Genomic DNA, 111,676 nt, shown 5'->3' with positions numbered 1-111,676 from the left:
TCCGGCAGCAATGAGCGGCCCAATGTCGGCGAGGTTGTGCGGGTGGTGCCGAACCATGTCTGCGTCGTCGTCAACATGGTCGACCGGCTGGTGACCGTGCGCGGCGACAAGCTGGTGGGCGAATTGCCGGTGGCGGCGAGGGGTAAGCTGACCTGAATCGTTAGGCGGAACGGTTCTGAAGGGCGGGGGGAACCCTTCTCCCGTGTGGGAGAAGGGCAGGGATGAGGGCCTGCCCTCACCGACTAGGGCCACAGCGGCGCCGTTGCGCCCGACAATCAGCGGCGGTCCCTCACCCCTGCCCCTCTCCCATTCGGGAGAGGGGTTTCCCGCGGATGTCGCGCCGGCTCACCCCTTCCCACGATCCTCCAGGAATTCGACCAGATCCTGCCGGACCAGCTCGATATGGTCGACGAGCAGGCGGCAGGCTTCCTTCATCGCTCCGGTTCGGCAGAGCCGGATCAATTCGTTGTGCTCGACCTGCGCCCGCTCGATCGACGAGCTCCGCTGCAATTGCAGGCGGGTATAGCGGTCGCTGGTCTGCAGCAGCCCCGAGACGATCGAAAGCGTGCGCGGCTGCGTCGCGCGGGCATAGAGCGCCAGGTGGAAATCGGCGTTGAGCACGCCCCAGCGGCTGATGTCGCCGGCTGTCATTGCCTCCTCGAAGGCGGCCTCCATCCCAGCGACGGCTGCGAAATCCTGCGCCGTCAGCGCCGGCACGGAACTTGCGAGCAGCCTTGGTTCCAAGAGCTTGCGCAGCTCGAACACGTCGTTGATTTCGTCGAGCGAGAGCCCTGAGACGATCGCGCCCTTGTGCGGCACGATCCTGACGAAGCCTTCCGCCTCGAGCTGGAACAGCGCCTCGCGCACCGGGATGCGGCTGACCTCAAAGGTTTGCGCCAGCGCGTCCTGCCGCAATTGCGAGCCGGCCGGATAGCTGCCGGCGAGGATCTCCTGCCGCAGGCGATCGACGATCGCTGAGGACAGGGTGCGGTGCTTCAAGGGAAGAGACATCGGCCGCACCCTAGCTGATCGCGTTGAGGAAAACCATTGACACGTAGATTTTATACAATCTACAACACGCCAAGGGGAAGGCAAGAATGAGCAATGAAGCTGTCGCGGCCCGTAGCCGCTCCATGGCTGTGCCGGAGGCGATCGTCGCCCTCTCCGGACGCCTGCTCCGGGTCGAGCACCGCGCGATCCAGGGGCTGATGTTCCTGCTCTCGGCGCTGATCCTGCTCAATGTGGTCACGCGCTATAGCGGCTACCCGATCTACTGGATCGACGAATCCGCGGTTTACAGCGTGGTCTGGCTGACCTTCATCGGCGCTTCCGCGATGACGCGCATGCGGCTCGACTTTGCGGTGACCATGCTGACCGAACGCTTCTCGGAGCGCGGCGCCGCGATCTTTCGCGTGATCGCCACCCTCGGCGTCATCCTGTTCGGCATCGCCCTTGGAGTGATGTGCTGGCTCTGGCTCGACCCGGTCGGCATCGCGCAGGCGGGCTTCGACGCCAGGGAATATGCCGGCCAGTCCTTCAACTTCATCTACACCGAGCGCACCCAGACGCTGAACTGGCCGACCTGGGTGATCTACCTGATCATGCCGATTTTCGCGGTGTCGATGACATTGCATGCGCTCGCCAACCTGTTCGAGGATCTCGGTCTCGTCGCCAGGCAGGAACTGCCGGGCTTCGCTGCCAATGCCGACGGGGTGGTGAACTGATGGCGCTCACGATTGGAGCCTTCTTCGGCATCATGCTGGCCGGCGTGCCGATCGCGCTGTGCCTGTGCCTGGGCGCGCTGGTCTACATGGCGGCGACCGGCAACATGCAGCTCCTGCCGAACTATCCGCTGCAGATGTTCGGCGGTGTCGACAGCTACGGACTGATCGCCATCCCGCTCTTCATCCTGATCGGCGAGATCATGAACGGCGGCGGCATCACCCGCCGCATCGTCGATCTCGCCATGGCCTTCGTCGGCTCGCTCAAGGGCGGGCTGGCTTATGTCAACATCCTCGCCAACATGTTCGTCGCCTCGATCCTCGGCTCGGCCACGGCCCAGGTCGCGATCATGGCGCAGGTCATGGTCCCGGAGATGGAGCGCAAGGGCTACGACAAGGACTTCGCCGCCGGCCTCACCGCCTATGGCGGCATGCTCGGCCCGATCATCCCGCCCTCGGTGATGTTCGTCGTCTACGCCGTGCTGGCCCAGGTCTCTGTCAGCGACATGCTGCTCTCCGGCATCGTGCCGGGCGTGCTCCTGACGATCCTGTTCTTCCTGATCATCGCCGCCATGGGCTTCGTCTACAACTACCCGGCCGGCGACAAGCTCACCCTGCGCGAGCGGGCAAGGATCGTGCTCAAGTCGGCTCCGACGCTGCTGATCCCGATCGTCATCGTCGGCTCGATCCTCGGCGGCTTCGCCAATGCGACGGAGGCCGCAGCCGTCGGCTCGGTCGCGGCGGCGCTGATCGGCCGCTACTGGACCAAGGAGCTCAAATTCGGGCAGATGCCGCAGATGATGCTGCGCGCCGGCGTCTATTCGGCGATCGTGCTCTTTCTCGTCGCCGCCGCCGCCGTGTTCTCCTGGGTCTTGGTCTACGGCAAGGTCCCGCAGAGCGTTGCCGCCTCGATCCAGGCGATCGCCAAGGATCCGGTGACCTTCATGCTGCTGGTCAACGTCATCCTGCTGATCATCGGCACGGTGATCGACGGCATCCCGGGCTTGATCATGACGGTGCCGATCCTGCTGCCGATCGCGACCGAGGTCTATGCCATCGACCCCCGCCATTTCGGCGTCGTCGTGGTGATCAACCTCGTGCTCGGTTTGCTCTCGCCGCCGGTAGGGCTCTGCTTCTTCGTCGCCGCCGCGGTGACGGGAGCCAAGCCGGGCAAGATGTTCCTGGTGACGCTGCCCTTCTTCATCGTCTCCTGCATCCTCCTGGTCCTGCTGTCGATCTATCCATGGCTCTCGCTGGCCCTGGTGAAGTGAACCCGTCTGCCAACCAATAAGGGGAGTTCCGTCATGACCATCACACGCCGCCGTCTCATCGCCGCCGCTGCCGTCCTGCCGATCGCCAAGCCGGCGCTGCTGCTCGCCCAGAGCAAGGAGTTGCGCTTGGGCATCCTGACCCCGAACGGCCATCCCTGGAACGTCGCGGCCGTCAAGGTCGGCGAGCGCCTGAAGGCCGAGACCAATGGCCGGCTGAACCTCACGGTCTTCCACTCCGGCCAGCTCGGCAACGAGGCGGCGATGCTGCAGCAGATGCAGTCCGGTGCGCTCGACATGGGCTGGATCATGGCCGCCGAGCTTGGCTCGCGCGTTCCGGCGATCGGCGCCATCACCGCGCCCTATATCGTCGACTCCACCGCCAAGATCGCCAAGCTGGTGCGCGACCCCGTCGCGATGAAGCTGTTCGACGTGCTGCCGCGCGAGACCGGCTGCGTCGGCCTCGCCTGGGGGATCACTGGCATGCGTGCCGTGTTCTCCGCCAAGGAGATCGACGGCGTCGCCGGCATCAAGGGCATGAAGCTGCGCATCAACCCGACGCCGGTCTATCGCGACTTCTACCAGCTGCTCGGCGCAGCTCCGACCCCGATCCCGACGCCGCAGGTCTTCGACGCTATGACCAACGGCCAGGTCGACGGGCTCGAGGCGGACCTCGAATTCTCCTGGAACCAGCGCTTCGACAAGGTCTCGAAGACGATCCTGCAGATGAACGCGATCTTCATGCCGGTGATCGCGCTCGCCTCGGGCCGGGTCTGGCAGGGCATGCCGGCAGCCGACCGCGAGCTGATCCAGAAGACGGTGCGCGCCGCGCTCGACGAGCAGATCGACGCGCTCGCGGTCAACGAGCCCAAGCTCGTCGAGCAGTTCAAGGCGGCCGGCGCCAACTTCAAGCTCGCCAATCCGAAGGACGCCGAAGCCGTCGTCGCCGAGTTCGACAAAATCTGGCTGCCGAAGGCGCCGGTGCTCGCCGATCTGCGCAAGGCCGGCAAGTCGATCTCGGCCTGATCTTTAGGCTACCATCCCGGCTGCGGGCGATCGGCCCGCAGCCGCATTCCTCCCGCGAGCGGACCCCTGCCATGACCAAGAACATCTTCAGCGGTACCATTCCCGCGCTGATGAGCCCCTGCACCGCCTCGGGCGATGTCGATTACGCCGAGCTGGTGCGCACCGGCCGCCATCTGATCGACGCCGGCATGTCGGCGGTCGTCTATTGCGGCTCGATGGGCGACTGGCCGCTGCTCACCGACGAGCAGCGCATGGAAGGCGTCGAGGCCCTGGTGAAGGGCGGTATCCCGCTGATCGTCGGCACCGGCGCACAGAATCCGAAGCGTGCGGCCGCGCTCGCCGCCCATGCCAAGAAGGCCGGGGCCCAGGGCCTGATGGTGATCCCGCGCGTGCTTTCGCGCGGCTCCTCGCTGCAGGCCCAGCGCGCCCATTTCGAGGGCATCCTGGCAGCTGCTGTCGATCTGCCCTCGGTGATCTACAACAGTCCCTATTACGGCTACGAGACCAAGGCCGACCTGTTCTTCGCGCTCAATGAGCGCTACCCGCATCTCGTCGGCTTCAAGGAGTTTGGTGGCGGCGCGGCGCTGACCTATGCGGCCGAGCACATCACCAATCGCGATCCCAAGCTGACCCTGATGGTCGGCGTCGATACGCAGGTCACGCACGGCTTCATCCGCTGCGGTGCCAAGGGGGCGATCACCGGCATCGGCAACGCCTTGCCGAAGGAGGTGCTGCACCTCGTCGCACTCTCGCAGAAGGCCGCCGCCGGCGATCCGCAGGCCGAGCGCGATGCGCTCGAGCTGGAGCGGGCGCTCTACGTGCTTTCCTCCTTCGACGAGGGCGTCGACCTCGTGCTGTACTACAAGCACCTGATGGTGCTGGAGGGCCACAAGGCCTATGGGCGCCATTTCAACGACGCCGACAGGCTCTCCGACGCCCAGCGCAACTACGTCGAGAGCGAATGGCGCCGCTTCAAGAACTGGTACGCCAAGTGGAGCGCCGAAGGCCGGGCCACTAAGGCGGCGTGAGGCTCGCGCTTCCCTTCTCCCCTTGCGGGAGAAGGTGGCCCGAAGGGCCGGATGAGGGGTCGCGCAGGTCTGGAAGGTTCAGGAGAAGGTCACGCCGCGCCAACGATCAGCGTCGCGCGACCCCTCACCCTAGCCCTCTCCCGCAAGGGGAGAGGGGATAGATCGCGGCCGCCCCGACTACTCCGGATGCCGCGCATTCCAGGCCGCGGCATACTCGCTGCACAACCGGTCGAGCTCGGCCCGGTCGGTGACGCCAGCAGGCCGCGCCCGTGAGGGCGAGGCCTGCTGGAACGGCACGGAGCGCTGATGCGCCACGCGCCAGATCCGGCGCAGCTCCACGAGCGGCTCGGCGTGGTCGTCGATCCTGATGTCGAAGCTCGGCACCGGATCGCCCGCCCAGATCCGGATCGCGCAGGATTGCCGGCCGCGCTTGTCGCCGCCAGCCTTCTCGCCGGCTTCGAGTGCCACCAGCAGGCGCTCGTCGAAGTCGAGCCCTGAATTCTCGACATAGGCCTTCAGCGTCTCCTGGATCACCTCAGGCCCGGCCAGCATGTTGCCGGCGACCGAGACCTGCGGCCCGTCGACGGCCCCGCACCAGTCGATGCAGGCATTGCCGGTATAGGAGGCGGTGCGGCCGTCGCGGTCGATCAGGTGCAATTGCCGGTGCGCCCGGCCTTCATCGGCCGCGGTCAGGTTGGCGATGATCTCGACCGAGGAGCGCCCTTCCGTCAGCAGCTTCAGGCCATCGACGCCGTAGAGCGGATTGACGAAGGCCTGGGTCGCGATCGCACCGACCCGGCCGCTGCCATAGGGCACGCGCGCGCCGACGGCGAAGGCACAGGTCGAGACGGCGACGCCATAGGCGCCGGTCGCGGCATCGCGCGCGACAATGGACCAGGTCATGAGCGATTCCTCAGAGCCGGATGATTTCGGATGGAATCGCAAGGCGATTCCATCCGAAATCTGAATCCGTCTCTTATCCAAGAGTTAGAGCAGGATCGATGCGAAAAACCGGTTCCCACTTTTTCGCATCCTGCTCTAGCGGCCGGCGGCGTACGCCTGCATCAGACGTGGCGTCGCCGCGGCGCGCAAGAGGCCGTTGGCGCTCTTCTCCGCGGCGGTCAGCCGTCCGACCGTCCAGGCCGGCGCCGTCTCCAGCTTATGGCCGCGCCGCACGAGATCGGCCAGAACCGCCTCGCCGACGCTTTCCTCGACCGCGAGATGGCCGGGCCGCGCCTCGCGCGGATAGAAGGTCGAGGGGAAATGCTGGGTGTGGAACAGCGGCAGGTCGATCGCCTCCTGCAGATTGAGCCCGTGATGCACCCGGCGCAGGAACATGCCGAGCTGCCATTGCTCCTGCTGGTCGCCGCCCGGCGTGCCGAAGGCGAGGCGCGGCTGCCCGTTCTCGAAGGCGATGGTCGGGGTCAGCGTCGTGCGCGGGCGCTTGCCGGGCGCGAGCGAGGAGGGCAGGCCCTCTTCGAGGAAGAAGGCCTGGGCGCGAGAATTCAGCGGGAAGCCGAGCTCAGGGATCACTGGCGAGGATTGCAGCCAGCCGCCCGACGGGGTCGCCGCAACCATGTTGCCCCAGCGGTCGATCACGTCGATATGGACGGTGTCGCCACGCTGCGAGGAGGCGACCATCGAAGCCAGTGTCGGCTCGCCGACGGTCGCGCTGGTCGCGGCGCCGTGTTGGCCGGCGATCCTGATATTGGCGAGCGCCTGTGCGACCTGGGCTTCGAAGCCGGGCACTGCACCCGGCCTGATTTCCTGTGAGGCTTCGGCGCCGATCAGCGCGCGCCGGCCGCGGGCGTAGTCTTCCGACAGCAGCGTCGCCAGCGGCACCTTCACGAAATCCGGGTCGCCGTAATAGGCTTCGCGGTCGGCGAAGGCGAGCTTCATCGCTTCAGCGACGTGATGGATGAATTCCGGGCTCGCCGGGCCCATGCTGGCAAGGTCGATGCCTTCGAGGATCTTCAGCGTCTGCAGGAAGACCGGGCCCTGGCCCCAGGGGCCGATCTTGAACACCTCCCAGTCGTGATGGGTCACGCTGGCCGGCGCCTCATAATGCGGCGTCCAGCCGGCCATGTCGGCGGCGGTGAGCAGGCCCTTATGGCGCCGCCCGGTCGAATCCATCGGTTCTTCCGTGCGGCAGAAGGCGTCCATCGCCTCGGCGACGAAGCCCTTGTACCAGCAGTCATAGGCAGCCTGGATCTGCTTTTGCCGGTCGCCGCCGGCGGCTTCGGCTTCGGCGAGGATGCGCTTGTAGGTCGCTGCCGCGGCCGGGTTGCGGAAGAGCTCGCGGCCCTTGGGAACATTGCCGCCGGGGAGGTAGACCGCGCCCGAGGTCGGCCATTCGTTGGTGAAGAGATCGGTCAGTCCCGCGATCGTGTCGGAGACGCGCGGCAGCATCGGGTGGCCGTTCTCGAAATAGCCGATCGCCGGCTCCAGCACCTCGCGCAAGGGCAGGCGGCCATGATCGCGCAGCAGCGTCATCCAGCCGCCGAAGGCGCCGGGGATCACGGTCGAGAGCAGGCCGTCGCCGGGGATGATGTCGATGCCGAGGTCCTTGTAGGCTTTGATCGTCGCCGCGGCCGGCGCCGGCCCCTGGGCGCAAAGCACTTCGACCTTCTTCGTCTCGGCCGAATAGAACACCGCCGGCATGTCACCGGCCGGGCCGACCAGATGGGGCTCGACCACCTGCAGCACGAAGGCGGCGGCGGCACAGGCGTCGAAGGCGTTGCCGCCCTTTTCCAGCATCGCCATGCCGGACGCGGTCGCGAGCCAATGCGTCGAGGTGACGACGCCGAAAGTGCCGAGGATCTCGGGGCGGGTGGTGAACATGAGGCGGTTCCCTAGATAGGCAGGTCAGGATTCTTTGGGATCGAGCGCGTCGCGCAGGCCGTCGCCGAGCAGGTTGAAGCCGAGAACCGCCAGGAAAATGGCGACGCCGGGAGCGACCGACATCCACGGCGCCTGCTCCATGAAGTTCTTGGCGACGTTGAGCATCTGGCCCCAGGACGGCGAGGGCGGCTGCTGGCCGAGACCGAGGAAGGAGAGGGCGGCTTCGAGGATGATCGCCTGCGCCATGAACAGGGTCGCCTGCACGATGATCGGCGACAGCGTATTGGGCAGGACGTGGACCAGCATCAGGCGCAGGTCGCGAGCGCCGATCGAGCGCGCGCCTTCGACGAAGTCCTCGGATTTGACGGTCATCACCTGGCCGCGCACCAGCCGGATGAAGATCGGCACCGCCGACAGCCCGATGGCGATCATTGCATTGGTCAGCGACGGGCCAAGGATCGCGGCGAAGGCGATGGCGAGGATCAGGAAGGGGCAGGCCAGCAGGGCTTCGGTGACGCGTGAGATCACAATGTCGATCCAGCCGCCATACCAGCCGGCGAGCAGGCCGAACGGAATCCCGATCACCAGCGCGATTGCGACCGAGACAATCCCGGCGAGGAGCGAGGTCTGCGCTCCGAAGAACAGGCGCGAGACCTGATCGCGGCCGAGCTCGTCGGTTCCGAACCAGTAGAGGTCCGAGGGTGGCTTGCGGATGGCGAGGAAGTTCGACTTCAGCGGATCGGCCAGCGGCAGGATCGGCGCGAGCAGCGCCAGCAGCACGAAGGTCAGCACGAGCGCGCTGCCGATCAGCGCGGAGCGATTGCGGGTGAGCCGGCGCAGGACGCCCGGTCGCGCTCGTAACTGCCCGGAGACGCCGGTTTCGGTCAGGGCGCTCATCAGGCGTTCCTCAGGCGCGGATTGGCGAGGATGTAGAGGATGTCGGCGACGAGGTTCATCAGGATGAACCCTAGGGCTGTGCACAGCACCACGCCCTGGACCACGCCGTAGTCGCGGTTGAAGACGGCATCGACGATCAGCTTGCCGAAGCCAGGAATGGTGAAGACCTGCTCGGTCAGCACCGCGCCGGCCAGCAATTCGCCGAAGAGCAGCGTCGACAGGGTGATGATCGGGGTGAGCGCGTTGCGCAGCGCGTGGCGGTGAACGACGGTGTCCTCGTCGAGCCCTTTGGCGCGGGCGGTGCGGACATAGTCGGAGCGCAGCACTTCGAGCATGGCCGAACGGGTGTGCCGCATGATGAAGGCCGCCAACCCGCCGCCAAGCACGAAGGCCGGCATGATCAACCGCTCGATCGCCGCCTTGGGATCGACGAAGATCGATTCGAAACCCGAGGCCGGCAGCCATTTCAGGTGCACCGCGACCACGAGGATCAGCATGATGCCGAGCCAGAAGTTCGGGATCGATAGCCCGGACAGCGCCAGCGCGCTCGCGGAATAGTCGACGATCGTGCCCTTGCGGCGCGCCGCGATGATCCCGGCCGGGAGCCCGATCGCGAGCGCGACGATGATCGAAGCAGTGGCGAGCTGGATCGTCACCGGCAGCTTCTGCAGGATGAGGGTCAGCACCGGCTCGCCGGTGCGCAGCGAACGGCCGAAATCGCCCTGGATCACCTGGCCGAGCCAGGCGAAGAACTGCACCACGACCGGATCGTCCATCCGGTAGATCTCGCGCAGGCGCGCGATTACTTCGGGATCGCGCTCCTCGCCGGCGATCACCAGGAACGGATCGCCCGGCAGCGCCCGCTGCAGGGCGAAGACGAACAGCGACACCAGGAACAGCGTCGGGATCGCGATCAGGACGCGGCGGCCGATCAGGGCGAGCATGGCTGCCGATCGCCACCGTGAGCCGGAGAGGGCGCTTCTCTCCCCCCTTGTGGGGGAGAGATAGAGAGGGGGGTAGACAGCCGCATGGCTGATCGCCCTGCTTTTCTGGCGTGGCAAGGCGGCGAAAGGTAGAGCGCTGCATGCCCCCCTCCCCAACCCTCCCCCACAAGGGGGGAGGGGGCGGGGTTGCGGCGCCCGCGCCGATCGGGTTGCAGGATCACGACCGCTTCAGCCCCGAGAGCCGGATCATCCCGTCTGGATTGACCACGAAGCCCTGGATGTTGGAGCGCAGCGCGAAGAAGACGGTCTGGTTGTAGAGATAGACGATCGGCAAGTCGTCCTGGAGGATCTTCTGCGCCGCGTCATAGCGCTTCTTGCGCTCGGCGACGTCGTAGATCGTGCGGGCTTCGTCGAGCAGCTTGTCGACCTCGGTGTTGGAGTAGCGCCCGTCGTTCTGGTTGCCCTTGCTGGTGACGAACTGATGGATGTTGCCGTCGGGGTCGATGCGGCCGGACCAGCCGATCCGGCTCATCTGGAACTTGCCCTGCTGCTGGTCGCGCAACTGGCTGGCGAACTCGGTCGAGCGGATCTGGACGTCGATGCCGACCTCCTGCGCCATCGCCTGGATGACCTGGCCGAGCTGGGCGTCGACAGGATTGTTGGTGACGAAGAGCTCGACGCTGACCTTGGAGACCCCGGCTTCCTTCAGCAGCGCTTTGGCCTTGGCGACGTCGCGCTCCGGCACGGGGAAGGCGGCCGAGAGATACTGGTTGCCGGGGTTGAAGGGCTGGATCATCGGCTCATAGAGCCCCTCGAATACCACCTGGCTCAGCACCTTGCGGTCGATGGCGAGCGATAGTGCCTGGCGCACCCGCTTGTCCTTGCCCATCGGCTGGTTGGCGGCCTCGCCATGGGCGGTGTTGATGGTGATGCCCTGATAGCCGAGATTGGCGGCGCTCTCGACCTTGAGGCTCTTGTCCCCCTTGGCTGACTTCACATCGGTTGGCGCCAGCCGCTCCAGCATGTCGAGCTCGCCGGCGCGCAGGTTTGCGAGGCGCACGGTGGTATCTGGGATCGAGCGATAGATAATCCGGTCGAACTGGTAGTTCGCCGCTTCCCAGTGACCCTTGAATTTCTCCAGCACGATCCGGTCGTTCTGGACGCGCTCGACGAACTGGTAGGGGCCGGAGCAGATCGGCTTGGCGGTGATGTCGGGCCCGAGGCTCTTCGGCGACAGCATCATCCCGGCGCGATCGGTGAGCTGGGCGAGCAGTGTCGCATCGGGCCGCTTCAGCTTGAAGACGAGCGTCGAGGCATCGGGCGCGCTGACGCTCTCGACCGAGGCGAGTTCGGATTTGCGCAGTGAATCCGGCAGCGTCATCGCCCGTTCGAGATTGGCCTTGGCCGCCTCGGCGTTGAAGGTTTCGCCATCATGGAACTTGGCGTCGGTCCGCAGCTTCATCGTCAGCGTCAGACCGTCTGCCGAAAACGACCATTCGGTTGCCAGCCGCGGGATGATCTTCAGCTCTTGGTCGATGTCGACGAGCCGGTCGCACAGCCCCATGAAGACGATGCGGCCGACGAAGGTGCGCGCCTTGTGCGGATCGAGCACGTCAGGGTCATCCTGCAGACCGATGCGCAGTGTCGAAGGCGATTGGGCTTGAGCCGGAAGTGCGGCGAGGCCGAGCAAGGCCGCCGACGCCAGCAGAACGATACGTTTCATGGCTGTTCCCCTGTTTATTTGCTTTGATAGTGGCCCGCTGACCGGCGCGCCCTCGCTCTTCGGCGATTCTGGCAGCTCCGCGGGTCATTGCTGACTTGGTCCCATTCGGTACCAAGTTGGCGCATTTCAAGGTGATCGTCGATAGGCTCGCCTTGCCACTGCCGAGCGTTGTCTGAAACATTCCACGCCAGCGCGATTGGTGCAATGGATACAGTATGACGAGCGCGCTGCCGGCACCCGCATGGCAGCGGCGCGATCGAGCCCTGTAGCCGTTCGCATCGCTTCTGGTATGCAAGATTTGCCGACGCTGCCCGCATGCTTGCGAGGCACGTCCAACGGAAAGGTCTGATGATGCTGCTGGGTGTGATTGCCGACGACATGACGGGTGCGACCGATGTCGCCCTGATGCTGAACCGCGCCGGGATGCGGACGGTCCAGGTCATCGGCGCGCCTGCTGCCGGCGCAAAACTTCCCGAGGCCGATGCTGTCGTCGTCGCGCTGAAGTCGCGCACCAACCCCGTCGCCGAGGCTGTGGCGGATTCGCTCGCGGCCTGCGAGGCGCTGCTGGCGGCCGGCGCCAGGCAGATCCTGTTCAAATATTGCTCGACTTTCGACTCGACGGCGCAGGGCAATATCGGCCCGGTCGCGGATGCGCTGATGCAGCGCCTCGGTGCCCATCAAGCCATTGTCTGCCCGGCCTTCCCAGCCAATGGCCGCTCGATCTTCCAGGGCTATCTCTTCGTCGGCGAGGTGCCGCTGCACGAGAGCTCGATGAAGGACCACCCGCTGACGCCGATGCGGGATTCCAACCTGATGCGCCTGATGGGTTCGCAGACCGCCCACAAGGTCGGGCTCGCTTCCTATGCCGCCGTCAACCAGGGTGCCGCCGCGGTGCGCAAGCGTCTGGCCGAGCTGGCGGCGGCCAGCGTGCGCTATGTCGTCACCGACGCGCTCGACAACGGCCATCTGATGGTGCTGGGCGAGGCCATCTCCGACCATGTCCTGCTCACCGGCGGTTCCGGCATCGCGATGGGCCTGCCGGAGAGTTTCCGGAAGGCGGGACTGCTGCCCTGGCGCGAGACCGCGACACATCTCTCGGCACCGGCCGGCCGCGCCGGCATCATCTCGGGCAGCTGCTCGACCGCGACGCGCGGCCAGATCAAGGCGGCCCTGGCTGCCGGCATCCCGGCGCTGAAGGTCGATCCGCTGGCGCTGGCCGGCGGCAGCCAGACCGCGAAGGAGCTGGCAGATTGGGCCCTGGCGCAGCAGGCCGACACGCCCTTCCTCGTCTACTCCAGCGATGATCCGGCCGAGGTCGCGGCGGTGCAAGACAAGCTCGGCCGCGAGAAGGCCGGCGAGACCGTCGAGCGCGCCTTTGCCGAAGTTGCGCGCCTGCTGAATGCGGGTGGCGTCACCCGTCTGCTCGTCGCCGGTGGCGAGACGTCCGGCGCGGTCGTGCAGGGGCTCGCCATCCGCACGCTCGAGATCGGCCCGGAGATCGATCCCGGCGTGCCCTGGACCCGCGTCGTCGACGGGCCGGACATGGTGGTGGCGCTGAAGTCGGGGAATTTCGGGGCGCCCGATTTCTTCCTCAAGGCCTGGGATCTGTTGAAGTAGCGCGATCGTGTCGCGGCGCTGCGCGTTTGCACTGCGGCAAACTCGTATAGGATGGCGCTGACTGCAGGGCTTTGGGGGTTCAGATGGCGTTTCTTGGCGATCTCCTGACCAGCGTCGCCGATCGCGGCCGGGCGCTGATCAATTTCGAGCGTTTCGCCTCGAATCGCCGGCGGCCGCTCGACAAGCTCTGCGAGGACCTGCTCTCCGGGCGCGGCGAGGCCTCCGGCATGGCGCTGGCGCAGGCCGTGCTGGAAGACTGGGAGCGGCTCGACGAGGCAGGCCGGCTCGCCTTCTTCCGCCTGCTGCAGGAGCGCTTTGGGCCTGATCGCGAGCGGCTCGATGCCGCGCTGGAGCGCTATCGCGATAATCCTGACGCCGAGGCGATTGGCCAGCTCCACCTCGCCTCCGAGCCGCGCCGGCAGGAGCTTTTCCGCCGGCTCAACCTCGCGCCCGGCGGCACCCATGTGCTGGTGCGCATGCGCGAGAGCATGTTCGAGGCGATGAAGCAGGAGCCGGAGCTTTCGGTGGTCGATGCCGATTTCCGGCACCTTTTCGGTTCCTGGTTCAATCGCGGCTTCCTGGTGCTGCGCCGCATCGACTGGACCACGCCGGCCAACGTGCTGGAGAAGATCATCCGCTATGAGGCGGTCCACGCCATCAAGGATTGGGACGATCTGCGCCGCCGGCTCGAGCCGGCCGATCGACGCTGCTTCGCCTTCTTCCATCCGCAGCTCGTCGACGAGCCGCTGATCTTCGTCGAGGTGGCGCTGACCCGCGAGAGTCCGAGCCGCATCGTCGACGTGCTGAGCGAGGAGCGCGAGGTGCTGCCGGCATCCTCGGCCAGCACGGCGGTGTTCTATTCGATCTCCAACTGCCAGGAGGGCTTGCGCGGCATCTCCTTCGGCAACTTCCTGATCAAGCAGGTCGCCGAGGATCTGAAGCGGGAGCTGCCGGGGCTGGACGTCTTCGTCACGCTCTCGCCGGTGCCGGGCTTCGCGCGCTGGCTTGGACCCGCGCTGGCGGAGCCGGCTGAGCTCGGCCTGACCAATGAGGAGGCAGCGCTGCTGATGCAGGCGCCGGCCGAGGTCGTGGCGCTCGACGAGGTGACCGAAGCCCGTCGCGACAAGCTGCTTGGCCAGATGATGGCGCAGTACATGCTGCGGGCCAGGACCTCGTCGGGCCGGGTGATCGACCCGGTCGCCCGCTTCCATCTCGGCAACGGCGCGCGGCTGGAACGGATCAATGTCGGCGGCAACCTCTCCGACCGCGGGCAGCGCGAGTCCCATGGTGTGATGGTCAATTACCGCTATGAGCTCGACGATATCGAGGTCAATCACGAGGCCTTCGCCAGCCGCAATACGGTGGTCGCTTCCTCCTCGGTCAAGAAGCTGCTGCGGCCGGCCAAGCACTGAACGACACACAACGGAAACGCCTGAAAGGACCCGAAATCATGGGCAATCATCTGTTCGACCTGATCAAGGCCCGCATGCCGGCGCCGGACGCGCCCTTCGCGTTCCTCGATGACGGCCGGACCTACTCCTATGCCGACATGGTCGCGGTCTCCGCCCGCTTCGCCAATGCATTGGCGGCGCTCGGCGTGAAGCCGGGCGATCGCGTCGCCGTCCAGGTCGAGAAGAGCATCGAAGCGTTGATGCTCTATCTCGGCACGGTCCGCGCCGGGGCGATCTTCCTGCCGCTCAACACTGCCTATACCCCTGCCGAGATCGAATATTTCCTCGGCGATGCCGAACCGGCCATCTTCGTCTGCGACCCGGCTAGGGCCCAGGCGCTGAAGCCCTTCGCCGACAAGGCGGGCGCGAAGCTGGAGACGCTCGGCGTCGGCGCCGGCAGCCTGCTCGACAAGGCCAATGCGGCTTCGGCCGAGTTCGCCGATATCGCGCGCGGCGCGGATGATCTCGCTGCCATCCTCTACACCTCCGGCACGACCGGGCGCTCCAAGGGTGCCATGCTCAGCCATGACAACCTCGCTTCCAACGCGCTGGCGCTGGTCGACTACTGGCGTTTCGGCAAGGCCGACGTGCTGCTGCACGCTTTGCCGATCTTCCACACCCACGGCCTTTTCGTCGCGACCAATGTGATCCTGTTCGCCGGCGCTGCGATGATCCTGCTGCCGAAATTCGATCCGGAGCAGGTCTTCAAACACCTGCCCAGGGCGACCAGCATGATGGGCGTGCCGACCTTCTATGTCCGGCTTTTGCAGGATCAGAGGCTGTCGAAGGAGGCGGTGAAGCATATGCGCCTCTTCGTCTCCGGCTCGGCGCCGCTGCTGGCCGAGACGCATCGCGAATGGCGCGAGCGCACCGGCCACGCCATCCTCGAGCGCTACGGCATGACCGAGACCAACATGAACACCTCGAATCCCTATGATGGGGACCGGGTGGCGGGCACGGTCGGCTTCCCGCTGCCGGGGGTGTCGGCGCGCGTCACCGATCCGGAGAGCGGTAAGGAACTCGCCCGCGACGAGATCGGCATGATCGAGGTCAAGGGTCCGAACGTCTTCAAGGGCTATTGGCGCAACCCGGAGAAGACCAGGTCAGAGTTCAGGGCGGACGGTTTCTTCATCACCGGCGATCTCGGCAAGATCGATCCGGCCGGCTACGTCCACATCGTCGGGCGCGGCAAGGACCTGATCATCACCGGCGGCTACAACGTCTATCCCAAGGAGGTCGAGGCCGAGATCGATGAGATGCCGGGCGTGGTCGAGAGCGCCGTCATCGGTTGCCCGCATCCCGATTTCGGCGAGGGTGTCACCGCCGTCGTGGTGGTGAAGCCCGGCGCGACGATCACCGCCGCCTCGATCGCCGCGACGCTCGAACAGCGCCTCGCCAAGTTCAAGCTGCCCAAGCAGGTCTTCATCGTCGACGACCTGCCGCGCAACACCATGGGCAAGGTCCAGAAGAACCTACTGCGCGACGCCTACAAGGACATCTATGCCCGGCAGATGAAGGCGGGGGAGTAGCGGCGACTCCTGTCATTGCGAGGAGCGCAGCGACGAAGCAATCCAGAGGACGTAGAACTCTACGTCTCCCTGGATTGCTTCGCTTCGCTCGCAATGACGAATTCCGCCGAATTCTCAGGCGTGCACCGGCGCCTTCAGCGCGATCGTCTCGCCATCGGCGGGGATCAGCAGCCGGTCACGGCCGATGCCGCGAGCTTCGGCCGCCTCGCGCAGTGCCTGCCGGCTGACGCTGGCATGGTCGAGCGCTTCCATATGGGTCGCGACGATCACCGCCTGCGGCGCCTGCTCGGCGAGGTCGAGCGTCTGCTGCGCGTCCATCACGATCAGCGTGCCGTCCCAGAGTGCACCGCAGGAATGGGTGACGATCACGTCGGGCTCGGCCTTGGCCACGGCCTCCTGCAGGGGCGGGTAGAGCACGCTGTCGCCGCACCAGTAGACGCATGGCTCGCCCGGCGCTTCCAGCGTCAGGCCCATCACCTTACCCATCACCTCGACGACCGGCCCGGTGCCGTGCTGGGCCGGCTGCGGCTTCACCACGATCGGGCCGATACGGACGAAATGGTCGAGCGGTTCGACATTGGTGAAGCCGGCCGCCCGGATCGCTTCTTCATTGCCGGGCTGGCAGATCAGCGGAATATCCTTCGGGGTCCGTGCCTTGGCGACCTCGTCGAAATGGTCGGCGTGCAGATGCGAGACGATGACATGGTCGACCCCGGCGAGGATCTCCTCGATCGGCTCGGGCAGGTCGACCATCGGGTTCTGCGACTTGCCCGCGATAGAGCGGCGGCTGAGCTTCTCGCCGAAATCGGGATCGATCAGCAGGGTTTTGCCGGCATAGCTCAGCTTGAGCAGGGCGTTGCGCAGGAGTTTGAGCTGCATGGCGGCTCCGCATGACGAGGGATCGGTCGCCTGATCCTTCCCGGATGCCGCCGCCGCGACCAGTTCGAATTTGTGAAGCAAACTGCATCGCGGCGTTAGGCTCTGTCCGGTTCCACCCTCAGCCCTCATCCTGAGGAGCGGGCGAACGCCCGCGTCTCGAAGGATGCTTCAGGAGGTTCCGGAGACGGCGGGACCATCCTTCGAGACGCCGCTGCGCGGCTCCTCAGGATGAGGGCTGAGGGATGGCAATGGCTTCTCCTCTCGACGCGCTCACGCCGCGAACTGGCCGTAGGGAACGGTGTTGCGGGCGGCCCTGAGTGCGCTCGCCCACCAGTGCAATTGCCCGAGCACGGTCGCCATCGCTCGTTCGGCGCGGTCGGCATCGACCAGGCGGCCAGCGCCGTCGAACTGGTTCCAGGCATTGGCGAAGCAGACCCCGTCGCGGATCGTCGCCGCGTGCAGTTCGGCGAAGACGAGCCGCAATTGCTCGACGGCACGCAATCCCCCCGAGACCCCGCCATAGGAGACGAAGGCAACCGGCTTGCCGCGCCACTCGACGCCGGTGGAATCGATCAGAGCTTTCAGCGGAGCGGGGAAGCTGCGGTTGTATTCGGGCGTGACCACGATGAAGGCGTCGGCGCGGCCGAGCCGCTCCTTCTGTTCGGCGAGGTCATGGGCGCCGGGGTCGACGCTCTCGACGCAGAACGGGCCGTCGCCCTCTATCTGCGCGATCGTCCAGCCGGCGACCTTGTCGCAGAGGCGACCCTGGCGCGTGCTGCCGTAGATCACGGCGACCTTGATCTGGGGGATGAGCGGGCGATGCATGAGAGGGCTCCGGAGGGCTGGCGATGCAGCGGAGCGACCTCTATAAGACCTCAAGTAAGGTTAAGGTCAAGCGCATGAAACATCCGCTCCGCAACCCCTTCGCCGATGATCTCAGCGTCGGCCAGGTCGCGAGCCGCAGCGGGATCGCGGTCTCGGCATTGCACTTCTACGAGGCCGAGGGGTTGATCCGCAGTCGCCGCAACGCCGGCAACCAGCGCCGCTATCCGCGCGAGGTGCTGCGCCGCGTCGCGATCATCAAGGTGGCGCAGCGCACCGGCATTCCGCTGAAGACCATCCGCGAGGCCTTCAAGGCGCTGCCGCAGGAGCGCACGCCGACGGCGGAAGACTGGACCCGGCTCTCAGCCGCCTGGAAGGAGGAACTGGAGCACCGCATCGACCGGCTGACGCGCCTGCGCGACCATCTCAACGACTGCATCGGCTGCGGCTGCCTCTCAGTGAAGAGCTGCCCGCTGCACAATCCCTGGGACGAGCTCGGCAAGCAGGGGGCGGGGCCAAGATTGCTCGATCCGGATTGACGCCGAAGGCGTCATTCTCGGGCGGAGCGCAGCGCAGACCCGAGAATCTCGTGACGAGATGAGGTGGCGCTGGCCCGAGCCTCCTGCTACCTGAGATGCTCGGGTCAAGCCCGAGCATGACGCGTGTCAATTGGCCTTGTGCAGTTTCGCTAGCGGAAACCGGGCCACATCCGCCAGTAGTTCTACGAACCCCCCAGCCTGGAGCTCGGCCGTCGCCTTGCCCTTCTCTGCCGTGGCGAGGCTGGCATCGCCGGCAGCGCCGGACGAGTGAACATCCTGCGCCATCCAGGCGAAGGGATGCGCGCCGGTCGGCCTCAGCCACTTGTAGCCCTCATCCGCCATCTCGACCGTGCGCGGCACGAAGCGGCCTGCCTTGCTCATGTCGACGAGGTCGGGCCGGAAATGCAGCATCAGCGAGGTCTCGATGTCGCCGGCGTGGATGCCGTGCTTGGCGTCCATCTCGGCATAGAGGCCGGGCGGCAGGCCGAAATTGCTCCAGGAGGTCGAGACCGCGAGCATGCCCTGGCTGACGCGCAGTTCGCGCGCCACCACCTTCATCGGGTCGACATTGCCGCCATGCGAGGTGACGAGCACAAGCTTGCGCAGCCCGGCGCGCTTCACGCTCTCGCCGATCTCGATCCAGCTGCGGATCGCGCTTTCCCAGGAGATGGTCAGCGTGCCCGGCGAATGCAGGTGTTCGTTCGACTTGCAGATCGCCTGCGTCGGCAAGACCAGCACGTCGAGCCCGGCCGGAACCTGCGGCATCGCCAGCGCCAGCATCGCGTTCATCACGGTGGTGTCGACCGAGACCGGAAGATGCGGCCCGTGCTGTTCGATCGCGGCGAGCGGCAGCACGGCGATGGTCGCCTCGGGCGAGAGCTTGGTGAAGTCGGTGGTCTTCAGGTCGCCCCAGAAGCGTGCGGTCATGGTCTTCAGGTCTCGTCGGTCAAGCTGCGGGCCGCCCGCGCCATTCGCGCCTGCTGCCTCGTGGCGACAGGATTGCGCAGCATAGTGGCCGGGGATGGCGAGGGAAGGGCGCGCGGCACGCGCACGCCATGCGGACTGAAGCCTCGTCGGCGCGGTTCGTCTGTGCGAAAGCCGACGGCGATGCATTTCCAGCGGCCTATCGGCCGTGGCATACAAGCTGCTTGCCGGCCGCGGGTATCGTACAGCCTGCCGACAAGCCTGCGACATGATGGAGGGGGTCTGCCATGACGATGAAATATCGCCTCGACCGGCGCGCTGCGCTCGGCCTGCTCGGTGGCTCGGCCGCCTCCGTGCTGATCCCGGTGCCGGGTGCGCGCGTCAATGCGCAGACGCTCGACAAGGTCAGCTACCAGACCAACTGGCGCGCCCAGACCGAGCATGGCGGCTTCTACCTCGCCGCCGCCAACGGCATCTACAAGAAGTACGGCCTCGACGTCGAGATTCGCCCTGGCGGCCCGCAGCAGAACCCGACCCAGCTCCTGCTCGGCGGCCGCGTCGACATGATCATGGGCAACTCGCTGGAGGCGCTCAGCTTCGCGCAGGAGAACCTGCCCTTCCTCTGCATCGCCTCGATCTTCCAGAAGGACCCGCAGGTCCTGATCTCGCATCCCGGTCAGGGCAATGACACGCTCGCCGCCCTCAAGGACAAGCCGATCCTGATCGCGGCGCAGGCCCGTGTCGGCTTCTGGCCGTTCCTGAAGCTGAAGTTCGGCTATCGCGACGAGCAGATCAGGCCCTACACCTTCAACATGGCGCCGTTCCTGGCCGACAAGAAGCTGACCCAGCAGGGCTTTTTGTCCTCCGAGCCCTTCGTGATCCGCAAGGCCGGCGTCGAGCCGGTGGTCCATCTGCTCGCCGATGCCGGCTTCGAGAACTACAACACCACGATCACGATCTCCCGCAAGATGGTGCAGGAGAAGAAGGAGGTCGTGCAGCGCTTCGTCGACGCGACCGCCGAAGGCTGGGCCGTATATATGAAAGGTGGCCCGAACATCGCCGCCGCTAATGCCCTGATCCTGAAGGACAATCCCGACATGGATCAGGAGAAGATCGACTACGCCCTCAAGGTGATGAACGAGAACGGCATCGTCGCCTCTGGTGATGCGAAGACACTCGGCATCGGCGCCATGACCGATGCACGCTGGGCGAGCTTCGCCAAGACCATGACCGAGGCCGGCGTCATTCCCGCCGGGGTCGACGTGAAGAAGGCCTACAGCCTGGAGTTCATCAACAAGGGCGTCGGCAAGCCGTAAGGCAGCGAGCGCAAGGGAGCGCGTCATCCCGAACAAGCCGCGTCAGCGGCGCCGATCCGGGATCCATGCCGGAACGGTTTAGGCATGGATCCCGGGTCTCCCTCCGGTCGCCCGGGATGACGCCCACTTGAAGATCGAAGAACGGATCATCAGGCTTTGGACACAGCCTATCTGAGCACACCCCATGCCGTACGTCAGACTGGCGCCGAGCCGCTCGTCTGCGTGCGCAATGTCTCCAAACAGTTCGCCAATGGCACGCTGGCTGTTCGCGACGTCAATCTCAGCCTCGGCACCGGCGAGTTCGTCAGCCTGCTCGGCCCTTCGGGCTGCGGCAAGTCGACCCTGCTGCGTATGATCGCCGGGCTGGGCAGCCCGTCCACCGGCACGATCGACTGGCCCGGCGCGGGCGATGATGCGCAGGGCAGGGGGGAGCGCGATCTCGGCTTCGTCTTCCAGGACCCGACTCTGATGCCCTGGGCGAATGCGCTGTCCAACGTCATGCTGCCGCTCGTCCTGAAGCATGTGCCGAATCGCGAGGCGCAGGAGCGTGCTGCCGAGATGCTGGCGCTGGTCGGGCTCGAGGGCTTCGAGAAATCCTATCCACGCGAGCTTTCGGGCGGCATGAAGATGCGGGTCTCGATCGCCCGCGCTCTGGTGATGCGGCCAAAAATCCTGCTGATGGACGAGCCCTTTGCCGCGCTCGACGAGATCACCCGCCACCGCCTCAATGACGACCTGCTTAACCTGTGGTGGCGCGAGCGCTTCACCGCTGTCTTCGTCACCCATTCGGTCTTCGAGTCGGTCTATCTCTCCCAGCGCATCGTGGTGATGGCGGCGAGGCCCGGCCGCGTCATGGCCGATCTCGATGTCTCGGCGCCCTATCCGCGCGACGAGCTGTTCCGGACCTCGCCCGAATACGCCCATCTCTGCCGGCTCGCCTCCGGCAAGCTCAAGGAGGCGATCGGCGCATGAGTTCCTCGTCCCCCGCAACTGCCGTGCCGCATGACGGTACCGATGCCGAAGCCCGCCCGCTCACCGTTGCCGAACCGTCCATCCTTGGCCTCCCGGTCAGCTTCTGGCCCCGCATCCTCGCGCCGATCGCCGTCGGCCTCCTGGTGCTTGGGCTCTGGGAGTTCGCCGTGCGCTGGAACGAGGTGCCGTCCTATGTGCTGCCGGGTCCGATCCTGGTCGGCCAGACGCTGATCGCGGATTGGGGCACGCTGTCGACCTCGCTCTGGGTCACCTTGCGCATCACCTTCATGGCGCTGGCGGCGGCGGTGATCGTCGGCGTCGCGCTCGCCGTGCTGTTCACCCAGTCGAAATGGCTGGAGATGGCGCTTCTGCCCTATGCGGTGATCCTGCAGGTGACGCCAATCGTCGCGATCGCGCCGCTGATCATCATCTGGGCTGGTGACATCAACCTGTCGCTGCTGATCTGCGCCTGGATCGTCGCCTTCTTCCCGATCCTGTCCAACACGATCCTCGGGCTGAACTCGGCCGACCATAACCTGATCAACTTCTTCCAGCTCCATGGCGCGACGCGCTGGCAGACGCTGCGCCATCTCAAGCTTCCGGCGGCGCTGCCTTATTTCCTGGCAGGCCTCAAGATCTCGGGCGGACTCGCGTTGATCGGCGCCGTCGTCGCCGAGTTCGTGGCAGGGACGGGCGGTTCGGAATCGGGGCTCGCCTACCGCATCCTCGAGGCGGGCTACCAGCTCAAGATCCCGCGCGTCTTCGCAGCGCTGCTGATGATCTCGCTTTCGGGTATCGCGATCTTTCTCGCGACCAGCTGGATCTCGCATCTGCTGCTGCGGCGCTGGCATGAGAGCGCGTTGAAGCGCGAGAACTGAAACGCCGAAACGCTCTACGCGAAGAAGCGCAGCCGGTCCTCGACAGGCAGTGAGCCAATCGCTCGCAGATCGGCCTCTGAGTAGCTGAGCTCGACCTGAGCCGAACTCGTCATTTGCAAGTCGGCGACGGTCTGGGCAGCTGCGCCGACATCGGCGAAAGCGATATCGTCTTCGGCGGCCTGGATGCTGCCGCGTCGGCGGTAGGGCTGCGCCGGCGGGCGCAGTCCGGTTTCGTTGAGTGGCGCGCGCTCCTGCGTGCTGGCCTCGACCACGTCGATGTCGCCGGGGTCCGTCGTCCGCTTCGGGGCGGGCGGCCTGGGTATCTCGGCCGCTGCGATCGGAGGCCGCGGGGTATCGAGCAAGGTGAAATCGGTGTCGCCTGCGGTTGCGCGCAGATTCGCATCCAGCATGGCGATGGTGTCGGCGACCTTCTCGATCTGGTTCGCCCCGGCCTCGATCACCGTGGTCGCGCCGTAAATCTGGGTCGCGCGTCGATCGAGCCGATCGCAAAGCTCGGTTTCCGATCCTGACTCGCGCAGCGTCCAGGCGATCTCCTGGATCGCTTCCGCCGCTTCGAGGATGCCCGACGCCGTCTCCTGAATGCGGATCGACAGACGCGCGGAGGCGCCGCTGACGCCGGCCCGGTCGAGGTCGCCGCGAAGCTCTGCGATCGTGCGCGCCGTTTCCGAAAGGTTCGGGCCAAGCTCCACCGCGGGAACGGAGCAGAGCCGCTCGAGGCGCGCGATGGCCGAAAGTACCATCTCGGTATCGGCCTGCCGATTGCGGCGAGCGTACTCGTTCAGGAACCAGCGGCCGCGCGACGTTTCCATGACGGCAGCGGCGATCGTGTCGTAGTCGGCTGCGCTCAGCGGAGATGGCGAACGCGCGTCGCTCATGGCCAGACTGCTCTCCATGGGCTGGCCGAATCGCTTTTCGCCGACCGAAGATGCCCATCGGCAAACTTGCTGATGATTCTTTAAGAAATCGCTGCCACTGGCATGTCACGGCCTCTCCGGTCCGAACCTTCGCGCCTGCTGGCCGCGCGCCTGTCGCTCATGCACGCGCTGAATTTCCTCGGTGTCGGCTTCTATCTGCCATTCTTCCCGGTCTGGCTCGGCTCGAAGGGGCTGAGCGATGTCGATATCGGCTATGTGCTGGCGATCCCGATCCTGGTGCGTGTCTTCGTCGCCTCATCGGTGACCGGCCTCGGGGATCGGCTGCGCCCGAATATCTTGCTGGCGCTGCTCAACGCACTGGCTGCGATCATCTATTTCGCCCTGGCACAACAGGCGCAGCTCGTCCCGATCGCGGTCCTGACCGCGCTGAGCGCCATCGCGCTGTCGGGTGTCGTGCCGCTCGCTGATGTCCTGACCACCGAGCAGGTGAAAGCCGGGGCGCTGAAGGATTATGGCCGCGTCAGGCTGTGGGGCTCGGTGACTTTCGTGCTCTCCAACCTCGTCGGCGGTTATCTGATCGCATTGTATGGCGCCTGGCTGATTCCGTTTGTCCTGGCCGGAAGCAGTTCGCTCGCAGCGCTTGCGGCCCTGCAGGCGCCGGCGCCGCCAGGAGGAGTTTTGCCTGCCAGTCGGCAAGGCGCATCTCCGGCCGGCTTCAGGCTTCCGTTCTGGCTCGCGATCGCTGCGGCCGCCTGCGTCAACGCCACCCATGCGGCGCTCTATGCCTTCGGCTCGCTCCATTGGCGCAGCCTCGGCTTCAGCGACCAGGTGATTGGCTGGCTCTGGGCCGTCGGCGTCCTGGCCGAGATCGTCGTCTTCCTCGTCGCCGGCAGCATTGCGGCGCGCGGCCTCGGCGGCTTGCGCTGGATCGCGATCGCGGCGGTGGCGGCGGCGCTGCGCTTCAGCGTGATGAGCACCGATCCGGGCTTGGCTATCACCTTCCTGCTGCAGATCCTGCACGGGGCCACCTTCGGCTGCGCGCATCTCGGCTCGTTGGCCGCTTTGTCGGCGCTCGCCCCGGAGGCGCGCCGCGCCGCGGCGCAAGGTCGTCTGGTTGCGGCCGGTGCGCTGGCGATGGGGCTGACCACCATTCTGTCAGGTTATCTCTACCGCCTTTTCGGGCCGGGCGTGTTCCTGGCGATGGTGCCGGTCGCACTCTCCGGCCTGGCGCTGGCGGCGCTTGCCATCCTTCGGGCGCGCAGCGATACAGGCTATGAGGGCCGAATCTGAATGCGGGAGTGGGCTAACCGTCATGGCTGTCGTCGACGACGCTGAGCCGCAGGCGGTCTATCGCGACGATGGTGGCGTCCTCGTCGTGTCGCTGGCCGGGCGCTGGAGCGCCGGGCGGGCGCCGCGTCTCGAGGTCCTGGCGAGCGAGTTGACTGAGCGCATCGGCAGCGTCCGCAGCGCGCGGCTCGACCTGTCGGCGATCGAACGCCTGGATACGCTCGGCGCCTATCTACTTGGCCAGGTGAAGCAGACGGGCGAAGCGAAAGGGGCTTCGGTCGAGCTGACCAGCCGCCGCCCGGAGCACGCGGTGCTGCTTGCTGAGGTCGAGCGCAACGCCACCGATTACGATCCGCCGGTTCACCCCATCGGGCTCGTCACCGTGCTCATCGACATCGGCCAGGGCGTCGTCCGCTTCGGTCGCGATCTCGCAGGCGGCGCGATCTTTCTCGGGGAGGTGATGGCAGGTTGCGTCGGCGCCCTGTTCGGGCCGCGGCGCTTTCGCGGGCCGTCGCTGGTCAACCAGGTCGAGCTGATCGCCTTCAACGGTGCGCCGATCATCATCCTGATTTCGTTCCTGGTCGGCTGCATCGTCGCCCAGCAGGGCATCTTCCAGCTCCAGCGCTTCGGCGCGACCGCCTTCGTCGTCAACCTGACCGGCATCCTGATCCTGCGCGAGCTCTCGGTGCTCCTGACCTCGATCATGGTGGCGGGTCGCTCCGGCTCTGCTTTCACCGCCGAGATCGGCTCGATGAAGATGCGCGAGGAGATCGACGCACTCAGGGTGATGGGGCTCGATCCGATCGAGGTGCTGATCGTACCGCGCATCCTTGCGCTGATCATTGCGCTGCCGATCCTGACCTTCATCTCGGCCATGTCAGGCCTTGTCGGGGCCGGCTTGGTAAGCTGGCTCTATGGCGGCATCGGCCTCGATACCTATCTCGATCGCCTGAAGTCCGTGATCACCTGGCAGCATTTCGCGGTCGGCCTCATCAAGGCCCCTTTCATGGCGTTCGTGATCGGTCTGATCGCCTCGATCGAGGGCCTGGCGGTGAAGGGCTCGGCCGAATCGCTCGGACATCAGGTGACGGCGTCGGTGGTGAAGGCGATCTTCATGGTTATCGTGGTCGACGGGCTGTTCGCCATGTTCTTCGCCTCGATCCGGATGTGAGGGGAGCGCCTGGTGCTCGACAAGCCCTCTCAAATCGGCCCGCGCGGGCCGCAGGACGCGGCCGGGCAGGAACCCGAAACGGTGATTCGCGTCCGTGATCTCAAGGTCGCCTTCGGTGATAAGGTGATTATGGACGGGCTCGATCTCGACGTGATGCGCGGTGAGATTCTCGGCTTCGTCGGCGGCTCCGGTCAGGGCAAATCCGTGTTGACCCGCACGATCCTCGGTCTGGTGCGCAAGCAGCGCGGCTCGATCGAGGTCTTCGGCGAGAACGTCGACAAGCTCGATCCCCGCGGCCGGCGACGGCTCGAACGACGCTTCGGCGTGATGTTCCAGCAGGGCGCGTTGTTCTCGGCACTGACCGTCAAGCAGAACATCCAGGTGCCGATGCGGGAATATCTCCAGCTTTCGCCGCGCCTGCTCGAAGAACTCGCCATGCTCAAGGTCGAGATGGTGGGGCTGAAGCCCGATGCGGCCGACAAAGTGCCCTCGGAACTCTCAGGTGGCATGATCAAGCGCGCCGCGCTCGCCCGCGCCCTGGCGCTCGATCCCGAGATCGTCTTCCTCGACGAGCCGACCTCGGGCCTCGACCCGATCGGTGCCGCCGAATTCGACGAGCTGATCATGACGCTCAAGCAGACTTTGGGCCTGACGGTGTTCATGGTAACCCATGACCTCGACAGTCTATATGTAGCCTGCGACAGGATTGCTGCCTTGGCGGACAAGCGTGTCATCGCGGTCGGTCCGCTCGCTACGATGCTGGCGTCCGATCATCCCTGGCTCAAAGCGTATTTCGGCGGGGAGCGCGCACGCGCCCGGTTGCCCGCGGATCAAACGAGGACCTGACCGCTCGCGATGGAATCCCGTGCGAACTACGCCCTGGTCGGCCTCTTCACCCTCGCGGTGATCGCGGCGATGTTCGGCTTCGTCTACTGGTTCGGCAGCGGTGGCGGCGGCCGCAAGCAGGACGTTCGCGTGATCTTCACCGGCACCGTCACCGGGCTTGGACGTGGATCGAGCGTGCTCTTCAACGGCCTGCGCGTCGGCGAGGTCAAGCAGATCGGTCTGCAGCCGGACGATCCGCGCCGCATCTTCGGCGTGATCGAGGTCGAGAACACGACGCCGCTGCGGGTCGATACGCGCGCCCGCATCGAGGCGCAGGGGCTCGCCGGGGTGGTCGCGTTGCAACTGATCGGCGGCGAGCCCGATGCAGCGGTGCTGCAGGTTAAGCCTGGCGAGAAGTTGCCGACCATCATCGCCGAGCGTTCCGAATTGCAGGACATCATCGAATCGGTCCGCAACGTCGCCAAGAAGGCCGACGAGGTGCTGGGTAACCTTGATGGGCTGATCAAGACCAATTCGGGCGCGATCACCAACACAGTCAGCAATATCGAGAAGTTCTCCAAGGCGTTGGGCGACAATTCCGGCAGCATCGACAAGCTGATGGTCAGCTTCGGCCAGATCGCCGATACGATCGCGCCGCTGTCGCAGAAGCTCGGCACGCTGAGCGAGGAGCTGACCGGGGTTGTGCGCTCGATCGATCAGAAGAAGATCACCGGCATCGTCGAAAACATCGACAAGTTCACCGCGGCATTGGGCGGCTCGAGCAATGATGTGGCGAAGGCGGTCAGCGACGTCGCCTCGATCACCGACAAGCTCAACCGCGCCGCCGATCAGGTCGAGGGCGTGCTCAAGGCGGCGCAGGCCTTCCTGAACACGCAGGACGGACAGGGCGCCTTCGCCGAGGTCGCCAATGCGGCGAAATCGATCCGGGCCCTGGCCGACAATCTCGACAAGCGCACAGCCGAGATCACCACCGGCATCAATCGCTTCACCGGTCCGGGCTTGCGCGATCTCGAAACGCTGGCGTCCGACGGCAAGCGTACCCTCGGCGATCTCAATCGTGTCCTGCGTAATGTCGAGCGTAATCCCCAGCAGTTCATCTTCGGCGGGCGCCCGCCGCTTCCCCAATACAGCGGATCGCGCTAGCTCGATATGACCATGCCAATACCGCCTTCGTTGCTTCGCGGTCGTCTGAGCGCCCTGTTGCTGGCGGCCGCAGGATCGTTGTTCTTGGCTGGTTGCAGCGGCGGGGCGGCCCCGACCACCTATGATCTCTCGGCGCCGCGCGATTTCGGCCGCGCCCGCGGCTCGGGCGGGGTGCTGATCGTCGCTCAGCCGACCACGGTGCAGGCGCTCGATGCCGACCGGCTGATCGTCAAGGATTCGAGTGGCGCGCTCTCTTTCCTCGGCGGCGCGCAATGGGCCGACCGGGTGCCCAATCTGGTGCAGACGCGCCTGATCCAGACCTTCGAGAATGGCAGCCGCATCGCCACTGTCGGCCGGCCGGGCGAGCGTATCGTCCCCGACCTCCAGCTCAACACCGATATCCGCGCCTTCAACATCGACGCCGCCAGCGGCCAGGCCGTGGTCGAGATCACTGCCAAACTGATCGGCGACCGCACTGGCAAGGTCCAGCGCGCCCGCGTCTTTTCCGCCCGCGTGCCGGCCAGCGCCGTCGACGGGGCAGGGGCGGCGCAGGCGCTCGACCAGGCGCTGTCGCAGGTGCTGATCCAGATCGTCCGCTGGGCGTGACGGAGGGAACAAGTCCGGGCGGTGATGCGTCGAGGGTAAATCGCTCGCGGCCTACGCCAAAAGAAAAGGCCGCCCCGAGGCGGCCTTTCCTTTTGCATTCGGCTTGGCGATTCTACTCGAACCGCCCGCTGGCATGGGCCAGCATGGTGTAGACCTTGCCGGTCTCCGAGGTCAGGTAGGTCTTCGCCACCATCGAGTCGCGATCGTCCTTGGCGGCTTCGCCGAGCAGGCGCTCGAACTCCTCGATATAGCGGTCGACCGTCTCCTTGAACTCGGCGTCGCGGCGGTATTTGCGGCGGATCTCGTCGAAAGTCTGCTGGCCCTGCAGCGTGTAGAGCCGGCGGGTGAAGACGTTGCGCTCGCCCCGCTTGTAGCGCTCCCAGAGCTCGACGGCGGCGTCGTGGTCGATCATCCGGGCGATGTCGACCGAGAGCGAATCGAGTTTCTCGATGCTGTGCGCCGTCGGCTTGGAGGCCTCGGGCGCCCTGTCGTCGCGCGAGGCGCGGCTCAGCAGGTCCGAGAGCCAGCCCGACTTGGCCGGGGTCGGCTCGGTGGCGGGCCGTCGCGCCGGCTCGGCGCGCTGAGTCTCGGGCCGCACAGGCTCGGGGGCAGGGCGCACCTGGACCTGCGCCTGCGGTTCGGCCCGGGCTGGTTCCGGCGTCGGGTCGATCGAAGCGCGCAGCGGCTCGGTCAGCACCGGCGCGCTCTGCACGGCGACCGAGGCACTGGCCGCGGGCATTGGCTGCTGATAGGCGACCGCCCGCCGCTCGCCGTTCGGGCGTGCGACGTCGCTGCTGCGGCCGGAGCGCGAGACGATCTCGGTCAGCTCGTTGAGCGCCTTGATCTGGTCGGCGACGACGCGGCGCATGGCGGCGGTCGACTCCTGCGTCTCGCGCGGCAGCTCGAGCACGCCCTTCTTGAGCTCCGTGCGGGTCGTCTCGAGCTCGCGATGGATCTCCGCCGACATCGACCGCATGTCCTCGGCGGCGCTCTGGAAGCGCTCCGTGACCTTGGCGAACTCGCCGGAAACCTCGTTCACCACCTCTTCATAGGCCGCCCGCAGCGCCTGTGCCGTCGCCTCGCGCTCGCGGCCGCTGGCGGCACGGATCGAGTCGAATTGCTGGGCGATGGCGCTGTTGGTCGACTCGGCCGCATCGCCGAGCACCGTGCTGAGCTGGCGGGTGCGCATCTCCGCATTGCTGAGCGAATCGTCGAGCGCCGACGAGAAGGAGCGGGTGATCTGCTCGATGTCGTCGGTGCGCGTCGCGATCAGCCCATGCAGGTGCTCCAGCGCTTCCTTGCGGTCGGCCAGGACATTGCCGACGCGGGCCTCGACCTGCTCCAGCCGCTGCGCGACGGCGTTGAGCGCCGCGGCATTGGCCTGCGAGGTCTCGGTCATCGTCGAGCCCTGCTCGTCGATTCGGGAGATCAGCGCCACGGTGTCGCGCAGCGTGCCTTCCGAATAGCCCTTCAGCGTCGCGATCTGGCTCGCGACCTGCTCCGAGGTGCGGTTGGTCTCCTGCACCACCGTCGAGAGCACGTTCTGCAGCTCCTCGACGCGGCCCGAGAGGCTGCCTTCGACCGCCGCGAGGTTCTTGTTCGCGCCAGTGACGATCTGCTGCATCAGCTTGTTCGCCTCGCCGAGGCGGCCCAGCATGCTGCCGAGCTCGCTGCGCAGCTGCTCATTGGTCTTGAGCAGCGCCTCGACCGACTGGTTGGTCCCGCTCTCGATCGTCTCGCGCAGGGCGCCCGAGGCGAGGTCGAGCGCCTGGCTCATCTCGGTGCCGCGCTCGCGCAGGCTGGCGACCACGGAGCCGCCACGGTTTTCGATGTTCTTGACCAGGGCCTCGCCGATGCTCGCGAACTGGCCAGCGAGGGCGGCGCCCTTCTGGCCGAGCGCGTCGATCACGCCGTTGCCGCGTTCGTCGAACAGTGCACGGATTTCCTCGGTCCGTGCGGTCAGCGAGGAGTTCATCCCTTCCGACTGTTCCGTCAGCGTCCGGGCGAGGTGCCGGCTCTGCTGGTCCAGCACGTTCAGGATGTCGCCGCCGCGCTCGTCGAACAGGGCGCGCAACTCCTCCGTCCGCCCGGAGAGGGCGGTGGCGATGCCGTCCGACCGCTCCTGCAGGATCTGGGCGATCTGGCTGCCGCGGTGGCCGAGCGCGTTGAGGATGCCGCCGCCGCGCTCGTCGAAGACTGCGCGCAGCTCGTCCGAGCGCTCGGATAGCGCGGCTGCGATCCCGTCCGACTTCTCCTGCAGTGTCCGGACGATCTGATTGCCCTGCTGGTCGAGCAGGCTGACCAGGCCGGAACCCTTGTCCTCGAACAAAGCGCGCAGCTCTTCCGTCCGGGCGCTGAGCGAGCCCGCAATCGATTCCGAGGTGCCTTGCAGCGTCTGGACGATCTGGTTGCCGCGCTCGTCGAGCAGGGTGATCAGGCTGGTGCCCTTGCCGTCGAACAGGGCTCGCAGTTCTTCGGTCCGGTCGCCGAGCGAGCCGGCGATCGAATCTGCGGTGCCCTGCAGCGTCTGCGCGATCTGGGTGCCGCGCGCGTCGAGCGTGCCGGAGACGGTGTCGAGCCGGTTGACGACACGTTCCTCGAACCGCGCCACGCTCTGGTCGAGCGTGTCGGCGATCTGCAGGGCGCGCCCGCCGAGCGTCGCATTGATGCTGTCGGCCTTGTCGGCGAGCGTGCGCGTCAACGCCTCGCTCTTCGTGGTGACGATCTCGCCGATCTCGTCGGCCTTGGCGGTGAGCGCGCGGGTGACCTCGCGCCCGCCCTCGGCCATGACCCGGGCGATGTCGACCGTGCGCTCGACCAGCGCCTCGTTGAGGGCGTTGGCGCGTGCGCCGAGATTGCCGTCGATGCGGACGATGAGCCCGTCGAGCGAGGTCGCGATCTCGGCGCTCTTGGCGCTGGAACGTTCCTCGAAGGTCTTGATCTGGGTCTCCATGGCAGCGGCCGCTTCCTGCGTGCGCGCCATCATGGTCTCGGCAGCGTGCTGCGAGCGCTCGCCGATCCGCTCGGCCAGCGCCTGGCCTTCCTCGCCGAGCAGCTTCTCGACCTGGCCGAGGCGCAGCGTCACCGAATCGGTGAAGGAGCGGGCGTCGTTGCCGAGCTTGGCCGCCAGCGTGCCGCCGCGGGTGACGATGATCTCCTCGAAGGCGCCGAGGCGGGCGCCGATCGTGGCCTCGATCTCGCGGCCCTGGACATCGAAGAGGCGGTTCAGCGAGTCGTGCTTGCTGGCGAGCGACTCGTTGAGTGCCTGCGAGCGCGCATCGACCGAGCGCAGCAGCGACTCGGCGTTGGCGGCGAGTGCCTGGTTGACGCGCCCGCCCTGCTGGGTCAGCGCGATGACCACGTCCTTGCCGGTTGCGGCGAGCAGGCTGCTGGCCCGCTCCGCCTCGGTCGTGAAGGTGCCGCTCAGCGCGGTCGCTGCTTCGGCGACGCGGTCGGCGATCTCGCGGCCATCGACATTGATGGCGTTGGACAGGGCCTTGGTCGCCTCGTCGAGGCGGCTGGCCAGCATCTGGCTCTGCTCACCGATGAGCCCGTGGACCTCGCGGCCGGTCGCGGTGAGGCCGGCAATGATCGCGTCGCGCTGGGTGCCGAGCAGGGCGCCGACCTCGTCTCCTGCCTGCCCGAGGCGGGCGATGAAACCGGTGTGCTGGTTGTCGATGACGGATTTCGCCGTCTCGCTCGCGGCCAGGATCTTGGCGGCGAGCGCCTCGCCGGTCTCATCGAGCCGCTGATGCGCGGTCCCGCTCGCTTCCGCCAGCCGGTCGATCAGCGCATTGCCGCGCTCGGCCAGCAGGCCGTGGACCGAGCGGCCAACATCGGCGACGCGAGTGACCAGGGCCTGGCTCTGGCCGGAGAGCAGCTCCTGCATGTCCTGGCCGGTCGCGATGACGCGGCCGCTGAGGGCTTCGCCCTCGGCGCTGAGCAGGCTGCGCACGCTGGCCCCGGCATCGGTGAGCTGCGCCACCAGAGTCTCGCGCTGGCTGCCGATCGCGGTGTGGACCTCGGTGCCGACATCCGACAGGCGCGCGACCAGGCTGTCGCCGCGCTCGCCGATTGTGGCGTGGACCTCGCGTGCCACTTCCGACAGCCGGGCGATGAGCCCGTCGCCGCGCTCGCCGATCGCGGCTTCGACGTCGCGGCCGGCATGGGCGACGCGGGCGACGATGCCCTCGGCCCGGTCGCCGAGCGTCCGGTGAATCTCCTCGGTGCTGTCGGACAATCTGGCGACGAGGCTGTCGCCGCGCTCGCCGATCACGGTCTCGACGCTGCGGCCGGCATCCGACACACGCGCAACGATGCTGTCGGCGCGCTCGCCGATCGCGTGCTCGACGCTCTGGCCGATCTCGGCCATGCGCAGCACCAGCCCGTCGCCGCGCTCGCTGATTGCCTCCTGCAGGCGCTGCCCTGTCTCGGAGAGACGGCCGACCAGATGGTCGCCCTGCTCGCCGATCGTGCTGCGCACCTCGTGGCCGACGTCGGAGAGTCGCGTGACCAGGCTGCTCGCCTCCTCGGAGAACAGGCTGTGCACGGTCGCGCCGACGGCGGAAATCCGCGCGGTCAGCTCCTCGCCGCGCTCGCCGATCAGGCTGTGCAGGCCCTTGCCGGCTTCGTCGAAGCGCAGGACGATCGAATCGGTCTTTTCGCTCAGCAAGGCGTCGACGGTCTGGACCGTGCCCGAGAGCTTCTCGACCAGCGTCTCGCCCTGGCTGGCGATGAGGCCATGAACGGTGTCGCCGGCTTCCTGGATGCGGCTGACGACAAGCTCGTTCTGCTTGCCGAGCAGCATGTGCACGCCGCGACCGACTTCGGCGAGGCGGGTGGTGACGCTTTCGCCCTCGCTGCTGATCGTGTTGCGCAGCGTCTCGCCGGTCTCCGTGAGGCGGCGGCTCAGGCTGCCGCTCTGCTCGTCGAACAGCTCGACCAGCGTGCGCCCGCTCTGCTCGAAGCGCTCGGCGACGGTGGCGCCGCGCTGCGAAATCTCCTGGGCGAGTGTATCGCCGGTGGCGCGGAGCGTGTCGTTGACGGTCTCGGCGCGGCTCGCCAGCGACTCGACGACCTGGGCGCCGGTCTCGCTGATGGCGCGGGTGACGTCGCGGGCGCCGGCGGTCAGGCCCTCGGTGAGTACGGCACCGGTGCGCTCCAGCGAGCCTGCGATCTCCTGGGCGCGGTTGTCGAGCAAGGCGGTCACCGACTGGCTCGCATTCGTCATGCGCTCGCTGACATCATGTGAAGTCGATTGCAGGCGCTCGACCAGATCGCTGCCGCGGCCGCTGATCTCGTCGACCATGCGCTCGCCGGCATGGCCGAGCGCGAGCGTGATCTGGTCGCCCTTGTCGGTCAGGCGCGAGGTGACGCGCTCGCCCGCTTCGGCGACGGCGTCCGCGATCGAGCGGCTGGCAGTTTCGAGATCCTTGGAGATGCTCTCATGCGCGCCGCTGATCGCGAATTTCACCCGCTCGGCGTTGCCGACGACGGATTCGCGCTGATTCACCAATTCGTCGATGAGCGAGCGCAGCCGGATCTCGTTGTCGGCATAGGCGCGCTCGAGCGTGGCGATCTCGCCGCGCACGATGGTCTCGAGTTCGCCGGCACGTGCGACTGCGCGTTCGATGCCGTCGCCCATGGCGGCGACCTCGCGGCGGATGGTCTGGCTGAGCGACAGGACGGAATCCGTCGCCACCACCTCGGGCTCGGCCAGGCGCAGTGCGACTTCTGTCATCGCGCGCGAGACCAGCCGCATCTCCTGCGTCCGGCGATAGAGCGCCGCCAGTACGAAGAAGAAGACCACGGGCGTGCCGGCGCCGAAGGCGAGCAGCGCCCATTGCCCGGGGCCCCAGGCGGCCATGCCGGCCGGCAGGCCCTCGGTGAACGAGCCATAGCGGCTGACGAGCGTGAAACCGACGCCGCCGAGCCAGACGAGGGTGGCCAGGACTGCGAGCCAATAGGGCCTGCCGGAGGGGCGGACGGCGAAGGCCTGGACGAGCGAAGAGGAATCCCGGCGGTCGTCATTGGCGACGCGGCTGGTATCGGGCGCGATGGCGGGCCGGGGCGGGGCGATTGGCGCTTCTGATGCGGTTTCGGCGGCCGCTGGCAATACGGGGGCGCTTTCGACGCGCGGCAGATCGATCTTGAGCTCGTTCTCGCCCGTCGACGGTAGCTTTGGCTCGGCAGAGGCCAGCCCTTCGGTCTTCGACGGGTCGAGCCTCAGCGCCTCCTCGATCGCCGACATTGCTGCTTCGGTCGGATCCTGGAGCTTGTTCTGCCGGGTCATGAATGCCGCCTCGCTACGCTACTTGCGACGGGCGGTGATGTCCGCCGCAGATCAGGAACCGGCAGCCTCCAGCCGGATCCGTCAAGCGACACGACGCCCATCGTTTACTGTCTTGAAGGGTAGTTGAGGCAAGCAGGGATTGAAACCCGTTTGACCGTCTGATTCACAAACGTCGTTAACGCCTCATTCACCATAAAGGCGCTTCATCAGAGGTCAGAAGGCTGCGCGAGTTCCGCAGCTTAGAGCCGGACCCGAGTTCCCCATGCCCCAGACTGCCATCGACCTCGTGCATCTGTCCCGCCAGACCGGCGGCGATGCCGAGTTGGAGCGCGAGCTGCTGACGCTCTTCGCGCAGCAATGCGCCCGCCACTTGCGCGCCATCCATGGCGGTGACGCGAATATCCGCCGCGATGCCGCCCACACCCTGAAAGGGGCCGCCCGTGCGATCGGCGCCTGGCAGGTGGCCGAAGCCGCCGACCGGATCGAGCAGCAGCTCGGCCAGGCTGGCACGTCCCCGCGTGAGGATGCGCTGGACGCCCTGACGCTGGCGGCGGCCGAGGCGCGAGCGGTGATCTCCCGGCTCGACTGCGCGGCCTGACGCCGCGGAGGCGAGGGCGCGATCCGGCCGATATCGCCGTTTCACCTGGCTTCGAAATCCTCTAGAGACGAACTGCTCGCAGGCTCGCGCCAGTGGGCGACATTCCTCTTGCGAACCTGCCCGCGGCGCCGCCAGGAAGCCCGGCCGGTTCCTCCCGACCGCGCCAGCCGCGCAGCCGCCGCAAGGCGCGCCGGAGTTCACGATGCCGAAGATCACTTACATCGACGCCCAGGGTACCAGCCGCACGGTCGAGGGCGAGGCGGGTTCGACCGTGATGGAGGTCGCGGTGCGCAACGGCGTGCCGGGCATCGAGGCGGAATGCGGCGGAGCCTGCGCCTGCGCCACCTGCCATGTCTATGTCGACGAGGCCTGGACCGAGAAGGCCGGCCATGCCGAGCCGATGGAAGAGGACATGCTGGATTTCGCCTTCGACGTCCGCCCGAATTCGCGCCTGTCCTGCCAGATCCGAGTGCGTGACGAGCTCGACGGCCTCGTCGTGCGCACGCCGGCCCGCCAGGGCTGAGCTCCCGACAGTTTGGTCTTCTACTCCACCGGCGCCGCAGCCCGAGCGACGAGCGTCGTCTCATGACCTTCGGCGGGGTCGGCGATCTTCTGGAAATAGGTGCGCTGCGCCAGGACGAGCGTGAAGAAGACGCCATCGTAGCCGAAGCGCTCCTCGCGCGATGATCGCGTCGGAATCAGCTCGCGACGACGCGACGCTCTTCCCTTTGGGGAGTGCGCTCCGACATAGTAGGAAGGCGTCGGTTCCGATCGTTCGTCCATGTCCGGCCGGGCGGGCCACGCCGGAGGAGGGTGCGATGTACAAATCGATTCTGGTTCCGGTCGATCTCGCCGAGGCCGAATTGGCAGGTCCCGCCATCGCTGCGGCTGAGTCGTTCGCCGCTCAATCGGACGGCACCATCAGGCTGGTCTATGTCCGCTCGCTGGTGCCGATCACCTATATGGAGTTCGTGCCGGCCGACTTCGACGCCGGTCAGCAGGCGGAGTCCGAGGCCAAGCTCGCCGAGATCGCCGCCAAGGTGAACCTGCCAGCCGAGCGTGTCTCGGCCAAGGTCCTGGTCGGGTCCGTCCATGGCGAGGTGCTGGCCGAGGCTGACGCCAGTGGCGCCGACCTGATCGTCATCGGCTCGCACGAGCCCGGCTTTCTGGCCTATGTGATCGGCTCGAACGCCTCGACCATCGTGCGGCGCGCGAAATGCTCGGTGCTGGTGGTCCGGTAGCCCTGGGGGCGCGGCATAGCTCGCCAAGTCAGCCGCTTCCGAAAATCGGGAACCTCCCGGCGTCGCGGCAGTTGAAGTCCTGCGCTGCAACTCGGGAGGACATCGTGAGCATTCTTTGGACGATTATCGTCGGCTTCGTCGCGGGAGTCGTCGCCAAGTTCCTGATTCCGGGGCCAAATGAGCCCTCGGGATTTGTGTTGACCACGATCCTCGGAATCGTCGGAGCGTTCGTGGCGTCCTATCTCGGGCAGGCGCTCGGCTGGTACGCGCCGGGGGAGGGCGCGGGTATCATCGGGGCCATCGTCGGTGCGATCATCGTCCTGATGGTGTGGGCGTTTCTGTCGAAGCGCGGAAACACCGCCTAGGCACGCTCAGTCAGGCTAGCTTCCAACCCGCCAGGAGATATTTCATGAGTGAGAACCGCTTGCCGTCCATGACGGCCCTCCTCGGGCTGTTGGCCATCGCCGGCTATCAGAACCGGGACAAGATCGCAGAGTGGCTCGGGCGCGCCAAAGAGCCGGGCACTGCGGCTGCACCATCGTCCGACATGCCTCCCGAGGCGGGCGGTATCCTGGGCGGCGTGCTCGGAGGCGGCGGGATCGGCGGTCTGCTGAATGGCGGGCTGGGCGAGCTTCTCGATCGTTTCAAACAGTCCGGCCAGGCCGATAAGGCCGATTCCTGGGTTCGTCAGGGGCCAAATCACGACGTCGCGCCCCAGGAGCTCGAAACCGCCATCGGTCCCGAGGTCATCGATGCCCTGGTCCGCCAGACAGGTCTCTCGAAAGAGGAACTGCTTTCGCGCCTGTCGCGACAACTTCCCGAAGCGGTTGACCGCTATACGCCGGAGGGTAGGCTCGGCACCGCTGGCGCCTGAACCGGCATCCTGGCCGCCGGCGCGATCAACTCTGCGGGCGGCCCGGGACGAGGTCATCAGGGACCTCGCCGCTCGCAAGGTCCCGCGGCCGGTTGAGCTTGATCATCGGCCAGACCTGCCAGAACGAGGCTGCCGCTAGCACAACTCCCAGGCCCGCAGCAGCGGTCGCGCCCTGCTGAAAAGCGCGCAGGCTGAAAAAGGTCAGCATGATCATCGCACCACCGCCGGCGAGCGCCAGCGCCAACCAGAGCAAATAGGGCTTGCCGGCAAGGAAACGTACCTTCGGATTGGCCCGTGAGATCGCGGCTGACAGGGCCGTGACGAAGGCGTGGTAGCGCGCATCGTCGCGATCGATGTCGGTCAGCGAGCGCCAGGACAGGTTGCCGAAGGTGATCGTCTTACCGTCGCTCAGCCGGAGCCGGGTCCGAAACCCTTTCGACGAGACGTTGCTCGGCGCATAGATGAAGCGCACCTGCTCGACGGCGGAAAGCCGGACCTGATCGACCTTGCGGGTCGAATCGATCTCCAGCACGTCGCCCTTGAGCCGATAGGCGATCTCGAAGCCGATCGGTTTCGGGCGCTGGCGCCAGGAGGGCAGGAGTGTGTCGTCGTCGGGTTGCATGGTGACGAGCCATATCGGCTCATCTGCTGTTTAGCTACCGCGTCAGCGCCTTCATCGCGCCGTCGAGACCGTCGAGCGTCAGCGGGAACATCCGCCCGCCCATGAGCCCGCCGATCTGCCGGATCGACTGGGTATAGCCCCACAAATGCTGCTGCACGGGGTTGAGCCAGACCGATTTCGCGAAGCGCTCGGTGAGCCGCCGCATCCAGACCTCGCCGGCCTCCTCGTTCCAGTGCTCGACCGAGCCACCGGGCATGGCGATCTCGTAGGGGCTCATCGAGGCGTCGCCGACGAAGACGAGCCGGTAATCGGCCGGATAGGTGCGCAGCACGTCGAAGGTCGGGATCACCTGGTCGTGGCGGCGGCGGTTCTCCTTCCAGACCCGCTCATAGGGGCAGTTGTGGAAGTAGAAGTGCTCGAAATGCTTGAACTCGGCTCGTGCCGCCGAGAACAGCTCCTCGGCGAGCTCGATATGCCAGTCCATCGAGCCGCCGACATCGAGGAAGAGCAGCACCTTGACCGCGTTGTGCCGCTCCGGTCGCAACTTGACGTCGAGATAGCCGTGCTTGGCCGTCTCGGTGATGGTCTGGTCGAGATCCAACTCCTCGGCCGCGCCGGTGCGGGCGAATTTGCGCAGGCGGCGCAGCGCGATGCGCAGGTTTCGCACGCCAAGCTCGCGCGTGTCGTCGAAATCCTTGAAGTCGCGCTTGTCCCAGACCTTCACCGCGCGGAAATTGCGGTTCTTGTCCTGGCCGATGCGCACGCCTTCGGGATTGTAGCCATAAGCGCCATAGGGCGAGGTGCCGGCGGTGCCGATCCATTTCGAGCCGCCCTGATGGCGGCCCTTCTGCTCGGCGAGGCGTGCTTTGAGCGTCTCGAGCAGCTTGTCCCAGCCGAGAGCCTCGATCTGGGCCTTCTCCTCGTCGGTGAGGAATTTCTCGGCGAGCTTGCGCAGCCACTCTTCGGGGATGCCGCTTTGCTCGAACGCCTCGCCGAGCGTCTCCATGCCCTTGAACACTTCAGCAAAGACGCGATCGAAGCGGTCGAGGTGACGCTCGTCCTTCACCAGGCAGGTGCGGGCGAGATAGTAGAACTCGTCGACGCGGTAGTCGGCGAGGTCGGCCTCGACGCCTTCGAGCAACGCAAGATACTCGCGCAAGGTGACCGGGACCTTGGCGGCGCGCAGATCGGTGAAGAGGCGAAGGAACATCGCGCTACTGTGGCCAGCAGCGCATCGGGGTCAAGCTGCTGCGGTCTGGAGCCCGTTCCGATCAGCGTGCGACGCGAGCTGAGCGGTCGAATAGCACCATCAAAAATTAAGAGCCGGATCCGATCAGATTGAATTCGATCTAATCGGATCCGGCTCTGGTCCGTCAAGGCTTAGGCGACAGCGTCGGCCAGGTCCTTGGTGACCTTGAACTTCACGACCGTCTTGGCCGGAACCTTGATCGTCGCGCCGGTCGACGGATTGCGAGCCTCGCGGGCTTCGCGCTTGGAAGCGGCGAGCTTGCCGATACCGCCGAGCGTGACGTCGCCGCCGGACTTCAGGGTCTTGGCAACGACGCCGGCGAGCGAGCCGAGGATGGCCGAGACATCGGTCTTGGTCTTGCCCGTCTCATCCGCAATCGCGGCGATCAGTTCGTTCTTGGTCATGAAAACCTCCTGAGACCAATGATGCTTAAATTGACGCCGTGCGGAGCCCCGGAGGGTTCCGACACGTCGCGGCGAATCGACGCAATCGCGCACGAGCCCGCCATTTGACACGCTTGCCGACGGAACACGACGGCAGCGACCGTACATACGCACAGTAATCGGCTTCGTTCCTGTCAAAAGCCGCGAAATTGGGGCGGTTTTCACCAGCTTTGTGGAGCGATTGACAAGTTCCCCCGAATTATTTGAAGCTTGAAATAATTTAGGGGAGCGGAACAGGGTATGAAGGCCATCATCATCGGCGGCGGCATCGGGGGGCTGTCACTGGCCCTGATGCTCCACGCGCGTGGCATCGCCGCGACCGTCTACGAGCAGGCGAGCGAGATCCGCGAGGTCGGCGTCGGCATCAACACGTTGCCGCATGCCATTCGCGAACTGGCCGAATTGGGCCTGCTGCCGGCGCTCGATGCTGTGGCGATCCGCACACGCGAACTGATCTACATGAATCGCTTCGGCCAGACCGTCTGGCGCGAGCTGCGTGGCCTCCACGCCGGCGCGCCGGTACCGCAATTCTCGATCCACCGCGGCCGGCTCCAGGGCGTGATTCGCGACGCCGTGATCGAGCGCCTCGGCCCGGACGCGATCCGTACCGGCCGGCGTTTGCAGGGCTTCCTGCAGGACGAGGGTGGCGTGACCGCGCATTTCGCCGATGCCAAGCTTGGCGAGGCCGGCGAGACGGCACGTGCCGATATCCTGATCGGCGCCGACGGCATCCATTCGACGGTGCGAGCCCAGTACTTCCCGAACCAGGGCGGACCGCGCTGGAACGGCGTCCAGATGTGGCGCGGCGCCTGCGACTGGCCGGCCTTCCTCGACGGCGAGAGCATGATCATCGCTGGCGGCATGGCCGGCAAGCTGGTGCTCTATCCGATCGCCGCAGGCAAAAAGCCCGGAACGCGCCTGACCAACTGGGTCGTCAACGTGCGCACCGGCGATCCCTTGAAACCGCCGCCGAAGGAGGCCTGGTCGAAGGCCGGCCGCTTGGAAGATGTGCTGCCTTTCGCCCGGCGCTTCACTGTCCCCGGCGTCGATATCCTCGCTTTGATCAAGGCGAGCGGCACCTTCTGGGAATATCCGATGTGCGACCGCGATCCGCTGCCGCGCTGGACGCACGGCCGGGTGACGCTGCTCGGCGACGCTGCCCACCCGATGTATCCGGTTGGCTCCAACGGCGCCTCGCAGGCGATCCTCGATGCGCGCTGCCTCGCCGACCTGCTGGTCAAGGCCGAGCATCCGCGCCACGCGCTCGCAGCCTATGAGGCGCAGCGCCTGCCGGCGACCGCCGAGATCGTCGCGATGAACCGCGCCGGCGGACCCGAACGCGTCATCGACGCGGTCGAGGCGCTGGCGCCCAACGGCTTCGACGATGTCGAGCGTGTCCTGCCCTATGGCAAGCGCGAGCAGATCGTGAACGCCTATGCCGGCAAGGCCGGATTCTCGGCGGCGCAGCTGGCAAAACGCTGAGGCCGCCTCAGCGCTGTTCGGCCCGCACCAGCGGCGCGATGTGGTCGATCCGGTTGGTCCAGATCCCCGGGATCGACCGGTCAAGGGCAGCGAGTTCCTCGGCCCGGTCGATTCCGGCCGAGCCGTCACCGCCGACGAGCGGACCAGCGACGATGACCTCGCTGCCGGCGGCGCGCATGCGCGCCGTGAACCGCGCCGGCCAGCCCCAGATCCAGCGCGTGTAGTTGGAGGGGATCAGCAGCAGCTGCCGTTCGCAGGATTGCGGGGTCAGCCCGGCCCAGCCCAGCGCGAGATGGTGGATCAGGCAGCGCTTTTCTGCCGCTTTGGACATGGTGCGCATGGTCGGAATACGCTCGCGCAGAGTCGCGATCGGCCGGTCGCCCCCATAAGCCATCAGCAAGGCGAGCTGCGCTGGAGGGAGCTTCAGCAGGCGTTCGGCAAGCACCTCACCTTCGCGCGGATCGTTGCTCTTGATGTTGATCAGCAAGCGCCGGTCCGGAAAGCGCGCCAGCACCTCGTCGAGCGACGGCATCAGGCCGACCCCGTTGCCACGGAACGGAAAGGTCTTGCCGCCGTCCGCCGTATAGCCATGACCGATGTCGAGTGCCTTGAGCTCGGCCAGCGTCTTCTCGCGGGTGACGCCCGTTCCGTTCGTCCGGCATTCCAGCGTCCAGTCGTGGATCACGGCGAACTGGCCATCGGTGGTCGGGTGGATGTCGAACTCGACGATGTCCGCGCCCGCAGTGAAGGCCGCCTCCATCGAGGCGAGGGTGTTCTCGAGATAGGGGTGTTCGGGCGGATTGATGCGGCTCGCCGTACAGGTCGTGTCGGTGACGCCACTGGACGGGTAGGTCTGCGCCAGGCCACGATGCGCCAGCAGGACGGGACGCTCCGTTGCCGCCGGAGCCAGCAGCGAGGTGTTCTGCACGAAGGCGGTAACGCCCAAGGCCGCGACCACAGTGCCGACGGCAAGCCAGAATCGTTTCATCGCTATCCCTCGCAGAGGGCGCGATATCGGAGGCGAAAGCCGGCGAAATTCGGCCGGAACTCAGGCGCCTTCCGTTAGCTCGACGATGCGCGCTTTGAGCGTTGCGTTTTCCTGTTCGAGCTTGCGCAGGCGTCGCACTAGGTCGAGCGGGATCGGCGCGTCGTTCTGCCGGGCGCCGGCGGTGAAGGTGACGCCTATGTGCTCGCTGTCGCGCCAGCGGCTGCGCACCATCCGGCTCTCGCGCCTCAGCGGGACATAGAGCTCGAACAGATCGGGCAGGGGGACGCTGTCCGGGAAGACCAGCAGCGCCCCGTCATCCGAAAGGTTCCGGACCACGCAGTCCAGCGTCGACTGGCGTTGGTTGAAGATGATCTTGCCGCCGATCAGGGTCCGGTTGCGGACCGAACGGCGGCGTTCGGTGAGAGTGGTCGTGGTGGGCATGACCCTGGCCTTGTTCTAGCTCAGGTTGAAACAATGCCCGGGAATGCTGGTGGTTGCAGCAGTAAGCTTCCCTTAACCTTAATTGGGCCGCGCCTCGCTCAGGCCCCTTCGGGCGGCGGCGGCAGGAAGTCGACCTCGTAACGCGCGGAGAGGGCGACGACCTCGGCCGGGTTCTGCTCCTTCATTGAGTGGATCGCCCAGAACAGGTCGTAGAGCCGACCTGTAGGCGCGACCCAGAACAGGCACTTCACCGGGGCATCGCTCTTGTTGAACAGGCCATGCGGGATGTTGCGCGGCAGCTTGATCAGGTCGCCGGGCAGGGCATGCGATTCCTGGCCGTCGAGCACGAGGTCGAGCCGGCCCTCGAGCATATAGATGAACTCGTCCTGGGTCGGATGGATATGCGGCGGAACGAAGGTGCCGGGCGGGAAGGTGGCGTGCCAGGAGAAGCTGTCCTCGCTCAGCATCTTCGGCACATAGGTCTGGCCGAGGATGTTCCAGGAGATCGCGTCGATCCCTTCATTGGCCTTGGTCACGCCGGCAGTGAGCGGTTTCATCATCAGTTTCCCTCTACAGATGCAGGAAGCGGTCCTTGACCGCGCTGTCGCTGCGCAGATCGTCGCTGCTGCCGCGCCAGGCGACGCGGCCCTTCTCCAGCACGACATGCCGGTCGGCGATCCTGGCGAGTGCGTCGACGTTCTTGTCGATCACCAGGATCGATTCGCCGTCGGCTTTCAGCGCCGACAGGCAGGACCAGATCTCCTGCCGGATGATCGGCGCCAGCCCTTCGGTCGCCTCGTCGAGGATGACGAGCTTGGGATTGGTCATCAGGGCGCGGCCGATCGCCAGCATCTGCTGCTCGCCGCCGGAGAGCTGGTTGCCGCGATTGGCCTTGCGCTCCTGCAGCCGGGGCAGGAAGGCGTAGACGCGCTCCAGTGTCCAGCGCGGCGTGCCGAAACGGCTGGCAGCGGTGGCGATCAGGTTCTCCTCGACCGAGAGCGTCGGGAAGACCTGCCGTCCCTCCGGGACGAGGCCGATGCCGGCCTGCGCCAGCCGGAACGGCGCGCTGCCGGTGAGGTCTACGCCGCCGAAGCTGACGCGGCCGGCGCGCGGCCGGATCAGCCCCATGATGGCGCGCACCGTCGTGGTCTTGCCCATGCCGTTGCGCCCGAGCAGGGTCACGACCTCGCCAGCGCCGACTGCGAGATCGACACCGAACAGGATCTGCGCCTCGCCATAGCCGGCATCGAGGTTTTCGACGGTGAGCATTCAGCCCTCCTCGCCGAGATAGGCTTCGCGCACGGCCGGATCGGCCCTGACGGTGGCGGGATCACCCGAGGCGATGACGCGGCCATAGACCAGCACGCTGACCGTGTCGGCCAGCGCGAACACCGCCTCCATGTCGTGCTCGACCAGCAGCATGGCGTAGCGCCCCTTCAGGCTCTTGAGCAGGCCGATCAGCCGCTCGCCTTCCTCCTTGCCGACGCCGGCGAGCGGCTCGTCGAGCAGGATCGCCGCCGGCTCCAGCGCCAGCGCCATGGCGATCTCCAGCGCCCGCTTCTCGCCATGCGACAGGCTGCCGGCGGAAACATGAGCTCGCTCGGACAATCCTACCGCGTCGAGCGCAGCGCGGGCAGGGTGGTTGAGGCGCTCGTCGCTTGCGGCGTTGCGGAAGAAGGAGAGCGGATGCGTCGCCTTGGCCTGCACGCCGAGGGCGACATTCTCCAGCGCCGAGAGCGAGGCGATGGTCGAGGTGATCTGGAAGGTTCGCGCCAGGCCGTGGCGGGCGCGCTTCTCGGCATTGAACGCGGTCACGTCCTGGCCGCGGAACCGGATCGTGCCGGCATCGGGTGTCAGCATGCCGGAGATCTGGTGGACCAGCGTCGTCTTGCCCGCGCCGTTCGGGCCGATCAGTGCATGCAGTTCGCCCGGCGCGACGGCGAGGCTGACGCCGTCGGTGACCTTCAGCGCGCCGAAGGATTTGCGCACACCGTCGAGGACGAGGACCGGCTCAGCCATGACGCGAGCCCAGCTTGCGCAGCATTCCGACGATGCCGCCGCGGGTGAACAGCACGAACAGGATGATCAGCGGCCCGAAGATTGCGCGCCAGTGCTCGGTCAGGTGCGACAGCGCATCCTCGGCGATCAGATAGGCGACAGCGCCGATGATGGCACCATGCAGCGAGCCGACGCCGCCGAGCACCGCCATGAAGATGAGCTCGCCCGAGCGCTGCCAGGACATGAAGGCCGGGCTGACGAATTCGGTGTGGTTGGCGAGGAAGAAGCCGGAGAGCCCGGCCAGCATACCGCTGATCATATAGGCGGTGAGCCGCACCCGGGTGACGTCGAAGCCGGTGACGCTGACGCGGACCGGGTTCTCCCGCGCTGCCCTGAGCACCCGGCCGAAACGCGAGGCAACGAGGCCGCGCACCACGAGATAGGCGCCGCCGAGCGCGATGAGCACCGTATAATAGAACGAGGTCCGGTTCGCGAACGGGTTGAAGCCGAGAAGCGTGCTCTTCTCGTAGAGCGTCAGCCCGTCGTCGCCGCCATAGGCCGAGAGCGCCTGGGCCAGGAAATAGACCATCTGGCCGAAGGCGAGGGTGATCATGATGAAGGCGACGCCGCGCGTGCGCAGGCAGACCGCGCCGGTGATCGCGCCGAAGAGCGCGCAGGCCACGAGGATCACCGGCAGGATGACGAGCGCCTCGCTTCGGCCCTCGGTGATCATGATGCCGGTGACATAGGCGCCGATGCCGAGGAAGGCGGCATGGCCGAAGGAGACCAGGCCGCCGACGCCGAGGATGAGGTCGAGCGAGAGCGCCGCGATGGCGAAGATCAGCGCCCGCGTCAGCAAAGCCAGCCAGCCGGCAGGCATGCCGATTGAGACGGCGAGCGGCGCCAGCGCCAGCAGCAGGAAGAGGAGGGCCGGCAGGACGACGCGGCTGCGCTCCCGCGGCGGCGCGACGCTGCTGACCTCGGCCATGGCCGGCGTCGCGCTCATGTCCTGCCCCGTGCTGGCAGCAGGCCCTCGGGCCGTACGAACAGCACGACCGCCATCAGGAGGTAGATCAGCATCGAGGACAGGGCCGCCCCGGTTGCTCGCGCCGAGGGGGCGCTCATGAACAGGCGCAGCAGGTCGTTCATGAAGGAGCGGCCGAGCGTGTCGACCAGCCCGACGATCAGGGCTGCGACGAAGGCGCCGCGGATCGAGCCGATGCCGCCGATGACGATGACGACGAAGGCGAGGATCAGCACGGTGTCGCCCATGCCCGGCTCGACCGAGAGGATCGGTGCCGCCATCGCGCCGGCGAAGCCCGCCAGCATGGTGCCGAAGGCGAAGACGATCATGAACAGCTTGCGGATGTCGACGCCGAGCGCCGAGACCATCGGCGCGTTCGAGGCGCCGGCGCGCAGCAGCATGCCGGTGCGGGTCTTCTCGACGATGAACCAGAGCAGGGCGCCGACGCCAAGCCCGGCGCCGATCAGCGCGAAGCGATAGGTCGGGTAGAGGATGCCCTCCATCAGCGCGACATTGCCGGTCAGGAACTCCGGCAACGGCACGGAGAGAGGCGCGGCGCCCCAGACCATCTTGACGCCCTGGTTGAGCAGCAGGATCAGCCCGAAGGTCGCCAGCACCTGGTCGAGATGGTCGCGCTCATAGAGATGGCGGAAGACCAGGAATTCGAGTGCGAGGCCGAAGATCAGCGCCGCCGCCAACGCGAGAACCAAGCCCAATACGAAGCTGCCGGTCAGCGAGACGAAGGTCACCGCCAGATAGGCGCCGAGCATGTACTGCACGCCATGCGCCAGGTTGATGAAGTCCATCACGCCGAAGACCAGCGTCAGCCCTGCAGCCACCAAAAACAGCAGGATGCCGAACTGCAGTCCGTTCAGGGTCTGGACGATGAGGAGGCCGGTGGTCATCGGTTGTTCGCGATCGGCTGTTGGAAAAGGCGCGGGGAACCCCTCTCCCGTGTGGGAGAGGGGCAGGGGTGAGGGCCTGCCCTATCCACAGAAGGCGCAGCGGTGCCGTCGCGTCCCAATTATCAGCGGCGGTCCCTCACCCCTGCCCCTCTCCCATCCGGGAGAGGGGTTCCCGAGGTTCGGCCGCCCTATTTGAGGGCGCAATCCTTCGCGTGCGGGTCGGCGTAGTCCTCGAACACCTTCTGGGCGATCTCGGTCTGGAACTTGCCGTCGGCACGTTTGGCGACCTTGACCAGGTAGAAGTCCTGGATCGGGTAGCCATTGGTGTTGAACTTGAACTTGCCGCGCAGCGAGGTGAAATCGGCCTTCTTGATCGCGGCACGCAGCTTGTCCTTGTCGGCGGTGCCGCCAGCGGCCTTGACCGCCGAGTCGATCAACTGTGCTGCGTCGAAGGCCTGCTGGGCATAGGAGCCGGGCACGATCTTGTAGGCTGCCTCATAGGCCGAGACGAACTTCTTCGTCTGCGGGTTGTCCATGTTGGGCGCCCAGGTCATGCCACCGAACATGCCGACCGCTGCGTCCTGCTGCGCCGGCAGTGTCGACTCGTCGACCGTGAAGGCGGAGAGGAAGGGTACCTTGCCGGTCAGGCCGGCCTGCGACCACTGCTTGACGAAATTGACGCCGAGGCCACCGGGCAGGAAGGCGAAGACCACGTCGGGCTTGGCCGAGGCGATCTTGGCGAGCTCTGCCGCGAAGTCGAGCGAGGTCAGCGGGACATAGACCTCGTCGAGGATCTCGCCCTTGAAGTAGCGCTTGAAGCCGGCGAGCGAGTCCTTACCCGCCTGGTAGTTCGGCGCGATGATGTAGGCCTTCTTGTAGTTCTGGTCCTGCGCGTATTTGCCCAGCACCTCATGGACCTGGTCGTTCTGGTACGAGGTCACGAAGAAGTTCTGGTGACAGGCCTTGCCGGCCATGGTGGACGGGCCGGCGTTCGGGCTGATCAGGATGGCGCCGGAGTCGAGTACCGGCTTGGCGATCGCTCCGAGGATGTTCGAGAACACCGGGCCGACGACGAAGTCGACTTTGCCGCCCTCGACGAAGCTGCGGACCTTGCCGACCGCGACGTCGGGCTTGAGCTCATCGTCGATCACGGTGATCTGCACCGGTACGCCGCCGAGCTTGCCACCGTTCTGGTCGACGGCGAGCTGGAAGCCGTCGCGCAGCTGCTGGCCGAGCGCCGCCGCCGGCCCGGTCAGCACGCTGACCACGCCGATCTTCAAGGGCTCCTGCGCCTGCGCGCTGGCAAGCCCGAGCGCGAGCGCGCCGGCACTGAGCGACAAAGCGAATTTCAGTGTCATGTCGGATGTCCTCCCGGGACCTGCGAAAGCCGCCGCCGAAGGGATCCCCATCCCCGTTTCACGCAGCGCCACGGCCATATTGTTTCAAGCTTAAAATATCTGCAAGGGGTTCTGATCGGTAATTTTTGTGCGTGGTCGGATGGCGCCATTCTCGGGCGAAGCGAAGCGCAGACCCGAGAATCTCTGGATAAGAAGGCACTGAGAGGAGCCTCTTCCGGCCTGAGATGCTCGGGGCGAGCCCGAGCATGACGCGTCCTAACTGCCAGCCTTACGCCTGCACGCCGTCGACGTACCAGTCCATCTTCGAGAGCATCTCGTCGCTGGCGGTCTCGCCGGCCTTGAGGCGCAGCGTGCCCTTCTGGTCCTTGAGCTCGCCGGTGAAGGGATGGAGCGTGCCGGCGACGATGCCCTTCTGGAGCTCGTCCGCAGCGGCGCGCGCCGCCGGGGTGACCGCGTCGTTATAGGGCGCGAGCTTGACCATGCCGTCCTTGATGCCGCCCCACACGTCGCCGCTCTTCCAGCTGCCGTCCATCGCCTCCTTGACGCGCTTGACGTAGTAGCCCGACCAGTCGTCGACGATCGCCGAAAGCTGGGCCTTGGGCGCGAAGGCCTTCATGTCGGAGGCCTGGCCGAAGGCATAAACGCCGCGCTGCTCGGCCGCCTGCAGGGCGGCAGGGCTGTCGGTGTGCTGGCTGATCACGTCGCAACCCTGATCGATCAGGGCCTTGGCCGCGTCGGCCTCCTTGGCCGGGTCGTACCAGGTCGAGGCCCAGATCACCTTGGTCTTGAAGTTCGGGTTCACCTTCTTCGCGGCGAGATGGAAGGCGTTGATACCCATCACCACCTCCGGGATCGGGAAGGAGGCGATGTAGCCGGCCTGGCCGGATTTCGACATGTGCCCGGCAAGCGTGCCGATCACAGCCCGGCCTTCGTAGAAGCGGGCATTGTAGGTCGCGACGTTCTCGGCGCGCTGGTAGCCGGTGGCGTGCTCGAACTTGATCTTCGGGAACTGTTTGGCGACCTGGATCGTCGGGTTCATGAAGCCGAAGGACGTGGTGAAGATCAGCTGGTCGCCTGCCTGGGCGAGCTGGCGGATAGCGCGGACCGCGTCCGGCCCCTCGGCGACGTTCTCGATGAAGCTGGTCTTGATCTTGTTGCCGTATTCCTTCTCCAGCGCCTTGCGGCCCTGGTCGTGCGTCCAGCTCCAGCCATGATCGCCGACCGGGCCGACATAGATGAAGCCGACGCCGAATGGCGCCTGGGCCCGGGCGCCAGCGAGCGGCAGCATGGAGGTTGCGGCGGCGCCGGCCAAAAGCGTGCGGCGGGTGATGATGGTCGACATGATGGTGCTCCCCGTTGTCGGTTGCGGCGGCTATTGCGCCGGGAAAGGCTTGCCGAGGCAGGCGGGCGCGTCGCGTCCGCCGGTCCTCCGTCCTAGCGACATCATGGTCAGAACCACAATCGTCGCAAGGTAGGGGGTCATCGCCAGAACCTCGGGCGCGATGAAGCTCCAGCCGGCCGCCTTGGCCTGCAATTCGAAGGTCGCGACCGCGCCGAAGAGATAGGCGCCGACCAGGAGCCGGCCCGGCTTCCAGGCCGCGAAGACGACGAGCGCGAGCGCGATCCAGCCGCGTCCGGCTGTCAGCCTGTCGGCCCACATCGGCGTCAGCGCCAGCGAGAAATAGGCTCCACCGAGCCCGGCAAGCGCGCCGCCGAAGGCGGTCGCAGCCGTGCGAATCGCCAGCACGCGGTAGCCGATGGCATGGGCGGAATCGGCGTTCTCGCCGACGGCGCGCAGGATCAATCCGGCCCGCGTCCGGCGCAGGAAGAGGCTGACGATGAGGACGAGCGCGAGCGAGAGATAGACGATCGCGTCATGGCCGAAGACGAGGCGCAGCCAGGGATGCGCGGCATAATCGGCAGGAAAGAGCGGGCCGAGCCGCGTAATCGTGCGGCCGACGAAGCCGGCGCCGATCAGCGAGGAGGCGCCGATGCCGAAGATCGTCAGGGCGAGGCCCGTCGCGACCTGGTTCGAGCCGAGGCCGAGCGTCAGCAGCGCGAAGATCATCGCTGCCGCGACGCCGGCCAGCGTCGCGGCGATGAGCCCGAGCGGGACGCTGCCGGTCGAGTAGGCGACCGCAAAGCCCGCGACCGCGCCGCACAGCATCATGCCCTCGACGCCGAGATTGAGGACGCCGGCCTTCTCGGTGACGAGCTCGCCCAGCGCTGCCAGCAGGATCGGCGTCGCCGCGGCGGCGAGCGTCATGAAGATCGAGACGAGGATGGCGGCGGTCATGGCGCCACTTTTCCCTTCTCCCCTTGCGGGAGAAGGTGGCCGCGCAGCGGCCGGATGAGGGGGCGCGCTGACACTTCCGATTGGTGTGCGGCTGCAACGATCAGCGTCGCGCGACCCCTCACCCCAACCCTCTCCCGCAAGGGGAGAGGGGGAGCGTCGCGCGATCCGAGCATTGCTGCAGGCCACTCGCTCATGCCGGCCTCACTCTGAACACCAGCCGCCAGCGCACCAGCACGTCGGTCGCGAGCAGGAAGAACAGCAGCAGCGCCTGGAACATGCCGGTGGCGGCCGAGGGCAGGCGCACGGTGCTCTGGGCGATCTCGCCGCCGACATAGGTCACCGCGAGTACCAGCGCGCCGAAGACGATGCCGACAGGCGAGAGTCGGCCGAGGAAGGCGACGATGATCGCGGTGAAGCCGTAGCCGACCGGGAACTGCGGGGTGAGCTGGCCGAAGGGACCGGCCGCCTCGAGCAGTCCGGCGAGTCCGGCAAGGCCGCCCCCGGCAAGCAGTACGGCCCAGGTGACGCGGTTGGCGTCGAAGCCGCCATGGCGGGCCGCTGCCGGCGCGCGGCCAACGACGCGGACGGCGTAGCCAGCGACGGTCTTGCTCAGCACGAACCAGGCGACAAGGGCGAGCAGGACGGCCAGCGGCACGCCGACATGGACGAGCGAGCCTTCCGCGATCGCCGGCAGTGTCTGGTCGGCGCTGAACATCTTCGTCTGCGGGAAATTGAAGCCGTCCGGGTCCTTCCACGGGCCGCGCACGAGATAATACAGGAACTGCACCGCGACATAGGTCAGCATCAGGCTGGTCAGGATCTCGCTGACCTGCAGGCGGACCTTGAGCAGGGCAGGGAGCGCTGCCCAGGCCGCGCCGCCGAGAATGCCGCCGAGCGCCATTGCCGGCAGGATCCACCAGCCGGTCATGTCATGGGTCAGCAGCGCGACGCCGGTGCCGGCGATCGCCCCCATCACGTACTGGCCCTCGGCGCCGATGTTCCAGACATTGGCGCGGAAACCGATCGCGAGGCCTAGCGCGATCATGATCAATGGCGCCGCCTTGACGCCGAGATCAGCCCAGCGCTGCGGCTCGATCAGCGGCGTGATGAAGATCGCCGTGACCGCGCGCAGGCCGTCATAGCCGATCGCACCGAAGACCAGCATGCCGGTCAGCATGGTGAGCCCGATCGCGATCAGCGGGCTCAGATAGAGCATCGCCTTGCTGGGCTCGCGCCGGCGCCGCCATTCAAGCATGCGCCGGCTCCACCTGGTGGCTCTCGCCGTGGACGCCGCCCATCATCAGGCCGATCTCTTCCAGCCTCAGCTCCGCGACGGGACGCGCCTCCGACAGCCGGCCCTCATTGATCACGCAGAGCCGGTCGGACAATTCGAGCAGTTCGTCGAGGTCCTGCGAGATGATCACGATCGCCGAGCCTTGCGCGGCGAGGTCGACGAGCGCTTGCCGGATTGCAGCGGCGGCGCCGGCATCGACGCCCCAGGTCGGCTGGGCCACGACGAGCACATCTGGCCTTTGCCCGATCTCGCGGCCCATGATGAATTTCTGCAGGTTGCCGCCGGAGAGCGAGCCGGCAAGCGCGGCCGACCCCGTGGTGCGGACGTCGAAGCGGGCGATGACGTCCTTCGCATAAGCCTCGACCGGTCCTTGCCGGATCAGGCCCGATGGCGCCAGCGGCAGCCGGTGCCGTGCTGTCAGCACGACATTCTCGGCCAGCGTGAAGTCGGGCACGGCGGCATGGCCGTTGCGCTCTTCGGGTACGCAGGCGAGCCCGGCGGCGCGGCGCGCGCCGGCATCCGCAAGGCCGATCGGCCGGCCGTCGAGCCTGATCGCACCGGCTTGGGCAGCGAGATGCTCGCCCGAGAGCGCCATCAGCAACTCGGCCTGGCCGTTCCCGGCGACGCCGGCGATGCCGAGGATTTCGCCGGCCTGGGCGGAAAACGAGATGCCCTTCAGGCTGGTGCCGAAGGGCGGCGCGCCCGGCATGTCGAGCTTGTCGACGCTGAGCCGCGCCACGCCTGCCTTGCCGTCGCTAGCTGGCCGCTGGATGCTCTTCAGCTCGGCGCCGATCATCAGCTCGGCCATGCGCCGGGTCGTCTCGACCCGCGGATCGCAGGTGGCGACGACCTTGCCGCCGCGCAGGATGGTGGCGGCCTCGCACAGCGCTTTGATCTCGTGCAATTTGTGGCTGATGTAGAGGATCGAGCAGCCCTCGCTGGCGATCTGGCGCAGCGTCTCGAACAGGCGCTCGACCTCCTGCGGCGTCAGCACCGAAGTCGGCTCGTCCATGATCAGCAGCTTCGGCTTCTGCAAAAGGCAGCGCACGATCTCGATGCGCTGGCGCTCGCCGACCGAGAGCGTGTGCACCTCGCGGTCCGGGTCGAGCGGCAGCGAATAGCTGTCGAGGATCGCCTTGATCCGCGCCTTCAGCTCCTCGGCCGGCACCGTCTCATCGAGCCCGAGCGCGATGTTCTCCAGCACGGTCATACCGTCGAACAGCGAGAAATGTTGGAAGACCATGCCGATGCCGAGCTTGCGCGCCGCCTTGGGCGAGGCGATCTCGACCGGCCTGCCGTCGAAGCTGATCTGCCCCTCGTCGGCGCGCTGCACGCCATAGATGATCTTGACCAGAGTCGACTTGCCGGCGCCGTTCTCGCCGAGCAGGGCATGGATCTCGCCGGGGCGGACGGAAAGGCTGATGTCCTGATTGGCCTTCACGCCCGGAAAGCTCTTCGAGACATGGGCGAGCGCCAGGCGCGAAGGTGCCGTCTGGTCAGGCGGCTGCGTCATGCCGGTTTCGTATCCTCGCGCGTCTCGTGGCTCTCTCGCCAAGCAAGCAACGCACCAGCTCGGCGCTCGTCAAGGCGGCGATCACCTCCGGGCGCTTGTCATGCACACCCGATCCGCCGATTGGGCAGGTGAGCTGGGCTGGCGCCTTGCTGCCGGGGTGGCGGCGGCGGAAACTCGCCTCGAAGCGGGCGCGCTTCGTCGCCGAGCCGATCATGCCGACATAGGCAGCATCGCCGCGCAGCAGTGCCGTTTCGGCCAGGCGATAGTCGAGCGCGTGGCTATGGGTCAGGACGATGAAGGCCGAGCCGGGCCGGGCTGCAGACAGAGCGGTCTCCGGATCGTCGAGGTGCAGGCAGGCGATGGTCGCCGGCACCTCGTCGAACTGGCTGGGCCGATCGTCGATGAGGGTGACGGCGAGGGGCAGCAAGGCGAGGCTTCGTGCCAGCGCCTTGCCGGTATGACCGGCGCCGAAGATCAGCACTTGCGGGCGCTCGGCCGCCGCTTTCGCCTCGTCCTGCTTCAGCGCTTCGAGGTGGGCCGGCGTCGCCGGCTCCATTGCCACGCGGACGCGCCCGCCGCAGCACTGGCCCATCTGCGGTCCGAGCGGGATATCGATCAGCTGCTGCGGCCCGCTGCTGTCGAGCAGGATGCGGGCGAGATCGATGCAGTGGAATTCGAGCTGGCCGCCGCCGATGGTGCCGGCGCTGCCACGGGCGCTGACGATCATCGTCGCGCCGGCCTCACGCGGGGTCGAACCCTGCGCCTCCGCAATGCGGACGATGACGGCGCCCTCGGCGAGGTTGGCAGCAAGGAAGTCGGCGGGGGTCATGGCTGCCCCACCCGCAAGGGCGCGGGAAACCCCTCCCCCTTGTGGGGAGGGGCAGGGGTGGGGGTCGTAAAGTCGGGGTGGTTTCGCAGGGAGCAGGGCCGGTAGTCTGTTACAGGCTGCCGCTCACCAAGCGGCACCACCCCCATCCCCATACCCTTCCCCACAAGGGGGAAGGGAGGAGCCCAGCCGAACAGCCTTGTGCAGGGGAAACCATCCGGGAGAGGGGATCCCGCGGGAGCTTTCAGGTTCATAGCCTGCCCTCCGCCAAGGCCCGCACCCGCTCGACTGCGTCGAGCACCCGTTCCGGCGTCGCCGGCGCGTCGAGCTGCGGGCAGAAGCGGTGGTCGCCGACGCTGGCCACCGCATCGGAGAGGGCGTGCAGCACGCTGATCGCCAGCATCAGGGGCGGCTCGCCGACCGCCTTGGAGCGATGGATGGTGTGCTCGTGGTTCGGCGCATTCTCCAGGAGCGCGACGTTGAAAATGCGCGGCCGGTCGGAGGCGACCGGGATCTTGTAGGTCGAGGGCGCGTGGGTTTTGAGCCGCCCCTTCTCGTCCCAGACCAGCTCCTCGGTGGTCAGCCAGCCCATGCCCTGGACGAAGCCGCCCTCGATCTGCCCCTTGTCGATCGCCGGGTTCAGGGAGTTGCCGCAATCATGCAGGATATCGACGCGTTCGACCTTGTATTCGCCGGTCAGCGTGTCGATCGCGACTTCGGCTGCGGCAGCGCCATAGGCGAAATAGTAGAACGGGTGGCCGCGCCCGGCCTTGCGGTCCCAATGGATCTTTGGCGTCGCATAGAAGCCGGTGGCCGAGAGCTGGACACGCGCCATGTACGCGGCCCTCACCAGCTCGACGAAGCCGATCTCGCGCGCGCCGACCTGCACCCGCCCCGGCAGGAAGGCGATCGCCTCCGGCTTTTCCTGCCAATGCTGCGCGGCGAAGGCGATGAGCCGCTTCTTGATCGTCTCGCAGGCGTCGAGCGCCGCCATGCCGTTGAGATCGGAACCTGAGGAGGCGGCGGTCGCCGAGGTGTTCGGCACCTTGCCGGTCGTCGTGGCGGTGATCTTGATATCGCCGAGTCCCATGCCGAAGGCCTGCGCCACCACCTGCGCCACCTTCTGGTAGAGCCCCTGGCCCATTTCGGTGCCGCCATGGTTCAGCGCCACCGTGCCGTCTGTATAGACATGCACCAGCGCGCCGGCCTGATTGTACCAGGTCGCGGTGAAGGAGATGCCGAACTTGACCGGCGTCAGCGCAATGCCGCGCTTGATCACCGGGCTCTCCCGGTTGAAGGCGCGGATCGCCTGCTGACGAGCCTGGTAGTCGCAGGAATGCTCGAGGTCGTCGATCACCTCTGCGGTGATCATATCCTCGACCGGCTGGTGATAGGGCGTGATCTCGCGCCCTTCGCCGCCATAAAGGTTGCGCTTCCTCACCTCCAGCGGGTCGAGCCCGGTGGCGAAGGCGACCTCCTCGATGAAGCGCTCGGCCCCGACCATGCCTTGCGGGCCGCCGAAGCCGCGGAAGGCAGTGTTGGAGACCGTATGCGTGCGCAAGGGCTCCGAGCGGGCCCGCACCGCCGGGTAGAAATAGCAGTTGTCCATGTGGAACAAAGCGCGGTCGGTGACCGGGCCGGAGAGATCAGCGTTCCAGCCGCAGCGTGCGGCATAGACCGCATCGACCGCATGGACGCGGCCCTCGTCATCGAAGCCGATCTCGTAATCGACGACGAAGTCGTGGCGCTTGCCAGTGATGACCATGTCGTCGTCGCGGTCGGGCCGGAGCTTCACCGGGCGCTTTAGCTTGCGGGCCGCGAGCGCTGCGACGCAGGCGAAGAGATTGGCCTGCGTCTCCTTGCCGCCGAAGCCGCCGCCCATGCGCCGGACCTCGATGGTGATCGCATGCGCGCCGATGCCGAGCACGGCGGCGACCATATGCTGGACCTCGCTCGGATGCTGGGTCGAGGACTGCACCAGCATGTCGCCGTCCTCGCCGGGGATAGCGAGCGCGATCTGGCTTTCGAGGTAGAAGTGATCCTGCCCGCCGATCGCCATCGAGCCTTTCAGCCGGCGCGGGCTGGCGGAAAGCGCCGCGGCCAAGTCGCCGCGTTCGAGCTTGAGCGGTTCGGTGACGAGATCGGAGCCGGCCGCGCGGGCGGCGGCGACGTCGAGCAGGGGAGGCGCCTCGTCATAGGTCGCTTTGGCCAGCATCGCAGCGCGGCGGGCCTGCTCGCGCGTCTCGGCAACGACGGCAAAGAGCGGCTGGCCGTGGTACAGGATCGCACCGGTCGCGAAGATCGGCTCGTCATGCTTGTGCGTCGAAGAGATATCGTTCGCGCCGGGAATGTCGGCTGTGGTGAGGACCGCGAGCACGCCCGGTGCGGCTTCGACGGCCGACAGGTCGAGCGACAGCAGCCGGCCATGCGCGATGGTGGAGAGGCCGAGATAGGCATGAGCGAGGCCCGCCGGCTCGGCGATATCGTCGATATAGAGCGCTTCGCCGGCGACGTGCTTCTCGGCTGAATCATGCTTCAGCGGCGAGCCGACGATCGGCCGCGTCTCTCCTAGGTCGAGCCGCTTGCGGGCGTCAGCCATGGGCGGCCTCCGCCAGCAGGCCGGCGACGCGAGTCGACGTCTCCGGAGCGGTCGTCTCGATCAGGAAGCGCCGCAGCAGGTTGCCGGCGACCTTGAGCCGATAGGCGGCCGAAGCCCGCATATCGCTCAGCGGCGTGAAGTCCTGCGCCAGCGCGGCGATCGCGGCGGCGACCGTGGCGTCGTCCCAGGAGCGGCCGAGCAATGCGGCTTCAGCCGCTTCCGCCCGCTTCGGGATACCGGCCATGCCGCCATAGACGAGCCGCGCTTCACCGACGTGGCCGGCCTCATCCAGCTTCAGATAGAAGGCGCCGCAGACTGCCGAGATGTCCTCGTCGAAGCGCTTCGAAATCTTCGAGACGTGGAAGAGCGCGCCAGCGGGCAGTTTCGGAACCAGCACGGTCTCGACGAACTCTCCGGGGCGCCGGTCCTGCTTGCGATAGTCGAGGAAGAAGGCTTCGAGCGGGATGGTTCGGCGATCGATTTTCGTCATCGCGAGCGTAGCGAAGCGATCCAGGGGGGCTTGCTCTACGTCCCCCTGGATTGCTTCGTCGCTGCGCTCCTCGCAATGACGGGAGCGCGCCAGCACCAATGTCGCGCCGAGCGCGATCAGCGCCGGCGGCAGGTCGCCGATCGGCGAGCCGTTGGCGATGTTGCCGCCGATCGTGCCGGCATTGCGCACCTGCTCGCCGCCGAAGCGACGCATCATCTCGTCGAGCTGCGGCGAGATGCCGGCGAGCGTCTCGCGCACGGCGATCTGGTTCGCCATCGCACCGAAGCGCAGGTGACCGCCTTCGTCCGAGATCGTGCGCAGCGCGTCGATCCGGCCGAGATAGATCACCGGATCGAGCCGGCGCATGCCCTTGGTGACCCAGAGGCCGACATCGGTGGCGCCAGCGACCAAAGTCGCCTGCGGATGGGTGCTGACGAGTTCGGCCAGTGCCTCGACGGTGGCAGGAGCATAGAAATGGCGCTCGCCATCGCCGAGCGAGACGGTCTCCTCGTCCGATAGCGCATTCAGCCGGGCCATGATCGCGGGCATCGCCGCAACGAAACGATCTGTCTCGCGCTCGGCGGCTTCCATGCGCTGCGCCGCCGCGATGATCGGTTCGTAGCCCGTGCAGCGGCAGAGATTACCTGCAAGGGCATCCTCGATGCGGCCAACAGACGGCGCACGCTCGTTCAGCCAGAGTGCGAACAGCGACATCACGAAGCCGGGCGTGCAGAAGCCGCATTGCGAGCCATGGCAGTCGACCATCGCCTGCTGGACCGGGTGAAGCGCGCCATCCAGGGTCTTGAGATGCTCGACGGTCAGGACATGGCAGCCGTCCAGCGTCGGCAGGAAGCGGATGCAGGCGTTGATCGCCTCATAGCGCAGCCTTCCGCCGTCGAGCCGGCCGACCACGATCGTGCAGGCGCCGCAATCGCCCTCGGCGCAGCCTTCCTTGGTGCCGGTGCGGCGGCGGTCGAGCCTGAGCCAATCGAGCACCGTGCGGGTCGGATCGCAGGAGGCGATCTCGACCAGCTCGTCGCCGAGCAGGAAACGCACGGTCTCACGCATGGCGCCTTCTCCCTCCCCCCGCTTGCGGCGGGGAGGGTTGGGGTGGGGGGTAGTGCCGCTTGGCTCGACAATGCAGGACGGCGCTCGGGCTTTCCCGCCCCCCATCCCTAACCCTTCCCCACCGCAAGCGGGGGGAAGGGGATATCGGCGAGCAATGTGCATTCTGGTCCAAGGGCCAGCCGAACAGATTCATGCCCCAAGATTAGGCACGTTCGCGGCTTGGCCGGAAGCTTTGATTTGGTGCAGATATGATCGCGATTTGAGCCGGAGCGGCGAACCTTGAGCAAAGACGGTGCGACCTCGGCCTTGCGCGGCCGGCTTCTCTGGTTTGTCGGGGATCCGCACCAGGCGGGGGAGGCCGCGCATCGCTATGTCGAGGATGGGCTGCTCGTCATCGAGAACGGCCTGATCCGGGCCGCCGGCGAGGCCAGGGAGCTGATGCCGACACTGCCGGCCGGCGCCGCCATCATCGATCATCGCCCGCATCTGATCATGCCGGGTTTCATCGACGCCCATATCCACATGCCGCAGACGCAGGTGATCGCCTCCTATGGCGCGCAACTGATGGAGTGGCTGAACAAGTACACCTTCGTCGAGGAGCAGAAGCTGGCGCAGCAGGGCCATGCCGAGAAGCTCTCGGCTTTCCTGCTCGATGAAATGCTTGGAAGTGGCACCACTACGGCGGCGGTCTATTGCTCGGTGCACAAGCAGTCGACCGAGGCCTTCTTCACCGAATCACATCGGCGTAACACCCGCATGATCGCCGGCAAGGTGATGATGGATCGTAATGCTCCAGCCGCACTGACCGATACGGCCGAGAGCGGCTATGCCGACAGCAAGGAGCTGATCGGCCGCTGGCACGGCAAGGGCCGTCAGCTCTACGCGATCACGCCGCGCTTCGCCGTGACCTCGACGCCAGAGCAGATGGCGGCCTCGCAGCGGCTAGTCGAGGAGCATCCTGACTGTTTCGTCCAGACCCACATCAACGAGAACCGGGCCGAGATCGCCTTCGCTAGGGAGCTCTATCCCGACGCCGCCGACTATGCCGGCATCTATGAGGATTACGGCCTGCTCGGACAGAAGAGCCTGCTCGGCCACTGCATCCACATGACCAAGCGCGAATGGCGCGCCTTTGCCGAGCATGGCGCCATCGCCGTCTTCTGCCCGACCTCGAACCTCTTCCTCGGCTCCGGCCTGTTCGATTGGGATCGCGCGCGCCGCGAGGGTGTCAGGGTCGCGGTCGCGACCGATATCGGCGGCGGCACCTCCTATTCGATGCTGCGGACCATGGCCGAGGCCTACAAGATCCTGCAGTTGCAGGGCCAGTCGCTGTCGGCCTTCGAGGCGCTGCATGCGATCACGCTGGGCAACGCCGTGGCCCTGGGGCTCGATCACTTGATCGGCTCGTTCGAGCCGGGGCGCGAGGCCGATATCGTCGTGCTCGACCCCGCCGCGACGCGCGCGATGGCGCACCGGCTGGAGACGGTCAGCGACCTGACCGAGGAACTCTTCGTGCTGGTCACGCTCGGCGACGAGCGGAATGTCGTCGCGACCTATGTCGCAGGAGAGCGGGTAGAGTTGCCGTCATTCTCGGGCACCGCGTCGCGGTGACCCGAGAATCTCTCGCGGAGTAAGGCGCGTTCTCGTCCTGAGATGCTCGCGTCAAGCCCGAGCATGACGCCGAGCTATCCCAGCACGCCGCCTTTGCGGGCGTGGTCGAGATAGATCTCGCGCAGCCGGATCGTCGCCGGGCCTGGCGCGCCGTTGTGGATGCTGTGGCCGTCGATCGTCGTCACCGGCATCACCAGGCTGGTCGCGGAGGTGATGAAGGCCTCCTCGGCGTCGAGCGCCTCTTCCAGCGTGAACTCGCGTTCCTCGAAGGTAAAGCCGCTCTCGGCCAGGAAGGAGAGCACCGCCGTGCGGGTGATGCCGGGCAGAACCTTGTGGGAGAGCGGGCGCGAGATCAGCGTTTTGCCCCTGACGATCCAGGCGGTCGACGAGGCGCCCTCGGTGACGACGCCGTCCTCGATCATCCAGGCCTCCTGCGCACCGTTCTCGGCGGCGAACTGCTTGGCTAGCACCGGGGCGAGCAGGTTGACGCTCTTGATGTCGCGGCGGGCCCAGCGCAGATCCGGCGTGCTCACCACCTTGATGCCGGTCTTCGCCAGCGGGGTGTCGGCGAACTGGCGCGCCTGGGTGAACAGGACCAGCGTCGGCTTCACGTCCTTGGGGAAGGCGAAGTCGCGATCGGCCGCGCCGCGCGAAACCTGCAGATAGATGCTGCCCTCGTTCAGATCGTTGCGGGCGATGAGCTCGTCGTGGATCGCGATCAGCTCGGCCTTCGACCACGGCAGGGCAAGGCCGAGTTCCCCAGCCGAGCGCTCCAGCCGCGCCAGATGCGCCTCGCAGTCCACCAGCTTGCCGCCGAGCACGGCCGAGACCTCGTAGATGCCGTCGCCGAAGATGAAGCCGCGGTCGAAGATCGAGATCGTCGCCTCCTCCTCGGGAAGGTAGGCGCCATTGACGTAGACAGTGCGGCTCATATGCGGGGTCTCGTGCGGAAGGACGGACCTTCCTAGCCGAGCCGGGCGTGTGAGGCGAGATATCATGCCGGCTTGCCGACCGGCGTCAGATGCAAGGCTGGCAGTGCTCCTGGCGGTCAGTCAGCACTTCAGCGCCGCCGCGATCAGGCGCCGCGTATAGGGCTGTTGCGGCGCCTCGAAGATCGCCTCGGTCGGCCCGCGCTCGACCACTTTGCCGTCCTTCATCACCATGATCTCGTCGGCCATGGCGCGGACCACAGCGAGGTCGTGGCTGATGAAGAGATAGGAGAGGTCGTGCCTTGCCTGCAGGTCTTTCAGCAGGGCGACGATGCTCTGCTGGACGGTGCGGTCGAGCGCCGAGGTCGGCTCGTCCAGCACCACCAGCGCCGGATGCAGGATCATGGCACGGGCGATGGCGATGCGCTGGCGCTGACCGCCCGAGAACTCGTGCGGGTAGCGATTGCGCAGCGCTGGATCGAGGCAGACCTCGATCAGCGCCGCCGCCGCCCGCCGCTCGCGCTCGGCACGCGACAAGGCGGGCTCGTGCACGAGTAGTCCCTCCGTGATGATCTCGCCGACAGTGAGGCGCGGCGAAAGCGAGCCGAACGGATCCTGGAACACGACCTGCAGGCTCCGGCGCAGCGGCCGCATCGCGGCGCGGTCGAGCGGGTTGAGCGCCCGGTCCTCGAAGCGCACCAGCCCCGACGAAGGCAGGAGCTTGAGCAGCGCGCGTCCGAGCGTCGATTTGCCAGAGCCGGATTCGCCGACGATGCCGATCGTCTGGCCGCGCCTGAGCGTCAGGTCGACGCCGTCGATGGCGTGCAGCACCACCCGCTCGCGCTTGAGGAAGCCGCGCGACAGCTCGAAGCTGACGCGCAGGTCGCGGGCTTCGAGCAGGATGGGCGCGCCGGGTGGCGGCGGTGCCTTGTGGCCATGCGGTTCGGCCGCGAGGAGCGCCCTGGTATAGGGATGCTGTGGCGCCTCGAAGATCGCCTGCACCGGGCCGCTCTCGACGACTTCCCCGGCCTTCATCACATAGACGCGCTCGGCATATTTCCGGACCAGCCCGAGGTCGTGGCTGATCAGGATCACCGCCATGCCGAGCCGCTGCCGGAGTTCGGCGATCAGCGCGAGAATCTCGGCCTCGATGGTGACGTCGAGCGCTGTCGTCGGCTCGTCGGCGATCAGGATGTCGGGATCGTTGGCGAGGGCCATCGCGATCATCACGCGCTGGCGCTGGCCGCCGGAGAGCTCGTGCGGGTAGGAATCGAGCCGGCGCTCCGGATGCGGAATCCGGACCAGCTTAAGCAGTTCCAGCGCGCGCGCCCGCGCCGCCTTGCGCGACAGGCCCTGATGCTTGCGCAAGGGGGCCGCCATCTGCGTGCCGATCCGGAACAGAGGATCGAGCGAGGTCATCGGCTCCTGGAAGATCATCGCGAGCTTCCTGCCGCGATAGCTGTTCAGGGCCGACGGCGGCAGCTTGGTGAGGTCGACCTCGCGATAGCGGATCGTGCCGGTGACCTCGCCATTGCTGGCGAGGAGGCCCATCGTCGCCATCACGCTCTGGCTCTTGCCGGAACCGGATTCCCCGACCACCGCGACGAACTCCCCGGGGCCGACATCGAGGTCGATACCGCGCACCGCCTCGCACGGCCCGTCATTGGTCCGGAAGCGGACCCTGAGGTCGCGGATGGCGAGGATCGGCTCGGCGGCGGTCATGGTGCGCACTCCCTCCCCCCTTGTGGGGGAGGGTTGGGGAGGGGGGTATCGAGGGCGATTGGCAGGAAAGCTCCGCGAGACGGAGGTCGAGAGCGCCCATGCTCCGCAACCTTACGGCTGACTACCCCCCTCTCTAACTCTCCCCCACAAGGGGGGAGAGGACAGGTCGCGGCTCGTGTGCTCTGTCTCATCTCAGCGGTCCCTCGGGTCGAGCGCATCGCGCAGACCGTCGCCGAGGAAGTTGAGCGCGAACAGCGTCGTCACCAGGAAGGTGGCGGGGAAGATCAGCATCCACGGCGTCGCCTGGATGGCGCGGGCGCCGTCCGAGATCAGCACGCCCCAGCTCGTCATCGGCTCCTGGATGCCGAGGCCGAGGAAGGAGAGGAAGCTTTCGAGCAGGATCACCTTCGGCACCAGCAGGGTGACATAAACGACGACCGGCCCAAGCGTGTTCGGGATGACATGGCGCTTGAGGATGCCGCCGGTCGAGACGCCGAGCGCTTCGGCCGCCAGCACATAATCCTGCCGTTTGATCGAGAGCGCCTGGCCACGGACGATGCGGGCCATGTCGAGCCATTCGATCGCGCCGACGGCGAGGAACATCAGGATGAAGTTCCGGCCGAAGAAGACGACGAGCAGGATGACGAAGAAGATGAAGGGCAGGGAATAGAGCACGTCGACGATGCGCATCATCACCATGTCGATCCGTCCGCCGAGATAGCCGGCGGTCGCGCCATAAACGACGCCGATCACCAGCGCGACGCCGGTGGCGAGCAGGCCGATGGCGAGCGAGACCCGGCCCGCGATCAGCGTACGGGTGAGCAGGTCGCGCCCGTTCGAGTCGGTGCCGAACAGGAAGTACTGGCGCTTGATCGGGACGTCGAGCGTCAGCCGCCGTCCCTCCTGCTCGCTGCCGGTGATCACCGGCGTGCCGAACTGATCGGAACGGTCGAAATAGACGAGCAGGCGCTGGTCGATCGGCCGCTGCGCGGTGAGCACCAGCCGGACTCGGGTCGCGTCCGCCACGATCTCGCTCGGCGTCGCCCTGATCCGCGATGCGATGCGCTGCGCGGCGGCAGGCAGCGCCTCTGCCTTCGGATAGGAGGAGAGGCTGGCGGGGACGCGGACATAGTCCTGATAGACCCGGTCGTAGGCGTGACCGGTCATGAGCGGGCCGACGACGCAGGCCAGCACCATCAGCGCCAGCACGACGAGGCTCGCGACGGCGGCGCGATTACGCAGCAGGCGGATGCGGGCGTCCTGCCAGAGCGAGCGGCCGGCGGGTGGGACGGGGAGGGCGGCGAGATCGCTCATCGCCTCAATCCAGCCGGACGCGCGGATCGAGCAGCGCGTAGAGCACGTCGACCACGAGATTGAAGAGCAGGACGAAGATCGCGACGACGACGACCGTGCCCATCACCAGCGTGTAGTCGCGGTTGAGCGCGCCCTCGACGAAATAGCGCCCGATGCCGGGAATGGCGAAGATCGTCTCGACCACGACCGAGCCGGTGAGCAGGCTCGCCGCCGCGGGCCCGAGATAGGAGACGACCGGCAGTGCCGCACCGCGCGCCGCATGCAGCGCGATGGTCGTGGTCGAGAGACCCTGGGCCCGCAAGGTGCGGATATGATTGGCGCGCAAGGTCTCGATCATCGCTGCGCGCGTCATCCGCGCGATCACGGCGATCTGGGGGAGGGCGAGCGTCACGATCGGCAGCACGGTGTTGCGGAAGGCGCCGCCGTTCCAGCCGCCGACCGGCAGCCAGGCCAGGCTCAAGCCGAAGACGATCTGCAGCACCGGCGCGACGACGAAGTTCGGAATGGTGATGCCGGCGGTGGCGAAGCCGATCACGGCATGGTCGGCGGCGCGGTTCTGGCGGAAGGCGGCGACCATGCCGAGCGGGCCGCCGATCGCGAGCGCCAGCAGCAGCGCCGAGGCGCCGAGCCGGATCGAGACCGGCAGGCCCTGCGCAAACAGTTCGCCGATCGAGAAGTCGCGGAAATAGAAGGACGGGCCGAAATCGCCGCGCAGCAGCGCTGCAAGATAGGTCAGGTATTGCTGGAACAGCGGCTGGTCGAGCTTGTAGATGCGCCGCAGGTTCTCCATCACCTTGGCTTCGAGCGCCTGTTCGAGATCGAACGGGCCGCCCGGCGCGACGCGCATCAGGAAGAACGAGATCGTCACGATCACGAACAGGGTCGGGATCGCGGTGGCGAGGCGGCGCAGGATGTAGGTGAGCATCAGGTTTTGCCGGGATGCGCGCCGCTCTTCCCTTCTCCCCTTGCGGGAGAAGGTGGCCCGAAGGGCCGGATGAGGGGTCGCGCAGGTCTAGGGAGCTTCGGGAGGTACAGCCCTAGGCTCATGATCAGCGTCGAGAGACCCCTCACCCCAACCCTCTCCCGCAAGGGGAGAGGGGGAAGGTTGCGCTTTTCCAGTCGGTCAAGCCCGACCATGACGCGCACTCTCACCTCACGGCTTCAGGCTCATGAACCTCGTCGGCAGCGCGCCGCGCAAATTCTGCTGGAATCCCTGCACCTTCGGCGAGACCAGGTTCTTCGAGGAATAGTAGAGCACCGGGATCCAGGGCACCTCGGCGGCGAGGATCGCATCCGCCTCGCGCAGGATCGCGGCGCGCTTGACGATGTCGATCTCCTCGGCGCCCTGCTGCAGCAGCGCGTCGAATTTCGGGTTGTTGTACTTGCCGGAGTTGAAGCCCTTGTTGTCGCTGAGGAACAGGAACAGGAAGTTCTGCGGGTCGGAATAATCGCCGATCCAGCCATAGCGGGCGACGTCGAAATCGCCACCGTCGCGCAGCAGGGCGAAATGCGTCTTGCCGTCGGTGTTGATGAAGCTGGTCTCGACGCCGATCGCCTTCCATTGCTCGGCGATCGCGATGACGGTGCGGCGGTTGTTGTCGGTGGTGTTGTAGCGCAGTTGCAGGCGCAGCGGCATGCCCGGCCCGAAGCCCGCGGCGGCGAGCAGCTTCTTCGCCTCATCCTCGCGGTCGAGCGGCGAGGTGCCCTTGAAGTCGGCTTCGGCGCGTTCGCCGTAGTTGCCGATATTCGGAGGAATCACGCCATAGGCCGGCAGCATGGTGCCGCCCCAGATCTCCTCGGCAATGAACTCGCGGTCGATCACCAGCGAGAGCGCGCGGCGCACCCTGATGTCGTCGAACGGCTTCTTCGCGGTATTGATGATCAGGAAATAGGTGCCGAGATAGGGCGAGATCCTGACCTGCTCCTTGCCGAGCTTCTCGCGCAATTGCTGGACCTGATCGGCCGGAATGTCCGATGTCATCTGCAACTCGCCGGCCTGGAAGCGGCGGGCGGCAGCGGAGAAGTCGGGCGTGGGATAGTACAGGACCGTGTCGATCTTGACGTTCGCGGCGTCGTGGAAGTTCTTGTTCTTCTCGAGACGGATATGCGAGTTCGGCACGAACTCCTTCAGCGTGTAGGCGCCGTTCGAGACCCAGTTCTCCGGCTTGACGAAGTCCTTGCCGAACTTCTGGACGGAAGGCGGATGGACCGGCAGCCCGGTCTGGTGCGTCAGCAATTCGAGGAAATAGGGGGTGGGCCGCTCCAGCGCGATCTCGAGCGTGCGATCGTCGGCCGCCCTGACGCCGAGGTCCTCGAGCTTGGCGCCATCGCTCGCCTTGTTGATCTTCTCGGCGTTGCGGATCGGGTAGAGGATGTTCGCGTATTTCGCTCCCGTCTCCGGATTGACCATGCGCCGGAACGAAAAGACAAAATCGTTCGCCGTGACCGGATCGCCATTCGACCATTTGGCGCTGGCGCGCAGCTTGAAGGTGTAGCTCTTGCCGTCCGGCGCCATCGTCCAGCTTTCGGCGACGCCGGGCACAACCTCGCCGTTGATGTGGTGGATCACCAGCCCTTCGGAGAGGTCGCGCAGCAAATGCGCCTCGCTCACCGTCGAGGTCTTGTGAGAATCGAGCGTCTCGGGATCGCCGTCATTGCCGCGATGGAACACGACCTGCGCCATGGCGGCACCAGCGAGCGCAAGAAAAAGGCCGCTCGCCAGCGCGAGCGGCCGGATGGCACGCCTGATCCTGGATTGACGATGGATCTCACCCATGAGCGCTCTCCGAACTCTTCGGACGGGCCCCTTCCCGCACCTGACGGGAAGTATGAGCCTATCGTGCCGCGCCCGCCAAGAGCGAAAAGCCGGTATCAACCGCTCAGCTTAAGTCCTTGTCCTGCTTTCGAAAGCTGGCCTAGAAACGACTTCAACAGAGCCTTTCCCAGGGTCAGCCGGCGGCTGCTCGTCCCTGCGCCTCCGCGACTGCGACCGCGGTCATGTTGACGACGCCGCGCGCCGTCACCGAGCCGGTGAGGATGTGCACCGGCTTGGCGGCGCCGATCAGGATCGGCCCGACCGGGAGTGCATCGGCCAGCACCTTGGCGAACTGGTAGGCGATGTTGGCAGCGTCGAGATTGGGGAAGATCAGGACGTTGGCGATGCCCTTCAGGCGCGACGACGGCAGCACCCGCTCGCGGATGGCGGCGACGAGGGCGGTGTCCGCCTCCATCTCGCCGTCGCATTCCAGCTCCGGCGCGCGCTCCTGGATCAGCTTGCCCGCCTTGCGCATCTTGATCGAGCTCGGCGTGTCGGCTGCGCCGAAATCCGAATGCGAGAGCAGGGCGATCTTCGGCTCGATGCCGAAGCGCGTGACATGGCTCGCCGCCAGCACCGCCATGTCGGCGATCTCTTCCGCGGTCGGGTCATGCTTCACATGGGTGTCGGCGAGGAAGAAACCGCCCTTGCTGGTGATGATCAGCGTCATCGCCGCGAGGTCGCAGACCCCGGGTTCGAGCCCGATGATGTCGCGGATATGGCGCAGCCGCGAGAGGAACCGGCCTTCCAGCCCGGTGATCATCGCGTCCGCCTCGCCGCGCACGACGGCGAGTGCCGCGATGACCGTGTTGTTGGTCCGCACCAGCGAGCGCGCCGCCTCGGGCGTGATGCCGCGCCGGCCGGCGATGTCGAGATAGGTCTGGACGTAGTCGCGATAGCGCGGATCGTCCTCGGGATTGATCAACTCGCAATCGATGCCCGGCCGGATCGTCAGGCCAAAGCGCTTGATGCGCGTCTCGATCACCGAAGGGCGGCCGATCAGGATCGGGATCGCCATACGCTCTTCAAGCGCGATCTGGGCGGCGCGCAGCACGCGCTCATCCTCGCCCTCGGCATAGATCACCCGCTTCGGGTCGGCCTTGGCCTTGGCGAAGAGCGGCTTCATCAGGAAGCCGGAACGGAAGACGAAGCGCGACAGGTCCTCGCGATAGGCCTCGATGTCGATCAACGGCTTCTTGGCGACGCCGGTGGTCATCGCCGCCTCCGCCACGGCCGGCGCGATGCGCAGGATGAGGCGCGGATCGAACGGATTGGGGATCAACGACGTTGCGCCGAAGGTCTGGGCCTCACCGCCATAGGCGCGGGCGGCGATGTCAGAGGTCGCCTCGCGCGCCAGCGCGGCGATGGCGCGCACGGCGGCGAGCTTCATCGCCTCGTTGATCGTCGTCGCCTGCACATCGAGCGCGCCGCGGAAGATGTAGGGGAAGCACAGGACGTTGTTGACCTGGTTCGGATAGTCCGAGCGGCCGGTGCAGATCATCGCGTCGGGGCGAACGGCAAGCGCATCCTCCGGCGTGATCTCGGGATTGGGGTTGGCGAGCGCCAGGATCAGGGGCTTCGGCGCCATCTGCTTGGCCATTTCGGGCTTCAGCACGCCCGCTGCGGAGAGGCCGAGGAAGATATCGGCGCCGCCGATCACCTCGGCGAGCATGCGCGCCTCGGTCTCCTGGGCGTAGATCTCCTTCCAGCGGTCCATCAGCGTGTTACGGCCCTTGTAGACCACCCCGTCAAGATCGGTGACCCAGATGTTCTCCCGCCTGGCGCCGAGCTCGACCAGGAGGTTGAGGCAGGCCAGAGCTGCCGCGCCGGCGCCTGAGACGACGATCTTGACCTCGGCGATCTTCTTGCCCGCGAGGTCGAGCCCGTTCAGCACGGCGGCGCTGACGATGATCGCCGTACCGTGCTGGTCGTCATGGAAGACCGGGATGTTCATCCGGGCCTTGAGCTGCTCCTCGATCTCGAAGCACTCCGGGCCCTTGATGTCCTCGAGGTTGATGCCGCCGAAGGTCGGCTCCAGCGCCGCGACCACCTCGACAAACTTCTCGACGTTCTTCTGCTCGACCTCGATGTCGAAGCAGTCGATGCCGGCGAACTTCTTGAACAGGACGGCCTTGCCCTCCATCACGGGCTTGGAGGCGAGCGGGCCGATATCGCCGAGGCCGAGCACCGCAGTGCCGTTGGTGATGACGGCGACGAGGTTCTGGCGCGAGGTCAGCTCGGCTGCCTCGGCTGGATCGTCGACGATCGCCTCGCAAGCGGCGGCGACGCCGGGAGAATAGGCGAGGGCGAGATCGCGCTGGTTGCCGAGGGGCTTGGTCGCCTGGATCTCGAGCTTACCGGGTTTGGGCAGGCGGTGGTAGACGAGGGCGCCCGAACGAAGGTCCGCCGACAAGGTGCTTTTAGCCATTCCCCACGCTTCCTCTGCGCCGCCATTGCTTGCTGACGAGGTCGCGCGGAAAGGGGGTGGGCGTCAAGCGGGGCCGGGCGGCGAAAGACTTGTGTCGCAGGACAAACGGGATCGAGTTTCGCGAGCAGAAGCTGCGGGATCGATCAAAACCCACGCAAGTGGCGGCTCGTGAAACAGCCGTGAAACAAAACTAAACATTACAAAGAAATAATGATTTCAAAGGCCTCTGGCGTTGCAGACTGCCTCTCACCGCACATCCGCCGATTTGATCCCGGCGGGTCGTCCCTGGGAGGGGTTGATGGAAGCGATGCGATCTGCCTTCGACGAAGTTGTCTCGTTGCGTCAGGCCAAGCAGTTGATCCAGTGCATGGCGCATGAGCAGAGCTTTCTGCTGCTCTCGCCTCCAGGCCTCGGCAAGTCCGAGCTGGTCTATGAGGCCGCGCGCGAGGCGGGCCTGCCCTGCCGCTCCCTGCTCGGCACCCAGATCGCTCCTGAGGACGTGAGCGGCATTCCGCGCATCGTCGGCGAGCGCTCGGTCTTCTGCCCGCCGCGTGTGCTACTGCCGGAAAAGCCCGAACCGTTCTGCCTGTTCCTCGACGAGTTGCCGGCATGCTCACCTGACGTCCAGAAGGCGTTCTATTCCCTGCTGCTGGAGCGGCGGCTGGGCGAGCATGCCTTGCCGAAAGGCACCTGGGTCGTCGCTGCCGGCAATCGCCTGCAGGATCGCGCTCTGGTGCGAGCGATGAGCTCGGCGCTGGTCAACCGCGTCACCATCCTGCAATTGCGCGTCGATATCGACGATTGGCTGGCCTGGGCCCAGCGTGCCGGCGTCCGGAGCGAGATCCGCAACTTCATCGCGACGATTCCAGACGCGCTGATGCGGCCGGTACCGGCGGAGCCCGTGCCGTTCTCGACGCCACGCGCCTGGACATTGCTGTCGCGGGCGCTCGACATGGCCCAGAAATCCGGGCTGCTCAGCAACGAAACCCGGCGCGCGCTCGCTTTTGGCCGGCTCTCGCCGGAGGACGCGGTGGTGTTCTGCGCGCTCGCCGAGGATTCGATCGGCGCGGTCCGCCCGCTCGAGGACTATCTGCGCAAGCCGGAACTGCTGCCGAAAGGCGATTCCGCCCGCTGGTTCATCCTCGACTGCATCCGCCAGTTTGTCAGGGATGGCCGCGCCGCTGGCATCAAGCCGCCGATCATCAACCGCTTCCTGCGCAGCCTGTCCCACGAGCACCAGCTTCTCGCCCTCAACGACATGGTCGAGATCTGGGGGGCGCTCGGGGCTGATCGCGCCATGTACGATCTCCTGCGCAAGGTGGCGGCATGAGCGACGCGCCCGAACTTCCGGCTGCTGACCGCGCTGCCCATGCGCGAATCATGAAGGGCCTGCGGCTGGTTACCGCGCCGTTCCCGCACCTGGCCGGGCTTGCCGCCGCCGTGCGCGTCGAAATCGACACGCGCGTGCCAACGATGGGCGTCTTCGCTTCTGGTCGCCTGCTGGCGAACCCGTCTTTCACTGCGCGGCTCTCCGGCGACGACCTTGTCTTCGTGCTGGCCCACGAGCTGCTGCATCTGGCGCTGCGAACCCATGACCGGGCCCGCGGCAGCGCTACGCTCGAGTTCAACTACGCCCACGACTACATCATCAACGACATGCTGCGGCACGCGCTCGGCACCACGACGATCCCGGCCGGCGGACTCGACATGCAAGGTGCCCGCGAGCGCTCGGCCGAGGACATCGTGCTGGAGATGCGTCGCACCGGCAACTACATGTCGTCCAGGACGCAGGTCTGGGAAGGGCAGGTCGTCACCGTCGAGCAGGTGCTCGGCGCGGCCCGGCAAGCGCCCGCGGGCTCGATGGGCGATGCGCTCGACGCGCAGCGCGAACGCGATCTCTTCCCGAAGGACAGCGCTGACCAGGCCGAGCGCGCGCGGGCGGTCCGCGACCTCGCCGCGCGCGGCATGGTGCTGGCCAAGGCCATGGGCGCCATGCGCGGCAGGGGCGACAGCTCGGGCGGGCAGCAGCAGAGCGTGCGGTCACAGCGCGGCTTCTTTCACACGCCCTGGCATGTCGCGCTCCAGCCCTGGCTCGAAGGCGTCGCGCCGGGCGAGCGCACCTACACCCGCGCCTCGCGCCGCGGTAACGACCACAGCGATGTCGTGATGCCGGGGCGCAAGCGCTATTCCTGGATGCTCAACGTCATCCTCGACACCAGTGCCTCGATGGGCGACGACATCCCGAAGGCGCTCGGCGCCATCGCCGATTTCTGCGATGTGGCCGGGGTCGACGAGATCCGCGTCGTCCAGTGCGACACCGTTGTGACCTCGGACGAAGTGCTCTCGCCGACGGCGCTCGCCGACTATCAGATCAGCGGCTATGGCGGCAGCGACCTGACCCCGGCGCTGGCCGCACTGGCGGATGATCCGCGCGTGACCTCCGCCATCGTCATCACCGATGGCGACATCTCCTATCCGAGCGAAGCCGTCCCCTATGCGGTGCTGTGGGCGTTGCCGAAGAGCTCAACCTCGTTCCGGCCGTCCTATGGCCGGGTCGTCGTCATGCAAGCGGGAGGCGCATCATGAAGGTCGTGCAGGATCTCGTCGCCTATTTCGACCAGCGTGGAAAACTCTCGCGCCGGCAACTCAAGCTGCTGCTCGAGCAAAATTCGATCGCCTCGGAAGCGCCGATGAACATGCACGGGCTCTGCGAAAAGGTCGGCGCCGTCTATTATTTTCGGGTCACGGGTGTCGTGGAAGGCCAGCTCTGGGGTACGGATATCTATAGTGGCGACTCCTCGATCGGCGCCGCGGCCGTGCATATGGGACTGCTCAAGCCGGGCAAGACCGCCGTCTTCAGGGTGACGGTGGTGACGCCGCCGGAGGAGTTCCCCGGCACCGAGCGCAACGGCGTTACCAGTACCCAGTACGGCCGCTATCAGTATGCGTGGAAGCTGTCTGCGATCTGAGTTGGCCGCCTGATCCGAGCCTCAGGCCGCCAGCGCGCCGACGCCGCCATCGTGCAGATGGCAGGCGGCGACGTGGCCCGTCGCGATCTCCTTCAGCACCGGGCGCTCGACCCTGCAGCGCGGTCCGGCCTGCGGGCAGCGCGGATGGAAATGGCAGCCGGACGGCGGATGCAGCGGCGAGGGGATTTCGCCCTTCAGCGGCGCGAAGCGCTTCTTGCGCGCCGCGATCGACGGCACGTTGGCGAGCAGTGCCTGTGCGTAAGGGTGCTGCGGGCCCTTGAACAATTCGGCTGCCGGCGCCGCCTCGACGACGCGGCCGAGATACATGATCACGACCCGGTCGGAGAGGTGCCTGACCACGCTGAGATCATGGCTGATAAAGAGATAAGTCAGGTTAAGTTCGTCGCGCAGCTTCATGAAAAGATTCAGGACTTGGGCCTGAATCGATACATCAAGTGCGGCCACGCTCTCGTCGCAGACGAGGAATTGCGGCTTGACCGCCAAAGCCCGCGCGATGCCGATGCGGGCGCGCTGGCCGCCGGAGAACTGGTGCGGATAGCGGCGGCGATAGGTCGAATCGAGCCCGACCCGATCGAGCACCTCGGCGACATAAGCGTCCTGCTGCGCCTTTTGCACCAGCCCGTGCACGACCGGCGCCTCGCCGACGATGTCGGTGACGCGCAGGCGCGGGTTCAGCGAGGACATCGGGTCCTGGAAGATCATCTGGATCGCGAGCGTCGCTGCCTTGCGCTCCTCCGCCGACATCTCGTTGGTGTAGCGCCCGCGCCAGGAGACGCGGCCGGAGCTGGCATGATGGACGCCGGCGACGACGCGCCCGAGCGTCGACTTGCCGCAACCGGATTCGCCGACGAGCCCGACGACCTCGCCTTGTCGAATCGAGAGATCGACGCTGTCGACGGCATGAACGACCTGCTCGCTGTAGTTGGCGCCGAGCAGGTTGGCGAATTTCGAGGCGGCGTCGAGCGGCTTGGTGAAGCGCTTCGAGACGGCCTCCAAGGTGAGGATCGGCGTAGTCATGCCGCGACTCCGGCGAGGTTGAGCGGGTGATGGCAGCGCACGCCGCGTGCTCCCGGGAAGGGGGTGACCTCGGGAGCGAGGGCAAGGCAATCGGCCTGTGCGTAATCGCAGCGCGCGGCGAAGGCGCAGCCCTGCGGCAGCCGCGCCAGCGACGGCGTCGAACCTCTGATCTGGCGCAAGGGCGCGCCGGGTTCGCCTTCCGCCGGCAGCGAGCCGAGCAGCCCGCTGGTGTAGGGATGGAGCGGGGTGTCGAGTACCGGATCGACCGCGCCGGTCTCGACGATGCGGCCGGCATACATCACCGCAATCCGGTCGGCGAGGCCGGCGACGACGCCGAGGTCGTGCGTGATCCAGACCAGCGCTGTGCCGGTGTCGGCGCAGAGGCCCTGCATCTCCGCCAGGATCTGGCTCTGGATGGTGACGTCGAGCGCCGTGGTCGGCTCGTCGCAGATGATCAGCGGCGGGCGGTGCAGCAGGGCGATCGCGATGGCAACGCGCTGGCGCATGCCGCCGGAAAATTGGTGCGGATAGGCATTGAGCCGTTCCTCGGGCGAGGGGATGCCGACCCTGGCGAGCGCGTCGCGGGAACGCTCGCGGGCCGCCTTGTGCGAGACCTTGTCATGGGCGGTGACGGCCTCGATCATCTGCGTGTCGACGCGCAGGACCGGGTTCAGCGTCATCATCGGGTCCTGGAAGATCATCGCGACCTCGCGGCCGCGGACCTTGCGGAAACCCTCCTCGTCGAGCCCGACCAGCTCCTTGCCGTTGAGCTTGATCGAGCCCTCGACGATTCTGCCTGGCGGGTCGATCAGGCCCATCACCGAGAAGCCGGTGACCGACTTGCCGGAGCCGGACTCGCCGACGAGGCCGAGTACCTCGCCGCGATCGACATGGAAGGATACGCCGTCGACCGATTTGACGGTGCCGGCGCGGGTGAAGAAATGGGTCTTGAGATCGGTAACCTGGAGGACGGGGCTCATGGCTTTTGCTCCTTCCCGTCGTTCACTTCCTGACCGGAAGAGGCGCGGGAGCCCTCCCCCCTTGTGGGGGAGGGTTGGGAGGGGGGTATCGCGGGGGCAGGTTCAGTCGAGCCGAGCTGGACTTCTATCGAGGGTGGCATACCCCCCTCTCCAGCTCTCCCCCACAAGGGGGGAGAGGGCAGGTTGGCGCCGACCGGCACATCTTTCAAAAGCCCTTGTGCCGCTGCTGCAATCGTCAGCACAACGCTCTCGAACTCGTTCATCACCTGCCAGTTGCTGAAGCGCAGCGTCTGATAGCCTTGCTCGGCGAACCATGTGTCGCGGCGAGCGTCCGATGTCTGCTGCCTTCCGATACTATGCTGGTCGCCATCGATTTCGATGATCAGTTTGGCGTTGTGGCAGGCAAAGTCAGCGATGTAAGCGCCTATCGGAACTTGCCTTCGAAAATGTGCGCCGCCAGCCCGGTGAGCTTTGAGTTCATGCCAAAGCTTCTTTTCCGGCCCGGTCATGTCCTTGCGTAGCTGCTTTGCGCGATGGCGTTGGGCTGGTCTGACCTCGGCGTGCGGCATGCCTCCCTCCCAAACCCTCCCCCACAAGGGGAGAGGGCTTTCTGTTGCGGTTCCCGCGTTCGCGATGGTTAGCGCCATCCTCACTTCTCCAGGCGCGGGTTGAGCACGTCGCGCAGGCGGTCGCCGACCAGGTTGATCGAGACGATCGTCATCAGCAGTGCGAAGCCGGGGAAGACCGAGATCCAGTAGCTGCCCGAGAGCATGTACTGGAAGCCGTTGGCGATCAGCACGCCGAGCGAGGGCTCGGTCTGCGGCAGGCCGACGCCGAGGAAGGAGAGCGTCGCCTCCAGCGAGATCGCATGAGCGGTCTGCACGGTGACGATGACGATCACCGGGGCCAGGCAATTCGGCAGGATGTGCCGGAAGACGGTGCGGGCGTGGGAGAGTCCGAGCGACTGCGCCGCCTCGACATATTCTTTGCGCCGCTCGACCAGGGCCGAGCCGCGCACGGTGCGGGCGTAGTAGGCCCACTGCACCATCACCAGGGCGATGATGATCTTGTCGACGCCCTTGCCCAGGCCCGCCACCAGGATCAGGGCGACCAGCACCGAAGGCAGCGAGAGCTGCAGGTCGACGAGACGCATGATCGCGTTCTCGGTGCGCCCGCCGACATAGGCCGCGATCAGGCCGATCGCCGAGCCGAGCGTCGCCGCCAGGATGCCGGAGAAGGCGCCGACCATCAGCGATATCCGCAGGCCGTAGAGGATGCCCGAGAGCAGGTCGCGGCCGACGCCGTCCGAGCCGAGCCACATCGTGAAGCCCTCGCCGGAGGCTGCGCCGGGCGGCTGGCGCGAATCCATCACGTCGACGCTGGCGAGATCGTAGGGATTCTGCGGCGCGATCAGCGGCGCGGCCAGGGCGAGCAGCACGATCAGGATGAAGAGGGCGAGCCCGAACAGCGCCAGCCGATCCTCGATGAAGGATCGGATGAAGCGCCGGAATGGCGTCTCTTCCTTGGCGGTGGCGGCCGGCGGCGTGGCCGCGGCAGCGGCGGGCAGGGCGGCTTCGCTCATGATGTCGCCTCCGTCAGGCGTATGCGTGGGTCGAGCGCCGAATAGATCAGGTCGACCAGGAGGTTGATGGTGACGAACAGCACGACGACGACCATGACATAGGCGACGATCACCGGCCGATCGAGCCTTGTGATCGCCTCGAGCAGCAGGCGGCCCATGCCGGGCCAGGCGAAGATCGTCTCGGTCACCACCGAGAAGGCGACGAGCGAGCCGAACTCGAGCCCGAGCACGGTGACGATCGGGATCATGATGTTCTTGAGGATATGGACGCCGATGATCCGGCTCTGCGACAGGCCCTTGGCCCGGGCGAATTTGACATAGTCCATCAACGCCGCCTCACGCGCGCCGGCTCGCGCCAGGCGGATCACCAGCGAGATCTTGAGCAGTGCCAGGTTGAGCGCCGGCAGGGCGACATGCTGCCAGCCCTTCAGCGACAGCAGCGAGGTCTCCAGGCCGAAGATCGAGACAGTCGGTCCGCGTCCGGTCGCCGGCAGCCAGCCGAGGCCGACCGCGAAGGTCAGGATCAGCATCAGCCCGACCCAGAAGGTCGGCAGCGAGAAGCCGAGGATCGAGACCGCCATGATGAAGCGCGAGAGCCGGCTTTCCGGCTTCAGGCCGGCATAGAGCCCGAGCGGCAGGCCGATCACGATCGCGAGCACCAATGCGACGAAGGCGAGCTCCAGCGTCGCCGGCATCCGGTGCAGGATCAGCTTGATGGCGGATTCGCCATGGACGAAGGAGCGGCCGAGATCACCCTGGGCCGCATTCTTCAGGAAGACCAGGAACTGCTCCCAGATCGGCCGGTCGAGCCCGAGCGCGCGGGCGGTCTCGGCGATCTGCTGCTGGTCCATCTCGGGCGAGATCAGCATGTAGATAGGGTCGCCGACGACGTTGACGCCGAAGAAGACGATCACGAGCATCGCAGCGATGACGAAGAGGGCTTGCGCGAGGCGGCGCAGGACGAATGCCAGCATGGTCCGGGCCTTCCGGATCGTTCAATCCGGCTCCAGATTAAAGCTGGAGCAAGTTAAAGATAGAGCCGTTCCGCGCGGCCGGTACCGGCCTGATGCCGGGAGGGCGGCGCGCGTGGAACGGCTCCGGGGGTGTTTCCGCTAAGCGGGCCGGGCGCTGGCCCGGCTCGCCATCGGCGGCGCGTTCAGCCGGTCCGGCTCAGTCCTTCCGGATGCCGGTCGCCAGCGTGTACTCGTCGGTACGGGCCAGCACCTTGACGCCCTTGCGCGAGGCCCAGGTGTTCAGCTGGTAGTGCGTCGGGATCAGCCCGACATCGTTCATGCTGATCTCCATCGCCTCGGCCAGAGCGGCGTCGCGCTTGACGTCGTCGACGGTGCGCAGCGCCTCATCGACCTTGGCGTCGAAGGTCGGGTTGGAGTAGCGACCGCGATTGGTCGCGCCCATGCCCTTGGCGGGATTGAAGGTGGCGAGCAGCGCCTTCAGCGAGTCCGAGGATTCGCCGGTGCCGGCGCCCCAGCCGACCAGGATGAAGGAGAACTCGGGCACATTGCCCTGGCCGCCCTGCGAGGCGCGGGTGAAGAAGTTCGCCGACGGCAGCGTCTCGACCTCGGTCTCGATGCCGAGGCGCGAGAACATCTGCGCGACAGCCTCGATGATCTTGGTGTCGTTGAGATAGCGGTTGGTCGGCCCGTGCAGCTTCATCTTGAAGCCGTTCGGATAGCCCGCCTCGGCGAGCAGCTTTTTGGCGCCGTTCAGGTCGAAGGCGGTTGGCTTCAGCTTCTTGGAGGTGCCGAAGAAGCCGTCGGGCAGGAGCTGGCCGGCGGGGATCGCCTCCTTCTCCATGATGCGATCGACGATTCCCGGGCGATTGATCGCCATCGACAGCGCCTGGCGGACCTTGAGGTTGCGCAGCGGGTTCTTGATCTCGGAGCCGTCCTTACCCTTGATGAAGGGCGAGACCTCGCGGAAGTGATCCATGTGGAAATAGATCACCCGGTTCGAGACCGTGCTCGCAACGCTGAGCTTGGCATCGCCCTTGAGGCGGGCGACGTCTGAGGTCGGCACGTTCTCGATCACGTCGAGATCGCCGGCGAGCAGCGCCGCGACGCGGGTCGGGGCCGAGGTGATCATCCGGAAGGTGACCTTCGACCAAGGCTCCTTGCCGCCCCAGTAGCTCTCGTTCGGGGCCAGCACGACGCGATCGCCGGCGACGTATTCGGCCTGCTTGTAGGCGCCGGTCCCGCCGGTGGTGCACTTGCCGAGGTTGAAGTCCTCGGTGGTGGTGTCCTTGCACTTGGCCGGGATGATGCCGAAGGTCGAAAGATCGGTCGGCACCAGCGGCGCCGGCGCCGCGGTCTTCACGCGGACGGTGAAGTCGTCGACCTTGGTGAATTCCTTGCCGCGGACATAAGCGGAGAAGCTCGACGGGCTCTTGGGCACGTTCGGCGCGCGCTGCATGGTGGCGATCACGTCGTCCGCCGTGAACGGCGTGCCGTCATGGAACTTGACGTTCTTGCGCAGCTTGAATTCCCAGGTCGTGTCGTCGATCGCCTTCCAGCTCTCGGCGAGCAGCGGCTTCAGCGCCTGCTTCTCATCCTGTCCGACCAGCGGCTCATAGATGTGCCGCGCCAGCATGTTGTTGGGGGTGAGGTTGTGGTAGTGCGGGTCGAGCGAGCTGAGCTCGGCCGACAGGCCGATCTTGAGTTCCTGCGCGCCGGCAGCGCCGGCGAGCAGGACAAGCGGAGCGGCCAGCGCGGCCGCTTTGGCGGCGGCGATGGATTTGGTGATCGTCGTCATCTGATGAACCTCCCGAGTTCTGGCGCTATTTAGGGCAAGCGGGGGCTCCTCCGCCAGCGGGCGCGAGAGAATTTTCTTCTACAGTTTACGGTTGTCCAAAGCCGAGCGACTGATCCAGCGCGCTCAGAACGCCTTGAAGGTGATGATTGTGTGGGTGTCGGCGATCTCGGGGATCGACTGCACCTTCTGGGCGACGAAATGGCCGATATCGACATCGGCCGCGACGTGGAACTTTGCCAGGATGTCGTAATTGCCCGCGGTCGAGTAGATCTCCGAGGCGATCTCGCGATCGGCGAGTTCGCTGGCGACCTCATAGGTCTTCCCGAGCCTGCATTTGATCTCGACGAAGAAGGTCTGCATCGCGCGCTCCGGAATCCCTGTCGCTTCTGGATAGAGCCTGCTGCGGGCTGGTCAAGCGCCAGCGAGTTCGGCGATGCGGCGTGTCATGGCGCTCTCGGGATCGGGAAGCGTGTCGAGCACGGTGAAATGGTTCGCTCCGTCGATCTCCTCATAGCGTGTCCGCACGCCCTCCAGGCCCCAGACGTCGGTGAGCCTACGGCTCTGTTTCAGGTACTCGGTGCTCTCAGCCCCGCCGACGACCGCATCCATGACGAGTCCGGAGGGCGCCGGCCAGAACAGCGGGCTCTCGCGCTCGGCGCCTTCATGCGAAAGGCCGAGCGCTTTGTTGATGCTGGTCTCGGTCAGCGGCTTCAGATTGTAGAGGCCGGAGATGCCGTAGGCGGCCGGCACGATCTGGTCGGGAAGCTCCGGATCGACATTCTTCCAGCCCGTCGCCAGCAGGCAGGCGGAGAGCTGGCCGCCGGCCGAATGCCCGGCCGCTACCACGGGCAGATTGTAGCGCAGCCAGATCGTCGCGGCAGCCTGCTGCAGCTCCCAGACGATATGGCCGACCTCGACCTGCGGGCAGAGGTCGTAGCCGGCGACGGCGACGGGGACGCCGCGCTGGTTCAGTCCGCGCGCCATATGCGAGAAGAAGCTCGGATCGAGTGCCTGCCAGTAGCCGCCATGGATGAAGAGCACGATCGCCTTGCTCTTCACGTCTTCCGGCTTGAACAGGTCATATGTCTGGCGCGGGCCCTCGCCATAGCGGACGCCGAGCTCGCTGACGGCGACCTCGCGATAGGCCGCTGCATCGCGCGCCCAGCCGGCGATGATGCCGGGATGCTCCGGCACGCGGGCGCGGTTGTTGTATTCGGTCTCGTAGTCGTCAGACATCGGATCCTGATCTTGCTGCGCCCCGGCTGTCGCCACCGGCTCGGTTCGGGAGCAGTTTGCGCCATGCGCACCCGGCCGGTCGAGGTCTTTTGACAGGGGCCGCGGCAAACGCGACAAGACGCAGCCTCGATTGCGCCGGAGCCGCCCATGGACAACCCCGTTCTCGCCGAAGTCACCCGTGGCAGCACGGTCGAATCGCGCCATCGCGGCTCGGTGATCGTCGTCGATGCTGACGGGGCCGTGGTGCTCTCGTTCGGCGATGTCGAGCGCCCGGTCTTCCCGCGCTCGGCGGTCAAGGCGCTCCAGGCCCTGCCGCTGCTCGAAAGCGGCGCCGCCGACCGCTATGGCCTCACGCCGGCTGAGATCGCGCTCGCGGTCGCCTCGCATTCCGGCGAGGAGCTCCATGCCGAAACCTCGCTCGCCATGCTCAGGAAGGCCGGCCGCGATGCGGGCTGTCTCGAATGCGGCGCGCATTGGCCGATGGGCGATGCGGCGACGCGCGCGCTCGCCAGGGCAGGGCGCGAGCCCACCGCGCTCAACAACAACTGCTCGGGCAAGCATGCCGGCTTCGTCTGCCTGTCCTGCGGCATCGACGAGGACCCGGCCGGCTATGTGAAAGCCAACCACCCGGTGCAGCAGGCGGTGCGCGCCGCGCTGGAAGAGGTGACGGGCGCTCCGCACAAGGCCGAGCTCTCCGGTACCGATGGCTGCTCGATCCCGACCTATGCGGTGCCGCTGAAAGCGCTGGCACTCGGCTTCGCCCGCTTCGGCACCGGCAATGGCCTCGGGCCCAAGCGCGCCGAGGCGGCGCGGCGCATCCGCGAGGCGGTTGCCGTCAACCCGTTCATGGTTGCCGGCACAGGCCGCTTCGACACCCGCTTCATGGAGGTCTTCGGCGCCCGCGCCTTCATCAAGACCGGAGCGGAGGGCGTCTATTGCGGCACCTTGCCGGAGCTCGGCTATGGCATCGCGCTGAAATGCGATGATGGCGCCGGCCGCGCCACCGAGATCGCCATGGCCGCTTTGGTCGAGCGATTCCTGCCGCGCCAGGGCGGTGACGAGGAGGCCTTCGCGCCCTTTCGCGAGACGGTCATGAAGAACTGGAACGGCATCGAGGTCGGCCGCGTCCGCGCGGCGGAGGCGTTGCGCGCCTGAAGTAGTTCGGGCCTTCAGCCAACCGCGTTGTTCTCGACGCGGATGCCGGCGGCGCGCTTGTCTTCGCCCTTGGTCAGGTCGCCGGTCACCACCTTGCCGAATTCGGTGCCGACCACCGCGCCGAGCCTGGCCTCGCTGATCACATTGTTGGCGATCAGCGCGTTCCGCTCCTTCGGGACGAGGGAGACCGAAATCCCGATCCCGGTGCGCCGGACCACGTTGCCGGTGGCAACAATATTGCGCATCGCCCAGGACCAGCCGAGCGAGATGCCGATCTCGCTGGCGTTCTCGATGACGTTGCCGGTGACCGCCGCCTCCGCCTCGACATGCACGCCCAGGCCGCCGACGAGCTCCTTGCCCTTCGGCGCCAGTCCCCTTTGCGCATTGCGGATGATGTTATTGGCGAAGACCGAGAGCCGCCCGCCATGGTCGAGATTGGTGATGTTGGCGCCCTGAGCGCAATCCTCGACCAGATTGTTGGCTATGATCGCGCCTTCGAAGGCGAATTCCGAATAGAGGCCGGTCTCGCCGCAGCGCCGGCCCTGGTTGCCGAGAATCTGCACGCCGGAGCCGGAATTGTTGCGGATGAAGGTCAGCGCGCAGTCGCGCAGCGTATTGCCTTCGATCACCACGCCACCGGCACGGAACAGGCTGATGCCATTGCCGTTCGGCCCGTCGCCGCCGGCATCGCTGCGGATGCGGTTGAGGCGGTTTCCCCGGATGAGGCTCTGCTCATCCCCTGCCTGGCTGCGCCAGAGCTGGATGCCGTTGTTGCCGCAATCCTCGACCGTGTTGGCCTCGATCGAGAGTCCACGCGAATCGACCGAGAACAGCGCCGAATCCCGCATCGAGCGGAAGCGGTTGCGCTCAATGCGGCCGGCGGTCCGGCTGAGCGTCAGCCCGACCGAGCCGGCATTGGCGAATTCGCAATCCGACAGGGCGAGGTCGAGTACCTCCTCGACATTGAGCAGGCCGCCGCGCTGGCCGAGTTTGATGTCGAGCCCGTCGAGCACGATTCCGGAGATCGCAGTGCGTTTGATGCGCCGCGCCACCAGCAGCGGCCCGGCCTGTGCGGCGATGAATTGCGTCGCGCTGGGCACGCCGATCAGGCGGGCATTCTCGGGCAGGACGACGTTGGCAATGCGGTAGCGGCCGGGCGCGACGATGAGCGGGGCATCGCGCTTGACCGCTTCGACCAGGGCATTCTGGAGAATGCGTGATTGGTCATCGACGGAACCGGGACGCAGGCCGAATTGCGCCGCCTCGAGCCCGAGCGTGCCAAGCGGCGCCGATGTGCCGGCGCGCGGCGTCTGTGCCAGGGCGGGACCGGCCGAGGCCGCAACCGTGCCGAAAAGGGCCGTGCGCAGCCAGTCGCGGCGCGAAAGCGTCATCGAAGCTTCCATCATGACCGCGAAGCTTCAAGAGGCATGCCGGCAGCCGGCCCGCTGCCTGGTTACAGGCCGAGCGCCCGTGCGATCTCGTCGGCGGCTGCGGTCGGCGCCATCTCGCCGGCGGCGACGGCCGCTTCCAGCTTCGGCGTGCGCGCCTTCAGGGCCGGGTCGTGCCTGAGCTTGGCCTGAAGCCGGTCCTGCACCATCGCCCAGATCCATTTGACGTCCTGCCGCCGGCGCTTCTCGGCGATCAGGCCCTTCGCCTCGAAGCGGGCGCGGTGGTCCTCGATCCTGGCCCAGAGCGCGTCGAGGCCGGCGCCGGTCAGGCCGGAGATGGTGACGACCGGCGTCGACCAGAGCGTCGAGGTGGGCGCAAGGATATGCAGCGCCGCCTTGTACTGGGCTGCGGCGGCGCGCGCTGCGGTCGCGCCCTCGCCATCGGCCTTATTGACCGCGAGCATGTCGGCGAGCTCGATGATGCCCTTCTTGATGCCCTGCAGTTCGTCGCCGGCATTGGGCAGCATCAGCACCAGGAAGAAGTCGGTGAGATCGGCAACCGCCGTCTCCGATTGGCCGACGCCGACGGTCTCGACCAGGATGACGTCGAAACCCGCGGCTTCGCAGAGCAGCATGGTCTCGCGCGTCTTGGCCGCGACGCCCCCTAACGTGCCGGAGGAGGGCGAGGGCCGGATATAGGCGTTCGGGTCGACGGCGAGCCGCGCCATCCGTGTCTTGTCGCCGAGGATGGAGCCGCCGCTGCGGGTCGAGGACGGGTCGACCGCGAGCACGGCCACCTTGTGCCCTTGGCCGGTGAGATAGCTGCCGAGCGCGTCGATCGTCGTCGATTTTCCGACCCCCGGCACGCCGGTGATGCCGACACGGACGGCCTTGCCAGTATGCGGTAAGAGGCGGGAGAGCAGGGCCTGCGCCTGTTCGCGATGGTCGGTGCGCCGGCTTTCAGCGAGCGTGATCGCCCGTGCCAGCGCTGCGCGCTCGCCCTTGAGAATCGCATCGCCGAGCGCTGTGAGGTCGACCATACCCGCTGGTAGCAAGAGAGTGCCTGCAGCGGAAGCGAGGCTTTTGGAGACAGCAGTGTCATCCCGGCTCTTGCCAAGCGACGGGGAGGGTGAGACGAGTTTCGTCGGTTGGGAGAGCGTGTCTCGTGTCCGGCTTGCGGTCTTTTGTTCTCGTCTCGCTGTTGTCGCTTGTGCTCGCCGCCTGCGGCGGCCCGCCGCGCGTATTGGTCGTTTCAGCCGTGAAGCCAGAGGATACCGCCGGCACGGTCCGCATATTCGTCGCGACCTCGCGCGCCTCGACCAAGCAACCCGAATATTTCAGCGGCGAGCGCAGTTCGGCGGTCGGCTTCGCCCGGCTCGACATCAGCGTGCCGCGCAGTCACCAGGTCGGCCAGCTCGAATTGCCGGGCAGTGTCAGCAGCCCAGGCGATCCTGCCAGCCATTTCACCGCGAGCGCCGTCGAGCGCCTGTCGGAAGCCGAGATCCTGAAGCAGGTACGAGCAGAAGTCGCTCGGCGCCCGCCGGTCGAGCGCGAGGTGCTCGTCTTCGTCCACGGCTTCAACACCAATTTCGCCGATGCCGCCTTCCGCTTCGCCCAGATCGTCACCGATTCCGGCTTCAAGGGTGTGCCGGTGCTGTTCACCTGGCCGTCGCGCGCCCAAATACTGTCCTACCCCTATGATCGCGACAGCGCCGATTTTTCGCGTGATGCGCTCGAAACCGGCCTGCGCGTGATCGCCCGCGATCTCGGCGCCAATCGCTTCGATATCCTGGCGCATTCGATGGGAACGCTGCTGACAGTCGAGACGCTGCGGCAGGCGGCGATCCGCGGCGATGGCAGCTTCGGCGGCAAACTGCGCAATGTCATGCTGGCCGCGCCCGACATCGACCTCGACGTCTTCAAGACCCAACTCGCCGCGATCAAGCGGCCGGTCACCGTCTTCGTCTCCTCGGATGATCGCGCGCTCGATTTCTCGCGCCAGTTCGCCGGCGACAAGACCAGGTTGGGCGCGATCTCCGACAAGGATACGGAGGTCGTCGCCGATCTGCGCAAGGCCGGGGCGACGATCATCGATCTGTCGGGCGATCGCGCCAACGACGACTACAACCACGGCAAATTCGCGACCACGCCGCGCATTGTCGAGATGATCGGAAAGCGGCTCGGCGCGGATGGGCTCGGCGGCGGAACGGGCGGCGGCATGCTCGGCCTCGACTCCAAAGCCTCCCCTTCTTTCGTCGCCCGCGAGAAATAGCTGCCCCATTCTGGCCGCGTTGGTCTGGCTTTAAGGGTTCTGCGGCCAGAAGGTTCGCGCCCCCCATTCTTGGACCTAGCCAGTGACCTCGCCTTCGCGACACGCCGTTTCACGCCGCTCCTTCGTCGCCTTCCTTGGGCTGGGGCTGGCTGGCTGCGCTCAGAGCGAGGCGTCGATCTCGCCCTTCGTTGGACCGGCGGATTCATCCAGCTTCGGCAAGGAGCCGCAGCTGCTCGTCGCGACGACGCGCAAGCCGATGGGTGATCGCGCGCCTTATTTCGGCTCGGATCGCGGCAGCGGGCTGACCTTCGCCGAGGTCAGGTTGTCGGCGCCGGGCCGCGGTGTCGCCGCGCAGGTGAGTTCCGTCGTCAGTGGCGATTGGGCCGTGCTCGGCGTGACCCGGCGCAGCGCGACCGATGCCGCCCGGGCCTTCGCCGATTCCGCGACCGGCCGCGACGTGCTGCTCTATGTCCACGGTTTCAACGAGACCTTCGAAACGGCCGCGCGCAGCGCCGGCCAGCTCTCGCATGCGCTCGCCTTCGAGGGACGCACTGCGCTCTTCACCTGGCCGTCCGGCGGCGGGCTGCTCGCCTATGCCTATGACCGGGAGAGCGCGCTCTGGTCGCGTGATGGTTTCGTCCAGACCCTGAAGGCGCTGGTCGCCAACCCGACGATCGGGCGGATCAACATCGTCGCGCATTCGATGGGCAGCTTTCTCGTGCTGGAAGGCCTGCGCGAGCTGCGCGATTTCGAAGGGTTGTCGGATCGGATCGGCGCCGTCGTCATGGCTTCGCCTGATGTCGACATCGACGCCTTCGAGCAGACCGTGCCGCGGCTCGGCTCGATTGCTCGGCGGATGACCGTGATCATCGATCCCGGCGACAAGGCGCTCGCGGTCTCCTCACGCATCGCCGGCGGCGTCGCGCGCGCCGGCGCGGCTGACCGCGAGCGGCTGGAGCAGCTCGGCGTGCGCGTCGCCGATACCGCCGGCCGCGGCTGGAGCCTGCTGCGCCACGACCTCTTCCTGTCGAACAGCGAAGTGACGCAGGTCGTGCGCCGAGCGATCGACCGCTCGCAATCCTGATCCGGAGGCCGGAGCTCCCGGGCCAGCTATTTCGGTTCAGCCAGCAGGCTTGAGCACGATGACGGAACGCGCCGCCTTCTCGATCGCTTCCCGCGAATAGAGCAGCGGTGCGTAGTCACCAGCCGCCCAGAGCGGCGCAAGATCGCGATAATGCGGGCTGTAGGCGTCTCCGGACTGGCCGGGCGTATTGACGAAGCGGCTCTCGTCCCACTTGCCCACGTCCAGCACCATGCGGAACGAGGCGCCCGCGATCACCTTGAAGTCGGAGATCCGGTAGGAGGCCGCACGCGGGCTGAAGGCCGAGCCACCCATGGCCAGCCGGCCGACATTGAGCTGCGCGCGGTCGGGGCCGCCGGCGAGAGGTGAGAGTGCGTGGTCGAACTGGGCGTGGTGGATCTTGCCCCAGTTCCAGTTCGCGACGTCCGGGCCGAGTGCCTGGCGTAGCTCATCCATCGCGGCTTTCAGCGTCTCGAGCAACAAGGCGTCGCGCGCCGTCTTCGGATCGGCGCCGAGAGCGCTGTCGGGCGCCTGCAGATAGGCGACGACCGCAGCCACATCGAGCGGCCCGATCACGCCGCGCGCCTTTTCCGGCACGGCCTTGGCCGTCAGCGCGCGGCCGAGATGCTTGCTCATCCAGATCTCGGACAGTGCGGCGGCCGCGCTGTCGACCGCAGTTTCATGGTTCCAGCCCTTGATCAGCTTGAGGCCTTCGGCAGTGACCGGATCGTCCGACGACAGCGGCGCGAGCAGCGCGGCGAGCTTGCGGGCATTGTCCGAGCTGTCGTCGTTCTGCAGAGCCATCGCATCGGCCAGCGTCACCTTGTTCTTCGTCCCCAGCACGGCCTTGATCCGGTTGATGCGCGAGGGGTCGGACCATTCGAAGCCGATGCGCTTGGCGAGCAGCGGATGATCCTTCGGGATGTTCATCTCGTTGGCGGTGGCAAAGAAGCCCTCGGTCGGGTTGTAGACCTCCGGCAGCTCGCCAGCCTTGAGGAAGCCGGTCCATTCATAGCGGCCATCGCCGGGCACCGGCATCAGGCCGTCATGGTTCGGCCGCTGCGGCGCCCGCCCGCCGACGATCCAGCCGATATTGCCCTTGTTGTCGGCATAGACCTGGTTTTCGGAGGGCGCGCCCCATTCCGCCATCGCCTTCTTGAAACCAGGCCAGTCTTTCGCCGTCATGTATTCGGCCGAGTTGAAATAGGCCGACGTGCCCGGCTCGAACCAGACCGTGCGAATGGCGAAGGCGCGCTTCTCGTCGGGCTCGGCCTTCATGATCGGGCCGTGGCGGGTGAATTTGAGCTCGACCTGGCGCGGCGCCTCGCCCTTGACCTCGATGGCGTCGTTGACGCTCCGCATCTCCTCCCAGCCGCTGCCATAGCGATACTGGTTCGGATTGGCCGGGTTGGTCTCGTAGACGTAGAGATCTTCCTGATCGATCGCGAAGATCGTCAGCCCGAAGGCGATCTCGCCATTATGGCCGATCGAGATGCCGGGCAAGGCAGGCTCGCCGCCGCCGATCACCGAGAGGCCCGGCGCATTGAGATGCACGACATAGCGCAACGACGGCACGCCATGGGCGCGATGCGGGTCGTTGGCCAGGATCGGCCGGCCGGTCGCCGTGCGGTTCGCGGCGATTGTCCAGTTGTTCGAGCCGATGGTGGAGATGCTGTCGCCGGCGGCGGCGAAGATGGCATCGCGGTCGAGCGCGGCGCGCTTCTCGCCGGGAGCGGCGAAGGTGACGTCGCGCGTTGCGAGATTGTAGTCGTCGAGGATGTCGGGCTTGATCGCGCAGGGATCGAGCCCGTCGGGCACCTTGGGGGCCACTTTTGGTTCCAGCACGCGCCGGAAACGATCGGCCTCGACGCCGGCGGCGCAGGCGACGCGGGCACGTACGACCTCTGACATCACATTGCGGGTCAGGCCGTGGCTGCGGATGCGCACCACGTCCTCGGCGCTCCAGCGATCCGGCAAGGTTCCGGAGACACGGAAATCGAGCGGCAGCGGCTGCTTGCCGGCGCGCACCTCATCGACGCGGGCATTGATGCCGGCGACGAAGGCGTCGGTGTAGGCCTTGGCGTCGGGGCCATAGGCCGCCCATTCCTTGTCCATCTCGCCGCGATAGAGGAAGAGCCGCGCGGCGCGATCCTGCGCGACATAGGACGGGCCGAAATCCCTCGCGAGCAGCCCGAGCCCACGCTTGCGCCAGAGATCGATCTGCCAGAGCCGGTCGCGCGCGGCGTTATAACCTTGCAGGAACAGGGCGTCCCGGGTCGAGGCGGCGTAGATATGCGCGACGCCCCACTGGTCGAGGATCAGTTCCGCCGGCCCTTGCAGGCCGGCCACCGCCTGCTCGGAACGTTTGACGGCGCTCGACATCTCGGCCTGCGCGGGCGGGGATGTGGCAACGAGGACGGCGGCAATGGCAAACAGCGACGCTGCGCCGCTGGCACGATCTGCTCTGCTCATGGTGTTCCTCCGTGCGGCTCGCCTTTCGCGGTGAGCCTTGCCGGGGGAGCTTAGGAGCAGGCGGATCGGCGGGCACTGCTAGCCATCACATGGCAGCCTTGCCGGGCTGACATGTGGAGCGGATCGTTCCTTGCGCCGGCAGCCGGACTACAGCGGCGGCAGGCCGACCCGCTTCTTGATCGTCGCCAGGGCGAAGTTGGATTCGACCGACTGGACGCATTTCAGCCGCGTCATCTTCTGCTTCAGGAAGCGCTCATAGCCCTCGATGCCGTCGGTCAGCACGCGCAGCAGATAGTCCTGGCTGCCGGTCATCAGGTAGCATTCCGCCACTTCGGGCCAGTTTTCGATCGCCTTCTCGAACTCGGCGATATGCTCCGTGTTCTGCTGGCTGAGCCGGACCGAGACGAAGACGCTGAAGGGCAGGCCATAGGCCTTGGGATCGACGATCGCCGAATAGCCCCTGATGACGCCGGTCTCCTCCAGCCGCTTCAGCCGGCGCAGGCACGGCGTCGGCGACAGGCCGACCTTCTCCGACAGGTCCTGATTGGTGATGCGGCCATCTTCCTGCAGCAAGGTCAGCATGCGGCGGTCGATCGTATCGAGCATGATCTGCTCCTCAGGGCGCTCAGGCGAGCAGGAAGCTGCAAAATCTTGCTCTAGAGCACGGATGATCGTTCATGCAATGGCCTTAGGATCGTCCTAGGCTCGCGTCGCAAGGCCGTGCTGGTCGGCGAGGAGGCAGTCATGAGCGACGACAACTACCACAAGGACCGGATTGCCAATCGCCGGCTCCATCCCGAGACCCTGATGATGGGCTTCGGCTATTCCCCCGCCATGTCGGAAGGGTCGCTCAAGCCACCGGTCTTCCTGACCTCGACCTTCGTGTTCGAGAACGCCCAGCAGGGCAAGGATTTCTTCGACCTGACGGCCGGTCGCCGCCAGCTCAAGCCGGGCGAGAAGTCGGGTCTGGTCTATTCACGCTTCAACCATCCGAACATGGAGATTCTCGAGGATCGCCTGGCGATCTGGGACGAGGCCGAGAAATGCGCCGTCTTCGCCAGCGGCATGGCGGCGATCGCGACGACCTGCTTCACCTTCCTGCGGCCGGGCGACACCGTCATCCACAGCCGGCCGCTCTATGGCGGCACGGAGACCCTTTTGAAGAACCAGATGGGCGCCTTCGGCGTCACGCCCTTCGGCTTCACCGACGGCATCGACGTCGCGCAGATGCGGGCGGTCGCCGAGGCCGCCGCGGCCAAGGGCCGGGTCGCCATGATCCTGGTCGAGACGCCGGCCAATCCGACCAACGGGCTCGTCGATCTCGCCGCCTGCGCCGCGATCGCCGACGAACTGGAAAAGTCGCAGGGCCATCGCCCGCCAGTGGTCGTCGACAACACCATGCTCGGGCCGATGTTCCAGAAGCCGCTGAAGCACGGGGCCGACCTCAGCCTGCTGTCGCTGACCAAATATGTCGGCGGTCACAGCGATCTCGTCGGCGGCTCGATCAGCGGGTCGGAGAAGCTGGTGCGGCAGGTCAAGGCCTGGCGTGGCTCGCTCGGCACGCAGCTCGATCCCAATTCCTGCTGGATGTTGATGCGCTCGCTCGAGACGCTGGATATCCGCATGAGCCGCTCGAACGAGAACGGCCGCAAGGTTGCCGACTATCTCGGCGCTCACCCGAAGATCGCCAAGGTGCACTATCTTGGCAATCTCCAGGAGGGCGACCCGCGCAAGCCGGTGTTCGACCGCCAGTGCAGCGCGCCAGGCTCGACCTTCGCCTTCGACGTCAAGGGCGGCGAGAAGGAAGCTTTCGCCGTGCTCGACAACCTCCAGATCATGAAGCTTGCGGTCAGCCTCGGCGGCACCGAGACGCTGGTCTCGCATCCCGCCGCGATGACCCATTCCGGCGTCGCGCGCGAATTGCGCGAGGAGATCGGCCTCACCGATGCGCTGATCCGGATCTCGGTCGGCATCGAGAACATCGAGGACCTGATCTCCGATCTCGCCCAGGCGCTCGAAGCCGCGTGAGGGCAGGGCGGCGCCGCATTGTAGTGGCGGCGCTCGCCGCCATGCTCTCGGCCGGCCCGGCTCGCGCCGAACCGCAGACCGAGAGCGTGGCGCAAACCATCTGCCGATTGATCGAGGGCGCCGCGAAGACCCACGATCTGCCGGTCGCCTTCCTCACCCGGCTGATCTGGCGCGAAAGCAGCTTCCGGCCGCATGTCGTCAGCCCCGCCGGGGCGCAGGGCATCGCCCAGTTCATGCCGGGCACGGCGAATGAGCGCGGCCTTGCCGATCCGTTCGACCCCGAGGCGGCGATCCCGCATTCGGCAGCCTTCCTTGCCGCATTGAAGAACCAGTTCGGCAATCTCGGCCTCGCCGCGGCGGCCTATAATGGCGGGCCGAACCGCGTCGCCCGCTGGGTCGAGCGCGGCGGCTCGTTGCCTTACGAAACGCAGGCCTATGTCCGCTTTATCACCGGCCGCTCCGTCGAAGAATGGCGGCTCGGCGCAGGCGAGCTTCCGCCGCCGGCGACGCGGGAGGAGACGGATTGCCTGGCCACGGTCGCCTCGATCCGGATCACCACGCCGGCCGTGCTGGTCGAGGGCGCCTATGGGCCGTTCGGCGTGCAGCTCGCGGGGAATACTTCGAAGGCGCGCGCCATCGCCTCCTATCAGCGCGTCGCCGCGCGCTTCGCCTCACTGCTATCAGGCAAGCCGACCATGATCCTGGGCTCGGCCGTGCCGGGACGGGGCAGGGGCCGGTTCTACCGTGTCAGGCTCCCGGCACAGAGCCTGCGCGAGGCGACATTGGCGTGCAATCGCCTGCGGCAAGCTGGCGGGGCGTGTCTGGTGCTGCGGAATTGAGGGGGCGCGTCATTCTCGGGCGAAGCGAAGCGCAGACCCGAGAATCTCATGACGAGAGGGCGCTGATCAGCACCTCTTTCGGCCTGAGATGCTCGGGTCAAGCCCGAGCATGACGCTAGAGTCCCACCCGCCCCCAGCCCGGCAGCTTCAGCGCCGGCCGCTGCAGGTCGAAGCCGGCGACGAGGCCGAGCAGGTTGACCTCGACACCCTCGACCCAGCCGAGCGTGACGCCGAAAAGCCCGTAGAGCGAGGCCTGCAAACCGGTGCGGCTCGGCGTGAAGCCGGCATAGAGGCCGTCCGCGCGCCAGTCCTTGCCGATCGCGGTCGGAGGCAAGGCGCGGCCGAGATCAGGGACTTCGGCGAGGATGTGCTGGACGAAGCTGTTCGAGTTCGGCCCCGGCCATGCCGCATAGGAGCCATTCGTGCTGTAGCTGTAACTTTTCACAGCCTCCCGGATGCGCGGGATCAGCACCTCGGCCGCGGTGCCCCTGATCTCGCCGACGACCTCCGGGACGTTGCCATACCAGCGCCCGTCGGCGACACGGACGTTCACGCGCACCGGGGTGCCCCAGCCGACGACGTCGAAGCGAGTGTAGGCGGAGGCGTTCTTCTCCTTCACCACCACCCAGGAATGATGGGCGAAGACGCCGCGCCAGCGGCCGACGCGGGCGGCAAAGATGTGGATCGTTGCTTCGGGCTCGATGCTGGGGGCGGGCAGGAGCGCGGCGCTCGACCAGTCGGCACGTGCCCAGTCGGGCGCGAGCGGCTGCCATTGCCACCAGGCGGCGTGCGTGCCGAGCGGCAGCAGGAAGATCAGAGCAAAGAGCAGGAGGAACCGGCGGATCATGCTTCCACGGAAAATAATGGGCGCGGCGCCCGTGCCACAAGGCGCGACGGAGCGCCGCCGATCACGAAATCGAGGTTGAGGCTTGGCCGCAAGCTGCTAGCTTGCCGGCGCGAAATCTAAAGGAGGGGCAGATTGCGCATTTTGACGTCGGTTATGCATGGATTGGCCGCTGCGGCGGCTTTCGGGCTTGCTCTCGCGGCCGGCCCGGCGGGAGCGCAGGACAACAAGGAACTGCGCATCTTCAACTGGTCGGACTACGTCAATCCGGAGGTGCTCGACGCCTTCAAGAAAGAGACCGGCATCACCGTCGTCTACGACACCTTCGACCAGATGGAGACGGTCGAGACCAAATTGCTCGCCGGCAAGACCGGCTATGACCTCGTCGTCGTTACCGCCTCCTTCCTGCCCAGGCATATCCCGCTCGGCCTCTACACGCCGGTCGACACTGCCAAGGTGCCGAACCTCAAGAATGCCTGGCCGGAGATCCAGAAGCGCCTGTCGAAATACGACCCCGGAAACAAGTTCGCCGTGAACTACATGTGGGGCACCACCGGGATCGGCTACAACGTCGCCAAGGTGAAGGAGCGGCTCGGCAACGATGCCGTGATCGACAGCTGGAACATCGTCTTCGATCCGGAGAAGCTGAAGAAGCTCTCCAATTGCGGCGTGCACGTGCTCGATGCGGTCGAGGAGATGTTCCCGGCTGCGCTGCGCTATCTCGGGCTCGACCCCGATTCGAAGAACGAGGCCGATCTCAACAAGGCCGGTGAATTGCTGCGCAAGATCCGCCCGCACATCCAGAAGTTCCACTCGTCCGAGTACATCAACGCACTCGCCAACGGCGATATCTGCCTGGCGGTGGGCTATTCCGGCGACGTGCTGCAGGCCAGGAAGCGCGCCAGCGAAGCCAAGAACAAGGTCGAGATCGCCTATGCGATCCCGAAGGAGGGCGCGCTGATGTGGTTCGATTCCTTCGTCATCCCGAAGGATGCCGGCAACCAGGACGCGGCGCTGAAGTTCATCGATTTCGTCAACCGTCCCGACATGGCGGCGAAGAATTCGGATTTCATCCAATACGCCAACGGCAATATCGCCTCGAAGCCGCTGCTTTCGGCCGAGGTCCGCGACAATCCCGGCATCTATCCGCCGGATGCGGTGATGGGCCGGCTCTACACGATCACGCCTTACGACCAGAAGACGCAGCGGGTGGTCAACCGGCTGTGGACCCGCGTCAAGAGCGGCAGGTGAACAGGGATCCGAACCGGCCGGAGGTAGGTGGAAGACGCGCCTCGCCCGGCAGCGTCCGGCGCGACTTCCAGCCCTGGAATGATCCCGCTGCCAAGCCGCTGGTCGAGTTTCGCAATGTAACCAAGCGGTTCGGTACGGTGGTGGCGGTCGATCGGCTGTCGCTTTCGATCCATCAGCGCGAGTTCTTCGCCCTGCTGGGACCGTCCGGCTGCGGCAAGACCACGCTGATGCGGATGCTCGCCGGCTTCGAGCAGCCCGACGAGGGCGAGCTCCTGCTCGATGGCGTTGATATCACGGCGGTGCCACCGCACAAGCGCCCGGTCAACATGATGTTCCAGTCCTATGCGCTGTTCCCGCATATGAGCGTCGGCGACAACATCGCCTATGGGCTCAAGCGCGACGGCCTGCCCAGGGCGGAGATCGCCGAACGTGTCGACGCCATGCTCGGGCGCGTCCGCCTGAAAGGGATGGAGAAGCGTCGGCCGGACCAGCTCTCCGGCGGCCAGCGTCAGCGCGTCGCGCTTGCTCGCGCGCTGGTCAAGCAGCCCAAGCTCCTCCTGCTCGACGAGCCGCTCGGCGCGCTCGACAAGAAGCTGCGCGAGGAGACGCAATACGAGCTGATGGACCTCCAGGCCGATCTCGGCCTGACCTTCATGGTCGTCACGCACGACCAGGACGAGGCCATGACCATGGCCGACCGCATGGCGGTGATGGACCATGGCCGGCTGCTGCAGATCGCGCCGCCCGACCTGATCTATGAGGCGCCGGCCAGCCGCTTCGTCGCGGAGTTCGTTGGCGACATCAACCTGATCGAGGGCAGGGTCACGGCCGTCGAAGGCGATCTCGTTACGCTGGAGAACCAGCCTGTCGGCGTGATCGAGCTTGACGAGGATACGCCGACCTGTTGCCCCGGCGATGCGCTCACCATCGGCCTGCGCCCCGAGAAGATCGCGCTCAGCCATGACGAGCCGCAGCAGGGCGTCAACAAGGTCGCCGGCGAGATCTGGGACATCGGCTATCTCGGCGACATGACGATGGTCCAGGTCATGGTCGGCGGCGACGAGGGCAAGCTCTTCAAGGTCTCGCTGACCAACCGCACCAGGCGTATCGAGCGGCCCTTCGCCTGGGAGGACAGGGTCTGGCTCTCCTGGGACGTTGAGGCCGGCATGGTACTGGCGTCGTGAGCACGCCGATTCCCCGAAGCAGCGGGACCGGTCGCGGCCTCCTGGTCGCGGCCATTCCCTATATCTGGCTGCTCGCCTTCTTCCTGGCGCCCTTCGTCATCGTGCTCAGGATCGCGCTGTCGGACGCTGCGACCGACCAGCCGCCCTATGCGCCGCACTTCCCCGGATTCGGCCAGCTCGGCGAATTCCTGAGTGCGCTCGATCTCGAGAACTTCCGCCTGCTCGGCGACGATCCGCTCTATTGGCAGAGCTACCTCTCCTCGTTGCGCATCGCGGGGCTGACGACCTTGATCGCGCTCGCGATCGGCTATCCGCTCGCCTATGCGATGACGCTGGCGCCGAAGCGCTGGCAGGGCATCCTGCTCGTCCTCGTCATCCTGCCGTTCTGGACCTCGTTCCTGATCCGCGTCTACGCCTGGATCGGTATCCTCAGGCCGGACGGCCTGCTCGACATAGCACTGATGGGGATCGGGCTGACGAGCGAACCCCTGCGCCTGCTCAATACCGACGCTGCCGTGCTGATCGGCATGGTCTATTCCTACCTGCCCTTCATGGTACTGCCGCTGTTCTCGACCTTGCAAAAGCTCGACGGTACCTTGCTGGAAGCGGCCTCAGACCTCGGCGCGACGCCGCTGACCACCTTCCTGACCGTGACCTTGCCGCTCTCGGTGCCCGGCATCCTCGCCGGCTCGGCTTTGGTCTTCATCCCTGCGATCGGCGAATTCGTCATCCCCGATCTGCTCGGCGGTTCCGACACGCTGATGGTTGGCAAGGTGCTTTGGAACGAGTTCTTCTCGAACCGCGACTGGCCGCTGGCTTCGGCGGTGGCGATCGTGCTGCTCGTCGTCCTCGTCCTGCCGCTGATGCTGCTGCAGCGGGCGCGCGGAGCGGCCCAATGAGGCGCTTCGGGGCCTTCCACCTCGCCGCGCTGGTCGCCGGCTTCGCCTTCCTTTACCTGCCGATCGTTGCGCTGGTCGCCTACTCCTTCAATGCCTCGCGGCTGGTGACGGTCTGGGGTGGCTTCTCGACGCATTGGTACGGAACGCTCTTCAGCAATCAGCCACTGCTCGACGCCGCCTGGCTGACGATCCGTGTCGCGCTGGTCTCTGCCACGCTGGCGACGGTACTTGGAACGCTCGCGGCACTGGCATTGGCGCGCTACCGCGCCTTCGCCGGCCGAATGTTGTTCTCAGGCATGGTGATGGCGCCGCTGGTGATGCCGGAGGTGATCACGGGGCTGTCGCTGCTGCTGCTCTTCGTCGCCGGCGATGTTGAGCGCGGTTACTGGACCGTCGTCATCGCCCACGCGACCTTCAGCCTCGGCTTCGCCTGCATCGTCGTGCAGGCGCGGCTCGCCGGCTTCGACCGTTCATTGGAGGAAGCAGCGCGCGATCTCGGCGCGACCCCGTTCGAGACGTTCGCGACGGTGACGCTGCCGCTGATCTGGCCCGCCGTCGCCGCCGCATGGATGCTGGCCTTCACCCTCTCGCTCGACGATCTCGTCATTGCGAGCTTCACGACTGGGCCGGGCGCGACGACGCTGCCGATGCGGCTCTATTCGGCGATCCGGCTCGGCGTCTCGCCCGAGATCAACGCCGCCTGCACGATCATGATCGCGGCGGTGGCCGTCGCGGTGATCGGCGCGTCCCTGCTGATGAAGCGCGAGGCGTTGGCAGGGCGCTGACCTAAACGCCTGCTGAACATCCCGCTCAAAACCGGTTCAGCCTTATTGCGCGAGAGTGCTTGCCAGAGCGGGAAGCCTTCCTGCTCCGGCAAGAGGAGACATGAAGATGTTTCGCACCCTCGCTTCCGCCGGCCTCGTCGCTGCAGCTGTGCTCGGGATCAGCGCGGCATCCCCCAGCAAGGCCGAGGCTGGCGTCCTGATCCAGCAGGCCTATTATGATGGTCCCGGCTATGGCTGGCGCCCGCCGCCAGCCTATGGCTACTGGGGCGTTCCGCGCTGGCGGCGCCACTATGATCGTCCGCGCTTCTACGGGCCGCCCCCGCCGCCGCGGTACTATCATCGCTGGCGCGGCGGCTGGTGAGTTTTGAAATCCAAAGTGGCGCGGCGGATCACTCCGCCGCGCTGCGCTGAGCGTAGCCCAGCCGCTGATTGAGCTCTTCCAGCAGCTTCTCGGCTGCATCGGCGATCACCGTTCCCGGTGGGAAGATCGCGCTGGCGCCAGCTTCCATCAGCGCCTCGAAATCCTGCGGCGGGATCACGCCGCCGACCACGATCATGATGTCCGGCCGGCCCGCCTTGGCGAGTGCCGCCTTCAACTCCGGCACCAGCGTCAGATGCCCTGCCGCCAGCGACGAGACGCCGACGATATGGACGTCGTTCTCGACGCCCTGGCGCGCGGCCTCGTCCGGGGTGGCGAAGAGCGGGCCGATATCGACGTCGAAGCCGAGATCGGCGAAGGCCGAGGCGATCACCTTCTGGCCGCGATCGTGGCCGTCCTGGCCCATCTTGGCGACGAGGATGCGCGGGCGGCGTCCGTCCGCCTCCTCGAAGGCCTCGCACATCAACTGCACGCGCGTCACGGCAGGGTTCATCTCGCCGACCTCCCGCTTGTAGACGCCCGAGATCGACTTGATCTCGGCCCGGTGGCGCCCGAACACCTGCTCCATCGCCATCGAGATTTCGCCGACGGTCGCCTTCGCCCGCGCCGCCTTGACCGCGAGGTCGAGTAGATTGCCGTCGCTTTGCGCGCCATTGGTGAGGGCGGTGAGGGCCGCTTGAGTCTCGGTCTCGTTCCGTTCGGCCTTGAGCCGCCGGAGCTTATCGAGCTGCTGGGCGCGGACCGAGGCGTTGTCGACCTTGAGCACGTCGATCGCCGCCTCGTTCTCGGGCTTGAAGCAATTGACGCCGATGATCGCCTGCTGGCCGCCATCGATGCGCGCCTGCGTCTTAGCGGCGGCCTCCTCGATCCGGAGCTTCGGGATGCCGGCCTCTATCGCTTTGGCCATGCCGCCAAGCGCCTCGACCTCCTGGATATGGCCCCAGGCCTTGGCGGCGAGCTCTGCGGTCAATCGCTCGACATAATAGGAGCCGCCCCAGGGATCGATGATCCTTGTCGTGCCGCTTTCCTGCTGCAGCACGATCTGGGTGTTGCGGGCGATGCGGGCGGAGAAGTCGGTCGGCAACGCCAGCGCCTCGTCGAGCGCATTGGTGTGCAGCGACTGAGTATGGCCTTGAGTCGCCGCCATCGCCTCGATCATGGTGCGTGGCACGTTGTTGAACACGTCCTGCGCCGTCAGCGACCAGCCCGAGGTCTGGCAATGGGTGCGCAGCGGTAGCGATTTCTCGTTCTGCGCCCCGAAATCCTTGACCAGCTTGGCCCAGATCAGCCGCGCGGCCCTGAGCTTGGCCACCTCCATGAAGAAGTTCATGCCGATGGCCCAGAAGAAGGAGAGCCGCGGCGCGAAGACGTCGACACCGAGGCCCGCCTGCTGGCCGGCGCGCATGTATTCGACGCCGTCGGCGAGCGTGTAGCCGAGCTCGAGGTCCTGCGTCGCTCCGGCTTCCTGCATGTGGTAGCCGGAGATCGAGATCGAGTTGAACTTCGGCATGCTCGCCGAGGTGTAGGCGAAGATGTCGCCGATGATCCGCATCGAGGGCGAGGGCGGGTAGATATAGGTGTTGCGGACCATGAACTCCTTGAGGATGTCGTTCTGGATGGTCCCCGAGAGCTTGGCTGCCGGCACGCCCTGTTCTTCCGCCGCGACGATGTAGAGCGCCAGCACCGGCAGCACGGCGCCGTTCATCGTCATCGACACGCTCATCTGGTCGAGCGGGATGCCGGAGAACAGCGTGCGCATGTCGTAGATCGAGTCGATCGCGACGCCGGCCATGCCGACATCGCCGCCGACACGAGGATGGTCGCTGTCATAGCCGCGATGGGTGGCGAGATCGAAGGCGACCGAAAGCCCCTTCTGCCCGGCGGCGAGATTGCGCCGGTAGAAGGCGTTCGAATCCTCCGCCGTGGAGAAGCCGGCATATTGCCGGATCGTCCAGGGCTGGTTGACGTACATGGTCGGGTAGGGGCCGCGCAGATAGGGCGCGATGCCTGGAAGCGTGCCGACGAAGGGCAGGCCGTCACGGTCCGCAGCCGTGTAGAGCGACTTGACCGGGATGTCCTCCGGTGTTTGCCAGAGCTCGCCTGAGGCGAGGGTAGGCGCCTGCTTGCTCACGGTATCGGCGAAGGCGAGCTTCGTGAAATCCGGGATCGCGGTCATGGCTTGCTCCCGTCTGGCCTGTCCCACCAATGGTGGAAATGATGCACCGGTCCGTGGCCGCGGCCAACCTTGACCGCGTCCGACGCCGCGATCGCGGCCGAGATGTAGCGCTTGGCCAGCACCACCGCTTCGTTGAGCGCGATGCCGTGGGCGAGGCCGGAGGCGATCGCCGAGGACAGCGTGCAGCCGGTGCCGTGCGTGTTCTGCGTGGCGATGCGCGGCGCAACCAGGCGCTCGCGCCGTCCGTCCTTGCCGATCAGGATATCGACGCTGTCTTCGCCGGTGCCGTGACCGCCCTTGACCAGGACATTGGCGGGGCCGAGCGCGAGCAGCGCCTGCGCCTGTTCGGCGGCGGCCTCCTCGGTCTCAGCGGCGGCTGTCCCGAGCAGGGCGGCGGCCTCGGGCAGGTTAGGCGTGACGATCGTGCAGAGTGGCAGCAGGCGGCGCTTCAGTGCCTCGACCGCATCTTCCTGCAACAGGCGCCCGCCGGAAGCCGCGATCATCACCGGGTCCAGCACGATGTTCTTCGCGCCATGACGTTCGAGCCCGTCCGCGACCGTCTCGATGAGCTCGGCCGTGGCGAGCATGCCGATCTTGACCGCATCGACCTTGAGATCGTCGAAGACGGCGTCGATCTGCGCAGCGACGAAATCGGCCGGCACCGGATGGATCGCGGTGACGGCAGTCGTGTTCTGCGCGGTCAGCGCGACGATGACGCTGGCGCCGTAGACCTGGTGCGCGGCGAAGGTCTTGAGGTCGGCCTGGATGCCGGCGCCGCCGCTGGAGTCGGAGCCGGCAATGGTGAGCGCGATCGGCATGATCATCCCTTGTTCGTGCTGACCGGGGATATGGCGATCGCCAGTGCATCCTGCAGCACGGCGATGGCGTCGCAGCCGGCGAAGACGAAACTCGTCACGCCGGCCTCGCGCAGCGTCGCCTCCTGCTCGCCGGGGCGGCCAGCAAGCCAGACCGTGGCTCCTGTAGCGGTCAACGCCGCTGCAGCCGAGATCGCCTCCGCCGCATAAGCCTCATCGGATCCGCAGAGGCAGGTGAGCTTCGCTCCTGAGGCTCGGAAAGCAGCGACCAGCGCGTCGAGATCGGTCGCGCCGGCCTTGGCGAAGCCGTCATCGGAGGGTGCAGCGATGCCGCCGATCTCGAACAGGTTGCGCGCGAACCCGGCGCGCGCGGTAAAGCCGGCGATCGGTCCCAGCGTCGCGAGGAAGACCTTTGGCCGCGCGCCGGCTGCCTCGGCGATATCGGCGCTGGCGCGCAACGCCTCGAACGGCTCGGCCAAGCGGACGCTTGGCAGGGCCTCGACTGCGATCGCGACGCTGGCCGTCTCGCTGGTCGGCTGGGCCGCCGGAGGCAGTGCCAGCACCGACACTGAGGCTTCCGACAGATTCGGGAACTCGCTCGTGCCGGTGATCGGCTCGCGCCGGGTCGCGATTGCTTTCGCCCGGGCATCGCGCTCCCGCGAAAGACCCTTCTGGATATGGCCGTTGGCGAGAGCGGCGACGATGCCGGTGAGACCATCGGCGCTCTCCGCCTCGAGGTCCTGGAACTTGCGCCAGCCCTGCTCGCATAGCGCCTGCGTCAGTGCTTCGAAGCCACCAGCTCCGGCTGCCGGATCGGCGACGCGCCAGAGATTGGCCTCTTCGAGAAGGATCAGCTGGGTGTTGCGGGCGATGCGCCGGGCGAAGCCGTCGGACAGGCCGAGCGCTGCGGTGAACGGCTGCACGCCGATCGAATCCGCCCCGCCGACGCCCGCCGAAAAGGTGGCAATCGTACCGCGCAGCAGGTTGACCCAGGGGTCGCGCCGCGTCAGCGAACGCCAGGCGGTCTCGGCATGGATGAAAACGGGCTTGGGATCGAGGCCGCAGGCGCGCTGCACCCGGTCCCAGAGCAGGCGGGCGGCGCGGAGCTTCGCCACGGTGACGAATTCGTCTGCATCGGCGACGAGGGTGAAGGAGATGGCGCCGCGCGCCTCGGCGAGCGGGATGCCTTGCGCTTCCAGCAAGCGCAGATAGGTCACCGCCGTCGCGAGCACGGCACCGAGTTCCTGCGCCTCGCTGGCGCCGGCTTCGTGCCAGATCCGGCCATCGGCGGCGAGGAAGGGGCCGGTGAAGCCGCGGGACTTCAGGGTGCCGATCGTCTCGGCGATCCGTTTGCCGAGCTCGGGGAGCTGCACCGCGAGCGCTCCGGAGTTCGCGAGCACCCCGATCGGCTCCATGCCGAAATCGATCTGGAGGGAGGAGGGCGCATGGCCGCGCTTTTCGGCCAGATCGGCCAGCAGCAGTGCCTGCTTGCGGCCGCCGGGAGCCGGGTCGAGCCGCAGCCTGACAAGGTCGAGCATCACGCCGTCGAGGGCCGTGTCGAGTGCCTCGACCGTCGTCGCTTGCAGGCCGAAGCCACGTGCGGCGGGCGCGCCAGCGAAACTCAGGCTGAGCGAGTCGGCGCCCCCGTCGAGATCGGCAAGCGCAAGTTTCGCAGCTTCGGTCTCGTCAGGGTGATCGACGCGTGCCGCGACATGCCAGCGCCCGGCCTGCGCACGCAACGGGTGGGAGCTTGGCTCTGTTGCCGCTTCGTAGAGCGGCTCGATTCGGATGCCGTCCGAGGTCCGCCCGACCAGCTTCTTCTCGAAATCGGCGCCCTTGAGCACCTTGTCAACCGCGTCGCGCCACTGCGCTTCGCCCGGCGTGGGGAAGGCGTCCATGAAAGGCAGGTCGGCGAGGACGATCGAGGTCATCAGCAACGAACTCCTTGCGCGCCTTTCCGTTCGACTGGCTTCCGCCAGGCGAGGAAATGTGCGCCAGCTGGCGGCCCATTGTGCAGCCGCGAAGTCCTGATTGCCATGGCTGGCGGCGAACGCAAATGCCCCGTTGGTCGGAAAGCCGTGCCGAAATGCCTAACCCCGCGAAACGGAACTCCTATGCCTGCAAACGAAAACGCCGCCCGTTAAGGGCGGCGTCATGGGATTTTGCGGAGTCTTGTCCGACTCAGACGAACTGGCCGAGCCCCGGGATCGCGCCGACGATCGCGCCCATCGTGTCCTCGCCCGCCTTCTCGCGGCCGACCGCGAACATCTCCTTCGAGACCGACTGGATCTGGCCCATCGAGAGACCGGCGCCCATCAACTGGCCGCCGAGCGCCATCACGCCGCCGCCACCGCCCATCATGCCGCCGATCGCACCCATCAACCCGCCCTTGGCACCACCTTCGGCATTGGCGAGGTCCTGGGCACCAGGCAGCGCTCCCATGAGCTGACCGATCTCGGCCACCGGACCCTCCTTCTGCAGGAAGGCGAGGATGATGCCGATCGCCTTGCGCGCCAGCGACTCGTCGAGACCGGAAGCGGCCATGATGCGGGAGATCAGTTCATCCATCGTTGGTCCTCTGAGTTGAGCTTCTGGCGTTCCGAAGATAGTTTACACATAAACTATCTAGAGCGGAAGCGATCTTCATGCTTCCGCCCAAGTTCTCGTTTCGCTACACCCGTTCCACGACCTTATGGCAACGGAACAGGCGCGACCATGGCGGATGACGGCACGATCCTGATCGGCAAGAGCGAGAAGCCGGAGGTGCTGCTGCTCAAGCTCGCCAACCGCCACGGCCTGGTCACTGGCGCGACCGGTACCGGCAAGACGGTGACGCTGCAGGTGCTGGCCGAAGGCTTCGCCAAGCACGGCGTGCCGGTCTTCGCCGCCGACATCAAGGGTGATCTCTCAGGTATCGCTGCGCCAGGCAATTTCAAGCCGCCCTTCGTCAAGCGCGCCGAGGAGCTCGGGCTCACATACCAGCCCGACCAGTTCACTACCGTATTCTGGGACGTGTTCGGCGAGCAGGGTCACCCTGTCCGCGCCACGATCTCGGAGATGGGGCCGCTGCTGCTGGCGCGTCTGCTCGACCTCAACGACACTCAGGAGGGCGTGCTCAACATCGCCTTCCGCATCGCCGACGAGCAGAAGCTGTTGCTGCTCGATTTGAAAGACTTGCGCGCGATCCTCGCCTTCATCGCCGAGAATGCGCAGGAGCTGACGACCAAATACGGCAACGTCACCTCCGCCTCTGTCGGCACGATCCAGCGCGCTCTGCTCGTGCTGGAGAACCAGAAGGGCGACCTGTTCTTCGGCGAGCCGGCGCTTGACATCAACGACCTGATGAAGACCGACCGCGACGGCCGCGGCATCGTCAACATCATGGCCGCCGACAAGCTGATGGCCAACCCGCGGCTCTACGCCACCTTCCTGCTCTGGCTGCTCTCCGAGCTGTTCGAGCAGCTGCCGGAGGTCGGCGATCTCGATAAGCCCAAGCTCGTCTTCTTCTTCGACGAGGCGCATCTGCTCTTCAACGGCGCGCCCAAGGCGCTGCTGACCGCGGTCGAGCAGGTGGTGCGCCTGATCCGCTCCAAGGGCGTCGGCGTCTACTTCGTCACGCAAAACCCGCTCGATATTCCCGACACCGTGCTGGCCCAGCTCGGCAACCGCGTCCAGCATGCGCTACGCGCCTTCACCCCGCGCGACCAGAAGGCGGTCAGGGCCGCAGCCGAGACCTTCCGGCAGAACCCGAAGATCAACACCGAGCAGGCGATTACCCAGCTCGCCGTCGGCGAGGCCCTCGTCTCGACGCTCGAAGGTAAGGGCTCCCCGACCATAGTCGAGCGCTGCCTGATCGCCCCGCCGATGGCACAGGTCGGGCCGATCACGCCGCAGGAGCGGACGCAGTGCATCCGCGACTCCGGCTTCACTGGCAAATACGACACGATGGTCGATCGGGACTCGGCCTATGAGGGGCTGATGAAGCGCAAGGGGATGAATGCCGACGGCTCGCCGGTCGAGGCTTCGACTGAGGGCGGCGGCGGCATCCTCGATACGATCGGCGGCTGGCTCGGCGGCGGTAGTAGCGGCCAGCGCCCCAAGACCGGGCCGGGTTCGCGTGGCGGCCCGCTGCCGCAAAGCATGACCGAGAAGATCATCACCTCGGCGGCGCGCTCGGCCGCCACCTCGATCGGCCGGCAGGTCGGCACCGCGATCCTGCGCGGCGTGCTCGGCTCGCTCACGGGAGGGCGGCGGTAGCGGGATTGGGGCTGCATCTGGCAATTGTCATTCAGGTGCATTACATTCAGCTCCTTGAAAGGAGCTTCGTCATGGCTACGAATGCCTTGGTGCAGGCACGTATCGACGCCGACGTGAAGGACCGCGCGACGGCGGTCTTGGAGGACATGGGGCTCACCGTCTCCGACGCCGTGCGCATTCTGCTGACCCGCACGGCGAACGAGGGGGCGCTGCCGCTCGAACTCCTCAGCAACAGCGATGCGCACGATGCCTGGTTCCGCGCCAAGGTGCTGCAGGCCCTGGCGGATGAGCGTCCCGATATCGAGGACATCGAGGCCGAGGCCCGTTTTGCCGAGCGGCGCGCCGCGGCCTATCGCAAGGCCGGCGGCAAGGCGTGATGAGGCTGGTCTGGGCGCCGTTCGCCCTTGCCGATCGCGACGAGATCTTCAGCTACGTCGAAGCCGATAATCCGAAAGCTGCCGCCGAGATCGACGAGCGGATTGAGTCTGCGGCGCGTCGGCTGCTCCGTTTTCCCGAGAGCGGCAGACCCGGCAGGATCACCGGCACCCGCGAACTGGTCGTGCCGCGCACGCCCTTTATCGCGGTCTATGTCGTAACGGCCGACAAGGTCCGCATTATTCGCGTCCTGCATGGTGCTCGGATGTGGCCGGAGGACATGGGTGAGGTGTAAGCGGCCTCTGATACAGGCCGTCATGCGCGCGGACGGCTGGTATCGTCCGCGCGACTAGGCATGATGGCGCCACCGGAATCAGCCTCCAGTGAGCGCCCATGTCCCAGCTTCCTGCCATCCTGTCCCGCCTCGACGCCGATCTCGACACGTCGCTGGCTCGCCTCTCGTCCTGGCTCGAAATCCCGTCGATCGGGACCGATCCGGCCTTCGATACCGACACGCGCCGGGCTGCCGAATGGCTGCGTTCCGATCTGGAAGGGCTCGGCTTCAAAGCTGAATTGCGCGAGACCGGCGGCCATCCGGTCGTGCTCGCACATCGCCCGAAGCCCGGCGCGCCGCATGCGCTGTTCTACGGCCATTACGACGTCCAGCCGGTCGATCCGCTCGATCTGTGGGCGAACGATCCGTTCAAGCCGGTCGTCAAGGAAATCGAGCCGGGGCGGAAGGCGATCCTTGCGCGCGGCGCCTGCGACGACAAGGGCCAGGTCATGACCTTCGTTGAGGCAATGCGCGCCACGCTCGCCGAGACCGGCGACCTGCCGATCGGCCTCACCATCCTGGTCGAGGGCGAGGAGGAATCCGGTTCGGTCAACCTGCCGGGCTTCATCAAGGCCAATGCGGCCGAGCTGAAGGCCGATTTTGCGATGGTCTGCGATACCGGCATGTGGGACCGCGTCACGCCGCTGATCACCTCGACCCTGCGCGGCATGGTCTATCAGGAAGTCAGGCTGACCGCGGCCGATCGCGACCTGCATTCCGGCCTGTTCGGCGGCGCCGCTGCGAACCCGATCCATGTGCTGACCAAGATCATCGCCGAGATCCATGACGAGGCCGGCCGGATCACCATCCCCGCCTTCTATGACGGCGTGCACGAGCCGACCAATGCGCAGAAGGCGGAATGGGCCGACCTCAACCTGACCGAGAAGGAATTCCTCGGCCAGGTCGGGCTGAAGCACTCCGTCGGCGAGCGCGGCCGCATGCTGATCGAACAGATCCAGTCGCGCCCGACCTGCGACGTCAACGGCATCTGGGGCGGTTATACCGGAGAGGGCTCGAAGACGGTGATTGCGGCCAAGGCCTCGGCGAAGGTCTCCTTCCGCCTCGTCGGCGATCAGGATCCGGCGAAGATTGCCGCCGCCTTCCACCAGTTCGTGCGCGAGCGCCTGCCGGAGGACGTGACGGCCGAGTTCATCGGCCATGCCGGCTCGCCGGCGCTCGCCGTGCCGGTCGATTCTCCCGTCCTGCAGAAGGCGCGCAAGGCCTTGGCCGAGGAATGGGGTGGCCGCGTCGTCAGCATCGGCAGCGGCGGCTCGATCCCTGTCGGTGGCGACTTCAAGCGGACGCTCGGGCTCGACACCCTCTTCGTCGGCTTCGGCCTCGACGACGACCGCGTCCACTCGCCGAACGAGAAATACGACCTGTCCTCCTTCCACAAGGGCCAGCGCTCCTGGGCCCGCATCTTGCGAGCACTCGCCTCATGAAATCCGTCTGTGTCTTCTGCGGCTCGAGCCCGGGCCATGATCCCGTCCACGCGCAGGGCGCCCGCGCCATGGGCGCCGCCATCGCCAAGCGTGGCCTGACGCTGGTCTATGGCGGCGGCGCCGTCGGCCTGATGGGCATCGTCGCCAATGCCGCGCTCGAAGCCGGCGGCGAGGTCCATGGTGTCATTCCCCGCGCCCTGCGGGAGAAGGAGGTCGGCCACAACGCCCTGACCCGGCTCGAAGTCGTCGAGACCATGCACATCCGCAAGGCGCGGATGGCCGAGCTCTCCGACGGCTTCATCGCCATGTCCGGCGGCATCGGCACCTTCGAGGAGATCTTCGAGATCTGGACCTGGGGCCAGCTCGGCATCCACGGCAAGCCGCTCGGCTTCCTCAACATCGATGGCTTCTACGACCCGCTTGCCGCCTTCCTCGACAACACGACAAAGGCCGGCTTCATGTGGCAGGCCCATCGCGACATGGCGATGATGGAGACCGATCCGGCGGCGCTGCTTGGCCAGATGGAAGCCTACGAGCCGCAGACCCAGATCAAGTGGGTGGAGAAGTCGGAGACTTGAGGTCTCTCTATGGGATAGGAATTTTATCCTTGACATCGTGACGCTGATCGGGTAGAGATCAGGAACGCTCACGAAATGTGCCTGAGACGAACGAAGCCGCCGCGCTGCCCAGCCGGCGGCTTTTGCGTTTCCCGGCGCGAGACGACCATCCGCAAGTCCATTGGACTGCAATTTGGATTCATGTCCGCGCAGCGCCGGTGCAGCCGACAAATGAGCGCCCTGACAATTTGAATGGAGAGACTCATGACCGTTGTCACGCACGGCCGTACCGACACGCTGCTCGACTCCCTGGTCGGTATCGTCGACGGCAACACCACTGTGTGGGGTACGCCGTACTATATCAACGTTGGCGCCTTCCAGGCTGGCGACATCATCCAGGTCTTCGCCGATGTCGAGGCGGAGAACACCGCTTCCTACAATGTCGAGTTCGTCACGCAGGTCCTGCTGTCCTCGACCTGGGTGCCGAACAATGTCGACGCCGTGGCGGGCAGCCATATCCTGCTGCCGATCAACGGCTACAACGTCGACCCGATCGACCACTACTACTCCGAGACGCGCTCGGCCTCCTATCGTCTGCCCGCTGCTTTTCCCGGTGGCGTGATCCAGTTCCGATTGCGCACTCGCTCCTCGGCTGCGACCGGCGGCCAGAACGCGCTGTTCAAGCCGGGGCAGGGATTCCTTTCCTACACTGTCCTGCGCTGAACCTCTGGCCGCGGCACCATAAAAGGTGCTCGACAATGACCGGCCGCCGCGTGCGGCCGGTTCCTTGGCAGGGAAAGCAAACGGCATGTCTGAAGTAGATGACGCCGCCCCGGCTCTGCCGGCGGCGAAGCGCAAGCGCGCGCCGCGTGGCGGCCGCAAGGCGGTGATCGCCAAGCTCTGGAAGGCGACTCAGACCCAGCTCGAAGCGCATGAGGCACATTTGGCCGAGCTGCCGGCCGGCACGGCTGCGAGCGAGGTCGACGCCAAGACGCTCGCGACGCTCGCCCGCACGGTACGCGAGCTCGTCGCGCTGGATTCTGCTGCTGTGGGGGAAGGAGGGCGGTCCGAGGATGATCCCAGCCCTGCTGAAGGATTGCGCCGGATTGAAGAGCTTCGAAGCGAGCTTGGACGCCGTCTTGCGGCGCTTGCCGCCGAAGAAGCGGGTGCGGTTTCTGCGTCGCCTCATGGAGACGGCCTCGCCTGAAGAGCAGCAGGTCATCCTTACGACTTGGGCTGCATGGGCGCGACCGGATCAGTTTCCCGCCTTGCAGGACGACTGGTTCAGCTGGCTCGTCTTGGGTGGACGAGGCGCTGGCAAGACGCGAACCGGCGCTGAATGGGTGCGAGGTGCGGCGCTCGGCCGATGGCCATGCGCGTTGGAACCCGTAGGCCGCATCGCCCTTGTCGGCGAGACGCAGGCCCAAGTTCGCGACGTCATGATCGAGGGCGTCTCCGGTTTGCTTGCGATCCATCATCGCTGGGAGAAGCCGGTCTGGTCGCCGTCACGGCGCCGGCTCGAATGGGGCAATGGCGCGATCGCGCAGGTGTTCACCGCCGAGGATCCGGAAGGCTTGCGCGGGCCGCAATTCGGCGCCGCCTGGTCCGACGAGCTGGCGAAATGGCCGAACCTTCAGGAGACCTGGGATATGCTGCAGCTTGGCCTCAGGCTCGGCGAGCGGCCGCGTCAGGTGGTGACGACGACGCCGCGCCCGCTGCCGCTGATCAAGCGGCTGCTCGATGATCCACGCGTCGCCGTCAGCCGGGCGGCGACCAGCGCCAACCGCTTCAACCTGGCGCCGAGCTTTCTCGATAGCGTGCAGCAGGCCTATGGCGGCACGCGGCTCGGCCGGCAGGAACTCGAAGGCGAGATCGTCGAGGAGAGTGCCGATGCGCTCTGGAGCCGGGGATTGATCGAAGAATGCCGCGAGCGGGAAGCGCCGCCGCTGGCGCGGATCGTCGTCGCGGTCGATCCGCCGGCCTCCTCGTCGAAGCGGGCAGATTCCTGCGGGCTCGTCGCAGCCGGCATCGATCGAGACGGCATAGGGTATGTGCTGGCGGATGCGACGCTCGCTGGTGCGAAGCCGCATGAATGGGCAGCGGCTGCCGTCGCGCTCTATCGCCGGCTGGAGGCCGATGCGCTGGTCGTCGAGGTCAACCAGGGCGGCGAGATGGCGACAAGCGTCATCCGCGAGGTCGATCCCGGCGTGCCGGTCACGGCCGTCCGGGCCTCGCGCGGAAAATTTCTGCGGGCTGAGCCGGTGGCGGCGCTCTATGCGCAGGGCCGGGTGCGCCATGCCGGCGCGTTTCCGGCGCTGGAGGACGAGATGTGCGACTTCGGCCCGACCGGTCTGAGCTCGGGCCGCTCGCCCGACCGGCTCGACGCGCTGGTCTGGGCGCTGACCCATCTGATGCTCGGCCCGAAGGGAAGGCCGCGGGTGAGGGGGCTTTAGGGACAGCAGTCATTCCCGGACCGCGAGGCGGAGCCGGGAATCTCAGGACCATCTTGCATGAGATGCTCGGCTCAAGACCGAGCATGACGTGCGCTTCATAGCGAGACATCCATGCTCAATTTCCTTCGCAGCCTGCGCGGCTTCGCCGCGCCGGAACAGAAGCGCTCGCGCGTCGGGCCGCTGATCGCGTTGCACGAGGCCGGTCGCCCGGTCTGGACGCCGCGTGATTACGGCGCGCTGTCGCGCGACGGCTATCAGCGCAATCCGGTGGTGCACCGCTGTGTCAGGCTGATCGCCGAAGCAGCAGCGCAGACACCGCTCATCGCCAAGGTCGGCGAGCGCGAGATGCCGGAGCACCCGGCGCTGGCGCTGATCGAGCAGCCCAATCCGCGCCAGGGCGGCATCGCCTTCCGCGAGATGCTCTACGGGCATCTCCTCGTCGCTGGAAACGCCTATGTCGAGGCGGCGAGCATTGGCCGCGAGCCGCGCGAGCTCTATGCGCTTCGGCCCGACCGGATGCGCGTGGTGCCCGGGCGCGACGGCTGGCCTGAAGGCTATGACTATACGGTCGGGGCGCAGACCATCCGCTTCCGCCAGGACGAGGGCGCGCTGCCGCCGATCCTGCATCTGACGCTATTCCATCCGGTCGACGATCATTACGGCCTCTCGCCGATCGAGGCCGCTGCCTGCTCGCTCGATGTGCACAACGCTGCCGGCGCCTGGCACAAGGCGCTGCTCGACAACGCGGCGCGGCCATCCGGTGCTCTGGTCTATGACGGACCGGAAGGCGGCACGCTGACCGAAGCCCAGTTCGAGCGGCTGAAGCAGGAGCTGGAGGACGGTTTCCAGGGCGCACGCAATGCCGGGCGCCCGCTGCTGCTCGAAGGCGGGCTCGACTGGAAGCCGCTGTCATTGTCGCCGGCCGAGCTCGACTTCGTCGCGGCCAAGGGGGTCGCTGCGCGCGAGATCGCGCTCGCCTTCGGGGTGCCGCCGCTGCTGCTCGGCCTGCCCGGCGACAACACGCACGCCAATTTCGCCGAGGCCAACCGCGCCTTCTGGCGCCAGACGCTGATCCCGCTGGTCAGGCGCACGGCCCAGTCGCTGGCGCAATGGCTCGGCCCGGCCTTCGGCGATGCGCTCTCGCTCGAGCCCGACCTCGATGCGATCGAGGCGCTTGCGGACGAGCGGGAATCGCTCTGGCGGCGGGTCTCCGCCGCCGCATTCCTCAACGAAGACGAGAAACGTGAGGCGGTCGGTTATGGCCGCCGGGAGGTGTCGTCATGAGCCCCTTCGATGAAGCTGCGGCCGGCATCGTCGCCCGCGGCGATCTCGGCCATCTCGCGCTGTTGCTCTGGGCCTTCTGCGCCTCGGGGCTCGCGCTCTTTTCCCTGCGCGAGCTGATCGCCGCCAACCGGCGCTTTGACGAGTTCGTGCGCGAATTCGCCCGCTTCAACGCCCGCTACGAGGGAGGGGATTCATGAGCAAGACCGGTGGCAAGCCGCCGCCCAGGCCGGCTCCGGCCGCTGTCAGGTCGAGCGCTGCCGCGCCACGCTCCGGCCGACGGCCACGCGAGGTGTTCGGCCGCTTCTTCGAGACACTCGGGCAGCTCGACCCCAATGGTCGCGGCGGACGGGGAGGGGCGCGATGAGAGCCGCCATGCCTCGTTATCCGGCGTTGGCGCGCGAGGCCAAGTTCCTGGCGCAGCCCCTGGCCAGGATCGAGCCGGACGGCGCCTTCGAGGGCTATGCCAGCCTGTTCCGCATTGCCGACCTCGGCAAGGACGTGGTCGAGCCCGGGGCTTTCCGCGAAAGCCTCGCCCGCCGTGGCGCCGCCGGCATCAGGATGCTGTGGCAGCACGATCCGACCGAGCCGATCGGTCGCTGGCTCGAGCTACGCGAGGATTCGCGCGGGCTTTATGTCCGCGGGCGGCTTTCTCTCGCCGTGGCGCGGGCCCGCGAGCTGCATGCGCTGATGCGCGACGGCGCCGTCGACGGGCTCTCGATCGGGTTTCGCTCGCAACGCGCCCGCAACGAGCCACGCACCGGCCTGCGCCGATTGGAGAAGGTCGATCTCTGGGAGATCTCGCTCGTCACCTTCCCGATGCTTCCGCAGGCCCGCGTCAGCGCCGTCAAGGCGTTGCGGTCACCTTGCCGCGCCTCCTTTGCCTGAAACCATACCGAAGCTGCAGAACCACAGGAGAATCCATGACTGCGCTGAACCAGGCTCCCGAGACCAAGGCGACCGGCGAGGTCGCTGCCATCTTTGATGATCTGCGCTACACGCTGGAGGCCTATCGAGCCACCAATGACGAGCGGCTGGCCGAGCTCGAGACCCGCATGGGCGGCGACGTCCTGACGGGCGATAAGCTCGCCCGCCTCGATGATGCGCTCGACGAGACCCGTCGCCGGCTCGACCGGCTGAGCCTCGACAGTCGCCGGCCGGTACTGGGCGCGAGCGAGGAGCGCGACCCGACTGTTGCCGAGCATAAGGCGGCCTTCGCGTCTTATGTCCGCCATGGCGAGGCGACGGGTCTGAAGCGGCTCGAAGCCAAGGCTCTCTCGGCCGGCTCCGGCCCGGATGGCGGCTATCTCGCCCCCTCGACAGTTGAGGGCGAGATCCTGCGCCGCCTCACGACCGTGTCGCCAATCCGCTCGATCGCGACGGTCCGCACCATCTCCTCGGGCACCTACAAGAAAGCGTTCTCGACCACCGGCCCGGCTTCTGGCTGGGTCGCCGAGACGGCGGCCCGTCCGCAGAGCGGCACGCCGACCCTGGCCGAGCTCTCCTTCCCGGCGATGGAGCTCTACGCCATGCCGGCGGCGACGCAGACCCTGCTCGACGACGCCATCGTCGATATCGACCAGTGGATCGCCGAGGAGGTCGAGAGCGCCTTCGCCGAGCAGGAGGGCGCGGCCTTCGTCAGCGGCGACGGCGTCGACAAGCCCAAGGGCTTCCTCGCCTATCCGACCGCGGCCGATGCGAGCTGGAGCTGGGGCAATATCGGCACGCTGAAGACCGGCGTCGCCGGCGCCTTCGCCGCCTCGAACCCGTCCGACATCCTGGTCGATCTCGTCTATGCGCTGAAGGCCGGCTACCGCCAGAACGCCAGCTTCGTGATGAACCGCAAGACGCAGGCTGCAGTGCGCAAGTTCAAGGACTCGACCGGCCAGTATCTCTGGCAGCCGCCGGCTGCGGCCGGCGCGCAGGCGACGCTGCTCGGCTTCCCGGTCGTCGAGGCCGAGGACATGCCGAACGTCGCGACCGACTCGGTCTCGATCGCCTTCGGTGACTTCCGCCGCGGCTATCTCGTCGTCGACCGGGCGGGCGTGCGCATCCTGCGCGATCCCTACTCGGCCAAGCCGCACGTGCTGT

The 111,676-nt window shown here is 66.7% G+C and carries 103 protein-coding genes (2 of these 103 only partly in view); 50 read left to right on the top strand and 53 right to left on the bottom strand.

Annotation, left to right across the window (positions count from 1 at the left end; all coding sequences use genetic code 11):
• Nucleotides 1-156 carry the 3' portion of an alanine racemase gene (locus ACSQ24_RS18080; RefSeq protein ID WP_436096013.1) on the top strand. Its footprint begins 939 nt before the window's first position, so the window shows 156 of its 1,095 coding nt (coding positions 940-1,095); its start codon lies beyond the left edge, outside the window; it ends in the stop codon at nt 154-156.
• A gap of 189 nt (nt 157-345) precedes the next feature.
• On the opposite strand, the gene ACSQ24_RS18075 is transcribed toward ACSQ24_RS18080, so the two are convergent.
• A complete protein-coding gene (locus ACSQ24_RS18075; RefSeq protein ID WP_436096012.1) occupies nt 346-1,011 on the bottom strand; it encodes a GntR family transcriptional regulator in 666 nt (221 codons plus the stop codon).
• A gap of 86 nt (nt 1,012-1,097) precedes the next feature.
• Between ACSQ24_RS18075 and ACSQ24_RS18070 the strand changes: the two genes are divergently transcribed.
• The 4 genes from ACSQ24_RS18070 to ACSQ24_RS18055 all read left to right on the top strand — a co-directional run bounded on the left by ACSQ24_RS18070 (nt 1,098) and on the right by ACSQ24_RS18055 (nt 5,043).
• Nucleotides 1,098-1,724, top strand: coding sequence for a TRAP transporter small permease (locus ACSQ24_RS18070; protein WP_436096011.1), 627 nt, complete (start codon nt 1,098-1,100; stop codon nt 1,722-1,724).
• Nucleotides 1,724-2,992 carry a TRAP transporter large permease gene (locus ACSQ24_RS18065; protein ID WP_436096010.1) on the top strand — a complete coding sequence of 423 codons (1,269 nt, stop codon included), beginning with the start codon at nt 1,724-1,726 and terminating at the stop codon, nt 2,990-2,992. Before ACSQ24_RS18070 ends, ACSQ24_RS18065 begins: the two co-directional genes overlap by 1 nt.
• A gap of 33 nt (nt 2,993-3,025) precedes the next feature.
• Nucleotides 3,026-4,015 (top strand): TRAP transporter substrate-binding protein, encoded by a 990-nt coding sequence (locus ACSQ24_RS18060; RefSeq protein ID WP_436096009.1) that lies wholly within the window; start codon nt 3,026-3,028, stop codon nt 4,013-4,015.
• 71 nt (nt 4,016-4,086) lie between these two features.
• On the top strand, nt 4,087-5,043 hold the full coding sequence (locus ACSQ24_RS18055) for a dihydrodipicolinate synthase family protein (protein ID WP_436096008.1): 957 nt from the start codon (nt 4,087-4,089) through the stop codon (nt 5,041-5,043).
• Nucleotides 5,044-5,220: 177 nt separating this feature from the next.
• Here ACSQ24_RS18055 and ACSQ24_RS18050 read toward each other — a convergent pair whose 3' ends face one another.
• The 5 genes from ACSQ24_RS18050 to ACSQ24_RS18030 all read right to left on the bottom strand — a co-directional run bounded on the left by ACSQ24_RS18050 (nt 5,221) and on the right by ACSQ24_RS18030 (nt 11,448).
• Nucleotides 5,221-5,946, bottom strand: coding sequence for a DUF1028 domain-containing protein (locus ACSQ24_RS18050; protein WP_436096007.1), 726 nt, complete (start codon nt 5,944-5,946; stop codon nt 5,221-5,223).
• A gap of 135 nt (nt 5,947-6,081) precedes the next feature.
• On the bottom strand, nt 6,082-7,884 hold the full coding sequence (locus tag ACSQ24_RS18045; protein WP_436096006.1) for a gamma-glutamyltransferase family protein: 1,803 nt from the start codon (nt 7,882-7,884) through the stop codon (nt 6,082-6,084).
• Nucleotides 7,885-7,908: 24 nt separating this feature from the next.
• Entirely contained in the window at nt 7,909-8,781 is an 873-nt protein-coding gene (locus ACSQ24_RS18040) for an ABC transporter permease (RefSeq protein WP_436096005.1), read from the bottom strand.
• A complete protein-coding gene (locus tag ACSQ24_RS18035; protein WP_436096004.1) occupies nt 8,781-9,725 on the bottom strand; it encodes an ABC transporter permease in 945 nt (314 codons plus the stop codon). The genes ACSQ24_RS18040 and ACSQ24_RS18035 overlap by 1 nt, the downstream gene beginning before the upstream one ends.
• Before the next feature lie 217 nt (nt 9,726-9,942).
• The gene (locus ACSQ24_RS18030) at nt 9,943-11,448 is read right to left on the bottom strand and encodes an ABC transporter substrate-binding protein (RefSeq protein ID WP_436096003.1); all 1,506 of its coding nucleotides are present in this window, start codon (nt 11,446-11,448) and stop codon (nt 9,943-9,945) included.
• Between the two features lie 348 nt (nt 11,449-11,796).
• Here ACSQ24_RS18030 and otnK point away from each other — a divergent pair, with 348 nt between their 5' ends.
• The 3 genes from otnK (at nt 11,797) to ACSQ24_RS18015 (ending at nt 16,045) form a co-directional block, all read left to right on the top strand.
• On the top strand, nt 11,797-13,065 hold the full coding sequence (gene otnK, locus ACSQ24_RS18025; protein WP_436096002.1) for a 3-oxo-tetronate kinase: 1,269 nt from the start codon (nt 11,797-11,799) through the stop codon (nt 13,063-13,065).
• A gap of 83 nt (nt 13,066-13,148) precedes the next feature.
• On the top strand, nt 13,149-14,477 hold the full coding sequence (locus ACSQ24_RS18020) for a malonyl-CoA decarboxylase (RefSeq protein WP_436096001.1): 1,329 nt from the start codon (nt 13,149-13,151) through the stop codon (nt 14,475-14,477).
• Nucleotides 14,478-14,515: 38 nt separating this feature from the next.
• Nucleotides 14,516-16,045, top strand: coding sequence for a malonate--CoA ligase (locus tag ACSQ24_RS18015; protein ID WP_436096000.1), 1,530 nt, complete (start codon nt 14,516-14,518; stop codon nt 16,043-16,045).
• 114 nt (nt 16,046-16,159) lie between these two features.
• Here ACSQ24_RS18015 and ACSQ24_RS18010 read toward each other — a convergent pair whose 3' ends face one another.
• Complete coding sequence (locus tag ACSQ24_RS18010) at nt 16,160-16,924, bottom strand: MBL fold metallo-hydrolase (RefSeq protein WP_436095999.1); 765 nt, start codon at nt 16,922-16,924, stop codon at nt 16,160-16,162.
• 270 nt (nt 16,925-17,194) lie between these two features.
• On the bottom strand, nt 17,195-17,749 hold the full coding sequence (locus ACSQ24_RS18005; RefSeq protein WP_436095998.1) for an NADPH-dependent FMN reductase: 555 nt from the start codon (nt 17,747-17,749) through the stop codon (nt 17,195-17,197).
• A gap of 74 nt (nt 17,750-17,823) precedes the next feature.
• Between ACSQ24_RS18005 and soxR the strand changes: the two genes are divergently transcribed.
• A complete protein-coding gene (soxR, locus tag ACSQ24_RS18000) occupies nt 17,824-18,285 on the top strand; it encodes a redox-sensitive transcriptional activator SoxR (RefSeq protein ID WP_436095997.1) in 462 nt (153 codons plus the stop codon).
• A gap of 126 nt (nt 18,286-18,411) precedes the next feature.
• Here soxR and ACSQ24_RS17995 read toward each other — a convergent pair whose 3' ends face one another.
• Entirely contained in the window at nt 18,412-19,212 is an 801-nt protein-coding gene (locus ACSQ24_RS17995; protein WP_436095996.1) for a creatininase family protein, read from the bottom strand.
• 284 nt (nt 19,213-19,496) lie between these two features.
• Between ACSQ24_RS17995 and ACSQ24_RS17990 the strand changes: the two genes are divergently transcribed.
• From ACSQ24_RS17990 to ACSQ24_RS17980, 3 genes are all read left to right on the top strand, one after another.
• Entirely contained in the window at nt 19,497-20,525 is a 1,029-nt protein-coding gene (locus ACSQ24_RS17990; protein WP_436095995.1) for an ABC transporter substrate-binding protein, read from the top strand.
• A 156-nt stretch (nt 20,526-20,681) separates the two neighbouring features.
• On the top strand, nt 20,682-21,497 hold the full coding sequence (locus ACSQ24_RS17985) for an ABC transporter ATP-binding protein (protein ID WP_436095994.1): 816 nt from the start codon (nt 20,682-20,684) through the stop codon (nt 21,495-21,497).
• Entirely contained in the window at nt 21,494-22,375 is an 882-nt protein-coding gene (locus ACSQ24_RS17980; protein ID WP_436095993.1) for an ABC transporter permease, read from the top strand. Before ACSQ24_RS17985 ends, ACSQ24_RS17980 begins: the two co-directional genes overlap by 4 nt.
• A 14-nt stretch (nt 22,376-22,389) precedes the next feature.
• Here ACSQ24_RS17980 and ACSQ24_RS17975 read toward each other — a convergent pair whose 3' ends face one another.
• Nucleotides 22,390-23,271 (bottom strand): hypothetical protein, encoded by an 882-nt coding sequence (locus tag ACSQ24_RS17975; protein ID WP_436095992.1) that lies wholly within the window; start codon nt 23,269-23,271, stop codon nt 22,390-22,392.
• 102 nt (nt 23,272-23,373) lie between these two features.
• Between ACSQ24_RS17975 and ACSQ24_RS17970 the strand changes: the two genes are divergently transcribed.
• The 5 genes from ACSQ24_RS17970 (at nt 23,374) to ACSQ24_RS17950 (ending at nt 28,324) form a co-directional block, all read left to right on the top strand.
• Nucleotides 23,374-24,561 carry an MFS transporter gene (locus ACSQ24_RS17970; protein ID WP_436095991.1) on the top strand — a complete coding sequence of 396 codons (1,188 nt, stop codon included), beginning with the start codon at nt 23,374-23,376 and terminating at the stop codon, nt 24,559-24,561.
• Nucleotides 24,562-24,583: 22 nt separating this feature from the next.
• Entirely contained in the window at nt 24,584-25,729 is a 1,146-nt protein-coding gene (locus ACSQ24_RS17965; protein WP_436095990.1) for an MlaE family lipid ABC transporter permease subunit, read from the top strand.
• A 129-nt stretch (nt 25,730-25,858) separates the two neighbouring features.
• Nucleotides 25,859-26,575: an ABC transporter ATP-binding protein gene (locus ACSQ24_RS17960; RefSeq protein WP_436097921.1), complete on the top strand. Its 717-nt coding sequence runs from the start codon at nt 25,859-25,861 to the stop codon at nt 26,573-26,575.
• Between the two features lie 9 nt (nt 26,576-26,584).
• Nucleotides 26,585-27,718 carry an MlaD family protein gene (locus ACSQ24_RS17955; protein ID WP_436095989.1) on the top strand — a complete coding sequence of 378 codons (1,134 nt, stop codon included), beginning with the start codon at nt 26,585-26,587 and terminating at the stop codon, nt 27,716-27,718.
• An 84-nt stretch (nt 27,719-27,802) separates the two neighbouring features.
• Nucleotides 27,803-28,324 (top strand): ABC-type transport auxiliary lipoprotein family protein, encoded by a 522-nt coding sequence (locus ACSQ24_RS17950; protein ID WP_436095988.1) that lies wholly within the window; start codon nt 27,803-27,805, stop codon nt 28,322-28,324.
• Nucleotides 28,325-28,436: 112 nt separating this feature from the next.
• Here ACSQ24_RS17950 and ACSQ24_RS17945 read toward each other — a convergent pair whose 3' ends face one another.
• Nucleotides 28,437-34,616, bottom strand: a complete 6,180-nt coding sequence (locus tag ACSQ24_RS17945) for a hypothetical protein (protein ID WP_436095987.1) — start codon at nt 34,614-34,616, stop codon at nt 28,437-28,439.
• 262 nt (nt 34,617-34,878) lie between these two features.
• On the opposite strand from ACSQ24_RS17945, the gene ACSQ24_RS17940 reads away from it, so the two are divergent.
• A complete protein-coding gene (locus ACSQ24_RS17940) occupies nt 34,879-35,214 on the top strand; it encodes an Hpt domain-containing protein (protein ID WP_436095986.1) in 336 nt (111 codons plus the stop codon).
• Between the two features lie 202 nt (nt 35,215-35,416).
• The gene (locus ACSQ24_RS17935; protein ID WP_436095985.1) at nt 35,417-35,737 is read left to right on the top strand and encodes a 2Fe-2S iron-sulfur cluster-binding protein; all 321 of its coding nucleotides are present in this window, start codon (nt 35,417-35,419) and stop codon (nt 35,735-35,737) included.
• 20 nt (nt 35,738-35,757) lie between these two features.
• Here the strand turns inward: ACSQ24_RS17935 and ACSQ24_RS17930 are convergent, their stop codons facing one another.
• On the bottom strand, nt 35,758-35,997 hold the full coding sequence (locus tag ACSQ24_RS17930) for a hypothetical protein (RefSeq protein ID WP_436095984.1): 240 nt from the start codon (nt 35,995-35,997) through the stop codon (nt 35,758-35,760).
• A gap of 35 nt (nt 35,998-36,032) precedes the next feature.
• Between ACSQ24_RS17930 and ACSQ24_RS17925 the strand changes: the two genes are divergently transcribed.
• The 3 genes from ACSQ24_RS17925 (at nt 36,033) to ACSQ24_RS17915 (ending at nt 37,329) form a co-directional block, all read left to right on the top strand.
• Nucleotides 36,033-36,455, top strand: a complete 423-nt coding sequence (locus ACSQ24_RS17925) for a universal stress protein (protein WP_436095983.1) — start codon at nt 36,033-36,035, stop codon at nt 36,453-36,455.
• Between the two features lie 104 nt (nt 36,456-36,559).
• Nucleotides 36,560-36,820 (top strand): GlsB/YeaQ/YmgE family stress response membrane protein, encoded by a 261-nt coding sequence (locus tag ACSQ24_RS17920; protein ID WP_436095982.1) that lies wholly within the window; start codon nt 36,560-36,562, stop codon nt 36,818-36,820.
• Between the two features lie 44 nt (nt 36,821-36,864).
• Nucleotides 36,865-37,329: a YidB family protein gene (locus ACSQ24_RS17915; RefSeq protein ID WP_436095981.1), complete on the top strand. Its 465-nt coding sequence runs from the start codon at nt 36,865-36,867 to the stop codon at nt 37,327-37,329.
• A 25-nt stretch (nt 37,330-37,354) separates the two neighbouring features.
• Here ACSQ24_RS17915 and ACSQ24_RS17910 read toward each other — a convergent pair whose 3' ends face one another.
• From ACSQ24_RS17910 to ACSQ24_RS17900, 3 genes are all read right to left on the bottom strand, one after another.
• A complete protein-coding gene (locus ACSQ24_RS17910) occupies nt 37,355-37,951 on the bottom strand; it encodes a hypothetical protein (protein WP_436095980.1) in 597 nt (198 codons plus the stop codon).
• A gap of 34 nt (nt 37,952-37,985) precedes the next feature.
• Nucleotides 37,986-39,161 carry a vWA domain-containing protein gene (locus ACSQ24_RS17905; protein ID WP_436095979.1) on the bottom strand — a complete coding sequence of 392 codons (1,176 nt, stop codon included), beginning with the start codon at nt 39,159-39,161 and terminating at the stop codon, nt 37,986-37,988.
• A gap of 170 nt (nt 39,162-39,331) precedes the next feature.
• Nucleotides 39,332-39,604, bottom strand: a complete 273-nt coding sequence (locus ACSQ24_RS17900; RefSeq protein WP_057190077.1) for an HU family DNA-binding protein — start codon at nt 39,602-39,604, stop codon at nt 39,332-39,334.
• 279 nt (nt 39,605-39,883) lie between these two features.
• Between ACSQ24_RS17900 and ACSQ24_RS17895 the strand changes: the two genes are divergently transcribed.
• Nucleotides 39,884-41,125: a flavin-dependent oxidoreductase gene (locus ACSQ24_RS17895; protein ID WP_436095978.1), complete on the top strand. Its 1,242-nt coding sequence runs from the start codon at nt 39,884-39,886 to the stop codon at nt 41,123-41,125.
• 7 nt (nt 41,126-41,132) lie between these two features.
• Here the strand turns inward: ACSQ24_RS17895 and ACSQ24_RS17890 are convergent, their stop codons facing one another.
• From ACSQ24_RS17890 to ACSQ24_RS17820, 15 genes are all read right to left on the bottom strand, one after another.
• A complete protein-coding gene (locus ACSQ24_RS17890; protein ID WP_436097920.1) occupies nt 41,133-42,119 on the bottom strand; it encodes a glycerophosphodiester phosphodiesterase family protein in 987 nt (328 codons plus the stop codon).
• Nucleotides 42,120-42,173: 54 nt separating this feature from the next.
• Entirely contained in the window at nt 42,174-42,554 is a 381-nt protein-coding gene (locus ACSQ24_RS17885) for a PilZ domain-containing protein (RefSeq protein ID WP_436095977.1), read from the bottom strand.
• 98 nt (nt 42,555-42,652) lie between these two features.
• Complete coding sequence (locus ACSQ24_RS17880) at nt 42,653-43,111, bottom strand: cupin domain-containing protein (protein WP_436095976.1); 459 nt, start codon at nt 43,109-43,111, stop codon at nt 42,653-42,655.
• Nucleotides 43,112-43,124: 13 nt separating this feature from the next.
• A complete protein-coding gene (locus tag ACSQ24_RS17875; protein ID WP_436095975.1) occupies nt 43,125-43,823 on the bottom strand; it encodes an ABC transporter ATP-binding protein in 699 nt (232 codons plus the stop codon).
• Nucleotides 43,824-44,573 (bottom strand): ABC transporter ATP-binding protein, encoded by a 750-nt coding sequence (locus tag ACSQ24_RS17870; RefSeq protein WP_436095974.1) that lies wholly within the window; start codon nt 44,571-44,573, stop codon nt 43,824-43,826.
• Nucleotides 44,566-45,558 (bottom strand): branched-chain amino acid ABC transporter permease, encoded by a 993-nt coding sequence (locus ACSQ24_RS17865; RefSeq protein ID WP_436095973.1) that lies wholly within the window; start codon nt 45,556-45,558, stop codon nt 44,566-44,568. The genes ACSQ24_RS17870 and ACSQ24_RS17865 overlap by 8 nt, the downstream gene beginning before the upstream one ends.
• A complete protein-coding gene (locus ACSQ24_RS17860) occupies nt 45,555-46,481 on the bottom strand; it encodes a branched-chain amino acid ABC transporter permease (protein ID WP_436095972.1) in 927 nt (308 codons plus the stop codon). Before ACSQ24_RS17860 ends, ACSQ24_RS17865 begins: the two co-directional genes overlap by 4 nt.
• Before the next feature lie 188 nt (nt 46,482-46,669).
• Complete coding sequence (locus ACSQ24_RS17855) at nt 46,670-47,839, bottom strand: ABC transporter substrate-binding protein (RefSeq protein ID WP_436095971.1); 1,170 nt, start codon at nt 47,837-47,839, stop codon at nt 46,670-46,672.
• A gap of 268 nt (nt 47,840-48,107) precedes the next feature.
• A complete protein-coding gene (locus ACSQ24_RS17850) occupies nt 48,108-49,181 on the bottom strand; it encodes a BMP family ABC transporter substrate-binding protein (protein ID WP_436095970.1) in 1,074 nt (357 codons plus the stop codon).
• Between the two features lie 30 nt (nt 49,182-49,211).
• Nucleotides 49,212-50,135, bottom strand: a complete 924-nt coding sequence (locus tag ACSQ24_RS17845; RefSeq protein WP_436095969.1) for an ABC transporter permease — start codon at nt 50,133-50,135, stop codon at nt 49,212-49,214.
• 190 nt (nt 50,136-50,325) lie between these two features.
• The gene (locus ACSQ24_RS17840; protein ID WP_436095968.1) at nt 50,326-51,390 is read right to left on the bottom strand and encodes an ABC transporter permease; all 1,065 of its coding nucleotides are present in this window, start codon (nt 51,388-51,390) and stop codon (nt 50,326-50,328) included.
• Entirely contained in the window at nt 51,383-52,942 is a 1,560-nt protein-coding gene (locus ACSQ24_RS17835) for an ABC transporter ATP-binding protein (RefSeq protein ID WP_436095967.1), read from the bottom strand. Before ACSQ24_RS17835 ends, ACSQ24_RS17840 begins: the two co-directional genes overlap by 8 nt.
• Nucleotides 52,926-53,771, bottom strand: a complete 846-nt coding sequence (xdhC, locus tag ACSQ24_RS17830; RefSeq protein ID WP_436095966.1) for a xanthine dehydrogenase accessory protein XdhC — start codon at nt 53,769-53,771, stop codon at nt 52,926-52,928. The genes ACSQ24_RS17835 and xdhC overlap by 17 nt, the downstream gene beginning before the upstream one ends.
• 247 nt (nt 53,772-54,018) lie before the next feature.
• Nucleotides 54,019-56,367: a xanthine dehydrogenase molybdopterin binding subunit gene (gene xdhB / locus ACSQ24_RS17825; protein ID WP_436095965.1), complete on the bottom strand. Its 2,349-nt coding sequence runs from the start codon at nt 56,365-56,367 to the stop codon at nt 54,019-54,021.
• Entirely contained in the window at nt 56,360-57,925 is a 1,566-nt protein-coding gene (locus ACSQ24_RS17820; RefSeq protein ID WP_436095964.1) for a xanthine dehydrogenase small subunit, read from the bottom strand. Before ACSQ24_RS17820 ends, xdhB begins: the two co-directional genes overlap by 8 nt.
• 279 nt (nt 57,926-58,204) lie before the next feature.
• Here ACSQ24_RS17820 and guaD point away from each other — a divergent pair, with 279 nt between their 5' ends.
• Complete coding sequence (gene guaD, locus ACSQ24_RS17815; RefSeq protein ID WP_436095963.1) at nt 58,205-59,536, top strand: guanine deaminase; 1,332 nt, start codon at nt 58,205-58,207, stop codon at nt 59,534-59,536.
• 74 nt (nt 59,537-59,610) lie between these two features.
• Here guaD and ACSQ24_RS17810 read toward each other — a convergent pair whose 3' ends face one another.
• The 6 genes from ACSQ24_RS17810 to ACSQ24_RS17785 all read right to left on the bottom strand — a co-directional run bounded on the left by ACSQ24_RS17810 (nt 59,611) and on the right by ACSQ24_RS17785 (nt 68,744).
• Entirely contained in the window at nt 59,611-60,468 is an 858-nt protein-coding gene (locus tag ACSQ24_RS17810; RefSeq protein ID WP_436095962.1) for a D-amino-acid transaminase, read from the bottom strand.
• A gap of 120 nt (nt 60,469-60,588) precedes the next feature.
• Nucleotides 60,589-62,187, bottom strand: coding sequence for an ABC transporter ATP-binding protein (locus tag ACSQ24_RS17805; protein WP_436095961.1), 1,599 nt, complete (start codon nt 62,185-62,187; stop codon nt 60,589-60,591).
• A 192-nt stretch (nt 62,188-62,379) separates the two neighbouring features.
• Complete coding sequence (locus ACSQ24_RS17800) at nt 62,380-63,501, bottom strand: ABC transporter permease subunit (protein WP_436095960.1); 1,122 nt, start codon at nt 63,499-63,501, stop codon at nt 62,380-62,382.
• 4 nt (nt 63,502-63,505) lie between these two features.
• Complete coding sequence (locus ACSQ24_RS17795; protein ID WP_436095959.1) at nt 63,506-64,426, bottom strand: ABC transporter permease subunit; 921 nt, start codon at nt 64,424-64,426, stop codon at nt 63,506-63,508.
• A gap of 228 nt (nt 64,427-64,654) precedes the next feature.
• Nucleotides 64,655-66,277 (bottom strand): peptide ABC transporter substrate-binding protein, encoded by a 1,623-nt coding sequence (locus ACSQ24_RS17790; RefSeq protein WP_436095958.1) that lies wholly within the window; start codon nt 66,275-66,277, stop codon nt 64,655-64,657.
• Nucleotides 66,278-66,449: 172 nt separating this feature from the next.
• Entirely contained in the window at nt 66,450-68,744 is a 2,295-nt protein-coding gene (locus ACSQ24_RS17785) for an NADP-dependent malic enzyme (RefSeq protein WP_436095957.1), read from the bottom strand.
• A 298-nt stretch (nt 68,745-69,042) separates the two neighbouring features.
• Between ACSQ24_RS17785 and ACSQ24_RS17780 the strand changes: the two genes are divergently transcribed.
• Genes ACSQ24_RS17780 through ACSQ24_RS17770 form a run of 3 tightly spaced genes read left to right on the top strand, consistent with a single transcriptional unit; the run spans nt 69,043 to nt 71,713 of the window.
• Complete coding sequence (locus ACSQ24_RS17780) at nt 69,043-70,074, top strand: AAA family ATPase (RefSeq protein ID WP_436095956.1); 1,032 nt, start codon at nt 69,043-69,045, stop codon at nt 70,072-70,074.
• Entirely contained in the window at nt 70,071-71,330 is a 1,260-nt protein-coding gene (locus ACSQ24_RS17775) for a vWA domain-containing protein (RefSeq protein ID WP_436095955.1), read from the top strand. Before ACSQ24_RS17780 ends, ACSQ24_RS17775 begins: the two co-directional genes overlap by 4 nt.
• On the top strand, nt 71,327-71,713 hold the full coding sequence (locus ACSQ24_RS17770) for an LCCL domain-containing protein (RefSeq protein ID WP_436095954.1): 387 nt from the start codon (nt 71,327-71,329) through the stop codon (nt 71,711-71,713). Before ACSQ24_RS17775 ends, ACSQ24_RS17770 begins: the two co-directional genes overlap by 4 nt.
• Nucleotides 71,714-71,734: 21 nt before the next feature.
• On the opposite strand, the gene ACSQ24_RS17765 is transcribed toward ACSQ24_RS17770, so the two are convergent.
• The 8 genes from ACSQ24_RS17765 to ACSQ24_RS17730 all read right to left on the bottom strand — a co-directional run bounded on the left by ACSQ24_RS17765 (nt 71,735) and on the right by ACSQ24_RS17730 (nt 79,318).
• Nucleotides 71,735-72,751 (bottom strand): ABC transporter ATP-binding protein, encoded by a 1,017-nt coding sequence (locus ACSQ24_RS17765; RefSeq protein WP_436095953.1) that lies wholly within the window; start codon nt 72,749-72,751, stop codon nt 71,735-71,737.
• Nucleotides 72,748-73,731 (bottom strand): ABC transporter ATP-binding protein, encoded by a 984-nt coding sequence (locus ACSQ24_RS17760; RefSeq protein WP_436095952.1) that lies wholly within the window; start codon nt 73,729-73,731, stop codon nt 72,748-72,750. The genes ACSQ24_RS17765 and ACSQ24_RS17760 overlap by 4 nt, the downstream gene beginning before the upstream one ends.
• A complete protein-coding gene (locus tag ACSQ24_RS17755) occupies nt 73,728-74,300 on the bottom strand; it encodes an endonuclease domain-containing protein (protein ID WP_436095951.1) in 573 nt (190 codons plus the stop codon). The genes ACSQ24_RS17760 and ACSQ24_RS17755 overlap by 4 nt, the downstream gene beginning before the upstream one ends.
• 80 nt (nt 74,301-74,380) lie before the next feature.
• A complete protein-coding gene (locus ACSQ24_RS17750) occupies nt 74,381-75,313 on the bottom strand; it encodes an ABC transporter permease (protein WP_436095950.1) in 933 nt (310 codons plus the stop codon).
• Nucleotides 75,310-76,287 (bottom strand): ABC transporter permease, encoded by a 978-nt coding sequence (locus tag ACSQ24_RS17745; protein WP_436095949.1) that lies wholly within the window; start codon nt 76,285-76,287, stop codon nt 75,310-75,312. Before ACSQ24_RS17745 ends, ACSQ24_RS17750 begins: the two co-directional genes overlap by 4 nt.
• A 196-nt stretch (nt 76,288-76,483) precedes the next feature.
• The gene (locus tag ACSQ24_RS17740) at nt 76,484-78,082 is read right to left on the bottom strand and encodes an ABC transporter substrate-binding protein (RefSeq protein WP_436095948.1); all 1,599 of its coding nucleotides are present in this window, start codon (nt 78,080-78,082) and stop codon (nt 76,484-76,486) included.
• A gap of 123 nt (nt 78,083-78,205) precedes the next feature.
• Complete coding sequence (locus ACSQ24_RS17735; protein ID WP_061964496.1) at nt 78,206-78,442, bottom strand: Lrp/AsnC ligand binding domain-containing protein; 237 nt, start codon at nt 78,440-78,442, stop codon at nt 78,206-78,208.
• Between the two features lie 51 nt (nt 78,443-78,493).
• Nucleotides 78,494-79,318: an alpha/beta hydrolase gene (locus tag ACSQ24_RS17730; protein ID WP_436095947.1), complete on the bottom strand. Its 825-nt coding sequence runs from the start codon at nt 79,316-79,318 to the stop codon at nt 78,494-78,496.
• A gap of 147 nt (nt 79,319-79,465) precedes the next feature.
• On the opposite strand from ACSQ24_RS17730, the gene ACSQ24_RS17725 reads away from it, so the two are divergent.
• On the top strand, nt 79,466-80,473 hold the full coding sequence (locus ACSQ24_RS17725; protein WP_436095946.1) for an asparaginase: 1,008 nt from the start codon (nt 79,466-79,468) through the stop codon (nt 80,471-80,473).
• A gap of 14 nt (nt 80,474-80,487) precedes the next feature.
• On the opposite strand, the gene ACSQ24_RS17720 is transcribed toward ACSQ24_RS17725, so the two are convergent.
• Both ACSQ24_RS17720 and meaB read right to left on the bottom strand, forming a co-directional pair.
• Entirely contained in the window at nt 80,488-81,864 is a 1,377-nt protein-coding gene (locus ACSQ24_RS17720) for a TIGR03808 family TAT-translocated repetitive protein (protein WP_436095945.1), read from the bottom strand.
• Nucleotides 81,865-81,926: 62 nt separating this feature from the next.
• A complete protein-coding gene (gene meaB / locus ACSQ24_RS17715) occupies nt 81,927-82,901 on the bottom strand; it encodes a methylmalonyl Co-A mutase-associated GTPase MeaB (RefSeq protein ID WP_436095944.1) in 975 nt (324 codons plus the stop codon).
• Nucleotides 82,902-83,035: 134 nt separating this feature from the next.
• Between meaB and ACSQ24_RS17710 the strand changes: the two genes are divergently transcribed.
• On the top strand, nt 83,036-84,133 hold the full coding sequence (locus tag ACSQ24_RS17710) for an alpha/beta hydrolase (RefSeq protein WP_436095943.1): 1,098 nt from the start codon (nt 83,036-83,038) through the stop codon (nt 84,131-84,133).
• Between the two features lie 82 nt (nt 84,134-84,215).
• Nucleotides 84,216-85,217, top strand: a complete 1,002-nt coding sequence (locus ACSQ24_RS17705) for an alpha/beta hydrolase (RefSeq protein WP_436095942.1) — start codon at nt 84,216-84,218, stop codon at nt 85,215-85,217.
• Between the two features lie 36 nt (nt 85,218-85,253).
• Here ACSQ24_RS17705 and ACSQ24_RS17700 read toward each other — a convergent pair whose 3' ends face one another.
• Nucleotides 85,254-87,686, bottom strand: coding sequence for a penicillin acylase family protein (locus tag ACSQ24_RS17700; RefSeq protein ID WP_436095941.1), 2,433 nt, complete (start codon nt 87,684-87,686; stop codon nt 85,254-85,256).
• A 147-nt stretch (nt 87,687-87,833) separates the two neighbouring features.
• Nucleotides 87,834-88,292 carry an Lrp/AsnC family transcriptional regulator gene (locus ACSQ24_RS17695; RefSeq protein WP_436095940.1) on the bottom strand — a complete coding sequence of 153 codons (459 nt, stop codon included), beginning with the start codon at nt 88,290-88,292 and terminating at the stop codon, nt 87,834-87,836.
• Nucleotides 88,293-88,430: 138 nt separating this feature from the next.
• On the opposite strand from ACSQ24_RS17695, the gene ACSQ24_RS17690 reads away from it, so the two are divergent.
• Nucleotides 88,431-89,714 (top strand): cystathionine gamma-synthase family protein, encoded by a 1,284-nt coding sequence (locus tag ACSQ24_RS17690; protein ID WP_436095939.1) that lies wholly within the window; start codon nt 88,431-88,433, stop codon nt 89,712-89,714.
• 41 nt (nt 89,715-89,755) lie between these two features.
• Entirely contained in the window at nt 89,756-90,553 is a 798-nt protein-coding gene (locus ACSQ24_RS17685) for a lytic transglycosylase domain-containing protein (protein ID WP_436097919.1), read from the top strand.
• A gap of 115 nt (nt 90,554-90,668) precedes the next feature.
• Here ACSQ24_RS17685 and ACSQ24_RS17680 read toward each other — a convergent pair whose 3' ends face one another.
• Nucleotides 90,669-91,400 (bottom strand): DUF3750 domain-containing protein, encoded by a 732-nt coding sequence (locus ACSQ24_RS17680; RefSeq protein WP_436095938.1) that lies wholly within the window; start codon nt 91,398-91,400, stop codon nt 90,669-90,671.
• A 153-nt stretch (nt 91,401-91,553) separates the two neighbouring features.
• Between ACSQ24_RS17680 and ACSQ24_RS17675 the strand changes: the two genes are divergently transcribed.
• The 5 genes from ACSQ24_RS17675 to ACSQ24_RS17655 all read left to right on the top strand — a co-directional run bounded on the left by ACSQ24_RS17675 (nt 91,554) and on the right by ACSQ24_RS17655 (nt 95,877).
• Nucleotides 91,554-92,648, top strand: coding sequence for a polyamine ABC transporter substrate-binding protein (locus ACSQ24_RS17675; protein WP_436097918.1), 1,095 nt, complete (start codon nt 91,554-91,556; stop codon nt 92,646-92,648).
• Nucleotides 92,645-93,832 carry an ABC transporter ATP-binding protein gene (locus ACSQ24_RS17670; RefSeq protein ID WP_436095937.1) on the top strand — a complete coding sequence of 396 codons (1,188 nt, stop codon included), beginning with the start codon at nt 92,645-92,647 and terminating at the stop codon, nt 93,830-93,832. The genes ACSQ24_RS17675 and ACSQ24_RS17670 overlap by 4 nt, the downstream gene beginning before the upstream one ends.
• Nucleotides 93,829-94,731, top strand: a complete 903-nt coding sequence (locus tag ACSQ24_RS17665) for an ABC transporter permease (RefSeq protein WP_436095936.1) — start codon at nt 93,829-93,831, stop codon at nt 94,729-94,731. Before ACSQ24_RS17670 ends, ACSQ24_RS17665 begins: the two co-directional genes overlap by 4 nt.
• A complete protein-coding gene (locus ACSQ24_RS17660) occupies nt 94,728-95,516 on the top strand; it encodes an ABC transporter permease (RefSeq protein WP_436095935.1) in 789 nt (262 codons plus the stop codon). The genes ACSQ24_RS17665 and ACSQ24_RS17660 overlap by 4 nt, the downstream gene beginning before the upstream one ends.
• A gap of 106 nt (nt 95,517-95,622) precedes the next feature.
• Nucleotides 95,623-95,877 (top strand): hypothetical protein, encoded by a 255-nt coding sequence (locus tag ACSQ24_RS17655; RefSeq protein WP_436095934.1) that lies wholly within the window; start codon nt 95,623-95,625, stop codon nt 95,875-95,877.
• A 28-nt stretch (nt 95,878-95,905) separates the two neighbouring features.
• On the opposite strand, the gene scpA is transcribed toward ACSQ24_RS17655, so the two are convergent.
• The 4 genes from scpA to ACSQ24_RS17635 all read right to left on the bottom strand — a co-directional run bounded on the left by scpA (nt 95,906) and on the right by ACSQ24_RS17635 (nt 101,454).
• Nucleotides 95,906-98,071, bottom strand: coding sequence for a methylmalonyl-CoA mutase (scpA, locus tag ACSQ24_RS17650; RefSeq protein ID WP_436095933.1), 2,166 nt, complete (start codon nt 98,069-98,071; stop codon nt 95,906-95,908).
• On the bottom strand, nt 98,068-98,895 hold the full coding sequence (gene thiD, locus ACSQ24_RS17645) for a bifunctional hydroxymethylpyrimidine kinase/phosphomethylpyrimidine kinase (protein WP_436095932.1): 828 nt from the start codon (nt 98,893-98,895) through the stop codon (nt 98,068-98,070). Before thiD ends, scpA begins: the two co-directional genes overlap by 4 nt.
• Nucleotides 98,892-100,817 (bottom strand): methylmalonyl-CoA mutase family protein, encoded by a 1,926-nt coding sequence (locus ACSQ24_RS17640; RefSeq protein WP_436095931.1) that lies wholly within the window; start codon nt 100,815-100,817, stop codon nt 98,892-98,894. The genes thiD and ACSQ24_RS17640 overlap by 4 nt, the downstream gene beginning before the upstream one ends.
• Before the next feature lie 250 nt (nt 100,818-101,067).
• Nucleotides 101,068-101,454, bottom strand: a complete 387-nt coding sequence (locus tag ACSQ24_RS17635) for a DUF2267 domain-containing protein (protein ID WP_436095930.1) — start codon at nt 101,452-101,454, stop codon at nt 101,068-101,070.
• 147 nt (nt 101,455-101,601) lie between these two features.
• On the opposite strand from ACSQ24_RS17635, the gene ACSQ24_RS17630 reads away from it, so the two are divergent.
• The 13 genes from ACSQ24_RS17630 to ACSQ24_RS17570 form a co-directional block, all read left to right on the top strand.
• Complete coding sequence (locus ACSQ24_RS17630; RefSeq protein WP_436095929.1) at nt 101,602-103,143, top strand: helicase HerA-like domain-containing protein; 1,542 nt, start codon at nt 101,602-101,604, stop codon at nt 103,141-103,143.
• Between the two features lie 71 nt (nt 103,144-103,214).
• Nucleotides 103,215-103,520: a type II toxin-antitoxin system RelB/DinJ family antitoxin gene (locus ACSQ24_RS17625; RefSeq protein ID WP_436095928.1), complete on the top strand. Its 306-nt coding sequence runs from the start codon at nt 103,215-103,217 to the stop codon at nt 103,518-103,520.
• A complete protein-coding gene (locus tag ACSQ24_RS17620) occupies nt 103,520-103,813 on the top strand; it encodes a type II toxin-antitoxin system RelE/ParE family toxin (protein WP_436097917.1) in 294 nt (97 codons plus the stop codon). Before ACSQ24_RS17625 ends, ACSQ24_RS17620 begins: the two co-directional genes overlap by 1 nt.
• Before the next feature lie 98 nt (nt 103,814-103,911).
• Nucleotides 103,912-105,294, top strand: a complete 1,383-nt coding sequence (locus ACSQ24_RS17615) for a M20/M25/M40 family metallo-hydrolase (RefSeq protein WP_436095927.1) — start codon at nt 103,912-103,914, stop codon at nt 105,292-105,294.
• Nucleotides 105,291-105,872 (top strand): TIGR00730 family Rossman fold protein, encoded by a 582-nt coding sequence (locus ACSQ24_RS17610; RefSeq protein WP_436095926.1) that lies wholly within the window; start codon nt 105,291-105,293, stop codon nt 105,870-105,872. Before ACSQ24_RS17615 ends, ACSQ24_RS17610 begins: the two co-directional genes overlap by 4 nt.
• A gap of 243 nt (nt 105,873-106,115) precedes the next feature.
• Nucleotides 106,116-106,574, top strand: coding sequence for a hypothetical protein (locus ACSQ24_RS17605; RefSeq protein WP_436095925.1), 459 nt, complete (start codon nt 106,116-106,118; stop codon nt 106,572-106,574).
• Nucleotides 106,575-106,599: 25 nt separating this feature from the next.
• Nucleotides 106,600-107,058, top strand: coding sequence for a hypothetical protein (locus tag ACSQ24_RS17600; RefSeq protein WP_436095924.1), 459 nt, complete (start codon nt 106,600-106,602; stop codon nt 107,056-107,058).
• Entirely contained in the window at nt 107,039-108,304 is a 1,266-nt protein-coding gene (locus ACSQ24_RS17595; RefSeq protein ID WP_436097916.1) for a DNA-packaging protein, read from the top strand. Before ACSQ24_RS17600 ends, ACSQ24_RS17595 begins: the two co-directional genes overlap by 20 nt.
• 111 nt (nt 108,305-108,415) lie before the next feature.
• Nucleotides 108,416-109,588: a phage portal protein gene (locus ACSQ24_RS17590; RefSeq protein WP_436095923.1), complete on the top strand. Its 1,173-nt coding sequence runs from the start codon at nt 108,416-108,418 to the stop codon at nt 109,586-109,588.
• Complete coding sequence (locus ACSQ24_RS17585) at nt 109,585-109,785, top strand: hypothetical protein (RefSeq protein WP_092156177.1); 201 nt, start codon at nt 109,585-109,587, stop codon at nt 109,783-109,785. The genes ACSQ24_RS17590 and ACSQ24_RS17585 overlap by 4 nt, the downstream gene beginning before the upstream one ends.
• Complete coding sequence (locus ACSQ24_RS17580; protein WP_436095922.1) at nt 109,782-109,952, top strand: hypothetical protein; 171 nt, start codon at nt 109,782-109,784, stop codon at nt 109,950-109,952. The genes ACSQ24_RS17585 and ACSQ24_RS17580 overlap by 4 nt, the downstream gene beginning before the upstream one ends.
• 8 nt (nt 109,953-109,960) lie before the next feature.
• Nucleotides 109,961-110,473, top strand: coding sequence for an HK97 family phage prohead protease (locus ACSQ24_RS17575; RefSeq protein WP_436095921.1), 513 nt, complete (start codon nt 109,961-109,963; stop codon nt 110,471-110,473).
• Nucleotides 110,474-110,508: 35 nt separating this feature from the next.
• Nucleotides 110,509-111,676, top strand: partial view of a phage major capsid protein gene (locus ACSQ24_RS17570; RefSeq protein ID WP_436095920.1) — the 5' portion only. Its footprint extends 74 nt past the window's final position; the window shows 1,168 of its 1,242 coding nt (coding positions 1-1,168); its start codon is at nt 110,509-110,511; the stop codon falls past the right edge of the window.

The organism is Allobosea sp. LjRoot237 (genome assembly GCF_964253285.1).
Lineage (GTDB): Bacteria > Pseudomonadota > Alphaproteobacteria > Rhizobiales > Beijerinckiaceae > Allobosea.
Note: the sequence above shows the minus strand (reverse complement) of the source record. Positions and strands in the feature narration are given on the sequence as shown.

Bases quoted from the DNA above. Each gene is read 5' to 3' on its own strand.
- ACSQ24_RS17785 (WP_436095957.1), bottom strand. From the start codon at position 68,744: ATGGCTAAAAGCACCTTGTCGGCGGACCTTCGTTCGGGCGCCCTCGTC.
- ACSQ24_RS18035 (WP_436096004.1), bottom strand. From the start codon at position 9,725: ATGCTCGCCCTGATCGGCCGCCGCGTCCTGATCGCGATCCCGACGCTG.
- ACSQ24_RS17775 (WP_436095955.1), top strand. From the start codon at position 70,071: ATGAGCGACGCGCCCGAACTTCCGGCTGCTGACCGCGCTGCCCATGCG.
- ACSQ24_RS17870 (WP_436095974.1), bottom strand. From the start codon at position 44,573: ATGGCTGAGCCGGTCCTCGTCCTCGACGGTGTGCGCAAATCCTTCGGC.
- ACSQ24_RS18050 (WP_436096007.1), bottom strand. From the start codon at position 5,946: ATGACCTGGTCCATTGTCGCGCGCGATGCCGCGACCGGCGCCTATGGC.
- ACSQ24_RS17845 (WP_436095969.1), bottom strand. From the start codon at position 50,135: ATGACCGCCGCCATCCTCGTCTCGATCTTCATGACGCTCGCCGCCGCG.
- xdhC (WP_436095966.1), bottom strand. From the start codon at position 53,771: ATGACCCCCGCCGACTTCCTTGCTGCCAACCTCGCCGAGGGCGCCGTC.
- ACSQ24_RS18045 (WP_436096006.1), bottom strand. From the start codon at position 7,884: ATGTTCACCACCCGCCCCGAGATCCTCGGCACTTTCGGCGTCGTCACC.
- ACSQ24_RS17660 (WP_436095935.1), top strand. From the start codon at position 94,728: ATGAGGCGCTTCGGGGCCTTCCACCTCGCCGCGCTGGTCGCCGGCTTC.
- ACSQ24_RS17955 (WP_436095989.1), top strand. From the start codon at position 26,585: ATGGAATCCCGTGCGAACTACGCCCTGGTCGGCCTCTTCACCCTCGCG.
- ACSQ24_RS17835 (WP_436095967.1), bottom strand. From the start codon at position 52,942: ATGACGCAGCCGCCTGACCAGACGGCACCTTCGCGCCTGGCGCTCGCC.
- ACSQ24_RS17680 (WP_436095938.1), bottom strand. From the start codon at position 91,400: ATGATCCGCCGGTTCCTCCTGCTCTTTGCTCTGATCTTCCTGCTGCCG.
- ACSQ24_RS17685 (WP_436097919.1), top strand. From the start codon at position 89,756: ATGCTCTCGGCCGGCCCGGCTCGCGCCGAACCGCAGACCGAGAGCGTG.
- ACSQ24_RS17760 (WP_436095952.1), bottom strand. From the start codon at position 73,731: ATGAGCCCCGTCCTCCAGGTTACCGATCTCAAGACCCATTTCTTCACC.
- thiD (WP_436095932.1), bottom strand. From the start codon at position 98,895: ATGATCATGCCGATCGCGCTCACCATTGCCGGCTCCGACTCCAGCGGC.
- ACSQ24_RS17765 (WP_436095953.1), bottom strand. From the start codon at position 72,751: ATGACTACGCCGATCCTCACCTTGGAGGCCGTCTCGAAGCGCTTCACC.
- ACSQ24_RS17635 (WP_436095930.1), bottom strand. From the start codon at position 101,454: ATGGATGAACTGATCTCCCGCATCATGGCCGCTTCCGGTCTCGACGAG.
- ACSQ24_RS18020 (WP_436096001.1), top strand. From the start codon at position 13,149: ATGGCGTTTCTTGGCGATCTCCTGACCAGCGTCGCCGATCGCGGCCGG.
- ACSQ24_RS17925 (WP_436095983.1), top strand. From the start codon at position 36,033: ATGTACAAATCGATTCTGGTTCCGGTCGATCTCGCCGAGGCCGAATTG.
- ACSQ24_RS17960 (WP_436097921.1), top strand. From the start codon at position 25,859: ATGGACGGGCTCGATCTCGACGTGATGCGCGGTGAGATTCTCGGCTTC.
- ACSQ24_RS17945 (WP_436095987.1), bottom strand. From the start codon at position 34,616: ATGACCCGGCAGAACAAGCTCCAGGATCCGACCGAAGCAGCAATGTCG.
- otnK (WP_436096002.1), top strand. From the start codon at position 11,797: ATGATGCTGCTGGGTGTGATTGCCGACGACATGACGGGTGCGACCGAT.
- ACSQ24_RS17900 (WP_057190077.1), bottom strand. From the start codon at position 39,604: ATGACCAAGAACGAACTGATCGCCGCGATTGCGGATGAGACGGGCAAG.
- ACSQ24_RS17880 (WP_436095976.1), bottom strand. From the start codon at position 43,111: ATGAAACCGCTCACTGCCGGCGTGACCAAGGCCAATGAAGGGATCGAC.
- ACSQ24_RS17735 (WP_061964496.1), bottom strand. From the start codon at position 78,442: ATGCAGACCTTCTTCGTCGAGATCAAATGCAGGCTCGGGAAGACCTAT.
- ACSQ24_RS17740 (WP_436095948.1), bottom strand. From the start codon at position 78,082: ATGACGACGATCACCAAATCCATCGCCGCCGCCAAAGCGGCCGCGCTG.
- ACSQ24_RS18075 (WP_436096012.1), bottom strand. From the start codon at position 1,011: ATGTCTCTTCCCTTGAAGCACCGCACCCTGTCCTCAGCGATCGTCGAT.
- ACSQ24_RS17850 (WP_436095970.1), bottom strand. From the start codon at position 49,181: ATGTCGACCATCATCACCCGCCGCACGCTTTTGGCCGGCGCCGCCGCA.
- ACSQ24_RS17590 (WP_436095923.1), top strand. From the start codon at position 108,416: ATGCTCAATTTCCTTCGCAGCCTGCGCGGCTTCGCCGCGCCGGAACAG.
- ACSQ24_RS17580 (WP_436095922.1), top strand. From the start codon at position 109,782: ATGAGCAAGACCGGTGGCAAGCCGCCGCCCAGGCCGGCTCCGGCCGCT.
- ACSQ24_RS18060 (WP_436096009.1), top strand. From the start codon at position 3,026: ATGACCATCACACGCCGCCGTCTCATCGCCGCCGCTGCCGTCCTGCCG.
- ACSQ24_RS17910 (WP_436095980.1), bottom strand. From the start codon at position 37,951: ATGCAACCCGACGACGACACACTCCTGCCCTCCTGGCGCCAGCGCCCG.
- ACSQ24_RS17895 (WP_436095978.1), top strand. From the start codon at position 39,884: ATGAAGGCCATCATCATCGGCGGCGGCATCGGGGGGCTGTCACTGGCC.
- ACSQ24_RS17640 (WP_436095931.1), bottom strand. From the start codon at position 100,817: ATGACCTCGATCGTCCTCGCCGACCTGCCTTTCATGGACGCCTTCCCC.
- ACSQ24_RS17975 (WP_436095992.1), bottom strand. From the start codon at position 23,271: ATGAGCGACGCGCGTTCGCCATCTCCGCTGAGCGCAGCCGACTACGAC.
- ACSQ24_RS17820 (WP_436095964.1), bottom strand. From the start codon at position 57,925: ATGCGTGAGACCGTGCGTTTCCTGCTCGGCGACGAGCTGGTCGAGATC.
- ACSQ24_RS17695 (WP_436095940.1), bottom strand. From the start codon at position 88,292: ATGCTCGATACGATCGACCGCCGCATGCTGACCTTGCTGCAGGAAGAT.
- ACSQ24_RS18055 (WP_436096008.1), top strand. From the start codon at position 4,087: ATGACCAAGAACATCTTCAGCGGTACCATTCCCGCGCTGATGAGCCCC.
- scpA (WP_436095933.1), bottom strand. From the start codon at position 98,071: ATGACCGCGATCCCGGATTTCACGAAGCTCGCCTTCGCCGATACCGTG.
- ACSQ24_RS17935 (WP_436095985.1), top strand. From the start codon at position 35,417: ATGCCGAAGATCACTTACATCGACGCCCAGGGTACCAGCCGCACGGTC.
- ACSQ24_RS17865 (WP_436095973.1), bottom strand. From the start codon at position 45,558: ATGAGCGCGACGCCGGCCATGGCCGAGGTCAGCAGCGTCGCGCCGCCG.
- ACSQ24_RS18070 (WP_436096011.1), top strand. From the start codon at position 1,098: ATGAGCAATGAAGCTGTCGCGGCCCGTAGCCGCTCCATGGCTGTGCCG.
- soxR (WP_436095997.1), top strand. From the start codon at position 17,824: ATGAAACATCCGCTCCGCAACCCCTTCGCCGATGATCTCAGCGTCGGC.
- ACSQ24_RS17875 (WP_436095975.1), bottom strand. From the start codon at position 43,823: ATGCTCACCGTCGAAAACCTCGATGCCGGCTATGGCGAGGCGCAGATC.
- ACSQ24_RS17655 (WP_436095934.1), top strand. From the start codon at position 95,623: ATGTTTCGCACCCTCGCTTCCGCCGGCCTCGTCGCTGCAGCTGTGCTC.
- ACSQ24_RS17805 (WP_436095961.1), bottom strand. From the start codon at position 62,187: ATGACCGCCGCCGAGCCGATCCTCGCCATCCGCGACCTCAGGGTCCGC.
- ACSQ24_RS17940 (WP_436095986.1), top strand. From the start codon at position 34,879: ATGCCCCAGACTGCCATCGACCTCGTGCATCTGTCCCGCCAGACCGGC.
- ACSQ24_RS17980 (WP_436095993.1), top strand. From the start codon at position 21,494: ATGAGTTCCTCGTCCCCCGCAACTGCCGTGCCGCATGACGGTACCGAT.
- ACSQ24_RS17780 (WP_436095956.1), top strand. From the start codon at position 69,043: ATGGAAGCGATGCGATCTGCCTTCGACGAAGTTGTCTCGTTGCGTCAG.
- ACSQ24_RS18010 (WP_436095999.1), bottom strand. From the start codon at position 16,924: ATGCAGCTCAAACTCCTGCGCAACGCCCTGCTCAAGCTGAGCTATGCC.
- ACSQ24_RS17725 (WP_436095946.1), top strand. From the start codon at position 79,466: ATGGACAACCCCGTTCTCGCCGAAGTCACCCGTGGCAGCACGGTCGAA.
- ACSQ24_RS17630 (WP_436095929.1), top strand. From the start codon at position 101,602: ATGGCGGATGACGGCACGATCCTGATCGGCAAGAGCGAGAAGCCGGAG.
- ACSQ24_RS17625 (WP_436095928.1), top strand. From the start codon at position 103,215: ATGGCTACGAATGCCTTGGTGCAGGCACGTATCGACGCCGACGTGAAG.
- ACSQ24_RS18005 (WP_436095998.1), bottom strand. From the start codon at position 17,749: ATGCATCGCCCGCTCATCCCCCAGATCAAGGTCGCCGTGATCTACGGC.
- ACSQ24_RS17995 (WP_436095996.1), bottom strand. From the start codon at position 19,212: ATGACCGCACGCTTCTGGGGCGACCTGAAGACCACCGACTTCACCAAG.
- ACSQ24_RS17770 (WP_436095954.1), top strand. From the start codon at position 71,327: ATGAAGGTCGTGCAGGATCTCGTCGCCTATTTCGACCAGCGTGGAAAA.
- ACSQ24_RS17990 (WP_436095995.1), top strand. From the start codon at position 19,497: ATGACGATGAAATATCGCCTCGACCGGCGCGCTGCGCTCGGCCTGCTC.
- ACSQ24_RS17690 (WP_436095939.1), top strand. From the start codon at position 88,431: ATGAGCGACGACAACTACCACAAGGACCGGATTGCCAATCGCCGGCTC.
- ACSQ24_RS17755 (WP_436095951.1), bottom strand. From the start codon at position 74,300: ATGCCGCACGCCGAGGTCAGACCAGCCCAACGCCATCGCGCAAAGCAG.
- ACSQ24_RS17745 (WP_436095949.1), bottom strand. From the start codon at position 76,287: ATGCTGGCATTCGTCCTGCGCCGCCTCGCGCAAGCCCTCTTCGTCATC.
- ACSQ24_RS17885 (WP_436095977.1), bottom strand. From the start codon at position 42,554: ATGCCCACCACGACCACTCTCACCGAACGCCGCCGTTCGGTCCGCAAC.
- ACSQ24_RS18015 (WP_436096000.1), top strand. From the start codon at position 14,516: ATGGGCAATCATCTGTTCGACCTGATCAAGGCCCGCATGCCGGCGCCG.
- ACSQ24_RS17810 (WP_436095962.1), bottom strand. From the start codon at position 60,468: ATGAGCCGCACTGTCTACGTCAATGGCGCCTACCTTCCCGAGGAGGAG.
- ACSQ24_RS17905 (WP_436095979.1), bottom strand. From the start codon at position 39,161: ATGTTCCTTCGCCTCTTCACCGATCTGCGCGCCGCCAAGGTCCCGGTC.
- ACSQ24_RS18040 (WP_436096005.1), bottom strand. From the start codon at position 8,781: ATGAGCGCCCTGACCGAAACCGGCGTCTCCGGGCAGTTACGAGCGCGA.
- xdhB (WP_436095965.1), bottom strand. From the start codon at position 56,367: ATGGCTGACGCCCGCAAGCGGCTCGACCTAGGAGAGACGCGGCCGATC.
- ACSQ24_RS17930 (WP_436095984.1), bottom strand. From the start codon at position 35,997: ATGGACGAACGATCGGAACCGACGCCTTCCTACTATGTCGGAGCGCAC.
- ACSQ24_RS18030 (WP_436096003.1), bottom strand. From the start codon at position 11,448: ATGAAACGTATCGTTCTGCTGGCGTCGGCGGCCTTGCTCGGCCTCGCC.
- ACSQ24_RS17720 (WP_436095945.1), bottom strand. From the start codon at position 81,864: ATGACGCTTTCGCGCCGCGACTGGCTGCGCACGGCCCTTTTCGGCACG.
- ACSQ24_RS17620 (WP_436097917.1), top strand. From the start codon at position 103,520: ATGAGGCTGGTCTGGGCGCCGTTCGCCCTTGCCGATCGCGACGAGATC.
- ACSQ24_RS17675 (WP_436097918.1), top strand. From the start codon at position 91,554: ATGCATGGATTGGCCGCTGCGGCGGCTTTCGGGCTTGCTCTCGCGGCC.
- ACSQ24_RS17965 (WP_436095990.1), top strand. From the start codon at position 24,584: ATGGCTGTCGTCGACGACGCTGAGCCGCAGGCGGTCTATCGCGACGAT.
- ACSQ24_RS17595 (WP_436097916.1), top strand. From the start codon at position 107,039: ATGGAGACGGCCTCGCCTGAAGAGCAGCAGGTCATCCTTACGACTTGG.
- ACSQ24_RS17800 (WP_436095960.1), bottom strand. From the start codon at position 63,501: ATGAGCGATCTCGCCGCCCTCCCCGTCCCACCCGCCGGCCGCTCGCTC.
- ACSQ24_RS17795 (WP_436095959.1), bottom strand. From the start codon at position 64,426: ATGCTCACCTACATCCTGCGCCGCCTCGCCACCGCGATCCCGACCCTG.
- ACSQ24_RS17730 (WP_436095947.1), bottom strand. From the start codon at position 79,318: ATGTCTGACGACTACGAGACCGAATACAACAACCGCGCCCGCGTGCCG.
- ACSQ24_RS17860 (WP_436095972.1), bottom strand. From the start codon at position 46,481: ATGACCACCGGCCTCCTCATCGTCCAGACCCTGAACGGACTGCAGTTC.
- ACSQ24_RS17615 (WP_436095927.1), top strand. From the start codon at position 103,912: ATGTCCCAGCTTCCTGCCATCCTGTCCCGCCTCGACGCCGATCTCGAC.
- ACSQ24_RS17970 (WP_436095991.1), top strand. From the start codon at position 23,374: ATGTCACGGCCTCTCCGGTCCGAACCTTCGCGCCTGCTGGCCGCGCGC.
- ACSQ24_RS17855 (WP_436095971.1), bottom strand. From the start codon at position 47,839: ATGACACTGAAATTCGCTTTGTCGCTCAGTGCCGGCGCGCTCGCGCTC.
- ACSQ24_RS17915 (WP_436095981.1), top strand. From the start codon at position 36,865: ATGAGTGAGAACCGCTTGCCGTCCATGACGGCCCTCCTCGGGCTGTTG.
- ACSQ24_RS17700 (WP_436095941.1), bottom strand. From the start codon at position 87,686: ATGAGCAGAGCAGATCGTGCCAGCGGCGCAGCGTCGCTGTTTGCCATT.
- ACSQ24_RS17790 (WP_436095958.1), bottom strand. From the start codon at position 66,277: ATGGGTGAGATCCATCGTCAATCCAGGATCAGGCGTGCCATCCGGCCG.
- ACSQ24_RS17585 (WP_092156177.1), top strand. From the start codon at position 109,585: ATGAGCCCCTTCGATGAAGCTGCGGCCGGCATCGTCGCCCGCGGCGAT.
- ACSQ24_RS17750 (WP_436095950.1), bottom strand. From the start codon at position 75,313: ATGAGCGAAGCCGCCCTGCCCGCCGCTGCCGCGGCCACGCCGCCGGCC.
- ACSQ24_RS17840 (WP_436095968.1), bottom strand. From the start codon at position 51,390: ATGCTTGAATGGCGGCGCCGGCGCGAGCCCAGCAAGGCGATGCTCTAT.
- ACSQ24_RS17605 (WP_436095925.1), top strand. From the start codon at position 106,116: ATGACCGTTGTCACGCACGGCCGTACCGACACGCTGCTCGACTCCCTG.
- meaB (WP_436095944.1), bottom strand. From the start codon at position 82,901: ATGGTCGACCTCACAGCGCTCGGCGATGCGATTCTCAAGGGCGAGCGC.
- ACSQ24_RS18065 (WP_436096010.1), top strand. From the start codon at position 1,724: ATGGCGCTCACGATTGGAGCCTTCTTCGGCATCATGCTGGCCGGCGTG.
- ACSQ24_RS17610 (WP_436095926.1), top strand. From the start codon at position 105,291: ATGAAATCCGTCTGTGTCTTCTGCGGCTCGAGCCCGGGCCATGATCCC.
- ACSQ24_RS17575 (WP_436095921.1), top strand. From the start codon at position 109,961: ATGCCTCGTTATCCGGCGTTGGCGCGCGAGGCCAAGTTCCTGGCGCAG.